The sequence below is a fragment of the Methylocystis rosea genome, assembly GCF_003855495.1.
Classification (GTDB): domain Bacteria; phylum Pseudomonadota; class Alphaproteobacteria; order Rhizobiales; family Beijerinckiaceae; genus Methylocystis; species Methylocystis rosea_A.
In genome coordinates, this window is the sequence record NZ_CP034087.1 from 173,014 (window position 1) to 288,356 (window position 115,343).

Below are 115,343 nucleotides of genomic sequence, written 5' to 3' on the forward strand. Positions count from 1 at the left end.
CCCACAAGCTTGTGGATTTCAGGCGCCGCCGCGTGAATCGGACGGCGCTCTATGTCGGCAGGAAGCGCCGGCCCTCGGTCTGCGGGGTCGCCGATCGAATTGAGCAGCCGCCCCAATACGGCCTCTCCCACGGGCACGCTGATCGCGACCCCCATGGCGCGCGCGGGGACGCCGCGGTTCAGGCCGGCCGTGTTCGAGAGCGCAACGGCGCGCACTGTATGGGCGTCGAGATGTTTCTGCACCTCGGCGATAATTGGGTCTCCACGATCCCATTCGATCGCCACGGCTTCGTTGATCGCCGGCAAGGCGCCGGACGCGAACCGCACGTCGATCACCGAGCCGTGAACAGCTGTGACCCGTCCGAGAAGAGCTCCGCGCCTGTCCTCTTGTTCCACGATCATCACCGCCGCCGAAGCGCTCGATTGGCCGATCGCCTGAGCTGGTACAGAATGCTTTTATAAATGATTCGGTTCAAGCGATTGACTGAGACAGTCGAAGGAAGCAGTTCTTGACAAGGGGTCAAGCAGGGCTTTGGCGGGCAAATTGCAACCTCGAGCGAGGGGGCCCTCAGTTGATTGTCGAAATCGTAACGCAAGCGGACAGCCGGTTGTGGCCGCAGCGATCAGTTTGATGAATTGTATTTGCGGCCGACTGCGCCGTCGTGACGCTGCGATCGGCGCCGGGCAAGCGTCAGAGGAGTGCGTGGCTTCGGGATCCTGTGGATGAAATTGTATCGCGCGACCTGATAGCTTGGATCGAAGCCGTAGAAGTTGAGCCGCATGCGAGCAAGCTCTTCAGCGCGATAGGCCGCGAGCGGCTTTCCGCTTCTTCGGCTTCGCACCGCCGGCGCTTGTCGGCAAACCGCGCGTCGAATCCCTTATCCCTCGAGAGCGCGTGGGCGAGCGACGCGATCGCGGCCGGATCCGCGCGCGCCGAAGACGGCAGGATGCGAGCGATCAGCCGAGTCGGCGGGCGTCCACGACGCGCAGCGGCAGTCGCGCCTGCGTGATCCGGCGCGCGTTCCCTCTCCACTCTCGACTCTCGAATGAACTCAAATAAGTTGCGTGAATCTTGCGCTCTAGCCGTTCAGGAAATTCAGGCCCGCAGCTTCGCCGAGCGCGAAGCCATCGCAGCGTAGCGCGCCTACACTGAGACCATGCGCTCGCCGAACGATGCCGGGAAGGCGAATATCGCCGCCGAAAACGAGCGCGAGAGAGACCGCGGCCGAAGGATAACGGCCAATGACGTCGCGCGCGCGAGGGCGGGCCGGTGCCTATGACCGGGCGGCGATCATGCGCGATGCGCACAGACAACGCTAAAAGGTCGGGGCCCCCAGCCCCACACCGCCCTCGCCCTGTTCGCCAACATAGCCATAATAGGCTGGCGGGCGGCCATAGGCTGCGGCGCCCATGGTCCCGCCATAACCGCCATAGGCGTACGTCGCCGGCCGCGCGCAACCGTATCGCGCCCATCCGCGATGCCTATGCCAGTCCTTGGGCCAGCCGGAATGCCAGCCGTAGTTCCGGGCGCCCCGGTAATGTGCGTCCGCCATGCTAGGGAGACCGACCCCCGCGCAAGTCGCGATCGCGGTCGCCAGGGCCAGACTTTTGATGCGGTTCGAGGACATATGCTCTTCCTGCCAAACGAAATCCCTTCGCTCCGGGATCACCACCGCGGCGTTGAGCTCGCACCGAGATTGCGGGGTAAATTGGATTGAACGGCGCTTTGTCAAGCGCGGCAGCAGGAGGTCTTGAGCCCCGCGTGCGCCTGCGGCGGGCGGACTAGCTTCTAGGTGCGCAGAAGAGACCGTCGGGCTCAACACCGGGGCCATGGGCACTAAACTTGTGGCGCAAGATTGCTGCTGGTCGATCAGGTCGGTAAGGCGATGTAGCTCAGCCCATGAGAGTTGTTGCTTAAAGCGTCTGCGTCCACGAGACCGCGAGGAGGTCTGTGGCATCCTCGTCGCCGACCGAGAGGGCGACCGCACACACACCGAGGTCCAGGCTTGGCTCAAGGATCTCGGGCGGGAGCTTGATCACGAGGTTTGGGTAGCCGTCAACGATCGCGGCCCACAACGGAGGACAGCTGGGCGCGGAATGCTTGGACTCGCTTCCTGTTTCAATAGAAAACGCCCCGAGCGGGGACTCGATCCGTCTCATTGACATCCAGTGGATCGATAGGGACCGCACTCGCGTGATGGCGGCGTTCGAAGTAGGGCATATAACGTCAATCTACTCCGGCATCGTCTGCATGCTCGATCTTGCTTTGAGCAGCGATCTGCATGCGGCAGACGGGCTCTTTCTCGTTGCGCCCGATGCGCGTGAAGGAGAGGTTCGTGCGCAGCTCCGGCGGCCTGCGTCAGTCGCGTCGCCGATTTGCAGGTGCGCTACTTACCATATGACGATCCTGGAAAAGCACCGCGACGCTATCGCTCGCTTCGGAACGGGAATTAAGGGCATCCAGGCCATTTCACGCGTACTGTCACACTAAAGGTTAAGGGTTCGGTTACGCTCGCGTCTCGACCGTGGGGCAGACCCTCGAAGCGTAGCTCGAACAGCTGAGGACCGCCGGCTTCGCGATAATCCATCGGGAAGGTTCGGGCGCGAAGGCGGACTGCAAGGATTTTGGGGAGGCTTCTCAAGTTCCGTGCTTCCGGCGACGCTATGCGGTAACCAGGATCGAGTGCCTCGCCGGCCGACTTTCGAGTCGTTCGCGATCGTCAAACGCATCGTGGGCGTGGGCGGACAGTTTCGGAGCTTTGCCGAACCATGGCCGGACACCTCCATAAGCACGGACGGCTGATGATCGGCGTGATAGACGGCCTGGCCGATGTGGGCGCCTGACTTGATCCGCACATGCACCAGCGAAGGGCGGGCGTGGGCAAGGGAGCGCGGCCAGCACGTGGGCGAGACCGGCGAAGATGACCCTCGCGCAGAAACAGGAGGCCGGCCGACGGCGAGCAGACGGGGAATCCGAGCGCCGACGCCATCTACAAGGCCGCCGCGAATGGCTGGGGCCATGCGGTGGCGAACAAGCGCAACACCGGCCTGACCGAGTTCGTGCGCCGCGAGGCCTTCGAGTCGACCGAAGCCGAAGTGCTCAGCCGGCCCGACCCCGCAGCAGTCAGGCTTCTCGGCCGGCTCGCTTTCGAGAAGGATTATCTGGGAAAGGGGACGCCGCATCCCAGCGCACCCGATGAAACGCGAGAACAGAGAACAATTTGTCCGATTCTGGGCTCTCTCACGAACTCACGCACCTTATTCGCCAGAGGGCAAGGTCGCGTCGGAGACGAAGGTCATTGGGTGCACTGATGATCGCCACGTATTCGGAAGCTCATCGACGACTGAATCACCTTCTTGGATTCTTCTTCGTTAGCTGCGCGGTAGAGATTCTCGTTGGCGTCATCCATCGCAATTGGTGGCTTGCAGCTGTTTGGTTGGTGGCGGGATCCATAGGCGGTGGTAATTAGAGTCGCGGTGAGCCAGAGCGCCGTCACTCCCAGCACCCCCGAAAACAATGAATTTGCCAATGAGCTTGCCGACCAGCGTGCGTTCACCGGCAAATTTCTGAAGTTCACCAGTCTACTCGCGGCGACTGTGCTGGCAGCTGGGTTCGCACTTGGGAATCCGTGGTGGGGCAACCTGCTCGCCGCCGTTCTTACATGGTTCGCAAGCATGTTCGGTATAGCGCTGCTATGCGCCCCTCGAAAAAATGGAGAGAGGGACGTAGTCGAATAGCAATCTTTGCAGCTGACCGAAAATATTGATTGATTTCAGTCAGTTGTTATTCCTTTGCATTTACGAGATTTGAGGGGATCACGATGGCCTGGACAAAAATCACCGGCGGAAAGATCAGCGTGACGGACTGCGTTACACAAGTCCCCAGTGAGTCAGGAATCATAGTCTTTGATGTAAGAGTCTTCTCTGATTGGGGTCGTCAGAGTCAAGCTGCTCCTGTTCTTACATCCGCGATCGGTGGCTTTTCGTTCCCGTAGGTTACTCGCTTCTCTTCGCGGTCGGCGCGAAGGCCGCCGCATGATGGGGTCAGAAGAGCAAAACGTCTCAATCTGTTTCACGACCTTGCCGGCTTACGCCGGCAGGCTCAGGACTCTAAACGAGATCGCTTTGCCCATCGTCCCCACGGGAAGGACGCCTTCCGCTCGCGCGGATTCGAATTCCAGCTGGTTCACTCTCTCTTTTATGCGGTTGCGGCGATCATCCTTGAGGCGCCAGCGGCAGAGGCCTTTTCACACCCGAACCGGAACTCAGCGCCGTCGATCCACATCCGATGGAGGATGGTCGCAAGCTTGCGGGCGACCGCGACCCGGGCTCTCGCCATGCCGCGACGCTTGGCGACCGCCATGCCCCAGGCGCGCAAGCTCGACCATTTCTTGCTGCTTACCAGAAGCGAATGCGCCGCCTCATAAAGAGCCGTGCGCGCCAGTTCGTCGCCGCATCGGCTGACACGCCCTTGGACGTCAGTTTCGCCAGATTGATAGCGTCGCGGAGTTAGCCCTAGGTGAGCGCCGACATCCCGGGATTTTCCGAACCGTTCCGGCTGATCGATCGTCGCTCGGAAAGCCAGAGCCGTCAGGGGACCAACGCCCGGAGCGCTCATCAAGCGCCGGCAGATGGGCTCATCCCGCACGACGTCGAGAATCAGTTTGGTCAGTCTCGCGAACTCGCGCAGCATCACGCCGAGAATTTCGAGCAGAGGGTCGATCATGCGCGCCAGAGCATCATCGCCCCCGATCAGCTCTCGGGCGCGGACGATAAAGTCCTTTCGCGCCGGCGTTCCAAGTTTGAGGCCGGTTTCGCGCAAGATCGCCCGAACCACGTTCTCAATCGACCGCATCTCGTTGAGAACAGTTCGGCGCGCGATCAGCAGCGAACACCAGGAACGACATGTCGATGTCTTTACGTGTACCGCACGGAACCATCCGGTCCGCATGATTTGCGCGATAGCGCGCGCATCGTTGCGGTCGGTCTTGTTCGGCATGGCGCCCATGGCCGCCTTAGCTCGTCGCGACTCGATGCAGATCGCTGGCCACTCGGCGGCTTTCAACTCGCCATGCAGCCACGCCGTCAATGAACAAGCCTCCAACCTAAACGCTCAAGCGGCAGGCCGAGGGTCGAGAAAAGAGCGTCGAGCGCTTCCGGTTCGCTGGCGGCGCGCGCCTCCTTGAGGATTTGTCCAGTCTCGTCGACCACGCAAATCGCCGTCTCTTCCAATGACACGTCCAGTCCGGCAAAATACTTCATGGCTGCCCCTTCCTGATGCTCGTGGCGATTCGACACCGACCACGTTCTCACATCTCGATAGGAGCAGCCGCCTTCAACATCCCTCGGCCGAGACCCCAATCACCCCATCTGACTGACTCGAAATGATCCTGTTTGCTGTCAAGTCCTTGCGATGCGTCGCGTGAGAGTGCGGACATGTGCGACGAGGACCCATGCGACCGCGCTGGCGATTGTGGCCTCGAAGTCCTTGGCGAGGCGGCGGCAGCGACCGAGCCAAGCGAAAGTCCTTTCGACGAACCGCTGTACATTGTTGCCAAGCGGGTCGGGTTTTGGCGGGTGCGGTTGGCCTGACCGGCGCATTTGGCGGTGGTACTCGGAATATGATCTCGATTCCATCGTTGCCCACTTCAATGCGCTTGACGAGGGCGCGGATAATGTCGCGCTGCCCGGCACGGTCGAGCTTGTCGAGCCCGTCAGACACCTTCGCGGCAAAGTCCTCCAAGCGACTGATGACGAGGCAGAGATCTCGCTCACTCTCCGCGGCTCGGACAGCCGCTTCATGGCGCTCCTCGAGCTGCGACAAGCGCTGCTTCATACCCGTAATCCTTGGCTCAAATTCGCATTTGTCGACAAACCCCTCGGCGTAGCTGTCGATCAGGCGGTTTATGCCGCGCCGCAAGGCAGTCATCGCGCCGACGATCGCGGTCACCAGCGCCGCCTCCGCCCCGCGCCATATCCATACGCTCGAACCGCCGATCTCAAGTTCGATAATCGGCGGCCGAACAGAGGCCGCTTGGGCGTCGGCCGGCTCGGCAGGCGTTGCTTTCACAGCTGTCGCTTCAACAACCGCAGGAACAAATGCTGAGGGGGCTTCGGCGTCAACAGCCTTCAAACTTTCCCGCGCCGCGCGCCGCCACGTGAACAATTGCTGTGGCGTCAAACCATGTCGGCGAGCAACTTGGCAGGCGTGGACGCCTTCCTCATAACTCTCCGCAACGATCGACGCCTTTTCTTCCGCCGTCCACGTGCGGCGGCGACCGGCCCCAGTAAAAATCTCGACACGTCGTGGCGGAGCCGCCTCAATCTCCGACACGTGCTTATGCTCTAAAATCGACATGTGTCGGAGCTCCTCAACGCTCCGAATATCGCCCCGTCCCTAGCCCCAGAAAAGGTGCGGTCAAAACAGCGCTTACACAACGTCCGCCCCAGCGGCAAGCGCGCATGCCGCTTCAATCCCGCGCCCATCTTCGCCGTCGATGCTGACGCCCCAAGGAAGGCGATATCGTTGTATGGGAGGGTGGCCGTCAAACCTTCAAGGATCGTTACACAATCATCTGGGCGGCCAGCCCCTGATCAGGGACCGAGCATACGGCGCGGGTTGGAGAGCAGCGTGATCGCGCGTCGCGCCGCGTTCAACGCCAGCTCCTCTTGCGCTTGCGCTGAATATTCGGAAGGAGCGACGCCATTAGGCGCGCCGCTTCTGCCGTCTTCGGACAGCCTCGTCGCGACCCATTTTCGCGGACATTATTCTATTTGAATAATGAATGCGTTACGCGCCTTTGTAAATTTCCACCAGCGTATCCAACAACTTCAGCGCTTCCTCGCGGGGTCGCTGAAAGCAGTTGCGGCCAATGATCGAGCCGTTGCCGCCACCCGCGTAAATCGCGTGGGCATCGTCGTACACGCTGTCCTCGCCCTTGGCGGCGCCGCCCGAAAACACGACGATGCGCTTGGAGTTGAAGCAACATTGCATGACATGCGCCACGCGCTCCGGCAGGGTGGCAATAGGGATCCTCTTTTCCTGATACACTTTCTTCGCATCGTTGTTTTCAAGATGCGACGTGGGCAGCTTGACCTTGATGATATTGGCGCCGAGCGAGGCCGCCATATGCGCGGCATAGGCGACGATATCGATGGCGGTTTCGCCGTCTTTGCTGATATCGCCGCCACGCGGGTAAGACCACAGAACGACCGCCAGCCCCTTGGCTTTGGCTTCCATCGATAGCTCGCGGAATTCTTCATATTGGTCATACATCGCGTCGGAACCCGGATAAATCGTAAAGCCAACTCCAGCGCAGCCGAGGCGAAGGGCGTCGGCGATGCTCGCCGTAATCGCTTGATCGGCATTTCCCTTCTGGCGCGACAGACTGTTGGCGCTGTTGAGCTTGAGGATCGTTGGAATGGCGCCCGCAAAGGTATCGGCGCCTGCGGCCAAAGACCCCAATGGCGCGGCGTACGCGTTCAGCCCGGCATCAATCGCCAGCTGGTAGTGATAATGCGGATCATAGGCCGCTGGGTTGACGGCGAAGCTGCGCGCCGGCCCATGCTCAACCCCTTGATCGACTGGCAAAATGACCATGCGGCCCGTGCCGCCCAGTTTGCCCGCCATCAGCATGCGGGCAAGGTTGGCCTTGGCGCCGGGGGTCTCGCCTTCGTACCAGTCGAGGATTTCGCGAACGCGCAGGGTGAGATTCATGGGAGATGGGTCCGTGTGACGCTGAAATGCCTTCAGCAGAATACGAGCCGATACTGCATTCCATTGGCCAGGGCGTCGGTTACTTTCAATTCGACACGACGTGGGCCATGTGGAATGAGGGTCGCGATCTTCATTCGTAAGTTAGCAGTTTGAACTGCGTCCGCGCCAAAAATTTCCCCAAGATCGCTGTCATTTGTCCGCTGCAGCTTGCTGTAGGATGTAACCACGTGGCCGCCCGTTCTAAAGGGGAGTCGCGCCCAGCATAGGCGAGGGTTCCACCTTCAGACAAACGGTGGCGGTAGCGTTTCGCTCAACATTGGCAAGCGCTTTTTATGAACGTCGTCGTCGGCAACTCGATAGTGTGCCAGGATAAGGGCGTAATGATCAAAGGCGGAAGGCGGCTACGCCGAAACCGCGCACGGACATGATTAAGGCGACGGTGGGCAACGTGGCAAAAGGCGCCGAGCGCGAGCTTGCGAAAGGAGTTGTGGCGAGCCTGCAAACTGCATTCGGTGACGTCGCCGGCGCGGGCAAGCATGACGTTGCGCTACCTCAAGGGGTCAAGCTCTTAGAGCGAATTCGTTTAACCCGGCTCGTATCAAGTGTCGGCGAAGAAAATTTTTGCGTTCTTGTGGCGTGAACTCTTGGAACACGGCGCCGATCCTGTCCCAGAGACCATCGAGGTTCGCTTGGCGGCATTGCGCAGCAGCGCTTTCAGCTCGGAGAAAGGCGTTTTTGATCGGTTGGAAGTCGGGGCTATGGGGAGGCTGATAAAGCAGCGTCGCTCCCGTCGGTTCGTAACCGCTGCTGTCAGCTTGCAATTGCGTTCAAATTGGTTTGAGGGCGGGTGAGATCTGCGTCGCAAGAATCCGACGCCCGCCAAGCATGGCGGGCGTCTTTAATGCGAACAGCCTGGGCGTCACTGGCAAACCCAAACCCAGTGGCCTTGATCCCAAACCCAACAAACACTGCCGAAGGGCATGCCTCCACCGTAGCCATAGTAGCCGCTCCAATCCCTGTGCTGATAGCGGTAGTGCCCTCCGTAGTCTGGCAAATACCGACCGTGGTGAAATGTGCCGGCTTGCGCCAATGACGCCCACAACATTGCGGCTGCTAGAACTGCGCCAGAAGTTAGCATTTTGCGCATAGGGTCCTCCCTATTCTTCTGATGGAGAACTATGACGCTTGGGGTCGAACACAAGGGCGCAGACCCCATCAATCAAGATTTTGTATCAAGCGCTCGGTCCGAAGCTTCTAATGCCATTGAAGCTATTGCATCGTTCAACAACAACTATGCGGTGCGCCCCCTTCAGTTCTTCAGGTCTCCATGTGGGCCGAACGAGCTATCGGCACAAATTAACAGAGGGGCTCTCATCATCCCGAGGATTGGCGTTTCAAAGATTGCTCTGTCAGCCTTGGCTGTGATTACGACGCCGACTTGCGGCCAGGATTCGCGGAATGAAAGCAGGAACCTCGGCCATGTACTGTCGGTATGCCGCGCCGAATTCGGCGAGCGCCTCGTTTTCCTCCGCTCGGGCGAGGCGCACGTACATGACGACGAGGACCGGAAACATCGCCAGCGTCAGCAATGTCGGCCATTGCAAGAGGAAGCCGAGCATGACGAGTATGAAACCGACGTATTGGGGATGACGCACATACGCGTACACTCCAGTGGTTGCGAGTTCGTGTCGGCGCTGCGCCTCATAGAGAACGCTCCAGCCCGCTGAAATCAAAACAAAGCCGCCACCGATGAGCGCTATGCTCGCCACGTGGAATGGGCCCCAATGCGGATTGGCTTTCCAGCCGAATATCATCTCAAGCAGATGTCCGGCATCATGCGTGAACCAGTTCACGTCAGGCCAACGGCTTTGCAGCCAGCCAGATAGCACATAGATTGTGAGCGGAAAGCCGTACATTTCAGCGAACAACGCTACGAGAAACGCGCTGAAGGCGCCAAAGGAACGCCAGTCGCGTTTCGTCTGCGGTTTGAAGAAGGTAAAGGCGAAAAAGATGAAGATCGCCGAATTGAGAATGACGAGCGACCACAGGCCATAAGCGGGAGCATCATCGTGCATAGGAATCATCCCAGATCATCGTGATTGTCAGCGCCGGCGTGGGGAGTCGGACTTCTCATCGGGGAGTCGTTGCTGGCGCTCTCCTGCGATCCATGCCGCCCATGGCCTCCGTGCATGAAAATGTGCATGAGGGGGCAGGCTAGGAGTAGCAAGTAAGGAAGCGCTCCGAAGAGATGAGCGGTGTGTTCCGTCACGAGATAGAACCCCGCGATCGCCAGGAACCCGATCAGAACCATGTTCCCTCGCGATGCGAAGTGACCGCGCTTCGGACTGTCAGAACTGCCTTTTTGCATATCGTGTGCGTGTTGCATCACTCGCTCCTTCGACATTGCGCCGGCCGACAGACGTTCTATTCGACGACCAGCCTGCCGCGGAACATGCCCATGGGGCATGCGAAATTGAATTCGCCAGACTCCCTCGGCAGGAACTCGACTGCGACGGTTTCGCCGGTGGGCAGTTCGGCGCTCTTTTGAAAGTCGGCGAAAATCACCTTGTCGGAGCACGACGCCGTCTCTTCGCGGCGGAAGTTGAGCCGCACCGGCTTGCCCCGCCGCACGATGATGGTGTCAGGCGTGTAACCGCCTTTCACCAGGATCATCGCTTCCTGATAGCCGCCGCTGGTTTCGGCCGCGCGCACGCCTTCCGTACGCTTGAGCCAGAAGAACCAGACGATGAAGGCGATCAGAGTGGACCCGCCGAACGCCACGATCAGGCGATCCGAGGACGTGTACGTCGCCGCGACAGGGGCCCGTGGGCCCGCCGCGGCTGGAGGCGTTGCGCGCTCGGCGATCGCGCTGTTTATCTCGTCAAGCGCTTCTTTCGCCGAAGCGAGCCGGGGATCGAGTTTCAACGCGGCTTCGAGATCCTGTTTGGCGTGCTCGAGATCTTCCTTACCCAGATAGGCCTTGCCTCGGGAGACGAAGGCGTCCGCCAATTGGGGATCGAGAGCGATCGCCTTGTTGTAGTCCGCGATGGCGGGGTCGAAGTCGTTTTTCGCTCGATAGGCCTCGCCCCGGCCAAGGAAAGCGGCGGGGTTCGGTCGCTCCGCGATGGACGCGTCGTAATCGGCGATCGCCTTGTCGAAATCGCCCTTCGCTTTGAAGATGGATGCGCGTTCTGCAAGCGCGGACGCCGCCTTGGGATAGAGTTTCAGCGCCTTGTCCAAATCGGCGAGGGCGCGATCAAGATCGCCCTTCGCTCGATAGGCGCCGCCACGATTAAAATAGGCCGTAAATTGATCACGCCTGCTCTGCCGTTTTAGACGGTCGATGACCTCCGTGCAGCCCGCGATCCGAGCGTCCGGTTCGGCGCTTCGACACCGCCCCCAGCGATCGCTCTGCGCCGACGCCGTCGCGGCGAGCAAAACCAAACAGAACCCGGCGAGCGCAAGGCGGAGCGGCCATGAGATCATGACGCGGTCCTCCTCGGCTGAAAGAAGCGCAGGCGATTGGCGTTACTGACAACCGTGACGGAACTGAAGGCCATCGCCGCCGAGGCGATAAGCGGCGACAGCAGGATGCCTAGGGCCGGATAAAGCGCGCCCATCGCCACAGGTATGCCGAGAATGTTGTAACCGAAGGCGCCGACCAAGTTTTGGCGCACGTTACGCATGGTGGCGCGGCTGATCTCGATCGCCGTGACAACGCCCTGTAAGCTGCCCCTGATGAGCGTCACGTCGCTTGCCTCGATCGCGACATCCGTGCCCGTGCCGATGGCGAAGCCGACATCGGCTTGCGCAAGCGCCGGCGCGTCGTTGACGCCGTCGCCCACCATGCCGACGGTCTTTCCTTCAAGCTGGAGTTTTTGAACCTCATGCGCCTTGGCGTCGGGCAGCACCTCCGCGAGCACGCGGTTGACGCCTACTTGGCTTGCAATCGCTTTAGCGGTGCGCTCGTTGTCGCCCGTCAGCATGACCACTTCGAGCCCCAAGCGAAGGAGGGCTTCGATCGCCGCTTTCGAATCGGACTTCACTGTGTCGGCGACGGCGACGAGACCGAGGCACTGCCCGTCGGCCGCCACATACATTGGTGTCTTCCCTTCATTGGCGAGACGCTCCCAGACGGTCGCGAGAGCGTCGATCGGTACGCCACGATCACCCATCAGCTTTGTGTTGCCGAGGAGGACTTGACGGCCATCGACCTCGCCGCTCACGCCATGACCCGGTATCGCAACGAATCCCCTCGCTTCAACGGGCGGAAGGCCGCGCGCCTCCGCACCCTTAACGATGGCTTCGCCAAGCGGGTGCTCGGAGCCGCGTTCGAGAGCCGCCGCGAGCCGCAGCACAGTCTCTTCGCGTTGACCGTCGACGGGAACCACGTCCGTCAACGAAGGCTCGCCGCGCGTGATCGTTCCGGTCTTATCGAGAATGATCACCTGGAGTTTCTCCGAGCTTTGAAGCGCATCGCCGGAGCGAATGAGGATCCCGTTCTCGGCGCCCTTGCCGATTCCTACCGTTAACGAAGTCGGCGTCGCGAGCCCCAGCGCACAAGGGCAAGCGATGATCAGTGTCGTGACCAGAACGATGGTCGCGTAGATGACGCGCGGCTCTGGGCCGAAGACATACCAGATCATGAAGGAGAGAACGCTCAAGATCATCACGGTCGGAACGAAAAAGCCGGATACGGCGTCGACGACGCGCTGGATTGGCGCCTTCGAGCCTTGAGCGTCCTTGACCATCCGGATGATGTTAGCGAGTGCTGTGTCCTTGCCGACCTTTGTCGCGCGGAACTTAAAACTGCCCGTCTTGTTGAGCGTGCCGCCAATTGCCTCGTCGCCGACATGTTTCTCGACAGGAATCGACTCCCCGGTGATCATCGATTCATCGACGGCGCTGGACCCTTCGGTCACCTCGCCGTCCACAGGGATCTTGTCGCCTGGACGGATCACGACTGTTTCGCCGGCGACGACCTCTTCTACGGCCAAGTCGATTTCCTTGCCGTCACGCAGCACTCGGGCGGTCTTGGCTTGTAGCCCGATGAGCTTTTTGATCGCTTCCGAGGTGCGGCCCTTGGCCTTTAGCTCTAAGGCGAGTCCTAGCGTAACGAGGGCGATCACCACGTCGGTCACGTCCCAGAAAACTTCGGCGAGCGCCATACTCGGGAAGAGATCGGGAAAGGCGACTGCGATAACCGAATAAAGAAAAGCCGCCGAAACGCCAATCGAGATCAAGGTGTGCATATTGGCGGCGCGGTGCTTCAACGCGTCCCACATGCCGACAAAGAATTGCGAGCCCGACCAGACGAGCACGGGAACCGATGCCACGCCAAGCAGCGCCCAGACGATACGCCGAGTGTCGCTGCCCGCCGGCATCCACTCACGCAAACCTGGAATCAGATCGGGATAGCTCAGCGCCATAACCGGCGCCGATACGATCGCCGCGAACCAGAACTTGTGCATGAGCGTGACATATTCCTGTTCACGCGCGATTTGTTCTGGATCGGCTCCCGTTTCAACGGCGGCCTTTATGTCCTGGGACCGTTGCTCGGCGACCCTGTGGCCGGAAGCTTCGATCGCCGCACGGATTGCGTTGAAATCGGTCTTTTGCGGGTCATATTCGATATCGACGGCGCTTGCGCCGAGATTGGCCGCAGCAGCGATGACGCCCGGCGTCCCCTTCAGGGCGGACTCGACGCGGGTCACGCAGGAGGCGCAATGCATTTGTGCTACAAAAACGCGAATTTTCGCGGCGCCCGGCACGTAGCCGGCGCCGCGGATGGCCCTTGCGAGATCGGCGATATTTACGCGATTCGCGTCATAGTCGATCGCCGCGATCTTGCTCGCGAGGTTCACTCGCGCCGATACGACTCCCTTTATTTCCTTGAGCGCCTTTTCGATCGCGGGAGGGCAGTGGGCGCAGGTCATGCCGCCCACAGTCAATTCTATGTGCTCACGTCGAGCAGCCGTGGACAATGCGCCAGTTGTCGGTAGCGTGGTGTCGATCATGGCCAACCCCGTCGTCTATATCCCCGGGTGTCTTCCTCTTGCGCTCGCGCAGTCCTCATGGATAGTGCGCGAACACCTCAGTCGAACCGTCGCGTTTCAGGAGCAGCACGTTGTAAGATTCGGCCGCACCATGCTCCATGCCTGGCGAACCCGTAGGCATTCCAGGAACGCTCAGCCCGATCGCGTCGGGCCGCTCCGCCAGCAGCCGCTTTATTTCGCTCGCCGGCACGTGACCCTCGATCGTGTAGCCTTCCACAATGGCGGTGTGGCAAGAGGCGAGTTCGGGCGTTATGCCGTGCTCCTTCTTGATCTTGGAGACATCCCTCGTATCGATCATCGTGACCTTCATGCCCGCATCTTCGAGACGCTTCGCCCATAGGTGACAACATCCACAGGATGGCGAGCGCCATGCGGTGATGTCTTGGGCAAGGGCCGCAAGCGGCGCAATAAGGCCAAGGGCGAAGACGATGGCCAAACTTGTTTTCGATTTTGACATGTCGGTCTCCCGGAAGGAGGACAAGCAGGCCGCGTGGACCTGCGCTCGTCGGTTCACTGGAACAGATATTTGATGAGCGCTATTATCGCGAGAATGAGAGCTATCAGGATCAAAATCCAGAAGAGTCCCATGCTCGACATGCCCCAACCGCTCATCATCCCGTCCGATTCCATCATGGGTAATTTTCCGTTTTGCAATCTTCCGCTCACTCCACGCGGCGAATTTCGTCGATGACATAGAGGCCTTTTGCATCGCGGCTCAGGGTGAACGTCACTTTAGCTCCCGGCGCCAAGCCCGTGAGGTCGATGCCGGGCGCGATGCCGAAAGCCATCGTCATGCCGGGCCAATTCAACGCGGCGATCGGCCCGTGCGTGATCAGGAGCTTGCGCTCGGTTGCATTGACGCCCTTGATGACGCCGTCGCCAGACGCCTTGTCTGCGGCTTGGGCGACGACGAGCCGTTGCGCGGATTCGACCGCGCCGACTTTTGTCGCGCAGAGCGTGGGGGCGATCGCCGAAGCAGCGAGAACCGCAACGAGTTTGACCCGGTGATGAGGAAGGTTCTGCATTATTTCTCTCCTTGGTGAACATCATTCCGCGCTTTGAAACGCGGATCGAATGGCCAGCGTCTTCGACAACCATGCTGTTTCATCGTCGCGCGGCGGGCCAAAGGGCTTGATCAGCATATAGATCGAAGGATGACGACAAGCGTCAGAACCGTCGAACGCGCCATCCCGCCAATCATCGAAACGGCGATACGCTGCATGATTTCTGATCCGGCGCCTGCGCCCCAGACGATCGGCGCGAGCCCCGCCATGCTGACGCCGACCGTTTCGGCGCATATATAACGGCGCTCTGAGACCTTTCATGGCGCAGGGCCGCTTTCCTATAAGAAACGGCCCCAGAAAAAGCCCCGGTCGGGCCGTTCCTATATAGCTGAAAGGGATTACGATATGGGCGGCTTCATGTTGAACATGCATTCAATCACGAGGCCTCCCCCGTCAGCGGCAGACCCACACCCATTGTCCCTGATGGAGATGCCAGCACACATTATGCCTGTGTTGACCCGGGGTGCTCCAATCGCGATGCCCGTGGCGGCTATGCCCGCCGGGGACCATTCCGTGAATCTGCGGATCTTGCCCCTGCATCTCTTGGGCCATTGCGGGGACGGATAGGGCCAGCATCGTCGCTAAGGCAATAGAGAGTTTAAGCATTGGTCTTTCCTCCTGTGAAGATTGTTGTGCATTGTTCTATGGAGCTGCGTGAATAGTTCCGTCCAACTCCTGTTTGACCTCGCCTTTTTCAGACAAGCCAAACCCCTTGATCAGCGCATAGATCGCCGGAATGACAACGAGCGTCAGAGCCGTCGAAGACACCATCCCGCCAATCATCGGAACGGCGATGCGCTGCATAACTTCTGATCCTGCGCCCGTGCTCCAGAGGATCGGCACGAGCCCGGCCATGATCGCGACGACCGTCATCATCTTCGGCCGCACGCGTTCGACCGCGCCGAGCATAATCGCTTCTCGTAAATCGGCGCGAGTGAAGCTTTTCCCTTTGGCTGCGCGTTTGACCGCGACCTCGCGCATCGCCGCATCGAGATAGATCAGCATCACGACGCCGGTCTCGGCGGCGACGCCAGCAAGCGCGATGAAGCCGACCGCCACTGCGACGGACATGTTGAAGTTCAGGAACCACATCAGCCACACGCCGCCGACCAACGCGAAGGGCAGCGACAGCATGACAATCAAAGTTTCGGTCAAACGGCGGAAATTCAGGTAGAGCAACAGGAAGATGATGAGTAGCGTCAGGGGCACGACCAGCCGCATGCGCGCCTGTGCACGCTCCAGATATTCGAATTGGCCGCTCCAAACGACATAAGCGCCTGGCGGGAACTCAATCGTGTCGACGACCGCCTGGCGCGCTTCTTCGACAAAGCCGCCGAGATCGCGGTCCCGAATATCGACGAAGATGTAGACCGCGAGCTGGCCATTCTCGGTGCGAATCGAGGTCGGGCCACGAACGAGTTCGACCCTCGCTACCTCGCCGAGCGGAACCGTCCCGCCGCCGGGTAAGGGAATCAGCACTTCGCTGGCGATCGCTCTCGGATTGGAGCGGAAGTCGCGCGGATAGCGGATGTTGACGCCGTAGCGTTCGCGTCCTTCAACCGTTGTTGTGACGGTCTCGCCGCCGAGCGCCGTGGCGATTGTCGCTTGCAGGTCGCCGATCATGAGGCCGTAACGCGCGAGCGCAGCGCGATCCGGCGCGATGTCGAGGTAGTAGCCGCCCATGACGCGTTCGGCGTAGGCGGAAGAAGCGCCAGGAACGTGTTTCACCACAGTTTCAACCTGCCGCGCCAAGTTCTCGATTTGCGCAAGATCGCGGCCGAAAATCTTGACGCCGATTGGCGTCCTGATTCCGGTCGCCAGCATGTCAATTCTGTTTCGGATCGGCATGGTCCAGGCGTTCGATACGCCGGGAAATTGCAACGCCGCATCCAATTCCGCAGTGAGCTTGTCGATCGTCATTCCAGGACGCCATTGATCCTTTGGCTTCAACTGGATGACGGTCTCGAACATTTCGAGCGGCGCCGGGTCGGTCGCGGTGGAAGCGCGCCCAGCCTTGCCATAGGCGGACTGAACCTCGGGGAAGGATTTGATGATGCGGTCTTGCGTTTGCAGGAGTTCGGCGGCCTTGGTGACCGAGAGCCCCGGCAGAGTCGTCGGCATGTAAAGGAGCGCGCCCTCATTGAGAGCGGGCATGAATTCGCTACCAAGCTGGCGCGCCGGAATGATGGTCAGCGCGAGCGCTCCCAACGCCAGCAGAATAGTGGCGACCTTCGCTTTGAGCACCAGACGTATGATCGGTCGATAGAGCCAGATGAGGGCGCGATTGATCGGGTTTCTGGCCTCGGGAACGATTTTTCCGCGCACGAAGACGACCATCAGCGCCGGCACGAGCGTCACGGAAAGAAGCGCCGCCGCCGCCATAGCGAAAGTCTTGGTGAAGGCAAGCGGGCTGAACAGGCGCCCCTCTTGCGCTTCGAGCGTGAAGATCGGCAAGAAAGAAACCGTAATAATCAACAGACTAAAGAACAGGGCGGGGCCGACTTCTGTTGCAGCGTCGATCAGTATCTCGATGCGCCGCTTATCCGGATGTGCGCGCTCCAGACGCTTGTGTGCGTTCTCGATCATGACGATGGCGGCGTCGACCATTGCGCCGATCGCGATGGCGATGCCGCCCAAACTCATGATGTTCGAGCCGAGTCCCAGCGCCTTCATCGCGGCGAAGGCCATCAAAATGCCGACCGGCAACATGATGATCGCGACGAGCGCGCTACGCACATGCAAGAGGAACGCAACACAGACGAGCGCGACAATGATGCTTTCCTCGATGAGCGTACTCTTTAGTGTTTCGATGGCAGCATGAATAAGCTGTGAGCGATCGTAAACCGAGACGATCTCGACGCCTTTCGGTAGGCCTGTCGCCATCTGCGCGAGGGTGGACTTGACATTGTCGATCACTGTGAGCGCATTGGCGCCATAACGTTGCAGTGCGATGCCACTCGCGACCTCGCCCTCGCCATTGAGTTCCGTGATGCCACGTCGTTCGTCGGGACCGAGTTCGATGCGTGCGACGTCCTTTAGGAGAAGCGGCGTGCCGCTTTCAACGCGCAGAACAATGCTTTCCAGGTCGCTCACGCCGCGTAGATAGCCGCGTCCGCGCACGATAAATTCGAACTCGGACAATTCAACCGTGCGGCCGCCAACATCGGCGTTGCTCGCTCGAATGACGTCGCGCACTTTCGACAGCGGAATGCCGAGCGCGCGCAGTCGGTTAGGATCGACAACGACATTATACTGCTTGACGAAGCCGCCGACGCTCGCGATCTCGGCGACGCCTTCGGCCTTGGCGAGGCCGTAGCGGATCGTCCAATCCTGGATCGAGCGCAATTCGGCGAGCGTCATATCCTTGGCGATGAGCGCATATTGATAGACCCAGCCAACGCCCGTCGCATCGGGACCAAGAACAGGCGTCACGCCCGCCGGCAATCTCTTACTCGCCGCGCTCAAATATTCGAGGACGCGGGAGCGCGCCCAGTAAATATCGACGCCATCGTCGAAGATGACGTAGACGAAGGATACGCCAAAAAACGAAAATCCGCGCACGACTTTGGAACGCGGAACGGTCAGCATCGAACTGGTGAGCGGATAAGTGACTTGGTCCTCGACGACTTGCGGCGCTTGGCCCGGATATTCCGTATAGACGATCGCTTGCACATCGGAGAGATCGGGAATGGCGTCGAGTGGCAGCGTGCGCAAGGCATAGACGCCCCCTGCGACCGCGAAGGCTGTGCCGACGAAAATGAGCACAAGGTTGCGCGCCGACCATGCGATGAGGCGGGCGATCACTTGCCAGCCTCCCCTTGATCGAGAGCTCGCAACGCCGCCTTCAAATTGCTTTCGGCGTCGATAAGGAAGTTCGCGGCCGTGACGACGCGTTCGTTTTCATTTACGCCGCTCTTGATTTCGACGAAGCCTTCGCCGCGTCGGCCGATTTTGACTTCGCGCGGCTCGAAACGCCCTTCGCCCTTGTCGACAATCGCCACTTGCCGCTTGCCCGTGTCGATGACCGCGCTTTCGGGGACAGTAAGCGCCTTCTCGTTGCCGCCGGCGGCGATGTCGACGTCGGCATACATATCTCCCCGCAGCAGTCCGTCGGGGTTTGGCAGTTCGATCCTGACACGCGCCGTGCGCGTCTCCATATTGAGATGGGGATAAATCAGCGCGACCTGCCCCTTGAAGGTTCGATCTGGGTAGGCCCTTGGTCGGACGTCGACCTTTTGTCCGGGGGCAACCAAAGCGATGTCGCGCTCGGCGATGTCAGCCAACACCCAGACCACCGAATGGTCGACGATGCGAAATAGCGCGTCGCCGGGCGCGGCGCGCATGCCGTTGAGCGCGGTCCGCTCGAAGATGTGTCCGTCCTGCGGCGCCCGCCATAGAATATGATGCGGGACGCCACGCGCGCGCGCTATCGCTGCAATAGCATCGTCATCAAGACCGAGGTTGCGGAGTCGGAGCCTCGCAGCCTCAATGCCCGCCGCCTCGATTGCTTCGCCCCGTCGCGTCTTCAGGACGGCGACATATTCGGCCGCCGCGCTTGAAACATTGGGGCCATAGATGCGCATGAGCGGCTGGCCCTTGCGGACGTAATCGCCTTCCACGAACTTCTCGACCGATTCGATGAAGCCCTCGAAGCGCAGGGAGACGATCGAGATACGGCGCGGGTCGAACTCGATCCTGCCCGTCGCGCGAACAGGGACGCTCAGCGTCCGACGTTCGACCGGTTCGGAACGAACCCCTGTCTTTTGCAACTTGCCGGGGCTGATTGTGATGGTCGAACTATCTTCGGATTCGTCCTCATAGACGGGAATGTAATCCATTCCCATCGAATCCTTCTTTGGAACGGGCGAGGTGTCGGGCAGGCCCATCGGATTGCGATAGAAGCGCACGCGCCGCTCTCCGCTCGCGGCAGATGCGACTGGCGGCTTGTCTTCGAAGCTCACATCTTCGCTCGCGCGCACTGGCAGGTAATCCTTGCCAGCCGATGTCTTTTTGGGCGTGAGCGAATAAGCCCGGCGACTGTCGGGATCGCGGTAGTAAATGATCGGGCCTGCCGTTGCAGGCGCCTTGTCCGAGACGTTAGGCCTCGCATCGTCCCGGGTTCCTGAGGGCGTGACCCATTTGAAACGTCCTTCGACCAACCAAGCGACGGCGGCCGCGACGACCGCAAAGCCGAACAGAAGAATGACGTAACGCCGCGTCATAGAGAGCCTCCAGCCAAACGTTCAAGCTCGGCGTATCGGGCTTGCTCTTCGACTTTGAGCTTGAGGATTTCGACTTCGATCGCGCGCAGTCGCCGCTCGGCTTCCAGAGACGTCGCCAAATCGGCGGTTCCAGCCGCAAAAACACTTCGCGCCATTTCTACCGACGGGCGCGCCGGATTGAGCTGGCGTTGTTCGACGATGCGGATCGCCTTGCGTGCCGCCTCCAGCGCGAACCACGTTTCGGCGGCATCGCCATCAACGCGGATTCGAATGGCGTCGTACCGCATCTGCCCGGCGCCGAGTCGCGAACTGGCAGCGCGCTGTTCGGCAGCCTTCGCCTCATATTGCAGCGAGACTTTAAAGCCAAGCATGAATTGCCCGGCGTTGTCGCCGGTGGGACGCTGCACAAAGGTCGCGCCAACGGTGACGTTTGGGTAGCAGGTTAGGTCCGTAAGCTCCTTTCGTTCCGGTGGTCGCGCGGCAGTCTTGACGCGGGAGATTAAGTCTGTGTCGACGACGCGACTCTGATGCCTCGCGGCCTCGGCGTCGGCCTCGGCGACGCCGCGCTCCAGATCGCGCTCGCCCCAGAACTTAAATTCCTTTTCGACGCCGATCCAAGGTTGGCCGACGCCGCGTCCATTCACGTCCCATGCTTGCAGCGTTACCGTCGGATCGGCCAGCACGCCAACTGCGCCCACTTTTTGCGCGGCCGCGTTGGCAGCCAGCGCAGACCCCGCCAATTCGCTGCTAAGCTGTCGCGCCAACGCGCCAACGCTGTCGACGTTCACGCCGGGAACTTCGCACTCCTTCGCCGCGATCGGAACTGTCCACGGCAAGTCCATGACCGGTCCAATCGCGGCGAGGCGGCCAAGGCGTCGAACTACTCTCATGGCGCCGCCTTTAAGACGAGCCGATTTTCGAGCGTACCGGTCTCGCCCTGGACTTTCGCCGCCAGCGAAACTCTCCACTTCCCCTCCATCGACAGATCGAGCTTGAAGCGATAGACGCCAAGTTCCGCGCTCGGCAGAGGCTCGATGCTGGCCGTCATCATCTCCATGCCGTCGGGCGCCATGTCGAGCCGCGTCGCGAAAATCACCGCGCCAGGAACAAGCTTGCCGTCTGGCTTGTGAATAAGGCGCACCGAGACGATTGCGTCACCCTTCTTGATGCCCTTTTCGATAAGCGTGAATTCGTAATCCTTGATGTCGGCTTGCGCCATTGGGACGCCGCCAAGCATTAAGGCGAGAGCAGTCAGGGCGACGACAGGGACGTGAGGCGAGTTCACAAACGGCATGAGGTCAACACAAGCCTTTCCTTGGCTCTTGGTCTCTCCGAACGCGCAAGCGCGCCAATAATGATGGGGGAACGCGAGTAAAACGCTGTTGGGCGCGCCAGGGCCAGCGATGATCACCGACCGTGATCCGGAGCACGACAAGCGTCGGAAGCGTCGCTCAAACGCTTTTTTCGCTGGTAAGCTGCCTGTAATCGACCACAATCACGACCGCCTCAGCACGCCGAAACTCACCATTTCATGCGGAAGTTGACGACTCTCACTACGCCGCGGCGATGCTCGCACTGGATATCGAGTTCATCGCCCTCGTGGAGCGACGCGAGAGAGGCAGCATCTGCTACAGGGATGTTTTGTATCGTCATCGCCGGCATCCGGATCTGCGGAATGGCCCCATGTGAAACCGTGATGCGACTCGCGGGAAGATCGACTTTCCGGACAACGACGCGTACCCACGGCGCTCCCTCGGAGTTCGCTTGGGTTGGCTGCTGGTTGGCGATACGTTTGTACCAATCGACGCATGAAGACGGCGGTCGCCAATGGCGAATGCCGCGCGTAGCCTCCGTCGGGCTCAGCGTCACAAAGCATCCACCATGATTTGACCCTTGTTCCTGTGCGAGGCCGGTTAGTGTCGTCGCCGCCAGGGCGGCGCCCGCGAGCGCCAAAGGTTTCAGGACCTTCATCATCGGTTTCACTCCTCTTAAACTCGGCTTTTCAGGCGACGTCGCTCGCCTGAGCCCTAAAGGCAGAGCGTGCGTGGGCGGAACGCGTGGACCAATAGTGCGCGCTGATAATTGGCAACGCCACTAATAATAGAGACGTAAGTTCGAGTATGGAACGAGTCAATGGCGTCAAACAAAAATAATTACATAGTATTATGTAAAGTACATCGCGCGCAGATACTCATTCTCCTGACGCGTATTATTGCGCAGACAGCATGAATTAGACGGCTTGTGATCTTTGGGTCGGGGCTGTCCACAACGCGTCCCAGCTCGCGCGCCGCTTGGCGGGACGCGCCAACGGGTGGCGTCCGACGTCCGGGCGTCGCGCTACTGCGGCCGACTATTGCGGCGTTAGGCGATTGGAGGCCGAAGGTCCGGCGGGCCGGAAAGGCCGCAGCGCTCATGGTCGTCACGCGGCGTCAATGGCGATGCACACGTCGCAATTATCGAAGTAATAACGGTTTCGTGCGGCGGCAGGATGGTTTGCGTCAGCCCGCACGTCAGCGTCGCGCAGCCGAGAGCGCCAGCGTCGTCACCATTCATGCTTTCGAGGCAATCATCCATATTCATCATGCCAACCATGCCATCACACTGGTGGGTGGCTTTGGACGCCCAAGCGCCGCTCATGCCGCTAGTCAATACGGCCAGCAAGGCGAGGAGGATGATAAATGATTGCGCCCGATGAGACATGTTCGCCAACTCTTAGAGAGTGAGAGGATATAATCCGAGCCGCGTCCCGATTCAACCCGAGCCCATCGTTCTTGCCGCGTCGCGCATTTTCGACTCGAATTTGGCGGGCCGGTGAAATTTAAGGGCGATCGCCTAAATTTTAGGCGACGTCCTGTTGCGGCTCCTCGTTTGGCTCGGCCAAAGGGACAATTCGCATGACTGAGAATAATACTTCGGGAAACGACGCATACCGAAAGGCGTTGCACAAGGCGCAGGTGGAGCTCGTCAAATTCCACAAGCACGTCATCGAAAACGATCGCAAGATACTGGTCATTTTGGAAGGCCGGGACGCGGCCGGCAAAGACGGGACGGCCAAGCGCATCACCGAGCATCTCAGTCCGCGCGAATCGCGAATCGTCGCGCTCGGCAAGCCCTCAGACCAAGATCGAAAATCCTGGTATTTTCAACGCTATGTGCCACATTTGCCGAGTAGCGGCGAGATCGTGATCTTCAACCGCAGCTGGTACAATCGTGCTGGCGTCGAACGTGTCATGGGCTTCTGCACGAATGAAGAATATGAGCAGTTCGTGCACACAGTGCCGATATATGAGCAATTGCTCGTCCATTGCGGCGTCACGATCATCAAATATTATCTCGACATCAGCCGTGACGAACAGGAAAGGCGGCTCAAGCGCCGACGAGAAGACCCGTTGCGCCAGTGGAAAATTAGTCCCGTCGATGAAAAGGCGCTAAGCCACTGGAAGGATTATTCGCAAGCGCGCAACGAGATGCTCCTGAGAACGCACAGCGTGTTCGCCCCTTGGACGCTTGTGAAAGCCGACGACAAAAAATCCGCGCGTCTTAATATCATTCGCGATCTCTTATCGCGCTGTGAATACGCCGGCAAAGGCGGCCATGGCGAATTTCCTGATCCCAATCAAGTCTTTCTCTTCGATGAGCTTCTCCTGACAAAAGGCGTGATTACATCCTGAGATAACTCCGGCCGCCTGGCTGTCGTCGCGCATCTCGCGCGACATGGCGATTTTGGCGCGCTGAGTTCATTCGGCCAGAGGGCTGACATGGGCTTCTGTCTTCGCGCAACCATCAAACGATGGCGCTATCGTTCGCGTCGCCAATGACGAGGCCCTTTGCGCCTGCCAACATTTGTGCGCCTTCTGACCAACCATCCGCTGCTGCGGAAGTCTTGTTGCTATTGCAAACGGCGTTTCAAAAATGGCGGCGAAGCTCATTTCTTCCATTTGATCACGCCAGACGCGCGCAGTTTCGAATATTTGCGAGACCTGCGCGATAGCCGCCCGTTCTCGAACTATGAAGTCGCTGTTATCGGCCACGGGATGGCGATGATCTCGGATCGCCTCAGCCAGCAGTTCGATTCCGCGCATCATCGGGCAGAACCGCTCCGACAGCAGATACCGACTTGTGCGCATAGGATGGATCCAGTGTAGAATGTTTGCAGTCCAAGGATTTGAAAGCGCCTGCACCCACGGGCTAATGACGGCGGCATAGATCGAATCGGCGATCTCCGAGACGGCGCGAACGTGTTCGAAGGCCTTTACCGGATGGGCGAATTTCAAGGCGGAGACCTCGCGTGGTTCGAACCGGACCGAATAGTTCGGCTTATGGCAATCCCGCTGGCCCGTTGGATTGTCGATTTTCATTTCATAGAGCCCCGGCGCCAGCGCTTCGATGTCTGCGAGGCTTTCCAGGATCGCGCGATGCTCGAACCGCGCGACTGACGCCGAGACGAAAATGCCGAGATGTCCAACGTGCGGATTGATGAGATAGACGATCCGCTGCCCAGCGCGTTTAAGATCGTCCGTGTCCTCATATACAGCGGGGATCCAGCCGAGCGCCTGATGCGGCGGCGTGATATTATCGCCATAGGAGGCGAAGATCACCAAGGGGTTCCGGATCTTACGTAGATCGGCGAAGCAGCCTTCGCAGATCCGAAACAAGCCCTGTTCGAGTTGATTGCCGATGAACAAGTTCTCGACGATGGCAAGAATCTCCTCGCGACTCAAGCTATGAAAGCCGCTCCACCAGCGTTCGAAATCAAGAAAGCGCTCGCGCTCGGTGTCAATGTGGGTGAAGAGCCGCGCGTATTTGTCCCAGAGCGCGTTTCCGGGATTCAACGTCTCGAAGTTCTGTGCGAGCCAGGCGCCATCGAAGCGCCCGTTGCCCAGATCGGCAAATAGATGCGCGAGCCATGCGCCGCCAAGTAGGCCACCAGCGAGTCGCGCCGGGTTGACGCCCGATTCCCCTGACCAATAGGACAGCGGCGATCCATTAAGAACAGCGGGTCCAACGAGGCCCTGGCAGTCGGCCGCAAGCAAGGCGATCGCCCAGCCGGCCTGGCAATTGCCGTAGAGCACCGGTCGTTTGCCGGGATGGCGCCTCGCGACCTGTTCGACGAAGCGCCGCAGCGCGTGCAGCACGTCGGCGAGGGTCTGGCCGTCGCAAGGCTCGGGAAAGAAGATCACGAAATAAACCGGATGCCCTTCGAGCAGCGCCATTCCCACTTCGGACTCGCGCTTGAATCCGCCGATGCCTGGCCCGTGGCCAGCGCGTGGGTCGACAATTATGACGGGAGCCTTTTCCTCATTGACGCAGTCGCTTGCGCGACAACCCTGTGCCTCGGTGATGCGCAGCAGCGCGTAATTGGCCGGTTTCTCGAAAGCGCGCGCGTCGAGGAGCAGCTCCCATTTGAAGTCGAGGAGGGCCGGCAGGCCAAGCCGTTCGTGTTCGAGCAGATTGTCTGCGCGCTGGCGCAACGTGTCCCAAAAGAGAATACCCCGTTCGATAACATCACACTGGTAGGCAAGGAAACTGGCGAACGAATCGCTTTTCGCTTCAGCCGAGGCCGCCGAAATGACGCTCACGCCGCCGCCCGCTTGCGCGAGGGAAGAGAGCGAGCTCTCACCTGGGCTCTCGTCGCCGACCTTGTTGGTGGAAGCCATTGCCGTGATCCTTTAAGAACCGCGTCCGCCAAGGCGGAACAGCTCAAAGCTGATTTTCAAGGTTGGCGGAATCCGTTTTCGGACAGTTTGCCAACAAAAGCCTGCATGTTGCCCATGCGGACCCCGTAGGGGGATCTCCGAACCGTTCGAGTGAGTCCTGTTCGTTGCGCGCCAGACGCGCGCAACTTTAAATCATCACGGGCGACATAACGAGTCGGGATCAAGCGGTATTCGCGAAACTGCCCGATCTCAGGATCGAGACGACCGAGCAGGTTGCCCATCTGCCTAGTGTACCAGATCGCCCTATCGCTCGTTGCGAGAGAAACGTACGGGAGCGAGCCGGAGGTTGGCACGCGCGCCATTCCTTGAAGGCGACATGAATGTCGTGAACAACGACGCCTGCGATCGAAGCGTCGCTTTGGAAGCTGTTTCCAGTCGGCGAAACAACGCTCATTGCGACCGCGAGGGTCACCAATAACTCGTTTCTTGCGGAACATCGGCATTTTTTCTTCTCGAGGCCTGTCCGCGCATGCTCTTCCCCGTTTGCCGCAGGCGTGGCCGGAGGTGCAGCAAGGGTTAAGGCGGCCATGGCGGAAGCCGCGGCATAGCGCATGCCGTGGAGCCGTGCGCCTAATGTACTTTCCGGACGATCATGAAAGGATCGGTGTCGGGCGATTTGACGCGCCATTGGTAACCGGCGAATAGACCATCAGCCGACAGTTTGCTTTGCGCATTATGCTTAAGAAGCTCGACGCCTCTCTGCAGAGCCACGATGAGCGCGCCGTCGATTTGCGCGTCCGTCCCAGAGAGTTGACACGGGGCAGTTGCGTCCGGACGGGAACCTCCAATTGCGATGGCGCCGTCGGACTGCGACCTGATGCTGAACACCTTCATTTCGCGAGACGGGAAGAACGACGATTCCCCCTGGCGCGAGAGCGCTCCAAGATAACCGCATAGCGCCCCCGGCCCACATAGTCAGCTTTTCGAAAACCCTTATGACGCAACTGAACGGCGGCGTCATTGAGTTGCGCTTCCATGTGCGCGTCCGGGCACCCCCGTTCTGCCTGTATCAGCGCAGGCACGAATATTAGGACGCCATCGTAAGAATAGGTGTAACTTCCATCGGCGTGAATTTCGACCCGCATCGAATTGCTCCGGGGCGAGCGTTCGAAAGAAGTTGCGCCTTTCAACCCCCGTACTCGTTTAACCCTATTTAGGGCCATATCCACTGGGGAGACGGTCGAACGTGCCCGAACTGTTCTGAGCTTGAGCTACAGGTCGGCCAGAGCGCACCTCATGGGGAAGCGAGATAACAATCCTCGTTTTGTCCGTCGCGCCGTGATCCACACATTGCCGAGCCGTGTGTTTCAGAGTGGATAGAAATATAGAGACGGGCAGGGGATTCGCTGCGCATCTAGGGGGCCGCCTTCGAACTCAAGGCCGACAGGCCGGTTCCACCGACCAGAACAATGTTGCGTTATTGGCGATGAAGGAGCCGCCAGCCAGATCGCGCACCAGTCCCAAGTCGATCGGCGTGTCCTCGAATGCAAAGTCGTCGACATCCTAGCCAAAGGGCATCTTGGCGACAGTCATATCGGATTGAGCGCGCCTGCTTCACCGATATCTCCGCCTTGAGGTGATCGCCGACGAGGCGTTGCGGCTCATGTTTTCATATGAGCGCCGTAACGAGCGTCTCGGCGCCCCCCGCCGCTGACGATGACGCGGCGCGCGAGGCTTGGCTTGGCGAGTTGTCAAAGGTCTGCGAGACCGCAAGGAGGTCTGCAGCATCCATCGCCGCCGACCGAGAGAGCGACCGCACGCACACCGAGGTCCAGGCTTGGCTCAGGCGCTTGGTTAGCCGCCAACGATCGCGGCCGTATCCATAACGGAGGACAAACGGGCGCGCCGAATGCTTAGAGTGGCTTCCTGTTTCAATAAAAAACGCCCCCAGCGCGGACTCGATCCGTCTCATTGCCATCTTGTGGATCGATAGGGACCGCACCCGCGTGGTGGCGGCGTTCGAGGTAGAGCGGCCGGCTGCGCGATCATCCATCGGGAGAAAGTTTCGGGGCAAAAGCGGATTGCAAGGATTTGGGGAGGCTTCTCAAGTTCCGTGCTTCCGGCGACGCTGCAGTGGTGACCAGGATCGAACGCCCGCTCGACTTTTCGAGTCGTTCGCGATCGTCAAACGCATCGTGAGAGTGGGGACAGTCCTGGAGCTTTGCCGAACCATGGACGGACACCTCCATAAGCGCGGACCGCGGATGATCGGCGTGCTAGGCGGCCTGGCCGGGGTGGAGCCTGACTTGATCCGGAATTTCCCGGCCCAGCCGGTCCGACCTCGGGGCATGTTCAGACCCGTGCATGCGCTAGCGAAGGGCGGGCGTGGGCAAGGGGCGCGGCCAGCGCGTGGGGTGACCGGCGAAGATGACCCTCGCGCAGAGACAGGTGTGAGTGCCGGACGCGAGCAGAGGAGGGATCCACGGCCGATCCTGACCGCTTCTGGGGGCAGTGCCGACGCATCTACAGGGCCGCCGCCAATGGTCGAGGCTGTGCGGCAGCCGAACAAGCGCACACCGGCCTGGCCGAGTTCGTGCGCCGCAAGGCCTTCGAGTCGACCGCAGCCGCAGTTCCCAGTCGGCCCGACCCACTTAGCAGTCAGGCTTCTCGGCCGGCTCGCTCTCAAGAAGGAATTTCAGGGAAAGAGGACGCTACATCCCCCCGCGCCCGATGAAACGCAATAACAGGGAACAATATATCCGATTCCGGGAAGCCTCTCTCACGAACTCACACATCATTTTTGCCAGAGGGCGAGGTCGCGTCGGAGACGGAGGTCCTTGGGTGCACCGATGATCGCCACGTATTTGGAAGCTCATCGACGATTGAATCACCTTCTTGGATTCTTCTTCGTTAGCTGCGCTGTAGGGATTCTCCTTGGCATCATCCATCGCAATTGGTGGTTTGCTGCTGCTTGGTTGGTGGCGGGGTCCATAGGCGGTGTGATTAGAGTCTCGGTGAGCCAGAGCGCGGTCACTCCCAGCACCCCCCAAAACCACGAGTTTGCCAATGAGCTTGCCGACCAACGTGCATTCACCGGCAAATTTCTGAAGTTCACCAGCCTACTCGCGGCGACTGTACTGGCAGCTGGATTCGCACTTGGCAATCCGTGGTGGGGCAACCTGCTCGCCGCCGTTATTACATGGTTCGCAAGCATGTTCGGCATACCGCTGCTATGCGCCCCTCGAAAAAATGGAGAGAGGGACATAGTCGAATAGCAATCTTTGCAGCTGACCGAAAATATTGATGCAAGCTTCTGAAGGCCCGCAAACGTCTCCCGACCCCCCGGAGGTTCAAGGGGCCCCCGACGCGCCCCGCGCGAATGTCTTGGGCCGCGTCGTCGCCGAGGGTGGGCCCGGGAATGGCATGTCCAGTGTCGCCATGTTGAGTTGGCCAATTTTTTCTTCGAGCGTCATAGCTACAAGAAGCGAATCGAATGAGGGTCATCGTGGCGCTCAGAGCGGCGACCCTCGCGGCGGAAGCGTGGAAGGACCCGTCTTGATGACTAAAATCCGCAGTATATTTCACGGGAGCATAGCCGATTTTCACGATGAGGTGGTCGCGATGCGATTCCGCGTGATCCGAAACGACTCCGCTAGATCGCGTCCAGCCAAGCTTGAGATTCCGAACGCCGCCGAAGACGCTAAACGCCAGATTCCCTGACGCCCCGGTTCATCCGGTTAGGAGATGCCTTCCCGCGATCGATCTTGCCGATCAAGGACGTAAGTGATGCTATAATTCAGCTTAGCAAAAAGGGCGAGATTCGATGGTGGAGCAGGCCGACACGACGTGTCAAACCGTCGCCGAACGGCGAACGGGAGGCGACGAATTCGCGCCGCAACTGAAAATGCTTTTGGAGGCGTTCTACGTTTCGCGCGACCGCGCCATGCTGCTTTGGCTCGGCGTGGGTCTTGTCGCCGTGGTCGCTGCGACCGCTTATGGACAGATCATGCTCAACGCCTGGAACCAACCGTTTTACGATGCTCTCTCCCGCAAAGATCTTCCGGCCTTCGGCTTCCAACTTATCGTTTTCGCCTATATCGCAGGCGCTCTGTTGATCCTGAACGTGGCCCAGACGTGGCTCAACCAGATGACGAAGATGAAATTGCGGGAAGCGCTGACACGGGACCTTTTCGCGCAATGGCTCGCGCCCAAACGCGCTTTTCTCCTCGCCGGCGCTAAGGAAGTCGGAGAGAATCCGGACCAGCGCATCCATGCGGACGCCCAGCATCTGGCCGAACTTTCCACTGATCTGGGCGTTGGGCTCGTCCAAGCGACGCTACTCTTAGCGAGCTTCATCGGCGTTCTGTGGATTCTGTCGGCGGGCGTGGTGTTCGAGTTCCAGGGAAAAAGCTTCGCTATTCCCGGTTATATGGTCTGGTGCGCGCTTCTCTATGCGGGCGCGGGATCATGGGCGAGTTGGCGCGTAGGCCGACCGCTGATCGCCCTTAACGGCGAACGTTATGCCCGCGAGTCCGATCTGCGCTTCGGCCTTGTTCACGTCAATGAGCATAGCGACGCGATCGCCGTCTACCGCGGCGAGGCAGAAGCGAGCGATCGGCTGCATCGAGAGCTTGATCGCCTTCTCCTCATTTTGCGTCGGCTCGTCGGCGCAACGACGGGCCTGACTTGGATCACGGCCGGCTATGGATGGTTCACGATCGTCGCGCCGATCGTCGTGGCGGCGCCCGCTTACTTCGCGGGGGATCTTTCTTTTGGCGGGTTGCTCATGGCCGTTGGCGCGTTCAATCAAGTACAGCAGTCGCTACGGTGGTTCGTCGATAATTTCGGCGTGATTGCGGATTGGCGCGCGACGCTCTTTCGTGTCGGCGGCTTTCGCCAGGCATTGATCGAAATGGACAAGCTCGGTGACGAGGCGAGCCGTATCGAACTCGTTACGACATCGGATGACAAGCTCCGCCTGGATGACTTTGGCGTCATTTCTCCCTCGGGGTGTACCATGTTGAATGAACCGCATGTCGAGATCCCGCCGGGAGATCGTGTCTTGATCGTCGGCGAGCCCGGTTCAGGAAAAACGACTCTTTTCTGCGCGATGGCGGGCTTATGGCCATGGGGAAGCGGCAGGATCTGCCTGCCGCCGGCGCAGAGCGTCATGTTCATGCCCAAGCGCCCTTATATACCTGATGGCGCCCTGCGCAGCGCACTCGCTTATCCGAATCCGCCACGCAGCTTCTCGGATCAGGAGTTCATCGCAGCTTTAACGAAAATGGGCCTGTCACATCTATCGCGCTGGCTCGATCGTGTCGCGCGATGGGACAGGGAACTGAGCGAGCCGGAACAACAAAGTCTCGCTTTCGCGCGCGTTTTGCTTCACAAGCCGCGTTGGGTCTTTGTCGACGAGGCGATCGAGTCTCTTGCTCCGCAGGCGCGCAAAACGCTTTTCAACATCTTCGAGCAGGAATGGGCGGCAACAACCCTCGTTCACATCAGCGGACCGCAGGCTAAGGACGAGTTCTATACGCGTGTTCTTTATTTGACCATGAATCCTCAAGGTCAGCGACTAAGGGCTCCCTGCGTGCCGTGTGATCCAGAAGCCCGAAGGCGAAGAGCCGTCCTTGCAGATAAACAATAAGTAAACCCGCATGGCGCCCATGCCCCCTAGGATCGTTCGCCGATGACAATCGCTCAAAACGACCGGATCATCTCCCAACAAAGGCCGGTCCTATCGGATGCGGCGCTGCTTGATCTCGTGCAGCGGCAAACGTTCCTCTATTTTTGGGAGGGCGCGCATCCCGCGAGCGGCCTTGCGCGCGATCACATCAGCCTCCTTGAAGAGCCACAGGATGATTGCGTCGCGATCGGAGGTTCCGGCTTTGGCGTCATGGCCATCATCGCCGCGACGGAAAGGGGATGGCTCACTCGGGATGAAGCTCTGACGCGTCTTGCGCTCATGCTCAATCTCCTGGAACGCGCGCCCTGCTATCACGGTCATTTTCCGCACTTCATGAATGACCGAACCGGCGCCTGTTGCGCGCCCAGAGCCGGAGTGTCGTGCTACAGCTGCGGCGGCGCCGGCGGCGCGACCATACCCTTCAGTCGGAAGGACGACGGCGGCGATATCGTCGAGACCGCGCTTTTGTTTCAGGGCTTGTTGTGCGCGCGACAATATTTCGATCGCGATACGTCCGCCGAGAAAAGCCTGCGCGACCGCATCACCTGCCTGTGGCTCGATGTGGAATGGAACTGGCACGTCCGCGAAGGACATAGCGTGCTGACTTGGCATTGGAGCCCCAACAACGGCTTCAGCCTTGCTCATGAAATCCGCGGCTGGAACGAATGCCTATTGACTTATGTCCTTGCCGCCGCCTCGCCGCGCTCTCCAATGGACTCGTCAGTCTATCACGACGGCTGGGCGCAGAGCCGGAGCTTTTTGAACGGCCATTTTTATTACGACATCGAATTGCCGCTCGGCCCTCCTTATGGCGGGCCCTTGTTCTTTTGCCATTATTCCTTCTGCGGCCTCGATCCGCGTGGGCTCGAGGATGTCTACGCCAACTACTGGCGACAGAATACGCATCATGTGCGAATCAATATTGAACATTGCATCCGCAATCCCGGGAATCACAAGGGATATGGACCATCCTGCTGGGGCCTCACGGCGAGCGACGATCCGGGGGGTTACTACGTTCACGCGCCGGGAGACGATAAATGCGCTCGTGCGTGCGCGAGCGGGCACGTTAGTGTGCAATGTTGCAAGCGGCATGCGCCGGATGAGGACAATGGCGTGATTGCGCCGACCGCGGCATTGTCGAGCTTCCCATATGCGCCGGAAGCGGCGCTTCGCGCCATGCGGCATTTTTACGATAAGCTCGGCGACAGGCTTTGGGGTCGTTTTGGTTTTACCGATGCGTTCAGCGAGGACGCCGATTGGTTCTCCCATACCTATCTTGCAATCGACCAGGGACCTATTGTCGCGATGATCGAAAACCACCGCACGGGTCTGTTGTGGAATCTTTTCATGAAGGATCCCGATGTGCAGGTTGGATTGCGTCGGCTCGGATTTCAAAGCCCGCATCTCAAATAGGACCCCCGCAGGGAGCTGTAAAAGCCAGCGGTCAAAGAAAATGCGATGAGCGGCAATGCGGGCACACTTTTGGAATGGATGGAGCGGCAATATCTGCTCTCCGCCGCCGCCATGCTCAGGGCGGTTTCAGCAACCGAACTCGTCAAAGTTCGCCGTCATTTTGGGCAGACCATTCGGCCAGCGCCTGGATCCGTCCTGGCCTCTCCCGAGCTCGCTTCTTACGATCCAAATCCGGACTATTTTTTCCATTGGGTGTGCGATTCAGCGATCGTCATTGACGCTTTACGCGTATTGCTCGCGGAGCAGACGCTGGGGTCAGATGCAACTCGTTATCTCGTCGATTTTGTCAATTTTAGCCTTGGCCTTTGCCAGCTCGATGGCCGCGCTTTTTTGCGTCGTGGGGATTATCGCCGAGCGATTGATCCCGCTTTCCTCCCTCACGCGCGCAGCGACCGTGATCTTAGTCAAGTCTATGGGGACCGCGTCCTTGGCGAAGCGCGTTACAATCCGGACGGGACGCTCGACATTCTCAATTGGGCTCGTCCGCAAAATGATGGGCAAGCGTTGCGCGCACTCGCCGTCTTGCGCTTTTACCAGTTCGACGCGTTTCGTGAGCGTGCGGACGAAATGTTGGTCAAGGCGCTGCTCCGATGCGACCTCGACTATACGAGAGCCCTGTTTCGATCTTTGGGAAGAAGTTTCTAGTCATCATTATCACACGCGCCTCGTGCAATATGCAGCGCTTGCCGATGGGGTCGGCATGGATGGAGGCGGCTGGCGACGTGACGCGTGCGCAAGCCTATCGCGCGGCTGCGCAAGAAATCCGTCAGCGTCTCGACGCCCATTTCGATCCTGATGAAGGCGTTTATGTCTGCCGCTTCGCCAACGCGGCGGATAGGCCGAGCGCCGCGCCTGCGAGGCGACTCGACATGGCTGTGCCTCTTGGCGTGATTCATGCGGCGCGGGCGGAGGGGCCTCACAGCGTCCTCGATCCGAAGGCGCTTGCCACGCTGGCGCGGCTCGAGGAGTTTTTTGAGAAAAAGTATCCCATCAACCAGGAGCGTGCGTCAGATTGCGCTCCTGCTATGGGACGCTATGCCCATGATTCATATTGCAGCGGCGGAGCCTATTATTTTTCGACGTTCGGAGCGGCACAGTTTTACTTTCGCTTCGCGGAGGCAATCGGCAGAGGGGCAATGATTCCGGTTTCGGCAGGAAACCGGACCTTGTTGGCGGATATGCTCGGCGAGCCTCGCGCGGCGCTCGCGGCTGCGTCGGTCGAACCACCGTTCAGAGAAAGGCTCTTCAAAGCGTTTCTCGCTCGCGGCGATATGTTCATGGCCATGGTGCGGGCGCATACGCCGGCCTCGGGAGAATTGTCCGAGCAATTCGATCAGACGACTGGCGCGCAAACGTCCGCGAAGAACTTAGCCTGGAGCTATGCTGCTTTTGTCGCTGCGTTTGCGAGCAGGAGAGCGGCCCGTCGTCTGATGGCGTGCTGATGTCGCGCAAGCTCGGCGAGGGGTGTCAAGACACCCGAATAGGCGCCGCGCGCCGTGGAGCGTCAGCGGTCTTGCCGCAGCGGCCAGCGCCCGACCGCCAAGGCGCCCCTGGTGAGCTCCTCGGCGACGGACTCGAGATGGCAAAGCTCATCCGCAACAATCGCCGTGATCTCGTTCCCCAACTCGCTCGCCCGACCGGAACCGCGCACGGATACCTCGATCGCCTGAGGCTGATCCACAGGACTGCCTATTTGGCTAACGATCAGGCATTGCGCTTCGGCAATGTCCGCCACGTCCTCTATCAGACGCTGCGCAATCAGACCGGCGGCGATGTTATATAGCTTGCCGACATGCGTCAGGGGATTCTTCCCGGCCACGGACTCCATGGTCATCGGCCTGAATGGAGTAATGAGTCCGTTGATGCGGTTGCCGCGGCCGGCTTCCCCATCATCGCCTGCCTCGGCCGAGGTTCCTGTGACGGTCAGATAAATGCTGCAGGCGGTTGGGTTGTCGGCCGCGTTTACCTCAAGACTGATGTTCTCGACTCCATGCTCCTTTGCGATCTGACGCGCAACGGCGGCAATCATTCTTTTGATGTCCAAGTAGTCCGCAAGGCTATGCACGAAGTGATCGATGATCGCACAGGCGATCGTAAGATGGATATGCTCACCCTGCCGAATGCCCATTACCTTGATGTCTCTCCCAATCTCCTGATGGCGACCCTGTGCCATAGCGCCGAGATGCGCCTCGACGGCGTAGACTATTGTCTCGAGACGGCTCAGCGGCGCATAACCCACACCACAGGAGGTATCGTTGGCTAGACGCGCCCGTCCGGATCGCCGCGCGAAGAGGTCGGTCAAGTCGGCTGACCCAGGCCGTACCAAATTACGCACTTTGATGTCCCGCCCCGTATCAATGGTGGGGAGATGTTTGGCGAACCATTCGGCGGCAACTTGATGCGCCAGATCTTCGATAGGCAGATCCTTTCCTTGGAAAGACCCCGTCGCCCTTCCAGCGACGAAGAGCTCGATAGGGCGCGAGATCTCACCGCCGCCAAACCGTGGCGAAGACGCGCCACCGGCGAGCAACGCTTTGTCGACATTGTGGTGAAGCACCTTGCCGCATTCCAAGAGATAGAGGCGCGATAGCGCTAAACTCATCTGTTCGGCAATTTCATCGCAGATTGTATCCGGATGACCCAGGCCCTTTCGCTCGACGATCTCAAAGTCAAGTAAGTCCCCGCTCGGGTGATCGAGGTCGCGAATGAAGAGGCGCTCAGGCGTCACGAGGTCGGTTTCCTCTTCCCTATCGCTGAGGCATGAAAGCCCGCGAAAGGTTCGTAGCCGCCATTAGCGCTGCAGGCTTGGAACGCACGGTGGCGCACTCGATTTCACATCATGCCCATCGGTAGGTCCATGGGACCGAAGACAATGCTAACCGCGATCCTCTTTTCATCTATATTGAGCACATTGTCACATTATATAGCTTGTTGAGCTAAGCAAGCGTCTGCCGCGCCACTCTGCGCTGAAGAAGCGCCAATCGAGCACATCCCACCGCATGGGGTGTAGACACCACACTTATCATGACGGCGATTCTCGGCGGCACGAGGTTATGCTGCCGAATAAGCGTCGACCGTCGAGATCATAGCGGTGCAGTCCAGTTACAAGGGCCACTTTTTCTACTTCCGCTCGCCGGATCGGGTGAAGTTTGACTGATCGCCAGCGCCCCGTGTGGACCGGATGGCCGGTTCGACACAAGCTAGAGAGCACAGTCATGAAAGCCATCGATAAGCCAGGCTGCCGTGAGTGGGCGCGTAGCCCTCGATTGTCCAGGAACCCGATCGTCGCTGCCGGCATTCATTAAGCCCCTTTTGTATGATAGCGAGATTGGGCCGCTGAAACTGGAGCAGGTTTTCAAAACGGGATGGGGCGAACGACATGCGGAGAACATCGATACGCGATCACGCCTGGCTCTACCCGATACTATCCTTGGTGCTCGCCGTCGGCATTCTGCTCGCTTTCGGACTCACCTGGTGGCATGCATTGGCCGTTACGGCGCTGCTTGGATGTCCGCTCGTCGTGTTGTGGGGCCTGATTTTCAGTTGGTCCCAACCCGAGCCCGGAAGTGAGCTAGCGCCGGAGACCGATGGCGTGACCATCGAGTGGATTGCGCCCTTTTACGACCGTTTGTGCACGTTGCTCGGGTTGGGCCGCGCCTTCCGGAGGCAAATTCTCGAGGTGGCTGCCCTAAAGGCGGGCGAGCGCGTCCTCGATGCCGGTTGCGGAACCGGCGTATGGACCCGTCTTGCCGCCGAGGCGGTCGGCTCTTCGGGTCAAGTCATCGGCTTCGACCCTGGTCCGACGATGATCGCGATCGCTCGCCGTAATGCCGCCCGGGAGGGAAGCCGGGCGACCTTCGAGTTGGCCGCTGTCGAGGAGCTTCCTTTCGAGGACGCCAGCTTCGACGCGGCGCTATTGAGCTTAGTCCTCCATCACCTGCCGGCCGAAGTGAAGCGAAGCGGTCTCAAGGAAATCGGCCGTGTCCTTCGGCCGGGCGGGCGGTTGATCGTGGTTGACTTAGACCAATCTAACAGCGTGCTGTCGCGGATCGTTTTGTGGCCGCTGTCGCATATAGGGAGCTCGGCTGACACCTTCGATGGAAAGATACCGATCTATCTGCGCGAGGCTGGGTTAAAACCCGTCACCGTCGAGGGGCAGTGGCGAAAGTCGTTGACCTTTTGGCGGGCAATGAAGCCTCTGTCGTCCATCGCCTCCGTGGAAACGCCTTTCAAGTGAACTGACCGAGATCGACTCGTCGAAGACACCGCTTGCACGAAGGGAGTGAATGGCAAGCGCCGCCTGATCTGAAAATGCATTTTTCGCGGACGACTAGCGAGTTTTAGCCGAAGCTCCTCCGGCAAGGCCGCAGCTAGGTGCTCCAGCGCGCCGATGACGACGTCAAGGTCCGGCGTGCCCAAATTGACGCCCACCCTCGCGCAAATTCGCGTTCTTGCCTCGGCGTCGACGAGCGCCGGTAAGAAAAAATCGGAAATTTGGGGAAATTAGTGACCGCTCTTTTTTTGCGGCCAAACGGCCCGTGATGTCGGCATTGAAGTCAGACGCGAATCGGGAGCGAATTTCAACGTGGGCGGTCTACGTCGTAACATCGAAGGAGTTCCGGCATGGCAGAGAACTACGCCCAAGAGGGCGATGCCATCATCGTCCCGTCTCCCGCTGGCGGTGTCAAACGCGGCGAGTTCGTTCTTGTGGGCAAGCTCGGGGGCGTCGCGGTGCACGCGGCTGACGAGGGCGAGGAAGTCGAAATCGCGCTCGAAGGTTGCTTCGATTTCCCAAAGACGAGCGACGCTCTCTCACTTGGCGCTCCCGCTTATTGGGACGCGGGCGCGAAGAAAATCACTGCGACAGCGCAAGGCAACACCCGGATCGGCGTAGCGATTGGTGCCGCTTCGAGCGAATCAGAGGAAGTGCGCGTCCGTCTCGACGGTCATATCTCGTAAATCACAGTATGCCTTGCGGTAGCTCCCGGCGCGATCCGCGCCTCGAACACTCGAAGCGACGCGGGGCGCAAAGGGAACTGAGCATTCCGGCGCGCCGAAGGTGTAAACTCGTGCACTACCAATTCAGATTTAACCGAAAAGCGCCGCTACCGGCGACGGCTTCCGCAGTCGATCAGACAATTCGGCGACCATTCTGTCGAACGTCTCAATCAGATTGTCGCTGGACGAGCTTTCTCGATCGAAGCTTGACCTCGACCAAAAACGACGAACGGCCGCCGCGACATCTTTATGCAGTACGAGCTTGTTTTTGTCACAACGGAAATGGGTTCGACAAATGCGCCAAAGGACAACAGCAGGAAGCAAAGATGCAAGCGCAATTCATTGTTTCTTTTGCTGCGCGCTCCACGGCCTCGAAATTTATGCGACTGGTGCATAACGTTTATGAGGTGGATGCCGCGGCGCAATAGTCGGTCACGGAGCGGCGGCGTAAAACCTGGCCACTTTTGAGCTTCCCGCTTTCGCCATGACATTGGCCCGGCGGATCTCGATGATCAGACCCTGACGCTTAGTTCATGCGCGATGGCGATCTGCTAACGATGTTCTGCGGATGGCCCTCGAGGAAGGCGCGGATATTTGCGACCGTGGTCTCGACTATTCGGCCTACGGCTTCCCTTGTATTGAAAGCGCTATGCGGAGTGACGATTACATTTGGCATCCGAAGCAGTACATGATCCGCCACGAGATCGCGCAGGTCGTGCTGATTGCAGAAGATCGAACAGATAAGTTCGGCCTCCTCGCGGATCAAAGGCTCGTCGGGCAAGACGTCGAGTCCGGCGCCAGCCACCTTGCCCGAGCGGAGCGCTTGGATCAGCGCAAGAGAATCGATCAGGCTTCCGCGCGCCGTGTTGACGATGATGACGCCGTTCTTCATCCGCGCGAACGTTTGGGCCGAGAGCAGATGATAAGTCGCGGGTGTCGCCGGAGCGTGGAACGTGATCACGTCCGAGTGCGTGAGCAGCTCATCAAAGGTCGCGTAGCGGAATCCGAGATGTTCGGCGAGCTGCGAATCGGTCGTCACGTCGTAAGCGAGCACGTTCATTCCGAATCCTTTGGCGATGCGGATCACGTGGCGGCCAATGCTTCCTGCGCCAACGATGCCGATCGTCTTGCTCGCGAGATCGAAGCCTTGCAGGCCTTCAGGCGAGAATCGGCCGGAACGCGCGCGTTCCACGGCCTCTAAGAGGCGATGGCTGAGAGCAAGCAGCAGCGCGAAAACGTGCTCGGCAACCGTGTTTTCGCCGTAACTTGGGACGTTGCAGACCGTGATTCCACGCTCCGCGCAATAGGCCATGTCAATGTGATCGTATCCGGTCGATCGAGTCGAGATCAGCTTCAGGGATGGGAGCTGTTCGAGGATCCCGCGGCTGAGCTCCGAATAGATGAATGTTGAAATCAATTCTGCATCCAAGAAGCCATGCACATTGGCGGCGCCGAGCGGCTCCGCGACGAGCCGCAGTTCAGCGGCGGAGGCCAAGCTACTGAATGCTGCTCGTTCGCGCGATTCGGCTTCGAAGATCACGATTTTCATGTTCCGCCCCCTTTATCGTGACAGCTGAGAGACGCGGCGATTGAGATCGTCTCGCGAACCGCGAAAAACCCCGGCTTCACTTTCGTCGCCTTGTCGACATTCGCGCGTCAACGCTCCGTCAGTTCATTGACAGGGCCAATAGGATTCAGCCTTCGGTCCATAACGCCTAACTGATCTTCATCTCTAACTCTGCGTCCTCCGCCGCCGCCACGTGGCGCTTCACCGCAATAAAACTGTCCGGCGTGACCGACATGGAGTCGATTCCACATGCGACGAGAAACTCGGCGAACTCGGGATGGTCGCTGGGCGCTTGTCCGCATAGCCCGACCTTTGCGCCGGCCTTGCGGGCTTCGACAATGACCGTTTGAATCATCCATTTCACCGCCTCATCCTGCTCGTCGAAGAGATTTGCCAAATCTGTCGAATCGCGGTCGACGCCGAGCGTGAGTTGGGTCAGGTCGTTGCTGCCGATCGAGAAGCCGTCAAAACGCTCGGCGAAGGCTTTCGCCAAGATCACGTTGGAAGGGATTTCGCACATCACATAGACCTGAAGGCCGTCGTCGCCACGCTTCAAACCATTGGCCGCCATGACCTCGAGGACGCGGTCGGCTTCCTTCGTTGAACGGCAGAAGGGAATCATCACGACGACATTCTTGAATCCCATCTGCTCCCGCACGCGGCGGATGGCGCGGCATTCGAGCGCGAACCCCTCACGGTAGCGCGGAGAATAATAGCGGGAGGCGCCGCGAAAGCCGAGCATCGGATTTTCTTCCTTAGGCTCGAACTCGCCGCCGCCGATCAGATTGGCGTATTCGTTGGTTTTGAGGTCGCTCATCCGCACAATCACGGGAGCCGGATGGCGCGAGGCTGCGATGCGCGCGAGCGCCTGGGCGAGCCGATCCACAAAATATTCGGTCTTATCGTCATATCCGGCGGTCAATTGCGCGATGCTTCTTTTGGCGTCTTCGTTCTTCAGCGTGTCGAAATGGACAAGGGCCATCGGATGAATCTTGATGTGGTTGTTGATGACGAACTCCATGCGCGCCAGCCCGACGCCATCGGCAGGTATGCGCCACCAGCGAAACGCCGCCGCTGGATCGGCAAGATTGAGCATGATCTTCGTGTGCGTCGTTGGTATAGCGGCGAGGTCGAGACCTTCGGTTTCATAATCGGCCACGCCTTCATAGACGAATCCCTGATCGCCCTCTGCGCAGGACACGGTTACGACCTGTTCATCATGCAGGACATGGGTCGCGTCGCCGGCCCCGACAATCGCCGGCAGACCAAGCTCGCGACTGACGATGGCCGCATGCGACGTCCGACCGCCGTGATCGGTAATGATGGCTGCGGCCCGTTTCATGATCGGCACCCAATCCGGATCGGTCGTTTGCGTGACCAGAATGGCGCCGTCTACGAAGCGCGCGATGTCGCGAGCGCTTTCGATCACGCAAACCTTGCCCGCCACCACGGCGTCGCCGATGGCGAGTCCTGAAACGATCTTTCGGCCTTTGTTCTTGATCCGATAGGTCATCAGGGCGCTCGCTTCGCGTCGCGACTGCACCGTTTCAGGGCGCGCCTGCACGATGAAAAGTTCGCCGGTCTCGCCGTCCTTGGCCCATTCCATGTCCATGGGTTGGCCGTAATGGTTCTCGATGACGCAGGCCCAGCGCGACAAGGTCAGGATATCCTGGTCGCTGAGGACAAAGGCGGCGCGTTCGGCCTTGGAGGTCGGAACGTTGCGCGTCGGAAGGTCGCCGTCGCTGGCGTAGATCATCTTGACGGCCTTGTCGCCGCGCTTTTTCTCGACGATCGGCGACAGCGCGGAGTCGGAGAGGAACGGCTTGAACGTCAGATATTCGTCGGGGTCGACGGCGCCCTGAACGACATTCTCGCCAAGACCCCAGGCCGCATTGATCAAAACCACCTGGTCGAAGCCGGTTTCAGTGTCGATCGAAAACATCACGCCCGCGCCGCCCATGTCGGAACGCGCCATGCTCTGAACCCCGACCGAAAGCGCGACCTTCATATGGTCAAACCCTTTCGCTTTGCGGTAGCTGATCGCGCGGTCGGTGAAGAGCGAGGCGTAACAGCGCCGGCAGGCGTCGAGCATGGCCTGTTCTCCCCGAATGTTGAGATAGGTCTCTTGTTGCCCCGCGAAACTGGCGTCGGGAAGATCCTCCGCCGTCGCGCTCGAGCGGACGGCGACGTCGGCTTCCGCCTTGCCCATGCGTCGGCAGAGGTCGCGGTAGGCGCTCGTGATCGCAACAGCCATTTCGGGCGACCAACTGCCGCGCAAGACGGCGCGGCGGATGGTTTGGCCTGCTTCGGCAAGAGATAGGCGGCCCGCTTCGAGTTCGGCGAGCGTCTCGGCTATGACAGCCCTCAATCCGTTGCTGTCGATGAAGCGCCAATAGGCGTCAGCCGTCGTCGCAAACCCGGGCGGGACCTTGACGCCCTTTGCGGCGAGATTGGCGACCATTTCGCCAAGCGAGGCGTTCTTGCCGCCAACGCGCGCAACGTCGTGACGCGTAATCTCTTCGAACCATACGACGTGTTGGGCGTCAGCAGCCATTGGGTCCTCCCGCTCGAAGGTTGTGCGCTCTCTGACTTCGTCAGGGCCTATTCGATATCAGAGCATATTGGCCGCAGATCATCACCTCTGCGCAAATCAAAACGTTGCGTGGGCGCTTTGCCGATAGACTCATCGCCGGACGCGGCCGTCGCCCGAAGTATTACTCCCAGCGGCCGGCGCGGCCGGGGAGTTCCTCCATATCGAGCTGTCATCTGCTCATTTCGGGCGCTCTTCCGACGAAATTTCCGGTTCAGACAGAGATCATGCGGTTTCGGATATATGTTTCCTCATATTGGAAAACGATTTGGGGATTTACCAGAAGCGCCGCCGCATCCTTATCGCAGTAATGCAATAGCGACAGCAGATCCTTGATTAGGTTCAAACGCGCCAACCGCTTTACGTCGGCCCCTACAACAGTCCAAGGCGTGACTGGATTGTGCGTACGCGCGAACATCTCATTTCGCGCGACGCTGTAGCCGTCCCAGTGCTTGATGGCTTATGCGTCGATCGGACTCACTTTCCATTGCTTGAGCGGATCTTCGCGGCGGTCTTTCAGTCGTTTCTTTTGTTGATCGCGACTGATATCAAGATAGTATTTGAGAAGCTTTTAACGACCCCCGCGACCCGCGCCGACGAAGCTTGAAATGCCCGAATACGCCTTCCTTGGCGATGCCAGAATCAAGGTCGGTTTAAAAAGGGCCGAATAAAAAAAGGTGCCGCATTTGCCGACAGAGAGCTTGAGAACCCCGCGTCAAGACGATCTCGGTCTCTTGCGAATTGCAAACGAGCTTGGGTTCTCGATCAGCGTCCTGCCCAACAGCGCGATCTTCGCTATGCGGCATGGGCGGAACATGATCAACCGGTCGCTCGCCTCGCCCATCGCCGGCGGAATGACGCGTCTTTATCTGCGCCTCGGCGGCCTCGAACCGATGCTTTTGCCCGTCATCGGCCCCGACGCTCGATGCCGCATCGGCATGGCGTCCGATCGTTTTGCTTGGGAGGGCAAGACGTCCGCCATACGCCACCGGGTCACACTTTGGTTGCATCCCAGCGTGAACTTATGGCTCTGGCGGGTCGAACTCATCAACGGGCGCCGCCGCGGGACGCTGCCTTGCGATGTCGTGTTCATTCAGGATCTCGGTCTTGGCGAAGAGAGCTTCTTAATGAGTAACGAAGCCTACGCATGCCAATATCTCGATCACTATGTCGCTCGGCACCCGCGTATGCATCATATCCTGATGAGTCGGCAAAACCTATCGCAAAATGGCATGCATCCTTGGGTCGCGCATGGCTGTGTTGAAGGCGCCACCGGCTTCGCAACCGATTATCGGCAGCTTATGGGCCCCGCTTACCGCGATGCCTATCGACTCGACTATCCTTTTGGGACGAGCCTGCCGTCGTATCGACTACAGCATGAGACAGCGTGCGCGGCTTTGCAGTCTCAAGCAATAACGCTGCAGCCGGATACGACCGGGGCTTGGACGTTTTTCGGTCTTTACACATCCGATCATCCGGCAGCGTCGACAGATGCCGACCTTGCGCTGATAGACGAAGTCGAGCGCGCCAGCAAAGAATGGGCGCCGTGTACGATTCCCCTGTCTACCCCGGAACGGAGCCTTCTTCAGGAAGCGCCCTCGGTCGTCGCCGATTCCTTGGACGAGACGACGATAGAGGCGCGCTATCCGCGGCGCACGCACATCGAGCGGGCGGGTGGTCAGATTCTGTCTTTTTTCACGCCAGGAGAAATCTACAGCCGTCATATTGTTTTGCGCGACAAAGAACGCCTTATTTTGCGCCGGCACGGAGCATTGTTGCGCAGCGGAAAAGAGATGTTGCCCAACGAGGCTACGTTGTGCGTGACCTGCTGGATGCATGGCGTGTTCGGCGCGCAGCTCACTGTCGGCAATACGTCCTTTCACCAGCTCTTTTCTGTCTCTCGCGACCCTTACAATATCACTCGTGGCAGCGGGCTGCGCATGCTCATGGACACAGGCGATGGATGGCGGTTGCTGACGGTTCCGTCGGTGTTCGAGATAGGCCTCAACGACTGCCGCTGGGTCTATAAGGTTGGCGACAGAACCATTATAATCTCAGCGATTGTTTCTGGAGACGAACCCGTCGTGCAGTGGCGCGTCACCGTTGAAGGCGAACGATGCCGCTTCCTCGTTTTTGGCCATCTCACCCTCGGTGAGAACGAATTCGCCCATGCCGGCTGGGTAGAGATCGATGCTCCACAAAAGCGATTGACCTATCGGCCGGATCTCGATGGTCAGTGGGGCCAACGTTATCCGCAGGCCGTCTATCACCTAGTGACAAGCACGCCTGAGAGCGTCGAGATCGTGGGCGCCGATGAGCTGCTTTATGCTGACGGCAAGCGCCGCGCTGGTGGTTTCGCCTCACTCCGGACATGCCTGACGAACGAATTCGTCTTCGCTGTGGTCGGTTCAATGAGCGATGCGAAGCGAGCGGAGGTGCTGGCGGCCAAATACACTCACGGCGTCGACGATGCGGCGATGCTAGCACATTCGGTTCGCTATTGGCGCAATGTCACCCGCGGCATACGCATCAAGAGCTCGAGCGCCGACGCTGATGCCGAGGCTATCGACACGATGTTCCCGTGGCTGGCGCACAATGCGATTGTGCATCTCACGGTTCCACACGGCCTTGAACAATATATGGGCGCCGCTTGGGGAACCCGCGACGTGTGCCAAGGCCCCATGGAATTGCTTCTGTCGCTGGAGCACGACGAGGCAGCCAAGGCCATTCTTCGTATCATTTTTGCCCAGCAGTACGAGAAACGAGGCGACTGGCCCCAATGGTTCATGCTGGAGCCTTACTCCGCCGTGCAGGACAGGCAGGCGCATGGCGACGTCATCATCTGGCCGCTGAAGGCCTTGTGCGACTACTTGGAAGCGACCGGCGATTTCGGTTTCCTCGACGAACCCGTCGCCTGGCGGCGCGAGGATAACCTGGAGAAGACAGCCCATGCCAATCTGATCGCGACCCACGTCGACACGCTGATCGCGACCGTGCGCCAGCGTTTCATCGCCGGCACATGTCTAATCCGCTATGGCAGCGGGGACTGGAACGATTCTCTTCAGCCGGTCAACCCGTCAGCCCGTGACTGGATGGTGAGCAGCTGGACCGTGGCGCTTCTGTATCAGCAACTTCGTCGGTACTCCGAAATTCTGCGTCGTTCTGGGCGTTTCGACAAGGCTAAAGAGCAGGACTCCCTTGCCTCCGCGATGCGCGAGGACTTCAATCATTTTCTCATTCGTGATGGCGCAGTGGCCGGCTACGGCGTGTTCAGGCCCGAGGGCGGCTTGCCCGAACTGCTGCTTCACCCAAGCGACAACCAGACTGGCGTTTCCTATTCCCTGCTTCCCATGACGCAGGCCATCGTCGGGGGTCTTTTCACGCCGGAACAGGCGGGCCACCACCTCGGCCTCATCCAAAAGCATCTTGCGTTTTCCGACGGCGTGCGCCTGATGGACAAGCCAATCGCTTATCATGGCGGGCCGGAAAGGATTTTCCAACGAGCCGAATCGGCCGCGTTCTTTGGCCGCGAAATCGGGCTCATGTACGTGCACTCGCATCTGCGCCATGCAGAAGCCATGGCCGCGCTCGGCGAATCCCAAGCGCTTTGGGACGCCCTTATCGTCGTCAATCCCATTGCCGTCACGGATCGGCTCGCCCATGCATCGTTGCGGCAGCGCAACGCCTACTTCAGCAGCAGCGATGCCGCATTCCGGGATCGGTATCAGTCCAGCGCAGAATGGGAACGGGTCAAAACCGGCGCCATCGCGGTCGATGGTGGTTGGCGTATTTATTCAAGCGGACCTGGTCTCTACATAAGTATGCTCATCCGACATGTATTCGGTGTCCACCGGCAGTTCGGCAAGCGGATCGTCGAGCCGTGCTTGCTGGTATCGCAGAAGGGCTTGAGGGCGAACTGGCCTTCAACAATTTCTCTGGATCACCCGCCGACAGTTCTGCCTCGCTGAGTGAGGCTAGGTTCTCGTGCATGCCGTGCATGAGGTCGCCGCTCTCACCGCTAGCGAGCGGGAGGGGTGCGACAAGTAAGGCGTCCAGCCGCTTGAGGACGTTGAACAGACGCTCTGCCAAGCGCAGGCCAAGATTACACAGCTGGCAATGCCGCCTGCGGCGCGCCTCTCTCCGCCAAGAGGGGCCGTACATCAAAAAGAGCATTCTCATCATTCTTGTATTTGCTGTATATTGCAGCAATCATAAGAGGCCACCACCAATGCCCCAATTTTCAACAAGCGACCTGTCGCTAAATCCGGCGACCTCCTCGCCGAGGCATTGCGCCAACCGGTGACGATCACCCAGCGGAACAAGCGTCGCCTCGTGCTCTTGAGCATCGAAGATTACCAGCGCCTCAAAAGGGGCGCTGATCCACGCCAGGCTCACACACTCGACACCATGCCTGACGACCTTTTCGAAGGCGCGAAAGCGGCTCTTGACCCTTACGAGCAACAAACAGAAACGCCATAAGCTACGACGACCTCATGACTGGCACCGTCATTCGGTACCCGTGTCGGCGCGCGAGGCTGACGTAAGCGAGACCGAAGGCCGCAAGGCGCGCCCCCCGCTGTTGGCTTTCGCATCCCGCGACCCGACACCGACGATATTCTGATATTGCTCCCGATCACCACCAAGGAGCCAGTGCGGTCGCGGTTTTTCGCGGAAATACCGCGCTCTGACCAAGCCGTTTGACCAATCAAAGAAGGGAACATCAAGGCGTTGAACACCTGCGCGCGGCGCTCATTGCGCCGTCAGGCGAAATCGCGCATCCAACCATCGCCAAGGGCTGCAGCTGATCTTCACCCAGCGGCCGAGCAGAAGACTGGGCGCCGTCCCCAGTTCTGGGCAGCCCGGATAGGCCATCGCCGCCGCGAGGACATGGGTCGCGCCGAGCCAACCTGCGACGATAGCCAGCGCGATCCAGGCTGACGACGGTAACGCCAATGCCAGCGAGAGTAGCGCGACTCCAACGATCAATCGCGCCCAGCGCTGCGCGGCGTTCAGCGGACGCCAGTCGGCAGAGCTGTCGACGCAACAGGGCGCCATGCGTTCTTTCATCGCTTACCCCGCGCAGCAGGACAGTTGCTTCACGTCCTTGTTGAAGGTCTGCGCCGCGAGCTTCAGCCCCTCGACCATCGTCAGGTATGGAAACAACTGGTCGGCCAGTTCCTGCGCAGTCATTCGCGCCCGGATGGCGAGCGCCGCGGTTTGAATGAGTTCGCCGGCTTCGGGCGCGACCGCTTGCGCGCCAATGAGGCGGCCCGAGCCGGCCTCCGTGACAAGCTTGATGAAGCCGCGCGTGTCGAAATTCACTAAGGCGCGCGGCACATTGTCGAGCGTCAGTGTGCGGCTGTCGGTCTCGATGCCCTCATGGTGCGCTTCCGCCTCGCTGTAGCCTACGGTGGCGACTTGTGGATCCGTAAACACCACCGCCGGCATGGCGGCCAGATCGAGGGCGGCGTCGCCGCCGCTCATATTAATGGCCGCGCGGGTGCCGGCCGCCGCCGCCACATAGACGAATTGTGGCTGATTGGTGCAGTCGCCGGCGGCGAAAATATGGGGCGCGCTGGTGCGCATGCGCGTGTCGACGATGATTGCGCCCTGTGGGTTGACGGCGACGCGGGCGGCTTCCAGCGCCAGGCCGCATGTGTTCGGCGCGCGGCCTGTGGCGATCAGCAGCTTGTCGGCGCGCAATTCGCCGTTACCGGTCGTGAGCACGAATTCACCGTCCGCGAACGCCACGTTGCTCGCTTGCGTGTGCTCCAGCACTTCGACGCCCTCCGCCCGGAAAGCGGCCGTGACCGCCTCGCCGATCGCTGGGTCTTCGCGGAAGAACAGCGTGCTGCGCGCGAGGATCGTCACCTTGCTCCCAAGCCTCGCAAAGGCTTGCGCCAGTTCGACGGCCACCACCGACGAGCCGATCACCGCTAGGCGCGCAGGGATTGTGTCGCTCGCCAGCGCCTCGGTCGAGGTCCAGTAGGGCGTCTCTTTCAGTCCGGGAATGGGCGGGACGGCCGGGCTCGCGCCCGTGGCGATGAGGCAGCGGTCGAAACTGATTTCGCTTTCGCCGCCTTCGTTCAGCCGGGCGATCAGGCTGCGACCGTCTTGGAACTTGGCTTCGCCACGCAGCACGGCGATGGCGGTATTGCCTTCAAGAATGCCCTCGTATTTAGCGTGCCGCAGCTCATCGACGAGCGCCTGTTGTTGGGCGAGCAGTTTTCCGCGGTCAATTGTTGGCTCGCTTGCCCCAAGGCCCTCGTCGAAGGGGCTCTGCCGGCGCAGATGCGCGATATGAGCGGCGCGGATCATGATCTTGGAGGGCACGCAGCCGACATTGACGCATGTCCCCCCGATCGTCCCACGCTCAATGAGCGTGACCCGCGCGCCGTCTTCCGCGGCGCGCAGCGCCGCCGCCATCGCTGCTCCGCCGCTGCCGATGATCGCCACACGCAACGGCGCGCCCCCGCGCTCTTGCTTGGCTTCGCGATCGAGTATTTTACCGGGCCCACTCTCTGGAGGGCTGGCGGCGCGGGCGCGCTTTGCGACCACTGCTTGATAGCCTGCGGCCTGCACAGCGGCGGAAAGCGCCGCGGGGTCGAGCGCCCCGTCGCCGCTGACTCGCGCCGTCCCTTCGGCGTAGGACACCTTCGCCTCATGCACGCCGGGGGCTTTGAGCAAGACCTTTTCGATATGACTCGCGCAGCTGCCGCAGGTCATGCCGGTGATCTGCAAGACCACACTATTCCCTTCGCGCCTTCGATCGGATGAGGCGGGGGATTCCTCAGAACCGATTCGTTGCCCGAGGACATGGCGCAGGTGCGCGAGAAGCGGCATGGCGTAGCCCATCGCGGCGCCAAACGAATGTGCGAGCGCTGTCTTGATCGAAGGTGTTTCGTCCATGGCTCACTTCTTCAGTTCGGAAGGATAACCGGCCCCTTCGGTCGCCTTAGTGAGCGCTTCGACGTTTGTTTTCGCGTCGTCGTAGGTCACCACCGCTTCCTTCTTCTCGTAGCTCACTTCGGCTGATTGCACGCCCTCGACCTTGCTCAACGCCTTCTTGACCGTGATCGGGCAGGCGGCGCAGGTCATGTTAGCCACTGACAAAGTGACCGTCTTCGTTGCGGCAAAGGCCGACATGCTGAAAACGGCGGCCATAGCGATGACTGCGGCGAGCTTTTTCATGTTCGGGGTCCTCTTTCAGTAGAACAGCGGAAGCGCATAGGGGAAGACGGTCGACGCCCCGATCAGCGCCGCGATGCCCCAGAAGATCATTTTGTAGGCCGACCTCACCCGCGGCGCGGCGCAGGCCTCTCCTGGTTTGCAGGCTGCGGCGGGGCGATAGATTCGACGCCAGGCGAAGAACAGCGCGACGAACGCCGCGCTAAGGAACAGCGGCCGAAATGGCTCGAACACTTTAAAATTGCCGAGCCAGGCGCCGCTGAATCCGAGGCTCACCAGCACCAGCGGCCCAAGGCAGCAGGCCGACGCCAGGATGGCGGCGACGCCGCCGGCGGCCAGCGCCTTGCGGCCGGACGCTCGATCTGCCGCCCGTTGGCCGGATGCTGATCGGTCGGATGCTGTCTCGGACATGATCTGTTCGGACATGGAGGTTTTCCTCGTTTCGTTCCGGAAGCCCCTTCGGGTTTGGCCCGCGCCAACCTCAGGCGCGAACCCAACGTATGAAAAGGAAAAACAGGGCGGCAATGCCTGCCGTCGCCGCGAGCCCCATCGGCGTCATCGCCATCTGGATGAGACCAAGACCTTCGCCGTCACACATTGCCGCTACCCCCATCGTGTTGCTTGCCAGCGCCGTTCGGCCGGAGTAATCAGACCCTAGGGCCTGTAGCCGCTACAGGGTCAAGAGGATTTTTAGCGAGCGCGAGGAGGCCCGACATGAAGCAAAAGGATGGGCTCTCGATTGGCGAATTGTCGAAGCAAAGCGGCGTCAACATCGAGACGATCCGCTACTACGAGAAGATCGGGGTCATGCCGGTAACCGGCCGCAGCGCCGGCGGCTATCGCATCTACGGCGCGGATCACCTCAAACGGCTGAGCTTCGTGCGACGCAGTCGGCAACTCGGATTCAGTCTCGACGAAATCCGCGGCCTGCTCCGCCTTGTCGACGGGCACGCTTACACATGCGCGGAAGTTCGCGCACTGACGTTGAGCCACGTTGCGGAGATTCGGCGGAAGATTAAGGATTTGAGACGACTCGAACGGGTGATGGCGGAGATGGCGGCGCAATGCAGCGGAGAACGCGTGCCTGAATGCCCTGTCGTCGATGCTCTCTTCGATGCGTCGTACGCATTTGGTTGATCAACGGCCTGAATCTGCCTCTTGGGCCGCCACGCAAGGTGGCGCCGGACATTTTGTTAGACGCGGCGGCGCAGCGCTTCGGGCTCGCCAAATGTCTGCTAGGTGTAGTTGAGCCATTTCTCTCCTTCGGCCTATCGACCGCTAGGCGTTTGCGCGCCGCCCCACAAATCCTTCACTTGTTCGAAATGGAGAGAAGGATCGTAATTCGTCGCATTGAGGTTCAAATTGCGAGTCGACAGGCGTCCGATCGCCGCGAGCACGGCGTAAGAGGCGATGACGCGGTCGCGTTGCGCGAGGATGAGGCCGATGCGCGCATTGAGCAGCTCCTGCTGCGCGTTAAGAATGTCGAGCGTCGTCCGTTGGCCCGCCTTCGCTTCCTCGCGCACGCCATAGAGCGCGCGCTCGGCCGCGGCGATCTGCGTTTGCGCCGACGCGATCTGAGTCTTCGCCGCTTGCAGAGCGCCCCAGTTGGCGCGCACCAGCGCCAGAACCTCGGCGCGCGCCACATCGGCGTCGAGCCGGCGTTGTCCGGCGGTTTCCTTGGCCTGCCGCACGCGCGAGGAAGTGACGCCGCCTTCGTAAAGGGGCACATTCAAACGACCGCCGACCCTCGCGCCGATGTTGCGGTTGCCGATTCCAGTGAAATCCGTCTGCGTGAAAATATCGCCGACGATGGACAATCTCGGCAAGAATTCGGCCTCCAGCGCCTTGATGTCGAGATCGGCGGCGTCGGCGTCATGCAGCGCGGCGAGGATGAAGGGATGTTCGCCGAGTGCGATGCGCTCCGCCTCTTCGCGCGTTTTCGGCAAACGCCTGTCGATGGGCGCGCCGGGCGCGAGCTTCGTCGGCCCGACGCCGATTGTCCGGCGATAGACGCCGATGCTCGCGTCGAGCGTCGCGCGCGCGGCGCTCGCGAGCGATTTGCCGCCGGCGAGCCGCGCTTCGGCCTGGGATATGTCGGTGAGCGTGATCTGTCCGGCGAGATAGCGTTCGTGCGTCTGGCGCAATTGTTCGGCTAGAACGGCGACATTGTTTTCCTGCAATTTCAGCACGGCCGTGTCGCGCAACACATTCATATAGGCGGAAACGGCGTCGAAGAGCACGCGCTGCTCGGTAAGGCGCAGCCGCTCACGGCCGGCGAAGACGCCTGACTCCGCCGCGCGCGTCTGGTTTTGCGTCCTGAAGCCGTCGAAGATCGGCTGCTCAACCGAAAGAATCGCGCTGCGCGGTGCGCTGGCGCCCGATTGAATGCTCTTCGAATGGTCTGTCTTGGTGGGATCGTCTAAATAGACGTCGCGTTGCTGCGTAATGAGGCGATTTCTCTGCGCGCCGATATAGGCGTCGGCCGAAACGCGCGGCCGCAGGCCGGCTTGCGCCTGCGGCACGGTTTCGTCGATCGCCCGCAGCTGCGCCCGGCTGGCGTTGAGGACCGGACTAGCCCCGTAAGCGCGGCGCATCGCGCCCGTCAGCGTTTCGGCGCAGGACGCAGAGTTCGCAAGGATGCAGATGAAAACTAAGGTGCTGCCGCGCGCGCTCACGTCCTAGCCCCCGCCTTGTTCCGCCGTTGGCGAAGGGGAACCGCCGAACAGCGTGTAAAGCGCCGGCAGCACCATTAGCGTGAGTAGCGTGGCGCTGATGAGGCCGCCGATGACCACTGTCGCGATCGGCCTTTGCACTTCCGCGCCGGTGCTGGTCGCGAGCGCCATCGGAACGAAGCCGAGCGAGGCGACAAGCGCGGTCATCGCCACGGGACGCAGCCGTGTCATGGCGCCTTGAAAGATCGCCTGACGCTCGGGAATGCCACTCATGATGAGCTGCTGAATGTAAGTGCGCATGACGAGGCCGTTGAGCACCGCGACGCCGGAGAGGGCGATGAACCCGACGGCGGCCGATACCGACATCGGCATGCCGCGCAGCCACAGCGCGGCGACGCCGCCCGAGAGTCCCAGCGGCACGGCGGAAAACACCAGCAGCGCGTCGCGCGCGCTGCCGAGCGCCGAATAGAGCAGCAAGAAGATCATGAAGAAACACACCGGCACGACGAGCATCAGACGCGCGCGCGCGGCCATCAGATTTTCGAACTGCCCGCCCCAGGTGATCCAATAGCCCGGCGGAATCGCAACCTTCGCCTCGACCTTCGCCTGCGCCTCGGCGACGACCGAGGCGATGTCGCGCCCGCGCACATTGGCGCTCACCACGACCCGGCGCTTGCCATTCTCGCGCGAAATCTGGTTCTGCCCCTCGACGATCGAAAATCTCGCGACCTGCTTGAGTTGAATCACGGGACCGGGCGTGGCGCTGCTCGAGGGCAGCGACACCGGAAGGGTCTCGAGCGCTCCCGTATCTTCGCGCAAATTATCGCCCAGTCGCACGAAAATCGGAAATCGGCGGTCACCCTCGAATATGACGCCCGCCCGCTGGCCGCCGATCGCCGCGCCGATCACATCCTGCACTGAGGCGAGGGAGAGGCCCAGCCGCGCGATGGCGCCCTTGTCGATCTTGATATCGAGCAGCGGCAGGCCTTCGACCTGCTCCACCTTCACGTCCTCTGCGCCGGGCACGCCCCGCAGGATGGCGGCGATGTGATTGGCGGCCTTGAGCATCTTGTCGAAGTCTTCGCCGAACACTTTGACGGCGACGTCGCCGCGCACGCCGGCGAGCAACTCATTGAACCGAACCTGAATCGGTTGACTGAAATCATAAACATTGCCGGCAAGCCGATCGACCTGCCGCTGAATGGCGCTAATAAAGGCCGGCTTCGGCAAATATGGATCGGACCATTCGCTCCGAGGTTTGAGCATAATGAAAGTGTCGGCCAAATTGGGCGGCATCGGATCGGTCGCCACGTCGGAGGTTCCGGTCTTGGAAAAGACATAAGCGACTTCGGGGACCGCGCGAACGACGTTCTCCACCTGGGACTGCATGGCCTGGGACTGGGTCAGGGACGCACTCGGAATGCGATTGGCTTGCATGAGAATGTTCTGCTCGTCGAGCGTCGGAATGAACTCCTCGCCCAAACTCATGAACAGCAGGATTGCGAGCGCGAACACGCCGGCTCCGATCGCGATCGTCTTCGCCGGAGCGTCCATCGCCCACATGAGCAAAGGCCGATAGATGCGCTTCATCGCTGCGATGATCGCGTTCTCCTTTTCCTGCACGGGGCTCGAAATAAAAATCGCGACCATCGCCGGAAAGAAAGTGAGCGAAAGAACGAACTCCGACGCCAGGGCGATGATGACCGTCATCGCCATGGGGTGGAACATTTTGCCCTCGACTCCCGTGAAGGTGAGCACCGGGACATAGACCAGGATGATGATCGCCTGGCCGTAGACCGTGGGCTTTCGCATCTCGACGGCGGATTCGACAATCGTGCTCAGCCGCTCCTCTTGCGACAAATCGCGGCCGAGGAAATGCCGGCGCTCGGCGAGATGGCGCAGGCAGTTCTCGACGACGATGATCGCGCCGTCGGCGATGAGACCGAAGTCGAGGGCGCCGAGACTCATCAGATTGGCGCTGATCTTGCCGTAGAGCATGCCGATCGCCAGCAGCAGCATGGTGACGGGAATGACCAGCGCCGTGATGAACGCCGCGCGGAAATTGCCGAGCAGCAGGAAAAGCACGAGAATGACCAAAGCCGCGCCTTCGGAAAGATTCTTGGCGACGGTCCTGATCGTCGCGTCGACCAAGACCGTGCGGTTGAGCACGGTGCGCGCTTCGACCCCCGACGGCAATGATTTGGAGATCTCCTTCATCTTCTGGTCGACTGCGGCCGACACTGTGCGGCTGTTGGCGCCGATCAGCATGAACGCGGTGCCGGTGACGACTTCTTCGCCGTTCATGCTGGCGCTGCCCATGCGCAATTCGCGGCCGACGCCGACCGTGGCGATCTCGCCGATCTTCACCGGCACGCCGCTGCGCGTCGTCGCCACCACATTGCGGATGTCGTCGATCGTCTCCAGCCGCCCGCCGCTTCTGACGACGAGCCCATCGCCATTGCGTTCAACATAGCCGGCGCCGCGGCTGACATTGTTGCTCTCGATGACGGCGGCAAGGTTGCCGAAGGAGAGGCCGAGCGCCATGAGCTTCGCGGGGTCGGGCTGCACATGATATTGCTTGACATAGCCGCCGAGCGAGTCGACGCCGGCGACGCCCGGGACAGTGCGCAGTTGCGGCCTGATGATCCAGTCCTGCACCGTGCGCAGATAGGCGGTTTTTTCCAGGTCGGTGCGCAGCAACGCGCCCTCGGGCGTCAGATAGCTTCCGTCCTGCTGCCAGCCCGGCTCGCCGTCCAGCGGCGCAACGCCGCCGCTGTTTTCCTTATAGCGAACGATCCACATATAGATTTCGGAGAGGCCAGTGGCGATCGGCCCCATGCGGACCTCGACCCGCGGCGGAAAATCCTCCTTCACCTGCGTCAGCCGCTCATTGATCTGCTGCCGCGCGAAATAAATGTCGATCCCGTCGCTGAACACCGCCGTCACCTGTGCAAAGCCGTTGCGCGACAGGGAGCGGGTATATTCGAGCCCGGGAATGCCGGCGAGCGCGTTCTCGATCGGATAGGCGACCTGTTTCTCCATCTCAATGGGGGAAAGCGCCGGCGCCAGCGCGTTGACCTGTACCTGAACGTTGGTGATGTCGGGGACGGCGTCGATCGGTAGACGCGTCATGGACCATGCGCCGAACGCGCCGGCCAAGGCCACGAGCAGCACGATCAGCCAGCGCTGATGGACCGAAAAGGCGATGATCCGCTTCATCATGGGCCGGCGCCTTCATTCCTCGGGAATATTGCTCTTAGCTGCCTCGGCCTTGAGCACGAATGTGTTGGACACGGCGATTGCCTCGCCCGGCGATAATCCCGCCGTCACCTCGGCCGACACGTCGTCGGTCGCACCAATGACGATCTTCCGTTTCACAAAGCCGTTTGGCGCGCGCACGAAGACGGTCGGCTCATTGTCAATCATCTGCATCGCCGCGCGCGGAATTCTGACCTTCACTGGCGTGCGCGCCAGCGCGATCTCGGCGTTGAGCAGAACGCCCGGATGCAGGGCGAAATCGGGATTGCCGAAACTGGCGATCACATGACCTGAGCGCGTCTCTTGCGTGATTATGGCGTTGACGACGACGACCTTCCCCTCGAAGACGCGCTCGTCCGGCGTTTTCACCAGGACGAGCTGCCCTTCGCGTATGGCGGCGAGATCACTGATCGGAACGGAAATATCCGCCTGCACGACCGAGAGATCTGAGAGCACATAGAGCTCCTTCGCCTGCCCCTCGCCGCCCACCGGCTGACCCAGGCTGACGAGTCGCTCGATGACGCGGCCGGCGATCGGCGCGCGGATTTCTTTGCGCCGCAGGCTGGAGATCGGCTGTGAGGGAAGATCGGTGATTTCCGATTCGGAAAGATCGAGCGCGGCGAGCTTTTGCCGTGCGAGATCGAGGCGCAGCTTCGCCTCGGCGAAGCTCGTCTTCGCCTTCAGAAACAGTTGTTCGGCGGTGATCTTCTTTTCGAACAGGCCTTTCTCGCGCAGGAAGAGCTGGTTCTGCAAATCATATTGCACGGCGGCGGCGAGATAGCCGCTTTTGGCGTCGGCCACCTCGCGGCTGTCGACAACGGCGATCACCTCGTTCAACGCGACATTGTCGCCGAGCCTCTTGCGCAATTCGGCGATTGTGCCCGCCACCTTCGCGGCGACGCGGCCGATTCGGTCGGGATCCGGCGTCATGGAAGCGGGAGCCACAAGGCGTTTCGTGAGCGTTCCAGGACCGGCCGGCGCCGTTTCGATCTTGGCCGCTTCGATCTGCTCAAGTGTAAGCTTGACGAGGCCCTCAGCGCTCTGTTGCTCCGCCGGTTGCACGACTTCTGTCTTGGACGAGAACAAGAATCGCAGTGGCGCCGATATTTGCGGGAACCATGAACCGATCACCGCGCTTGCAACGATGATAATAACGAGCAGGAAACTGCGAGACGACAGTTTCGCAGTGCTTTTCCGCAGACGCGTGGCGAAGGCGTCGGACTGGGGCCCCGTAGCCCCATCGCTGTTTGGTTTTGTCATGTGCATGTCCCCAACCTGCGTTGATGAGAAAGCAAAGGGGGTTGAGTAATTTGAGAGAGCGTCGGCGTCAGCCGGAAAATGCCGATGCGCCGAAGCCCGAACAATCCTCATGCGATATGCAAGTCTTGCGCGGGTCATATCCTAAGTCGTCCATTCTGGCCTTGATCGCGGCCTCAGGTAGTCATTTGTGCGCGCCGCATCACCGCAAGGACCATTTTACTGGGGACGATTTTCACCGACGAGTGCACACTAGTCAGCGCCGAACGTCGCGATAAAGCCCAATATTTTCAGGGTGTGGAGCATTGTTGTAATCTTCCGTTGATCGGGCAGCCCAAAATATCCAGGGCGACGGGGCGACCGTAACAACCCGCGCCTGTCGATTTGCTATCCGAGCTTGTTAGCGATTTGACAGCAACAGTCGCGGATATGTCGCCCATGCGTAAAATATTTCGAGGAACGTCTGTCGGCGTGGTCTTCGCGCTTTCCGCGAGCCTTGCCGCGAGCGTCACGTTCGGCAATGAGGTCGGCGAGCGCCGCGATGACCACGACATCGCGCTCGGGGCGCTCGAGCGTGGCGAAATTTTGCCGCTGGAAACCGTGCTGTCCGAGGTGCGCAAGACAATTCATGGCGAAATCGTCGGTATTGAACTGGAGCGAGAGCGCGAAACTTGGCTATACCAAATCAAGATCATTGCGCCTGGAAATTCCATGATCGAGGTACATGTCGACGCACGAACAGCCAAGGTTCTCGAAACCAGAGGCAAATAATGCGTATTCTGCTGGTGGAAGATGACGATAGGATCGCCCGCAACGTTGAGGAGGCGCTCACCGATGCAGGCTATTTGGTCGACCGCGAATGCGATGGAGAAGAAGCTTGGTTCAAAGGCGACACCGAGGATTACGCGGCGGTCATTCTCGATCTCGGCCTACCCCGCATAGATGGCCTCACGATATTGAAGAGATGGCGCGCCAACGGCCGCGCCATGCCCATCCTCATCCTCACCTCGCGAGACACCTGGATGGAAAGGGTGGAAGGCATCAATTGCGGCGCCGACGATTATTTGCCCAAACCTTTCAAAATGGAGGAAGTGCTGGCGCGTCTTCGCGCCATTGTGCGTCGATCGGCCGGACTTTCCGTGCCGATCATTACGATTGGCGCTTTGAGCCTCGACACCCGGCAAATGCGAGTGACGCGCGACGGCGCACATCTCAATCTCACTCCGCAAGAATATCGGCTGCTTAGTTATTTGATGCACCATTCCGGCCGAGTCGTGCCGCATTCCGAGCTCCTAGAACAACTCTTTTCTCATGATTTTGACAAGGACAGCAACGCAATCGAAGTTCTTATTGGGCGCGTACGCAAGAAAATTGGCCTCGACTGTATCGAGACACGCCGCGGCTTCGGCTACTTCATTGGCAGGGACGAATGAGGGCCAAGTCCTTACGTTTGCGCCTGTTTGTTGCGGCGGCCATATCGCTGATCATCGCTCTTTTTGTTGCCGGGACGGGGCTGGTTAGCGTCTTTGAGCGTTACGTGGTCCGTCGCGTCGGGATCGAACTCGATACTTATATTCGACAGCTTGCCGCAAACGTTTCTGTAAATCCCGACGGATCGCTTCAGCTCAATCGACCGTTGGCCGATCCGCGCTTTGATCAGCCGTTGAGCGGCCTCTATTGGCAAATCGTTGACGACGCCAGCGGCGTCAAGCTGCGGTCGCGCTCGCTGTGGGATCACGTCATCGACCTCCCCCAGGATGTCTTGGAGCCTGGGATCGTACACCATCACGATTTGCCCGGACCGAGCGGGGAAACGCTGTTTGTCAGCGAGCGCCGGGTGATTTACACGGTTGCCGGCGTAACGCGGCGGCTACGGATGACGGCGGCGCTTGATCGCAAAGAAATCATCGCAGCCCGAAGCGAGTTCGCCGGCGACGTCGGCCTATCTCTCGCAATCCTGGCCGTGGTTCTGTTGCTTGCAGCGTGGGGACAGATTGCTATTGGGCTTAGACCGCTGGAAGCTCTCCGTCGAAGCGTAAACGCCGTTCGTGCGGGGGAGCAGAAGGCTATCGCAGTCGATGAGCCGGAAGAAATCATGCCTCTCGTCGCCGAAGTCAATTCTCTTCTCGATGCCAAAGCCAAGGCCATCGAAACCGCAAAAGCCCGCGCCGCCGATTTGGCGCATGGCCTCAAGACGCCGCTGACAGTCTTAGCGACAGACGCGGAAAGGTTGCGGCGAAAAGGCGAAACAGAGATCGCCGACGAACTGCAAGACCTCGCATTCGGCATGCGTCGCCTCATCAACCATGAGCTTTCCAGGGCGCGCTTGCAATCTGCCCCCGGGATGGCAAAGGAAGGGATTGCAATCCGCAACGTAATCGAAAGCATAATCAGGACGCTCTCGCGCAGCCCGAAGGGATCGAGGATCTCTTGGCGCGTCGAGGTCTCGACGGAAGCAGTTGCCTACATTTCCCCAGAGGACGCGACCGAGCTGCTTGGCGTTCTCCTGGACAATGCCGTCAAATGGTCGAACATGGAAGTTCGCATCGCCGCGCAAGGCGAGAACGGCTTGCGCATCGTCATCGAAGACGACGGTCCTGGGGTTTCTCCAGATCAGATCGAGAAACTCGGGCAGCGTGGCGTCAGGCTCGATGAAGCCACCGAAGGTTGGGGGCTCGGCCTCTCCATCGCCGCCGATATCGTCGAAGCCTACGGAGGTCAGATGGATTTTGGAGTTCGCGCGCCACACGGGTTTCAAGTGACGGTCCTTTTGCCAGGGCTCGCAAAAAAAATTTCAAAAATGTCTCGAGGCAGTGAGCGCGACTGAATCGGGGGGTATGAAACACGTATTACGTATTAGCCGAACGCGCGATATTGGAGCCTACCTCGGGTTTGACCGAGAAAACCGATCGGCCGACACCGATATCGGCATGGGCACCAAGGCAGAAGCGCGTCAAAAGGCACAAGAATCGAGAGCGCCGTTTTACTTCGGAGCGCGTCGAGAAGCGCGTTTAGGACGACGACGGCCAGCTTACGCGATGAGGCCAAGCAAAGGCAACGGGTCGAGCATACGTCTTCAATTGAGCAGGATAGGCTAGTGGATAACCGCTGCGGCTCCCGAAATTTTTTCTCATTTTCGACGAAGTCTGTGATGTTTCCGCCAACTTCATTGGTCTTGGCCGTATTCTTCTGGGCTTCGCTCGGCGGGCCTACTTTTGCAGGAAGCGATCTCTCGGCGGCGTGCCGCGCCGCCGAGATCGAGACGCGGATTGCCAAGTGCACCGAAATTATTGCGCATGGAAAGCGGGAGACAAAGCGAAATCAGCTCTTCGCCTATATCAGTCGGGCGGCCGCTTATCGAGCTAAAGGCGATTTCGACCGTGCCCTCGCCGATCTCGACAAGGCGCTGCGGCTCAGCCCGAAATCGGCTCCCGCCCTTTTGGAACGTGGATCGATTTATCATGATCGAGGCGATTTTGATCGCGCCATCGCCGATTACAGCGCGGCGATCTCAGCGCAGCCCAAATCCGCAACGGCCTTCTTTGGCCGGGCCGAATCTTACCGTGCGAAGAACAACCTTGACAGCGCCATTGCCGATTACGACGTCGTGCTGCAGCTCGATAAAAACCTGGCGATGGCTCACAGCGGCCGCGCGAACGCCTATCGATACAAGGGTGACCTAGACAGGGCGCTAGCCGACTTTGACGCAGCGCTGACGCTCGATCCAAAATCCGCCCCCACGCACGTCTTGCGCGGCGCCATCTATCATTCCAAGGGCAATCTCGACCGAGCTATTGCGGACTTCGACAAAGCCATTGAGCTCGACCCGCGCTATACGAGCGCCTTCGTAGAGCGGGCAAACGCCTTTCGGGGCAAGCACGAGCTCGAGCGCGCGAAACAAGACCTCGAAGCCGCGTTAAAACTCAACCCTCGACTCGGCCCAGCAAAAGTCGCGCTCGACGAGCTGAATAGACTTCTAGCCGCAGGCGGCGCCCATCCAGGCGATGCAACTCCCCCGGCTCCCGCTCCCGCAGCGCCTCCAATCGCAAGACGTCTGATCCTGGTTGCCGCAGGCCTCGCTCTGATGGCCTTCGTCGTCGGGGGCTTTTGGTTTAAAGGCGCGAGGGGCAACCGTGTAGAGTCAGCGAGCAAGGAACCCTCTCACGCCGGGCGGCGCACTTTCAAGGTCACAGCTTTGGATTGCGCCGAGGAGGTGGCGGTTCTGCGCCGGGAGGTAGGTCCGGTGGTCGGGGGAGAGGAACATCTCGCGTTCGATGTGTTGAACGGCCGCATGATTGTGCTGGACACCGCCCTGCCAATCTCGCCCGACACGATCATCAACGCCGTTCGCCGCACAGGCATGACCGCCGACGAGTGGCGTCTCGAAGGCCGGGAGCCCTCCGACGCCAGCGACCGGCGCCGCCGTCAGCAAGTCTGGTTCACGAGCCTCAGTGGATTGTTCGTAGCAGCCGGATTCGTCATTCACATATGGCTCGCCGGCGGTTTTGGCGAAGCGCTGAGGCTTCTGGGGGGCCATGACGGAAAGTCCATGCCATTGCCAGAAGCGGCTGCCTACGCGCTGGCGGTCATCTTCGGCGTGCGGTTCGTTATTGTCAAAGCGTGGTATGCGGCGCTTGGCTTGCGACCTGATATGAACCTCTTGATGGTGATCGCCGTGGCCGGCGCTGTCGCCATCGGCGAATGGTTTGAAGCGGCGACCGTGGCGTTCTTGTTCGCACTCTCGCTGACATTGGAAAGCTGGAGCGTCGCGCGGGCGCGCCACGCCATTTCCGCCCTTCTCGATCTTGCGCCGCCCACGGTCCGGCTCTTGCGTTCAGATGGATCGGAAGCGGACGCGCCAGCGGCGGAAATTCGGCCGGGCGAACGCTTCGTCGTTCGTGCCGGCGAACGTATTGCGCTCGACGGCCGTGTAGTGATGGGCGTCAGCGCCGTAAATCAGGCGCCGATCACTGGTGAAAGCGTGCCTGTGGAGAAGGAACCGGGCGCCGAAGTCTTTGCCGGCACGATAAATGGTGACGGCGCGCTAACGGTGGAAGCGACACGCACGGCCGAGGACACCATGCTCGCCCGCATTATCCGCATGGTGGAAGAGGCGCATGCTCGGCGCGCTCCCTCGGAGCAATGGGTGGAACAATTTGCCCGCGTTTACACGCCGTCGGTCATGGCGTTCGCGCTCGTCGTTTTTCTCGGGCCGCCGCTGGCGTTCGGGGGAGCATGGGATGATTGGTTCTATCGCGCGCTTGTCCTGCTGGTGATCGCCTGTCCCTGCGCCTTAGTGATCTCCACGCCCGTGTCCATTGTCGCGGCGCTCGCTTCGTCGGCTCGTGCCGGCGTGCTGGTCAAGGGCGGGGCCTATCTCGAGCTCCCCGCCCGGCTGAAAGCGATAGCCATGGACAAGACAGGAACGATCACGCGCGGCGAGCCGGAGGTCGTCCGTGTGGTGCCGTTCGGAACGCATACGGACGCTGAATTGTTGGCGCGTGCGGCGGCGCTCGAGGCCCGTTCCACGCACCCGCTGGCGCGCGCCATTTTGCACAAGGCGCAAGAGCGGATGGACGTCATCGCGCCAGCGACGGAAGTCCAGGCGCTCAAAGGAAAGGGCCTGACAGGTATGTTTGACGGCGAGCCGTTCTGGCTCGGCTCCCATCGTTATGTCGTCGAGCGCGGCCAGGATACGCCCCAGTCTGCAGAACTGGCGGAAGCATTGGAGGGGGATGGCAACACCGTGATCGTTGTCGGCAATGCGAGGCATGTCTGCGGACTCATCGCCGTGGCCGACACAATTCGGCCCGAGGCGGGCGAAATGGTCCGGCAGCTGCATGCCGCCGGCATCTTGCATATCGTCATGCTAACGGGAGACAACCGGGTCACCGCCGAAGCTATTGCGCGTGAAGTTGGCGTCGACGAGGTATATGCGGAATTGTTGCCAGAGGACAAAGTTAAGAAGATTGACGAACTGGTAGGACGTTATGGCGTCGTCGCAATGGTTGGCGATGGCGTAAATGATGCGCCGGCGCTAGCACGCGCCAGTCTCGGCATCGCCATGGGCGCGATTGGCTCCGACGCCGCGATCGAAACAGCCGACGTCGCGCTGATGACTGACGACATCTCGAAGTTGCCCTGGCTGGTTCGTCACGCGAAGCGGACACTTGCTATTATCCGGCAGAACATTGCCTTCTCGCTCGGCGTCAAGGCGCTCTTCATGGCGCTCACTTTCGCCGGCTTGGCCACCCTTTGGGGCGCCATCGCCGCCGACGTCGGCGCGTCGCTAGTGGTCATCGCCAACGCGCTGCGGCTCTTGCGGCCGGCTCGTGTCCGTGACGCAGGCTCACGTCCGTGAGGTTTGCAGCTTGCCACATGCAGCGTCATGGCGCCGCCCCGAAGCCCTCTTATCGAACTCGAAAAGGATAGTCATGGAGGCGGGACATACGCACAGAGCGGCAATGCCATCGGGAAGCGCCGCGGGGCGGCATAAACGAGCGCTCGTCAGCGCTCTCGCTCTCGCCGTGCCGTTCATGGCGGTCGAGGTGATTGGCAGTTTGTGGACCGGCAGCCTCGCGCTGCTCGCGGATGCGGCGCATATGCTGACCGATGCTGGCGGCTTGGCTCTTGCGCTATTCGCCATTCGCTTTGCCGAACGTCCGGCGACGCCTCAGAACACTTATGGCTACGTCCGGATGGAGGTTTTATCAGCCCTTACAAACGCCGTGGTCCTCTTGCTGCTGACCACCTACATTTTATACGAAGCTTATCAGCGTTTCCTGAACCCCCCTGAAATTCTAGGCGCCCCAATGCTAGGAGTGGCCGTTGTCGGCCTTGCGGTCAATTTAATTAGCATGAAGCTCCTTTCCGCCGGCTCGTCGGAAAGCCTCAACGTAAAAGGGGCATATTTTGAAGTCCTGAGCGACATGCTTGGTTCGCTCGGAGTCATTATCGCCGCGGTGATTGTCATGTTTACGGGCTGGCCTCTAGCCGATCCAATCATCGGAGCGGGCATTGGGCTCTTCATCATTCCCCGCACCTGGATCTTGTTGAAACAGGCGGTCCATATTTTGATGGAGGGCACGCCGCCTAATGTCGACATTGCGCTGCTTGAGCGAAAGCTCGTGGAAATTGCAGGCGTCACCGCCGTCCACGATCTGCATGTCTGGACGATCACCTCCGGCATAGACGCGATGAGCTGTCATCTCGTAGTGACTGACATGGCGCAGGCAAGAGCGGTGCTTCTCGCGGCCAGCAGCGCGATGAAGAACGAATTTCGCATAACGCACGCGACGATCCAAATCGAGGATCAGCCTCTGCAAGAGGCCGAAGGCGAATTGAAGCTGTAGAAGAAACGACATTTCGCCGGCAATGGTCGGGCAAGCTTCGCGCGCGCTTATGGGCAGCTTGTGTTGGCGCCGCCGACCCCAAGACTGCGGAATAGGCGCATCTACATCATCAAGAATCAAGAGGTGCGGCGCTCGACGACCTGTTGTAAAACAGTCACCACCTTAACAATTCATTACCGGCGATGGCTTTCCGCTCGCAATACGGCTCTTGTCAGCATTGCTGGAATTGTGCAACTCGCTCTGACGCTTTTTCGGGCCCCCTGGGCAAATGTTGCTGTCAACCTATTCGATGTATTTCTGGCTTTTTCGGCAGCCTTCATCGTCATCAAGGACGCGAGGGATTGAGTTCGCTTGGGAAAAGCCATCGGGAGCTAGCTTCGCCGATATCCGAGGGAGCGTCGGCTTAATAGTAAGATTGGGATGTCTACTGCGCGGACGGAATGCAATGAGCCATCTTGACCAGAAAGCGTATCCGCACCCGGCGGTCAAAGAGATCCGCGGGCGCTGCTTGTCATCAAGATTGTTGCGGCGAGCGGTTGAACCAAGCGCCGCGCTTAACGCACAAGAGACCGATGCGCATTTTAGGAACACTGAAATGCTGCGGCTCTCAACCTCTCTTTCGTTCGCTATGCGTACGTCATTCGCCATCCTGGTTTATCTATTGGTTTCCGCGATCAGCGTCGGCTTCTTTAGCGAAACAGCTTTTGCCAGAGCCGACGACTGGACAGAGTGTTTCGGCGTCAATCTTGACGCGCGGATCATCGGCTGCACGCGAATCATCGCTCGCGCGAGCAGGGAAAGCAAACGGCATAAGGTTGAGGCATACATCAATCGCGGCGCAGCCTATCGCGCTAAGGGCAACTTTGATCGCGCCCTCGCTGATCTCGACCGCGCCCTGCAACTCGATCCAAAGGCGGTGGCTACGCTGACGGAGCGTGCGTCCATTTATCACGCGACAGGCGACTTAAAGCGGTCTATTTCGGAATACGACAAAGCGCTATCGATCGACAAAAATTTGGCGATCGCCTTTCTCGGTCGCGCCGAGGTATATCGTGAGAAGGGCGATCTGCAAAAGGCGCGCCTCGATTTCGACGAAGCTGTTCGACTCGATCCAAACTCGGCCTTAGCACGCCTTGAACGGGGCGATCTTTATCGGGCGCAGGGGGATTTCGATCCGGCGATCGCCGACTACAACGAGGCCATAAAGATTGACCCACGCTCAGCAAGCGCTCTCCTGGGTCGGGGGAAGACCTATCGTGGCAAGGATGATCTTGATCACGCCCGGCAGGATTTCGATTCCGCGCTGAAGGTCGACCCAAACCTTACCGACGCGAAAGATGCGCTCGACGAAATAAGCCAACTCATCGCAAAACGAATTGCGCCCCCCGTCGCCGCGCCCATTTCGACCGCTCCTCCGCCGGTCGCTCGACGGCTTGGGCCAAGTCCGTCGTTGCTCGCGTTTCTGGCAGCGACGACGTTGATTGGATTGATTGCGATCGCGATTATGCACTTCCGGCAGGTCAGAAAGGCTCGTCGTTTCACGGCTGCTCAGCCCACCAGCGCACGCGACGAATATCTTGCGACAATCAGTCGGCTCCAACCTGAGGAAGTCTACGCAAAGACGGAATCCCATCTTGAAGGCCTATCCCAGGCGGCGGCCGACGAGCGCCTACAGAAATTTGGTCCCAATCTCGTCGCTCGCGAAGCCAAACCAACTGTCGTCCAAGAATTGTGGAACCGCGCTAAGAATCCGCTCAACGCGTTGCTGCTGACGCTGGCGACCGTTTCCTATTTTTTGGGGGACATTCGCGCCGCCATCGTCATCGCCTCGATGGTGGTGCTTGCGATCGCGACCGCCTTTATCCAGGAACACAGATCGAATGAAGCGGCGGCGCAGCTGCGGGCGATGGTTCATACCACCGCGAGCGTTAGACGAGCTCCGGGCGAAAGGGACAACCCCTTCTCGGAAATCCCGATCGAGAAACTCGTGCCCGGCGATATTGTGCGGTTGTCCGCTGGCGACATCATTCCCGGCGATCTGCGTCTCCTCGAATCCAAGGATCTTTTCGTCAACCAGGCGGCGCTTACCGGCGAGGCAATGCCGGCCGAAAAGCATGCGCAAGCGAGCAAGGAGGATCACGACGATCCGTTCGATTTGTTGAACCTGTGCTTTATGGGCGCCAATGTCGTATCGGGTTTTGCGGTAGGCGTAATTCTTCGAACAGGTCCAAGAACGTTTTTTGGCCAGCTCGCTCATCAGATCGCTGGGCAACGCGTTCCGACCGCATTCGATCAAGGCGTCAACAGATTCACCTGGTTGATGATTTGCTTTATTCTGGTGATGGTTCCAACCGTCTTTCTCATAAATGGCCTGACAAAACACGATTGGCTGGAAGCGCTTCTCTTCGCGGTGGCGGTCGCCGTCGGCCTTACGCCGGAGATGCTGCCCATGATCGTGACGGTGAATCTCGCCAAAGGCGCTATCGCCATGTCGCACAAAAAGGTGATCGTGAAGCGCCTCAACGCCATCCAGAATTTCGGCGCTATGGATGTTCTATGCACCGACAAAACCGGGACGTTGACCCAGGACCGCATTATATTGAAGCGTCATCTTGATATTTACGGGAATGACTCCGACCGCGTTCTGGAATTCGCTTATCTCAACAGCCATTTCCAATCCGGGCTGAAAAACCTTCTCGACATTGCCGTGCTTGAGCATGCGGAAATTGAGGAACGTCTGCGTCCCCAACATAGTTTTACGAAGATCGATGAGATCCCATTCGATTTTGAGCGCCGTCGGCTTTCGGTCGTCGTGCAGCGTGACGATGGTCAGCACCTCTTGATCTGCAAGGGCGCAGTCGAGGAAATTTTCGCCGCCGCAACGCGCTTTGAGACCGCCAACGCCTGCGGCGCGCTCGACCCATCGCATCTCGAGGCCGCAAAACGCGAAACAGCCGAACTCAACGCCGACGGATTCCGCGTCGTCGCCGTCGCCTACAAGGAGATGCCGCCAACGCAAATTGTCTACACAGTCGCCGACGAGAATGATCTGACGCTACTCGGCTATATTGCCTTTCTCGACCCGCCGAAGGAGAGCGCGGCGGAAGCGATCGCGGATCTCGCCAGGGCGGGCGTTTCCGTCAAGATTCTCACCGGTGACAATGAGATTATCACCCGCAAGATATGCAAGGACGTCGGCCTCAAAGTCGATCGCATCGTGCTCGGGTCGGAGGTCGAACTCATGAGCGACGAAGCGTTATCGAAGGTCGCCAAAACGACGATCGTCTTCGCGAAAATGTCGCCGCCGCAGAAAGCCAAAGTGATCGAAGCCCTGCACCGCGGCGGACATGTCGTCGGCTATCTTGGCGACGGCATCAACGACGGGCCAGCGTTGAAAACCGCCGATGTCGGCATTTCCGTTGATACTGCCGTCGACATCGCCAAGGAATCGGCGGACATCATCCTGCTCGAAAAAAATCTCCTTGTCCTTGACGAAGGAGTCATGGAGGGCCGCCGAACCTTTGCGAATATCACGAAATACATCAAGATGGGCGCGAGCTCCAATTTCGGAAACATGTTTAGCGTGCTTGGAGCGAGCATATTCCTGCCGTTTCTTCCGATGGCGCCTATCCAGGTTCTGACCAACAATCTGCTCTATGACTTTTCGCAAACGACAATACCGACCGACAACGTCGACGAGGAATATCTGGCGTCGCCGCGAAAATGGGACATCAGCAACATTTTCAAATTCATGCTGTTTATCGGCCCGATCAGCTCCATATTCGACTATGTCACCTACGGAGTAATGATTTTTGTTTTCAATGCCTGGAATAATCCGCCACTGTTCCAAACCGGATGGTTTGTCGAGTCCCTTCTGACGCAAACGCTGATCATCCACATCATCAGGACCGCACGAATCCCATTCGTGCAGAGCCGCGCGAGCGCGGCGCTCATCACGACGACTATCGTCATCTGTGCTGTCGGGATTCTCCTGCCTTTTACCTGGGTAGGATCGGTGCTCGGCTTCACGCCGCTGCCCGCGCTCTACTGGCCGCTGGTCGCAGCCACGCTGCTGACATACGCGGTGCTCACCCATCTTGTGAAAGTTTGGTTCATAGGCAGATGGGGGATTTGAGCCTTTTGGAGGAGCAAATGCGTGCGGGCGATGATCATTCCACCGCCACGCTGGTTCGCTTGGCCTTTCGCTTCGCGATCGTACTTCTTTTCGCGATCGCTTGGCGCGGGGAGTCGCCAGCGCGGGCCGCAGGAGCCCTCTGTTTTGTCCTGGCGGTTGGATGTGTGGGAATGGCTCTCGTATCAGGAGAGAAACCTAAGGGCCATGGTCTCAACCGCTGGCATGAGGGAATGTTCTTGACCAGCCTCGGATTGGCGCTGATTTTTGCATTCGGCTCCCGCACTGCGTCATGAAGCGCGCGGTTCAATTTACTATGTCTGTGGCGCTGTTGTCCGACGGCCATCCAAACCGGCGCAGCGCGCCCGAAAATCCGGACATATGCGGAAAGCGAGAGGGCGTTCGAACTCGCCTATCTGAATAGCTACTTCGAAACCGGCTTCACGCGATCTAAGACCGAGTCTTGGAGTGCGTGACTCGCGCGGCGCTCGAAAGATGGCCCACGAGCGCGCCGGCTTATATACGGCTTGAACGTCGCCGCTTCCACTGCACCAATAGTTTTGTTCTGTTGAACGTTCCGCAACATAGCTCCAATCTCTCCAGCCCGGCGATGGTGATTAGCCACAGCAGCGGCAGGTTTCCGGCGCAACAATTGGTGAATCCTCAAATTATGAGTTTCATGGACGCTAATGGCCTTACCTCGCAGGATGCGGAACGACTTCTGTCGCAATTTGGCAGAAATGAAGTCGTCGAGCGCGAGAAGCCCTTCCCGCTCAAGATCGCCGCCGAGCTATGGCAGCCCGTTCCATGGATGCTTGAAGCCGCGATCATTTTGCAGATCGCCATTGGCGAGCGGCTGGAGGCCGCAGTCATCGCGGCGCTTCTGCTCTTTAACGTCGCGCTGAGCTATTTTCAGCAAGACAAAGCGCAGGCCGCGCTCTCCATTTTGAAGTCAAGGCTTTCCGTCCGGGCGACGGTGAAGCGCGACGGCGTCTGGAAGGAAATTCCCGCGCCGGAGCTTGTGCCGGGAGACATTGTGAAACTCGAGCTCGGGTCCCTCGTTCCTGCTGACGCGCGCATTATTGAAGGATCGGTCCTCCTCGATCAATCCATGCTAACTGGCGAGTCGGCGCCCGTAGAAGTCGGCGCCGGCGCGGTGGCCTACTCTGGCGCCATTGGGCGGCGAGGAGAAGCAGTCGCCGAGGTCGTCGCCACCGGCGCCCGGTCCTACTATGGCAAGACTGCGGAGCTCGTGAGAGTCGCTGGCGCGAAAAGCGCGCAACAGGAGGCCGTTCTCGGCGTCGTGCGCAATCTCGCGGTGTTCAACGGCGCCGTTACGGTGTTCCTGATCGCTTACGGACATAGTCTTTCGATGTCCCCGGGGCGTCTCGTCGCCCTGGCGCTGACGGCGGTGCTCGCGTCCATTCCCGTAGCCCTTCCCGCGACCTTCACACTCGCAGCCGCGCTTGGCGCGCAGGCGCTCGCCCGGAAAGGCGTGCTGCTCACAAGGCTCGACGCAGTGCATGAGGCGGCGATGGTCGACGTGGTCTGCGCGGACAAGACCGGCACGCTGACGTCCAACCAGCTCGGCGTCGCGGCAGTGAAATCGCTGTCGGAGGCGTTCGAGGAAGCGGACGTTCTTCGCCTCGCGGCGCTCGCAAGTTCCGCCGCCGGTTTCGATCCCGTAGACGCAGCCATCCGCATCGCGGCCCCACAAAATGGCGTAAACAGCTTGCCGCCGCTGCAGGTCCGCAGCTTTACGCCATTCGATCCGGCGACGAAGCTCGCCGAGGCCATCGTCGCGGATGAAGCAGGCAGGGAAAGCCGCATCGTTAAAGGGGCGCCCATTGCGGTCGGCCGACTGTCGCCTTTCGACTCCCGGGCCGAACAGGACATCGACGTCCTGAGTCGTTCCGCCGGCCGCGTCATCGCCGTGGCCCTCGGTCCGCGTGGGGCTGAGAAGCTCGTGGGGCTGATTGCTCTGAGCGACCCGCCGCGGCCGGAATCGAAACCACTCATCGCCGCATTGCGGGCGGAGGGCGTAAAGACCGTCATGGTGACGGGCGACGCGGCGGCGACGGCTTCGTCGGTTGGCCACGCCGTCGGTCTCACGGGCCCCGTATGTCCTGCGGCGAAAATTTCCGAGAATGCGAATCCCGAGGATTACGCCATTTACGCAAGCGTGTTTCCAGAAGACAAATTCAAGTTGGTGCAAGCGTTCCAGCACCGGGGGCACATTGTCGGCATGTGCGGGGACGGCGCCAATGACGCACCAGCTCTGCGCCAAGCGCAGATGGGCGTCGCCGTCTCCACGGCGACGGACGTCGCGAAATCCGCCGCCAGCATTGTCCTCACCGAGCCCGGTCTCAAGGGAATCGTCGCGGCGATCGAGGAGGGGCGCGCCGCCTTTCAACGCATTCTGACCTATACATTGAATGCGCTCGTCAAGAAATTCCTGCTCGTCCCCTTTCTTGGCATCGGCCTGCTGGCGACGGGCCACGCGATTGTGACGCCGATGCAAATGGCGCTGCTGCTCATCACCGGCGACTTTCTGACCATGGCCATCGCCACGGACCGGGCGACGCCTTCCTCGCAACCCGACGCCTGGCGGCTCGGCCCGATCACCGGCGCGGCAGGATCGTTTGCCTTTGCGGGGCTGCTGTTTCTTTCGGCGATCATGCTCGTCGGCGAGCGGGTGCTCGGCTTGAGCATCGACGAACTGCGCACCGTCGCCTTTCTTTCCCTCGTTTTTTTCGGTCAGGCGACCGTTTACATTCTGCGTGAGCGCCAGCGTCTTTGGAGCTCGGCCCCCTCCGGATGGCTGTTAGCCTCTTCGTCGTTCAATATCGCAATCGCCATTGTGCTGGCGCTCGCTGGATGGCTGATGGCGCCGCTGCCCGCCTGGATCGTCGGAGAATTGTTTCTCGCGACGCTCCTTTTCGCTTTCTTTCTCGATCTGCTGAAATCATTCGTTTTTGCAAGCGTCGGCTTCTTAGCCGGCGCCGAAGCCGAGGCGAAGCGCAAGCTTGCTCCCTGGATACTTCCCTCCGGCGCCACCGTCCTGATCGTGCTCGTCGCTGCAGCGGCGGGGCTCTGGCCTTTGCCATTTGGACCGCCGCAACACGTCGCGGAAAGCACGCGGCCTGCTCGCGCTGCGCAATTCGCGACCCTCCAAGGCAAAGTCGAGGCGGCGCGCGAGCGATTCGTCGTCGCGCAAAGCGAGGGAACGATCGGCGCGCTGAGGTGCCACGCGGGCGAAAGAGTTGAGGAAGGACAACTCTGCGCCATGATCGTTAGTGATCCCTATTGGCGCGCGTTTAAAAGGCTCGAAACTGCGGAGCGCAATCGCAACAATGAGGAACGGCTACTGACTTCACTGGGTTCTGGACGCGGCGGACGTTATGCGCGCTCAACTGCGCTGCGGCGCAGGCTGCTGCTGGCCCGGGCGCACGAGCGGCAGGACGAAATTGAAAGGCTGCACGCAGCCTTGCGGGAAGAGGAGAAACGCGCGAAGCCGATCGAAATCCGCGCGCCGTTCGACGTAATCGTTATTGCAAGCTATGCATCGACCGGAAAAAGGATTGCGCCATTCGCGCCGCTGTTTCTCTTCACTCGGGAATCACCCGACGTCGCGGTTCAACTTGAAGCGCCGCAAGACGAGCTGAAGCGTTTCCGCGTGGGGGATGCGGCGAAAATCGTCTCCGAAGCCGCTCCCGGCCGCGTTTTGAACGGCAAGATCGCGGAAATTATTGGCCGCGAAGCAGCCGGAGACGGCGCCTCGCTCTCGGGGCGAGTGATCGTCGAAGCGCCAAAGAGCGACGGTAGCTTCAGCGTCGGCTCGACCGTTACGGCGAAGATCGAGATCGTGCGCGAAGACGCGCCCGCCGACGCCGCGACGCCCCTTTTGCCGCGCTCAGGATCTAGAGGCCCGCAGTGAAGAGCGAAAACGCTCACGCCAACAGCGATCGCCCAGCAAACGCTCTCGGCTGCCGTCTGCGCGACATGACCGCAGGTTGTACGGCCGGAACTGGAAATGGCGTTGGCGCGCAGCGATCGAATGGAAGCGGAACTGGTGGACGGCGCGAGCCGGCCTCTTCCAGCTTTCGGACGTACCCAACAGCGAGAAAATCGAATCCGTGTTGCTGCGCGAGTTTATGGGCGTCGCCGAATTCGAGGCGCGCTACGATCTCTTCGGGCGTCGTCAAATTTCTCGCCTTTGGCGACAATGGCTATCTCAATAAGGTCGACAATGTCGTCAATTTCGCTTTTCTGACGGGGAGTTTTCCGCCTGACATCACGAACAACGCGCGGCGCAAGAGGGCCGTGAAGGTCGGCGGCGGCATCAATGTTCAACAGCAGCTCATGCCGAGTCTGGGCTTTTTCCTGCGCGCCAGCATGTGCGACGGGCGTTACGAGACGGTCGATTACACCGAATTCGACCGCCGGCCGAGGCCCAAGGCCGCTACTACGCGCAAATCGGGGAGCCCGCCTTAACGGCGTGATATGACTCACATAAAGCAAAGCGACCTCCCGCAAACGCGGGATACCTCAGCTTTCAGCCGCACGGCGAGAAAGAGCCTTATCGACCAGCGACGCCACGAAGTGTTGGATGAGGTTGTAAAAGATAATCGGCAGCATGACGCCGGGGTGATCGGATAGCGTCATAGACGCGAGCACGAGGCCCGCCCCATTGTTGTTCATGCCAAGGCCGAACATCAGCGACGCCGTGCCGGCGCGATCGGCCCCGAAGGCGCGCGACACCAGATAGCCGGCCCCGAACATCACGAAACACAACAGAATCACGACGATCAGCATAATCACGACGAAATCGGGATCGGTCTGAGACACAACGCCCGGCAGGCTGATCGAGGCGTTGGAATAATTGAGCAGCGCCAGAACGCCAAAATTGCACAGTTTCAGATAAGGCGAAATCAGCGCCGCGCGTTTTTCTCCCAAAATCCAACGCGTCAGCATGCCGAACAAGGAGGGCGAGATGACCCATGCCGCCAGGAAGCCTCCAGCGCCGTTCGCCGCGAGTTCATGTAAATCTTCGGAATAGTCGCCCGTCGTTACAAAGCCGACAGAGTGAAGCACGATCGGCGTGAGAACCGGGCTGCAGAGCGTGGTGAGCAGGATCAGACCCAGGCTCACTGCAAGATTGCCGTTGGCGTTTTGCGCCCAGGCGGTCGACGCTCCAGCGATCGGCATTGCCGCAACCAAGGCCAGTCCGGTAAGGATTTGCTGAGTCTCGTCCGAATTGTGCCAAAGCTTCATCGTGATGCTAACGCCGATGACGAAGGCGAGGGGCACGAAGAGATTTCCTAGCGCTCCGCCCAGAAGAAGGGACGGATTGCGCAGCAGACTGGCCAGTTCCCTTGTCCTCACACCCAAGCCCGCGTTAAACAACAAAAACGCAAGCATCGCGGGTGGCAACGAGAAGGTGATCTTTGTTCGCCATATATCAATGCTTCCTACCTCTATGCTACGTACGTGAACTCCTAGACTTGGGTAAATCGCAGCTATAATGTATGATGTAATAATTACCCATATAAAATATTTATGAATTACATGTTGAGCCGTTGAAATTATGTGAGTTGAGCGGAATTGCTGTTTGTACACGAGAGCCGACCCCGGTTGTCTCAACAAGTTTCTCACGAAAAACAGGCGGCCTTGCGGCGGGCTTGTTTGCCTGTGAGATTGTCAGTTTATGAAGGCCGCCCGCCTCCGTGCGCTTCGATGCAAAACCGAGGCGCACAGGCATTGAAAGTCGTCGTCGGGAGAATCTTGATGATCCGGAAGCCCGGCGCGACGTCCAGACCTTCGCTCAACGCGATCGTTTGAACGTCATTCATGCGGCGACCCTTTTGGAGTTGCGAACCCGATTCGAGTCAAAACTCGATCCGAGTCCGCATTTCGCTGCTTCGACGACGGCTCAGTCCGGGTTCTTGCCTTCTCGGGCATTTTCCAAAACGCGCCCGGTGTTGGCGTCGACGCCGACCTCCTGCGTAACATGGCCGTTCCGGATATCGAATGAATAGCGAAGGCCGCTGCCGCCGGCCTCGCGTTCCAGTTCTTCATCCGTAATCTTGCCCGGGTGCGCTCTCAGAGCGATCGCGCGAGCCTGGTCGATGCTTACTTTTGCGTCCTTGGCCAGTTTTTCGCCGGTGTAAGCCATTGCCGGCCAAGCGCATAAGAGAGCCAGGCTCACCACTCCGCAGCGGACGCCGTAGTGACCGAGATTCTTCATAACCATTGAGTTTCTCCAATTGCCCCCCGCGCCTCGGAACCGCGATGTGGGACGACCGCATCGCGGTTTCGAGGGGGACATTGGACGGTCAGACTTAGGAGCGAATTAGCAACAAACGGCCGAGCGGTTCGGATCGACGCGCAACGTCCTGGACTTCAGAGGCTCATGTTTCATGTCGCCCGGCGGCCTGGGACAGCGCCACCCGCGCCCGCACGCCCCGTTGGCCATCGGTCCGGTTGCCGACATCCACGGAAATTTCATTGCGTTCCGCGATCCGCCGCGCGATGGCCAAGCCGAGGCCCGTCCCTTCCGCGTCGGCGGGCGCGGCGCGAAAGAAGCGATCGAAAATGCGCTCCTCGGCGCCTTGCGGAATCCCAGGGCCGGAGTCGACGATTTCGATAACGGCCTGTTCTCCGATGCGCCGCACGGAGACGTCCACCTTTCCCCCCGATGGCGTGTAACGCACCGCATTGTCGATCAGGTTCTCCAGGAGGACACGTAATTCCTCGGTTGGTCCAAGAAACAATGCCGGCTGCTGTTCGATTACGCCGAGGTCTACGCCTTTGCGCTCGGCGATTTCGACATGGTCGGCCACGCAGGCCAGCAGCAGCGGCGCAACCTCGACGGGTTCGTTAAGCCGAGGAGGCGGGGGCTCGTCGAGGCGCGCCAAACGCAGCAGCTGCTTCACAAGTCCGCTCGCCCTCTGGACGCCTTGCGCAATCGCCGCCTTGCGTTCCTCAAGCGCATCTGGCGACCCGGAGGCGAGCCCGTCGGCTTGTATCTGAATCGCCGCGAGCGGCGTGCGCAATTCATGCGCGGCGTCGGACAGAAATTGCTTTTGTTGCTCGAAGGCGGCGCGAAGGCGCGCGATGAGGCTGTTCATCCCCTCGACCAGAGGGACGACCTCCACGGGGATGCCGCGCAGCGAAATCGGCTCGGCCGCGCGGGCGCTGCGCTCGGCGAGTTCCTGCGCAAGGGCGTTCAGTCGTCCCAGAAGCCGGTTCATGGCCCAGCCGACGACGATCCATGAGAGTGGAATGACGATCAGGATCGGCGCAGCGGCCCCAATGGCGGCGCTGCGCGCGATCTCTTCGCGCACCGAATTGCGCTGCGCGACCTGCACGGTTCTCGCGCCGTCGCTCGTCATGTAGACGCGCCAATGGTCGCCAGCGGCTGAAAGGTCCGTCAAACCTGGCTGAGACTGGCGGGGAATCTCGACGTTTGGCGGCGACGCATGGATTTTGCGGCCGACCGCGTCCCAAATGGTCACTGAGAACTCGTCTTCGGGATCTTGGTCGATAGGCGCCGCCGCGCTGCTCGAGATGCCTTCGCCGGCATTGAGCGCGATTTGGCGTAACTGACCGTCCAGGAATTCCGAAGCCTCGTCGTAGGCAAAACGATAGGCGATCAGCACGGCCGCCGTCCCTATCAGAGCCAAAAGAAGCGTCATCCAGACGAGGGCGGCGCGGCGCAGCGAATTCATGGCCGCGCCTTGGGCGACATCCAGCCGGCGCCGCGCACATTGAAGATCACGTCCTTTCCGAACTTGTGGCGGATCGAGTGGATCAGCACGGCGACGGCATTGCTTTCGACTTCTTCCCCCCAGCCATAAATGCGTTCCTCGATCTGCGCCCGCGACAAAATGCGCCCCGGGCGCTCCATCAGGGCGTGCATTAATGCGTATTCGCGGGCTGGCAGCACCTGGACCACGTCGCGATATGACAACTCGTGCGTCTCGGCGTCGAGTTCAGTCTCGCCTGAGATCATACGGGATATTGCCCGGCCCTGATGCCGCCGCAGGACCGCGCGCATCCGTGCGAGCAGTTCACGAAGTTCGAAGGGCTTGGCGAGGTAATCATCCGCCCCGAGGTCGAGGCCGGACACCCGGTCGTCCACACTGTCGCGGGCTGTGATGACCAGAACGGGCGCATTCAGTCCGTTCCGCCGCGCGGATTTCAGAAGGTCGAGGCCCTCGGCGCCAGGCAAGCCAAGGTCGAGGAGCACGATGGAGTGCGCGCCGTCAGCTAAAGCGGCCGATGCGTCGGCGCCGTCGCGCACCCAGTCGACAGACATGCCTTCCGCGCCGAGGGCCTGCGACACCCCGCGTCCAATCATCGGGTCGTCTTCAACGAGTAGGACGCGCATTCGAATGGGTCTCCCTGCCGGGCAGTTTCGTCGGGGAATGGGGCGAAGCGGAGATGTATCGGAGTGGAGTCTCACCGTTGATTAGCGCGGTAAGTTTCTGCCCCGACGTATTCGGGAGGGGTCACTACGTCGTGCCGATTTCACACCAATGGCTGCTAGCCCTTGTAAGCCACGAGGATCGCTCCGAACCCGATCAATGCGACCCCGAGCCAATTGGGGAGCGACAGTCGTTCGCCCAAAAACGCGACGCCAAATAACGCGACTAGAACAACGCTCAACTTGTCGATTGGCGCGACCCGCGCGGCGTCGCCGATCTTGAGCGCACGGAAGTAGCAAATCCACGAACCGCCAGTAGCGAGCCCGGAAAGCACGAGAAAAGCATAGCTCCGGCTGGAAACCGAGCCCAATGACTGCCATTGGCCCGTGGCGATCAAGATTGTCCCAAGCGCGCACAGAATGACGATTGTGCGGACAAATGTAGCGAAGTCAGAATTGACGTTCTCGATGCCGATCTTCGCGAAGATCGCGGTTAGCGCAGCGAAAGTGGCCGATAGAATCGCCCATACCTGCCAAGACTGGAAAGGGTTCATAGAGGCTTCTTACTACAACAGCGGCACGGAAAGCAGAGCATCAATCCAGACAACGGCTGATGAGCGCGTAAAAAATCACGAAATTCGCACCGCGATTTTGCAGCCAAAATCGGGAAAAGTTTTGAGAAGCCGCCAGTGGTAACGCCAACACGCTGCATTGCTGGGGTAAGCAAATTCGTTGCAGTTGTTGAACGTAAATGTTACTTTGCGGATCATGGCAAGCGCTCCGACGCCTTTCCGCACCCTTTGGTGGCGCTCCTTCTAGGAGCGGCACGGAACGTTTGTTCAAAGACGAGCCAAGCCGCCGGTCGAGGGCGGGTTCGTTCGTCACCAAACTCCCACTTCGCACTGGCGGCTCTAATGAGACGAGACCGCTGTGCCTCATTACAAAAACATTGCCCCAATCATCTTGACCGGCGATCGCCCGACCGGGCCTCTGCATTTAGGTCACTATGTCGGCACTCTCAAAAACCGCGTTGTGATGCAGAGAAGCCATCGGCAGTTTGTGCTGATCGCTGACGCGCAAGGTCTCACAGACAATGCCGACAATCCAGACCGCGTTCGGCGTAACGTTGTCGAGGTTTGTCTCGACTATCTCGCCGTCGGCATTGATCCTGCCCACACGACCATCTGCCTGCAATCGTCGCTCCCCGCGTTGAGCGAGCTGACGCTGCTTTACCTGAATTACGTCACCGTTGCCCGTTTGGAACGGAACCCCACAATCAAGGATGAAATTCGAGCGCGTGGTTTCGGCCGCGACATCCCGGCCGGATTCTTGTGTTATCCCGTCGCGCAAGCTGCCGACATTACGGCCTTTAAGGCGGCTGTTGTGCCGGTGGGCGACGACCAAGTCCCGATTATCGAACAAACCAATGAAATCGTCCGGCGCATCAACAGGCAGGCCGATCGCGGGGTCTTGCCGGAAGCACAGGCGGTGGTACCCAAGATTGGCCGCCTGCCGAGTATCGATGGGGAGGGAAAGATGAGTAAGTCGCAAGACAACGCCATCTACCTTTCGGCCTCCCGCGACGAGATCGGCACGGCGGTGCGCCGAATGAATACTGACCCCGGCCATCTGCGCGTATCTGACCCCGGCCAAGTCGAGGGCAACGTCGTTTTCACCTATCTCGACGCTTTCGACCCCGACGTAGACGCGGTGGCCGATTTGAAGGCGAGGTACCGACGAGGTGGCTTGGGCGATACCGCAATCAAGCATAGGTTGGAGCGAGTGCTTGAGACTTTGATCGCGCCTATCCGCGAGCGGCGATCTGAACTGGCCCGGCGCCCGGACGATGCGATTGACGTTCTCCGGCAAGGGACAAAAAGACGTCACGAATCGTGACCCAGCAAACCCTCGATGAGGTACGGGAAGCGCTGAGGCTGTTTATCTTGGCCTGAGAGCCGGAACGAAAACTAAGTTGAGTGGTTTCAGTTGGTTGTGATTCTCTGTTGGTTGCGAATCGACGGAGAATCGGATGGCCTGGACCGAAACCACTCGCGCACAATATGTCCGTGGCGGGATGCGGTATGCAAGTGATTGCACCGATGCGGAGTGGGCGATCGTCGAGCCGTTCATGCCGCCGCCCTCGCGCGTCGGGCGTCCGCGCACAACCTTGCTGCGCGATGTCTGGAACGCCATCCAATACATCGCCGCGACCGGCTGCCAATGGGCGATGTTGCCGAAGGATTTTCCGCCCTTCACCACCGTCCAGCACTACTTCTATCAGCTCCGCGACAGCGGCGCGCTCGATCTCCTCAACGAAGCGCTAGTTGACGCTGCGCGCGCACTCGGCGGTCGCGCGAAGGAGCCCACGGCTGCCATCATCGATAGCCAAAGCGTCAAGACCCGGAGGCCGGCGCCCCGCGCGGCTTCGACGCCGGCAAGAAGATCAAGGGCCGCAAGCGCCACATCGTGACGGACACGCAAGGCCATATGCTCACCGGGATCGTACATGAAGCGAGCATTCAGGACAGGGACGGCGCGCCGCGCGTCATCGGCTTCGCCTGCGAAAGTTTCCCGACCGTCACGCATGTCTTCGCCGACAGCGGCTACGCCGGCGAGAAACTCGAAGCCGCTCTGGCGAGATTGAACGGCCCCGTCATCGAAATCGTCAAACGCCCGGACGGCGCAAAGGGCTTCGTCCTCGTCGCACGGCGTTGGGTCGTCGAACGAACACTCGCCTGGCTCAATCGCTGCAGAAGGCTCGCGAAGGATTGGGAAGCCTCCATCGCCTCATCCGAAGCATGGTTGCTCATCGCCTCCATCAGGCAGCTCTCCCGACGCATCGCTAGAACACCACAATCAAGATGTTAATTTTGAGTCCGACTCTGAGGGGCGGAAGGGCGTGATTGTGCAGAAGTCAATACTTTCGAGAAGTTTTCTTGATCGTTGTCGTTCAAGCGGTTGCGCGTGTCGAAAGATATGTCCGATATTCTACGCCCAGAATGCCCTTATTATGCTGCCCTCTCAATCGGCGGCGTTGCAAATCAGTTTTCTTTCTCGGCATCCCGGCCGGTCCGCGCCGGAGCCGCGATCAAGGATCGTTCCTGCGAGCGCGGCATGCGGTCCGCGCGCTCATTTGGATCGCGACCGATCCTGTCGGCAAGATCGGCAAGATCGATGACCTCATCTGCCTGACGTCTCAGCTCGTCGGCGACGATTGACGGCCGCGTCGTGTTGGTAGAAACCACCGAGACCCGCACACCTTTGCGCTGGACCGCCGCGACGAGCGAGCAAAAATCGCCGTCTCCAGAGAACAGCCACATGTGATCAATGTGGTCCGCCATCCCCATGGCGTCGATCGCGAGTTCGACGTCCATGTTGCCCTTGATCTTGCGGTGGCCCATGGCGTCCACAAATGCCTTGGCAGGTTTAGTGACGACCGCATAACCGTTGTAGTCGAGCCAATCGATCAGCGGCCGGATCGACGAGAACTCCTCATCTTCGATCACCGCCGTGTAATAAAGTGCGCGGACAAGGCGACCTCGCTGCTCGAATTCGCACAGCAGCTTCCTGTAGTCGATATCGAAACCCAGCGCCTTGGTGGCCTGATAGAGATTGGCTCCGTCGATAAACAACGCAATGCGTTCTTGCCCGGACATTTTTCACAATCCTTTTGTTGATATCAAATGCTCAATCAGGTTGAGGATATAGGCTCAAATCACCACCCGTTCCACCTCGTCGTGGCTCATTTCGTCGCGCCGCCGATCGTAGAGCTGCGTCGTGCGCGTCGAGGCATGGTTCGCCATGGCGGCGGCTTTTTCCAACGTGCCGCCGTTCTTCAAATAGGCGGTGATGCCCGTGGCGCGGAAGTTGTGATCGCCAATCTTCATGGCGATGCCGGCCGCCAAGGCGCGTCGGCGGACCATTGCGTAAGCGTTGGCCTGGGGCAGGGGGGTCGCGGTCAGCGCGCTGGCGCCGCGTCCGATCGTCCGAAAGAGAGGCGCCTTCGGATCGCCCGCGAGCCCGCAGCCATCGATATAGGCGTGCAGATAGGCCTCCAAGTCGTGATGGCAGGGCATCTCTTCTCATGCAAGCGCGCCCAAAGGCGGCGGTTCTGCACATAAACGTCTTCGACCTTCATGGCGAGCGCCGCGCCGACGCGCGCGAAGGAATAGACCATCAGCGCGATCAAGGCGCGGTCGCGCAAGCCGACCGGCGTCGATATGTCGATACTGTCGAGCAACGTCCGCGCCTCCTGGGGGTCGAGGACGGGCGTCTTGCCAATTTTGACGACGTGCTTCGGCCCGCGCACGCTCGCGGCCGGATTGGTCTGGACAATCTGGCCAGTCACAAGCCAATCGAACAGCATGCGGATCGCCGCCAACCGCTGCTTGGCGGTCGGCGCGCTGTGGCTGCGGGTGAGCAATTCGACATAGGCGCCGACATGCAGCTGCTGCACCTCAACGATCGACGCGACACCCTGCCGCTCGCACCAGGCGAGGAACTCCCCGATCGCGCGGCCATAGGCGCGGCGCGTGTGCGCGTTGCGAATGTTAGAACCGAAGCACTCCCAAAAGCGCGTCTGCGCACGTTCGCCGCTGGAACGCACCAAGGCGGGAATGTGCGCGCCGATGGAAACAAGGTTGTTCATGCTTTCGACTTCTTCTCCAGCGCCTTTTCGAGTTTCGCCAGATCCTGCTCCAGCTTCTCGATGAGAAGCGGCGTCGAAGCCGCGACCAGCTCGAGCCCTTTTGTCGTCGGTTTCTCGGCGACCGTCTTTAAGAGGTCATGGCCGCGTTGGATGGCTTCCTTGGTCTGGTCGATCGCCGTTTTCAGTCCATTTTCGCTCAGCTTGCCATAGGCCATAAGGCTCTCCTCAGAATATTAAGATAAAGGACATTATTATACATAAGCCGAAGCTGTAAGGGCCACGGTCGAGCCAGACGGGTTTTTCCTTGCTCTGTACGGATTGAATCCGTATGCTGAGCCAAGAGGTGAACCATGCCCCGCGAACATGTCGAAAGCGGCCGGGTCGAGCTGCGGCTCAAACCCGAGGACAAGGCCGTGCTGGCGCGCGCCGCCGCGCTCGAACGTCTCGACCTCACCAGCTTCATCCTGCGCGCCGCCCTGCCGCGCGCCAAGGCCGTCATCACGGAAGCCGAAAAGCTGCGGCTATCGGAACGCGATTCTTTGCGCGTGCTCGATCTCTTGGAAAATCCGCCGGAGCCGCCGGCGCGCCTCGTCCGCGCCGCCAAGGCGGGCTTCGTGCTCGAATGACCGCCCTCCTTTGGGAGGAAGCGCCGCTCGGCAAGAACCACGACCGTAACGCTTTCGATTGCGGCGAGGACGACCTCAACGTCTATCTGAAACGCTACGCGCGCCAGAATCACGAGAGCGGCGGCGCGAAATGCTTCGTCGCCACGCCGCGCGACGCGCCCGCGCGCATCCTCGGCTTCTACACGCTCAGCCCCGCCTCGATCGAATTCAGCCGCGCGCCCGCCATCGTAACGCACGGCCTCGGCCGCTATGAAATTCCGGTTTATCGCGTCGGCCGTCTCGCCGTTGATCGCAGCGTGCAAGGACTCGGCCTCGGCGGACGGCTCTTGCTGCGCGCCGCCGAACGTTGCGTGACGGTCGCGCAAGAAGTAGGCGGCGTGGCGCTGTTGATCGACGCGAAGAGCGACGGTGCGGCCAAATGGTACGAGAGCTATGGCGCGCTGCGTCTCCTCGATGCGCCGCTCTCCCTCGTGCTGCCTTTCTCGGTCGTCCTCGAGGCTCTGAAACAGAGGAATTGAAGCGCGTTTCGCGCGCGACTTTCGCAACGAAAAATCGCTTAAGATTCAGCGGGCCGCGCCCGACGCGAAAGTCTTGCAGACCGTGTGAAAACAGCGGCGGATTGAAGATCGGCAGTGACGTGGTGGTGGGGATGAGCGGCGTTCGCCATTTCCCGCCAGGATCGGTTTCTGATCTCGCTTGAGCTTCCTGGAACGCCCTGAAGCAGCCCTTGCCGCCCGGTCCGGCGTGATTTGAGGCGTTTTCACGCCGCCACCGCCGCCATCAGCCCTTCCATGCCGAGAATGTTGAGCGCCCGACGCAGATTGTAGGCGAGCGCCGTCAGGCTGAACTCGGCGCGCACCTTTTCGAGGCCGCGCATGAGGAAGGCCCCCTGGTTCATCCATTGCTTGATCGCGCCGAAGGGATGCTCGACGGTCTCGCGCCGCCGGTCGAGAACCTCCGGCCTCGCCTTCAGTCGAGCCGCCATGCGATCGAGCGCGTCCTCGTTTTCGAGGCGCGAGACGGAACGAACGTCCTTCGTGCAGCGTGGACGCAGCGCGCAGGCGCGACAGGCTTGCGCATTGCCATAATCGACTTTCTTCAAGTCGCGCAGCTTGCCTTCGCGGATCGGCGTCAGTTCCTGCCCGGCGGGACAAACATAAGCGTTGCGCGCCGCGTCGTAACGAAACTCGTCCTTGCGAAAGAAGCCGTTGTTCACCGCCGGCCCGCGTTGCGGGCGCGGCACATAGGGCGTCAGGCCGGCTTCTTCGCAAGAAGCGATGTCTTCGGTTCTGAAGTAACCCTTGTCGGCGACCACGTCGATTTTTTCGACGTCGAGAATCTCTCGCGCCGGCTCCGCCGTTCGTTGCAAAAGGCCCATGTCCAGAACGTCGTTCGACACCGCCTGTTCGACGATCATCTTGTGCTTGGCGTCGACGGCGATCTGAATGTTGTAGCCGACGCCAACCTTCGTATAGGCCGCCATGGCGCGGCTGTCGGGATCGGTGAGCGACACTTGGCTTTCGCCGCTCTTTTCCAGCGCGGCAAGATGCGCCGCATATTCGCCGCGCTTCTTGTTCAGCGCCTCGATCTTCTCCGCCAGATTCTTGACCCGCGAACCTGTCGTCGCGCGGTCCTCGGCGTCGCCCGCATCGAGCCGTTTCAGATAATCTTCCAGCTTCTTGTCGGCGGCCGCGATGAATTTTTGCAGCGATCCCGTGGTGAAGTTCCGATCCTTGTTGTTGACCGCCTTGATGCGCGTGCCGTCCACCGCCAGCAGTTCGCGCCCGAACAAATCGAGCCGCCGGCACAAGATCACGAACTCTCGGAAGACCTTCTTGAACGCGGCGCGATTGGCGCTCCTGAAATCGGCGATGGTCTTGAAATCCGGTTTTAGGCTGCGCAACAGCCAGATGACTTCGATGTTGCGGTGGCATTCCGCCTCGAGACGCCGGCTCGACCGCACCCGGTTGAGATAGCCGTAGATGTAGAGCTTCAAGAGATCGGCCGGCGCGTAACCCGGACGACCCGTCGCCTTCGCCTCGACCCGCTCGAAACCAACGGCCTTCAAATCGAGCCCGTCGACGAAGGCGTCGATGAACCGCACGGGGTTGCAGCCACCGACATAATCGTCAATCGCCTCCGGCAAAAGCAGGAGTTGCGAGCGTTCGAAGCCGGATATGTGCGTCATGCCCGATTCTAACCGGGCGCAGCCCCCAACGGAATCCCGTCATTCGGACTTTCCACACGGTCTGCTTGACTTATGCACATCAGAGCGGGTCGGAGAGCCGACTCGCTCAAAATACCTTAAATGCCGCTCTGGGGCGGAGCCGCACTTGAGTTGGGTATCCACGGATAAAGGCGCGGGATCACGACCGTAAGGAACGTTGCAACAAGCAACGCGGCGGCTACGCCGACAATGAACTGCGTCCAAGTATCTGGGCGTATGGCTCCAAGTGAGACAATGACCATCAGAAGCGGGATGTCGAGAAAGTGCGTGAATGTTGGGACCATCTCCGCCTTCCGCGCCCGCGCCAGATCCAGCGTCACGCAGCCGCGTTCCAAGGCGTCCCTGCTGAGTCGTCGCAGCCGCATAAAGTAGAGGCGGGTGATGGTGTTGCCCTCGATGAATTCAAGCGCAAAGAGCACGACCATCCCCGCCAGCCACGGCGTTTCGAGAAAGCCCCAGCCGCCATAGAATGAAACAATGAGCCATGTGCCGGATGCGAGCAGCAACAGTGCTCCCGGCACGACGACGCCATCGTAGAAAACGGCGATGTTGCGCACCGCTTCCGAAAAAATGCGCCAAGTCGGTCAATTGGCGCGACCGCAAATCGAATATCCATACGCCAATTAATCCGCCAGAAATCAGCGTCAAACCGACGAGATGCGCAAACTTTAGAAGCTCATATGTCATCGCTCGTCTCCTGCCATTTGGCCGGACAACCGGCAGTAAAAATGCAGAGCGTTAAGCGTGGCGACGCAGCCGCAAGCCGTCGCGCACGTTCAGGCCAAGCAGCGTGATGTTCGTCACACCGGCGAGGAGTTCGAGCGCCTGCACCGCGTAAAAGGCCTTGTCGAATTCGCCCGCTCGCGCCTTTGAGGCGAGAAAAAGCGCAGCGGGAATGAGCACAAGGAGGCCGTTAGCGGCAATGAACGCCATGCGCTTGAGCTTCCCGCCGATCACACCGGCGCGGCCTCCTTTCGACAGCACGAAGCCCGTGCCGCCCACCGTCATCAGCGCCGGAACGAGCACGAAAAATCCCCACGGGATTGAAGTCTTCACGCTGACAACGAACGCCTCTGAGCCAAAGAGTTCGGCGAAAAGCGTCGATAGCCAAAAGGTCGAAATCGTCAGTAATGCGATAGCGCCTGCGACGGGATGAATCATCTTGAGCATAGCTCCCTCCCTTTGAAGCGCGACCGTTAGGCGACGCAGATGTCAGGCACCGCAACTTTCTGAAAAAGATGCGGGGATGCGATGGCGGAGGAGGGATAGGCGGCGAGCTTGACTTGGAAGTCCGGGTTCGAGAATGCAGCGCGGAATGCAGCGTTCGATTCCCAAACGGCATAGTTCAAATAGGTAGGGTTCTCGCCAAGAGCACGATGCAACTGGGTCGAGATGAAGCCCGGCTGGCGTTTCATGAACGCCGCATCGTCCTGCCAGGTTTTGAGGAAGCCCGGCTCGTCCGCCTTATCGAGGGTGAAGATGTTTACAAGAACGACCGGGCTGGCGTCGATTCCGAGCTGACGCTCAATCGGGAAGCTCGGGTCGAGGGGGCGCAACAGCGACATGACGGCTCCATTCAGTTTGAATAGTCAGCGCCGATATAGCACTATGATGTCATATCGTTATTGACACTATGATGTCAATATCAAACTATGGTGTGAAATGCCCCAACCGAAACGAACGCCCGGCGGTGATGCTGTGACCGACCTCGTGCTCGACCTGTTCAGGCTGAACAATCAGCTTTTGTCCGCAGGAGATAGGCTGATCGCGCCACTCGGATTGACGAGCGCACGCTGGCAAATCCTCGGTGCGATTGTCGCCGCCGATTACCCGCAACCGGTCGCGTGGCTGGCACGAAACCTCGGCGCGCATCGCCAGAACGTGCAGCGCATCATCAACGACCTCGCCAAAGAGGGGTTAGTCGGCTTTGAAACCAACCCGCATCACCGAAGGGCGCAGCTTGTTGTCCTCACAAAAAAGGGAAAGCAGATTTTCAACGCGGCGATGCGCTTGCAGGCTCCTTGGAGCGACAGTCTTGCAGATGGCCTGACGGCCAAAGACATCGAAACCGCCCACCGGGTGATGTTAGCGCTGCGCCAGAATTTGAATGCAAAGGATGATGCCGACGATGGGGACCGAAATCCCGCTGTCTCCAGTATTTTTGGCGCATAGCACACGGTGCAAAAATCTTAAATTCCGGTGAAAAAGTCGGCGTGCGGCGCGCGTTGGAATGACGCGCAGAGCCGGTGATTTCTGCATTAATGTCGTTGTAATTACTAGATTTTCGTTATTCCATGGACGTGCTCATTCGATGGAGAGCGCGACATGATGGGGCGGCTCGAAGCTCGGCAATCGTCGCTGTTTTATGATTTCTGCCTCGACGATTACGTCCGCCCAGATCATCTGCTGCGCCAGGTCGACGCCGTGCTGGATTTGAGCGGCGTCCGGCGCGAACTCGCGCCTTTCTACAGCGGCATTGGCCGTCCCTCGCTCGATCCCGATCTTGCGACGCTGCTGCGTTCGCCGGTCCTTCAAGCGGAGGCGCTGTCATGAAGATGCTGAACTATGACGAGATCAATCGCATGGTTGAAGAAATGGAAAAATTCCCGTTCCCACAGCGCGACCAACTTGAGCAAATTGCGGTGAAACTTCGATACCTCGGCGCCACGACGCCCGAGGATGCACTCGGCGAAGAGGCGCAGAACGGCCTCGGCTACTTGTTGAGCGACATCGCCCGCGAGGTTGACGCCATCGTGTATGATTTACGCCAAGATGGCCAAGCGCGGCTCGACGCAATCAAAAGGGAGGCGCTGGCATGAGCAAGAAGAAAAGGAAATTGAAGCTCGTCGAGCCCGTGCAAGATCGCCTCATGAGAACACCCATTGCGACCAATTGTCGGACATGAAAAGCCGAATCTATGCAAAAGCCGAATCTGTGCGCTGCATCTCGCCATCTGCGGCGTTCGAGACGAAATCAGCGACTGCTCTGCCGACGCGCTTACTCAACTCTCTCTTGATCTACATGACCAGATGGAAGCCGTTCATGCGGCGTTCGGTGCGGAGTTTGAACTGCGCCGCGCGGAGAAGCAGTCATGACCGCACCCGTCTCAGCGCTCTTCGTCCGCATCTGGCGCATCCGGCTCGCGCGTTGGGCTATGCGCGGCTCGCGGGCCTTCGACGATCTCGCCGAGCGGCTCCTGCCCGAGGATTTGCGGCATAGGCTCTGACCCTTACATCGCGCCAAGCGCTAGAATTCCTCCCCACTGCAAAGAAAACGCTCCGATCGTGGATGTAACGTCGGGGCATTTTCGTTTGTGGCGGTCGAATGGACTGCGTGAGCCCATCGCACCTTTCGAAGGTCTGATCTTCGATGGCCGCCCGTTAGCAGACCCAATGCCACTGGCCATACCACCAGCGCCAGCAGCCGCCACGATGACCGCCATATCCGCCGCCCCAGCCCCCCCCATGATGGCCGCCCCAGCCCCCATGATGGCCGCCCCAGCCCCCATGATGGCCGCCCCAGCCGCCGTGATGGCCGCCCCAGCCGCCGTGATGGCCGCCCCAGCCGCCGTAATGGCCGCCACCATGTCCATCCCACGCCATAGCGGCAGTCGGAAGAGCCAAAGCGGCAGCCAAAGCCGTTACGAGAGACAATTTGCGCAGCATGCTAATCTCCTTCTTCCCCGTGCAATTCAATCCCATCAATCCACTGAATGGCCGCTGAACGAGACTCCTCATTGGGTAGTGTCTCAGTTTGAAATTTGAGGCCCTTGACGCGGCTTCGCGCCATTGCCAGTTCCCATGTTATGCTTCGCAAAAGCACTGGAGCGATAATGTGGCAGAGGAACCGCGCGGCGTTTATCGGACGGAAGGCGTAAGGGGAAAGCCAAATACTGCTTTGATCGAATCCGGGACGTTGGGGTTTGAAATCTCTGAGCAGGAATATCGTGACAAAGGATACAAGCCGGATTTTGATGATCTCCCGTGTGGAGACCTTTCCTGCGCCACTGAGAAAAAAGACGAAGATGCCAACAGGACCTAAAGGCGAGAAGCGTCCCGCCGACGACATAGCCCGTGCCGTCAAAGTCATGCGCATCGCCGCGGGCGAAGAGCCGGAGGACTACGGCAACGCGCCGCTTCGGCCGCCTTGAGCATGTCTGCGCCCATTCGCGCTGCTGCGGCTAAGCCTTACCTAACCGGCGCTTAGAGCGTTTGGCCGTCGCGGGGGATCGTCCTGCGGCGGCTTTTTCGTTTTTGATCGCTCTATACTTTCCTCCACTTCTTTTGGCTTGACCGCGACAAAACGAGTCATGGCCTCTCCAAAGCTCACGTCGAGCGTGAGCGGCGGTTCTTGCTTCCGCCCCTTCTCTGTCATGCGATCAACTCGCGGTAGCGCAGCCGCCCCTCGACGCAGGCGAAAATGTCATTCATGCGTGGCGACGGTTTCATGTCGCGGCGGTTATAACGCCATGTCATCTCGTCCACATAGCGCTGAAGATGCTTCGGCGATACCCAATGATGAATGCCGACGATCTGGCGCTTAAGGAGCGCCCAGACGCCTTCGATGTTGTTCGTATGAACGAAGCCGCCGAGGCGCACATATTCGCCAGCCGAGTGATTGACGGCGAGGTGGGTGAAATCCTTGTCGAGTCCGACAAAAGCCATGTCTTCGTCAGTCAGAACCGCCGAGCATTTGGCGACATTCTGGCGGACCTTCCCCTGAAGCGTCTTCGCCTTGTGATCGGCGACGTGCTCGGCGCGTAGCTCGCCGTCGCACTCGACAATGCCGAGCACAACCGCCTTGCCGGCGCCGCCCTGTTTGCCGCCCTTGCGGTCCTTGGCGTGCTTGTTCTTTTCCTTGCCGCCGACAAACGTAGTGTCGGCTTCAACATCGCCCTTAAGTGGCGCATTGAACGAAGGCGTGCGGGCTGCATGGCGGAGGCGATGCAGCATAAACCACGCCGACTTTTGCGTGATTTTCAGATCCTTGGCGAGCGTGACAGATGCAATGCCTTTCGGATGATTGGTGATCATCCAAATAGCCGCAAACCACTTGCGTAGCGGCAGTTTAGTGTTTTCGAAGATCGTGCCGACTTTGATCGAAAAGCGCTCTCTGCACTCTCCGCACTTATGCGTTTTGCGGTCGCTGAAATGATAGATTTTCGTGTCGCCGCAGTAGGGGCAAAACTCGCCGTCGCGCCAGCGGATCGCCTGCAGATGGTCGATGCAGGACTGCTCGTCCGGGAAGGCTTCAAAGAGGCTGTAGAGGCTATCGAAATTCGTAAGCACGGCTCATCTCCGTCGATGTGGAGATACTAGCCTACTTTTTTGGTTAGGTCAAACTAGTATATATGTCCCCTAATTTTTTTTCGGGCTTGGACCGATTGGCGTCGATATCGAAACTATCATCGACGCCCTCGCGCGAACTCTAAAGGAAGTGGATTACGATAGCGAGATCGTACATCTGACCAAGCACATGAGCATCCAAAATTAACGTTCAGTATTGATGATACATCATATTATAAGAAATACATGTCACTAATAAAATATGCTAACGAGTTCTGACAAATTTCGGGATCACCGGGCGGGTCTTGCTGTATTAAAGGTTAGACAAACACGCTCAAATTATCCCGGGGACGAGGCCGCTGCCCAGTTTCGGTAGGGCCTACGTCGTGCGGCAATTTAAGCGGCCGGAAGAAATCGCTGCGATGCGCCGAATTTACGGGCGGAAGTTCGTTCAGGTATCGGTCATGTATAACGCCGGTGCGCGGCCTATACCTTGCCTTTAAGGATCCACAAGAGCGGCGAGTCCTTTGTCGTCGAAGATGCGGTCGGCGTCGCGCTCGCCTATGTCTATTTCGAAGACGATCCGACCCGGCGCGAACTCCGACATTCTCTCGCCCGAAGTCTTTGACGAGATGGCCCGGCGCGCGCCGCGCCTCGAGCGGGCCTGGGTCGAAGGCCAGGGCCATGCGCCGCTGCTGCTCGATCAGCCGACGATTTCGCGCATCGCGGACTTCGTGCGCCAATGTCCATAAAGCGCGCACAGCCGATCGCTAGGGAGCGTAGCCTTGCGCTTGATTGAGCCGTGAGATCGCGACGCCGACATTGATCTCGGCGTTCGCCTCCATGCGCTGCGCCTCGAGTTGAATCTGGCGCACGCGATAAAGATCGAAGGCGCTGATCTCGCCGAGCTTGAAGGCCTTGCGCGACAGTTCGAACTGATCATTGGCGACGGTGAGACGGCTGTTGGCCAGTTTCGCGGCGCGCTGCGCCGCCGCCAGCGCTTCGCGCGCCGCCCTTATTTCCGCCGTGATGATTCGCTTGGCGCGCTCATATTCGGCCGTGGCGCGATCCATCTCGGCGAGCGCCTCGGCGCGTCTCGGCTCATTTCGTCCGGCCGTCGGCAGCGGAATGCGTATGCGGACGCCCAGGGTGGTCGCATCCGTGCGTTGGTTGGTGACACGCTCAGAAGGATCGAGCGAACGGTCGGTCGAATATTGATCATTATGTTCCTGCCGAGCGAAAATACCGATATCGGGGCTGTCGATCGGCGTCGCATCGACAAGTTCCACCTGGGCGCGAGCGCGCGCAAACGCCGCGAGGGGCGTGCGCAACGCTGGGTGATCCTCAATGTCGATGGGCGGCCGCACCGACTCCAGCGCGCCATCAGGCGGCGCGCCGCCGGTCAAGGCCGCGTAGGTGATCCGCGCGACTTTTACCGCGCCCTCGGACTGCGCCAGCTCCGTTTCGGCGGCAAGCGTTTCGTTCTTCGCAAGCAGCGCATCAGTCTGGGCGGCGTCGCCAAGCTCCACGCGGCGAGTCATATCGGCACCGATGTCGCGCGCGGTGGCGACGCGATTGCGCGCGACGGAAACTTCCCGCGCCGCACGCTGCGCGTTCCACCATGCGTCGCGCAGGACCCCGGCGACTTCCAGTCGACGCAGCGCCAGCCGCTCTTCAACCTCGAAGAGACCGGTGGTCACCGTGCCCGCGAAGGCGTCCCGCTGTCCGGGCAACCACAACGGCATGCCGGCCTCAATTTCGGTTTCATTGTAGTTGCGTAAATTGCCGGCGGCCGCGTTACGCTGATAGCCCGCGAAATAAGGCGAACCGGGGGTGATCGAATTGGCCGTCGCGTAGCGCGCCGATATGGCGCGAAACTGCGCCTCGAGCGAACGGCTCTGCGCATCAACCAAGACGGCCATCTCAAGATGTTTCGCCAACACGCCGCCGCTTCGCCTGGTCGGCGCCCGAACACGGGCTTTCTTGGGCGATGTCCCAGGCGGTTTCTTGGGTGCAGCTTTGACAGACGCTTTGATCTGCATCTCCGCCGGTTCGCCCTGCTCCTGTGCAAAGACTCCCGTCTCGAAAGGCAAAGCGAACGCAAACAACAAAAATGCCGTGTAGACCGCGCCCATCCTCATGCGCGAGCGTCCTCGCGCGCATGCATTGGCGCGGGTTGCCGCATCGCTCGTGCGCGGAACTTCTGACGAATGGCCAAGCCGAGATTGGCGGTGCGATCGTAAAGAATCGGCAGCAGGATCAAGGTCAGCACCGTGGCCGAGATCAACCCTCCGATGACGACGATGGCGAGCGGGCGCTGGATCTCGGCGCCGGGCCCATGCGCGAACAGGAACGGGATCAAGCCGAAGGCCGCGATGGTGGCGGTGAGCATAACGGGCCGCATGCGCCGACGCGCGCCCTCTAACACCGCTTCGCGCGTGCTGCGCGTGCCTTCAGCCACAAGCTTGTTGATGTAGGAGATGAGCACGACGCCATTGAGAACCGCGATTCCGATAAGCGCAATAAAGCCGACCGACGAGGGCACGGACATGAATTCTCCCGAAAACCACAGGCCCAAAATGCCGCCGATCGCCGCGAAAGGCACATTGCAGAACACCAGCGTCGCCTGTAGCACCGAGTTGAAGGTTAGATAAAGCAACAGAAAAATCAGCGCCAGCGCGATCGGCACGACGATCGCGAGTCGGGCCGAAGCGCGTTGCTGGTTTTCGAACTGGCCGCCCCATTGATAGCGATATCCCGGCGGCGTCTTTACGTTTTTGGCGACGGCTTTCTTGGCGTCGTCGACGAATCCGACAAGATCGCGTCCCGTCACATTGGCGAGGACGGTGGCGAAGCGACGGCCTTCCTCGCGAATGATCTGGATCGGCCCGTTCTCCACGCGCACGTCGGCGAGTTGCGACAGTTCGACGACCTTGCCTTCGGACGACACCATCGGCAGCCGCGCGAAGTCGACGGACGAGCGGCGCGAGATTTCCGAGCCGCGAATGACAAGCGGCGTGCGGATCGGCCCTTCCAGCACGATGCCGACCGGCTGACCGTCGACCCAGACGCGCAGCGCGTCCTGAATATCGCCGGCGTTAAGGCCGAAGCGGCCGGCCGCGAGTCGGTCGACGCGCGCCGTCAGATAGCGCATGCCGTCATTCTGCAGGCCGAACACGTCGCGCGCACCCCTGATCTTGCGCAAGGTCGCGGTAACCTCGCGGGTGAGGCGGTTGAGCTCGTCGATGTCGTCGCCGAAAATCTTGACGACGACGTCGCCGCGCGCGCCGATAATCATTTCCTGAACGCGCATGTCGATCGGCTGCGAAAAAGCGTAGGAAATGCCGGGCATGCTATCGAGCACGGCGCGAATCTCGCCCATCAGCCAATCTATATCCTTGCCGCGCCATTCACTCTGAGGCGCAAGCTTCAGAAAATTATCAGTGTCGTTGAGGCCGACGGGATCGATTCCGAGCTCGTCAGCGCCGGCCCGGGCCATCATTCCCTTGACCTCCGGCACGCGCTCCATGATTGCGCGCTGAATGCGCATGTCGGTCTCCGCGGCCATATTGACGCTGATCGTCGGATGTTTGCGGATGGTGATGACGGGCGTGCCCTCGTTCATCACCGGCATAAAGGTCTGGCCGATCCCCGCATAGGCGGTGAAGGCGACGACGAGGCCGATGACGGCGGCGGCGCCGACAATTAAGGGCTTGTCGAGCGAGCGCTTGAGCAAGGGCTCGTAGACCGCGGCGACCTTGCGCACCAGCCAGGGCTCGTCGGCATGGCCCGGCTTCAGCAACGTCGCGCTAAGCGCCGGCACGACGGTGAGGGACAGCACGAGCGCCGATCCGAGCGCAAAGGCGATCGTCAGCGCCACCGGCGCGAACAGACGACCTTCGAGCCCTTCGAGAGACAGCAGCGGCAGGAACACCGTGACGATGATGATGACGCCGGACGTGAGCGGGACGGCGACCTCGCGAGTCGCTTCGAGCGTCATGAAAATGCGGTCGGAGAGACTGACGTCATGCGCATGCGCCATGCGATGTTCGACGTTCTCGACGACGACGACCGCGCAGTCGACCAAAAGTCCGATCGCGATCGCCAGACCGCCGAGCGACATGATATTCGCCGAGAGGCCCCACCAGCGCATGATGCCAAATGTCGAGAGCGCGGCGAGCGGCAAAATGACCGACACGACGACCGCGGCGCGAAGATCGCCAAGAAACAAGACGAGCAGGATGACGACGAGGACGATCGCCTCGATCAGCACCTTCTGCACGGTCCAGACCGCTTTGCCGATCAATTCGCTGCGATCGTAGAAGATTTCGATTTTCGCCCCGTTCGGCAGCGTCGGCTCGATTTCGGCCAGGCGCTCCTTCACGCCATTGACCACCATGCGCGCGTCCGCGCCGCGCAGCCCGAGAACAAGTCCCCACACCGCCTCGCCTTCGCCGTTGCGCACGACGACGCCGTTACGCGGCAACGCGCCGTTGCGCACTTCGGCGACGTCGCCGACGCGCACGATGCCGGTGTCCCGCGCGGCGATGACGACGGATCGGATCTCATCGAGAGATCGCAGGCGGCCTTCGGCGCGCACGAGCAGCGCTTCCTCGCCATCGCGCACGCGCCCCGCGCCGTCATTCTTATTGTTGTTGGAGAGCGCCGACTGGAGCATCTCCACACCGTCAAATTGCTGATCGTCGATGAGCTGGGCTACGTGCCGTTCACGGCGGTTGGTTCTGAACTGCTCTTCGAGGTCTTCAGCCAGCGCTATGAACGTGGCGCCACGCTGGTGACCAGCAATCTGCCATTCGATGAATGGACGTCGGTGTTCGGGTCGGAACGGCTCACCGGCGCGCTGCTCGATCGGCTCACCCATCATGTCCACATTCTGGAGATGAACGGCGACAGCTATCGTCTCGCGACAGCCAGGAAGGCGCAACGGCGCAATGCCGACGAGCCCAGCGTAAACCCAAGAACCAAGGGAGAAGCCGACGCAGACATTTAACCGCCGCCGCGCGCATTGAAGCGCGCTTCGCTACGCTCCGCGCGCCTCAATGCGCGCGACAACCCAACTCACAAGGGCTTCACGGCCCTCTTCTCTCAACCAGACCGGTACACTTTTACGCCGCCATCTGGCACAAATTGTCGCCGCCGTTGACAATTGGGCGGTCGATTATGACGAGCCTGCCTTCAAGGAAAGGCTCGCTCGTTATCGACGCAATCTGCGTAGCGTTCGCTGGAATGTCTGGCATTATGGCAAATCGCGCCATGCGCGATGGATCATAGCACTGTCTCGATTGGGCGCGCAGCTGCTTTCTCATCGCAATGAAATTGACGCGGCTGGCGGTGATCTTTCGAAAATTGAAGCCGCTTGCAAGCGCTTCAACGAACTTGAAGGCTATCTCTATTCGAACATCCGCTCGCTGACGGACTACGGAAGAGCTTGGCGTCAAGGCGAACGGATCGCAACCGCCAACATCGAGTCTACGGTGAACCAATTGGTCAATCAACGCATGTGCAAGAAGCGCCAGATGCGATGGTCACGGCTAGGCGCTCAGCTAATGCTTCACGTCCGGACTGCTCATCTCAATGGAATCCTCGAACGCCACTGCGGTTTGCCACAACCGGTTGAATGCACATGGCCCAATGACAACGCGTTTCGACAAGCTGCCTGACCCCCTGCTTTTTGCCGGTCTCTTTTCGACGTGAGAGAATTCTGGCGGTCCTGCGACCGGTCAAACCGCATCGACTTCACGTCCTTGATGCCACGCGGACGCGTCGTAAACGACGCAAAGACAGTAGACTAAGCATCGCCCGCATTTAATTGGCTGAGCGCGTCCCGTAGATAGGCGGTGGCTCCGCCCAAGGTGAAAAGCTTGTTGTAGTCAACCTCCGGAATAGCGATTTTTGTGCGGTCGTGGATCGCCACAATGAGATTGGCAAAATCCATTGAATCGAGGTCGAACACTTCACGTAAATCGTCTTGATCGCGAGCCGACGCGAGATCGGCCTCGGGCGCGATTTCGCCAATCAGCTCCAGGATGAGCGCTTTGATTTCGGCGTCCGTCATAGTTTTTCCGGCTCCTGTAAGAGACGCGCGACCGCGGCGAGATACAAGCCGCCGACATGGCCGTCGGTGACCCTATGGTCCGCCGCGAGGCTGACGGTGACGAGCGGACAACTCTCGATGCGCCCATCGACGACCCAGGGGCGCGCGACCGCACGGCCAAATCCGACGATCGCGACTTGCGGAGGATAGATAATGCCGGTCACCGACTCCGCGCCGCGATCACCGACGCTCGTGACGGTAATGGTGGGAGAAGTGAGTTCGGAGCTGCGCAAATTCCCGCGTCGCGCGCGCTCCACCAGGTCCCGCATGGCCGCCATCAGTTCGGCCAGCGATTTTCTGTCGGTGTCGCGTATCGCCGGCGCGATCAGCCCGCCGCCGCGCAAGGCGATCGCCCAACCCACGTGAACGTCAGACGCAGGAGTAAAGGCGCCGTTTTCATAAGCGCCGTTAAGCTGCGGTTGTTCGCGCAGGGCCAAGGCCGCAGCCTTGAGAAAGAGTACGGCCGGCAGAATGCGTTCGACTGGGGATTTCTCGGCGTTGTATTGCTCGATCCAGGTCGAAGCGGCGTGAAGGTCAACCATTTCGGTGAGGTAGTAGTGCGGGATTTCTCGCTTCGAGTGACTCATAGCGGCGGCGATCGCCTGGCGCATCTGAGAAAGATCGAGGCCTTTTTTCGCTGGGCGCTGCGCGAGCTTTGCTCCGCTCGCGTAGGTTTCGACATCGGCGAGCCGGATCGATCCCTCGACACCGGTTCCTTTCACGATCATAGTGGGGTCGAGGCTCAACGCCGTAGCTCGGCGCCGCGCCGCGGGCGTAATCTTTAGTCGCGAGCTCGGCGCCGCGACGATCGGCCTTAGCGGCGCCGGCTTCAGCGCAGCGATGGCGGGTTCAATGGAGGGCGGCGGGGCGGCGCCCCGCGCGCCGTCGATCTGCGCAAGAACCGTCCCGACTGGAACGCGCTCGCCGACTGGAACGAGGATGTTCGAGACGACGCCCTGTTGGAAGATTTCGACTTCTATCGCGCCCTTTTGCGTCTCGACCACCGCGACGACGTCGCCGGATTTGACGCGATCGCCGGGCCTCACAAGCCACTCGACGAGCGTGCCGGCCTCCATGTCGGCGCCAAGCGCGGGCATTTTGAAATCGCTCATGACGGGCGGACAAGTTCACGCGCCACGATGACGATCGTAGCCGCCTGTGGCAGGCATGCGTCCTCGAGATGCGCCGCATAAGGTATCGGCGCCTCGCGCGAACAGACGCGCCGCAATGGCGCGTCGAGTTCAAAGAAAGCTTCCTCGGCGAGGCGCATGCCCACTTCAGCGGAAATCGAACCGCTGCGCCAGCCTTCGTCAATGATGACGCAGCGCCTCGTCCTTGCGACAGAGTTGAGTATCGTTTTCGTGTCGAGTGGCCTAAGCACGCGCAAATCGACGACTTCCGCGTCGATTCCCTCGGCCGCAAGGGCGTCGGCCGCCTGCAACGCCTTGAACAGACTGCCGCCATAGGTAATGAGGCTGACGTCTCGTCCGGCGCGACGCACTTTCGCGCGCGCGATATCGACCTCCTTCATGTCCGATGGAAAATCGCCCTCCATATTGTAGAGCATGACATGCTCGAAAATGATCACGGGATTGGGGTCGGCGAGCGCACCCTTCAACATGAAGCGCGCGTCCTCGACTGTGGCGGGGGTCAGGACGCGCAGTCCAGGGATATGCGCATACCAGCCTTCAAGGCTGCGCGAATGCTGCGCGGCGACGCGTCGCCCGCCGCCGGTGGCCATGCGAATGACGAGGGGGATCGCGAACTGGCCGCCCGACATATGCGGAATGGTGACGGCGTTGTTGAGAATCTGATCCAGCGCCAACAAGCTGAAGTTCACCGTCATAATCTCGACGATCGGCCGCATCCCCGCCATGGCGGCGCCGACGCCCGCGCCGACGAAAGCGCTCTCGGAGAGCGGCGTGTCGCGAATGCGTTCTTCGCCAAACTCCTCTAAAAGCCCCTTCGTCACGGCATAGCAGCCGCCGTAGCGGCCGATGTCCTCCCCCATCAAAAAGACGCGCGGATCGGAGAGCAGCGCCTCACGAAGCGCTTGCTTGCAGGCCTCACGATAAGTCAGCCGCGTGGAAGCGGCAGTCGCTTGCGGCGCGTTCACGATGGAACCTCCTCCATCGTGACGAAACGTTCGAGTTCTGAAACTGGCTCAAGGGGGCCAGCCTCGGCGAAAGCAACCGCCGCCGCGATTTCCTTGTCGACATCCTGTTCGATCGTCGCAAGCTCTTCTGGCTTGATCAAGCGATTGGCTTCCAGCCAGGTCTGGAAGCGGACGATCGGCCCTTTCTTACGCCATGCTTCTACCTCGTCCTTCGAGCGGTAGAGTTGCGCGTCAAACATGGAATGCGCCCGAAGCCGATAGGTTCGGCACTCGAGAAAATAGGGGTCGCTTTCGCTGCGAATTCTGTCGACGGCGTTTCTCGCCGCGCTTTCGACGGCGACCACGTCCATGCCGTCCACCTTCTCGCCGGCGACTCTGTAGCCTGATGCTTTGTGCACGAAGTCAATATCTGCCTCCGCGCGCTCGACCGCCATGCCCATGGAGTAAAGATTATTCTCGCAGACGAACAGGATCGGAAGCCGCCAGAGCTTGGCCAGGTTGAGCGTCTCGTGGAACTCGCCCTCGTCCACCGCTCCTTCACCAAAGAAGCAGGCCGTCACGGCGGATCGTCGCTGCATCTTGTCGGCGAGCGCAACACCGAGCGCCAGCGGCAGGCCTCCACCGACGATGGCGTTGCCGCCATAGAAACGGCGCGCGCGATCGAAAAAATGCATGGAGCCGCCGCGTCCACGGCAGCATCCGTTGAGTTTGCCCATCATTTCGGCCATCAGGCACTTCGGATCGACGCCGCGAGAGAGCGCCTGGCCATGTTCGCGATAGGTCGCGATAACGGCGTCATCTTGCGTCAGTGCCTCCATCACGCCGACCGAGACCGCCTCCTCGCCGTCATAGAGGTGAAGAAAGCCGAGAATCTTTTGCGCCTGATAGAGCTCGACGCATTTGGCCTCGAAATGCCGGATGCGGATCATCGCCTTCAAGAGATGAAGCAGATGAGCGTGATCGAGATGCACCTTCTTGGTCATCGCTCATCACTCTCCAGCGTCGATAGATCGCCTTCCGGCAGGCCGAGCTCGCGCGCCTTGAGTAAGCGCCGCATGATCTTGCCGCTGCGGGTTTTCGGCAGATTGGCGCGAAACTCGATTTCCTTGGGCGCCACGGCGGCGCCGAGCCTTTTGCGGGCGTTTCCGAGCAGCTCCTTACGCATGGCTTCGTCCGCCGCGAAGCCGAGCTTCAGGGCGACGAAAGCCTTGACGATCTCGCCGGCGACTGGATCCGGCTTGCCGATGACCGCCGCCTCGGCGACGGCCGGATGCTCCATCAGCGCGCTTTCGACTTCAAAGGGGCCGATGAGATGGCCCGACGACTTGATCACGTCGTCGGCGCGTCCAACGAACCAGAAATAGCCGTCACCGTCGCAACGCGCGAGATCGCCAGTTAGATACCATTCGCCAGCGAAGCATTTACGATAGCGCGCTTCCTCGTGAAGGTAGCCCCGCATCATCGATGGCCAGCCGCTTTTGAGCGCGAGCTCGCCTTCTTGGCCAACGTCGGCCGTTTCAACTCCGCCGTCGGGCTTCCGCCTGACGATTGCCGCTTCGATGCCCGGCAAGGGCCGGCCCATCGAGCCGGGCTTGATGTCCATCGACGCGAAATTAGCGATCATGATGCCGCCCGTTTCGGTCTGCCACCAATTATCATGGAACGGCAGGCCAAAGGCCTCTGCGCCCCACACCACCGCCTCGGCGTTCAGCGGCTCTCCAACGCTGGCGGCGAAACGCAAGGCGGAAAGATCGTAATCCTTCAAGGCGTCCGCGCCGAGCTTCATCATCATGCGGATGGCGGTGGGAGCGGTGTACCATACGGTGACCCGTTCCTGCGCGAGCACGCCGTACCATGTGGGCGCATCGAATTCCGCCTCGACGACAATATTGGTCACGCCATGCGTGAGCGGCGCGATGACCCCATAGCTCGTTCCAGTCACCCAGCCCGGGTCCGCTGTGCACCAGAAGCGATCGTCGTCATGAAGATCGAGCGCATAGAGTCCTGTCGCGAAATGCGTTACTACGGCCTCGTGCACATGTATGACGCCCTTGGGGCGGCCGGTCGTGCCGCTGGTGAAATGCAGCAGCGCCGTCTCCTGCGCATCTGTGGGCGCGATCTCAAAGGCGTCTGAGGCTGTTTGCGTGAGCTTGCGCCAGGAATGGACGCCTTCGCCGGGCTCCTCGGCGTCGACGAGAATGACATGCTCAAGCCTGGGCAATCGCCCTCGCAGCGCTTCGACCTTGCGCCGATAAAGCGTTTCGGTCGTAACCAAGACGCGCGCGTCGCCGATTTCCATGCGGGTCGCGATCGGCTCTGGCCCGAAGGCGGAGAAGAGCGGCGTGACGACGCATTTCATCTTCAACGCGCCCAGCATGGCGACGTAAAGCTCCGGAACGCGGCCGAGCAGAACGAAAACGCCGTCTCCCGCGTCCATGCCGAGCGATCGCAAGCCGTTGGCGAAACGATTGGTAGACGCGGCCAACTCGCCATACGTATAATCGCGGCGCTCTCCTGCCTTGCTGATGCAGCGTAGCGCCACACGGCTTGCGCGGGGTCCGCACGCATGCCGATCCACCGCTTCATAAGCGATGTTGAGGCCCTCGCCATTCGGCAGGCCGCTCAAGGCTCTGTGCGCCACCTTCCAACTGAACCCGGCGCAGGCAGCGTCGTAGTCGGCGAGATTGGGCGGAACCGCGAGGGAAGAGGGATCCTTGTGGATCGTCGCATAGCGGGCAGCGTTATCGGACAGCGGCGCCTCCGTTTCCGAACGAGGCCCGCAGGCGCCACCATGCGAACAGCGGCATGCGCCGTTGTTGAACATTTTTGGCGATCTGCGACCGCCACTCAGACTATTTGGCCGCGATCGCGAAGACAACAACGGTAGGAAGCGCGTATTGCCGCACGCGGCGGCGGATCACGCCTTTTCCGCCCTGATCACATCCTCGACGGTGCGCAGGCCGGGCTCCGGCGACATGACCAGAACCGCCATATTGCCCGGCGCATGTTCGTTCTTCCACATTTTGGTGTGGGCGAGCGGAATCTTCTCCCAAGGGAAGACTTCCGACATGCAGGGATCGACGCGGCGGTCGAGCACGAAGCGGTTGGCGGCCGAGGCCTGTTTCAGATGCGCGAAATGCGAGCCCTGGATCCGCTTCTGGCGCATCCACACATAGCGCGCGTCAAAGGTGAGATTGAAGCCCGTCGTGCCGGCGCAGAACACCACCATGCCGCCGCGCTTCACGACGAGGCAGGAGACGGGGAAGGTCGATTCGCCGGGATGTTCAAAGACGATGTCCACGTCCTTCTTGCCGGTGATGTCCCAGATCGCCTTGCCGAAGGCGCGGGCGGTCTTGGTCCATTCGTTGAATTCGGGCGTGTTGACCTTGGGCAACTGCCCCCAGCATTTGAAGTCCTTGCGATTGATGACGCCCTTGGCGCCGAGCGAGAGCACATAATCGCGCTTGCTCTCATCCGAGATGACGCCGATGGCGTTGGCGCCCGCGGCGGCGCAGAGCTGCACGCCGAAGACGCCGAGCCCGCCCGAGGCCCCCCAGACGAGCACATTGTCGCCGGGCTTAAGCTGATGCGGCGCATGACCGAACAGCATGCGATAGGCGGTGGCGAGAGTGAGCGTGTAGCAGGCCGCTTCCTCCCAGGTGAGGTGCTTGGGCCGCTCCATCAGCTGGCGGTCCTGCACGCGGCAGAATTGGGCGAAGGAGCCGTCCGGCGTCTCATAACCCCAGATGCGCTGCGAGGCGGAGAACATCGGGTCGCCGAGCAACTGCCCGCGGATGAGGAAGGCGCGCTCGTCAACATCATCGACCAGCGCGTCTGGTGCCTGACGGCGCGCTATTTCAGCTATACGCTCGCCAAATCCGCGCTCTGGACCGCGACGCGCACCATGGCTCAGGCTTACGCGCCAAATATTTGCGTCAATGCCGAGGGGCCGTGCCCCGTGTTTCTCAACGAGGAACTGGGCGCCCGCGCGTTCGAAATCGCAGCGCGCGCCGCTGGGCCAAGCCGCTGACGTTCCGCGCGCGGCGAGCGGCTCTTGGCACGTAGGCAACGCAGTTCAAGTTGAGGCGGCGATCATCGGCGCGCGATGATGGACTCGATGTAAAAAAATCGCCGCTACGCGTGACCGCGCCATTTGCGCCGCTAGAAAGATTCTCGTGACATGACAGCCGCGCGCCATTGTTCGTAGTGGAAAAGCGGCTGGTCATGTGGAAAATTGAAGCACAGGAAAGCTGGAGCGCAGTCGATGACGAGCCTCAAGACAGTTTTGGCGGCGACCGATCTCTCCTCCAACTCGGCCGCCGCCCTCGATCGCGGCGCTCTGATCGCAAAGGCGGCCGGAGCGCGCTACGACGTGGTGCATGCGACTGGCCGGGGACTGACGGAGGCGTTACGAGAGTTTCTTGGCGAGAATGTCGAGGCGATCTCGGGGAGACTTGTCGAAAAGGCTCGAGAACAGCTGATCAAAGCAGCGTCGGAGGCTTGTGGCGCCAGTGAGATCGGCGTCAGCGCGCATGTCAAAACCGGATCCGCTGCGGAGGCGATTCCCGCCTGCGCCGAGTCCCTTTGCTCGGACCTGATCGTGCTCGGCGCGCACGGCCGCGGCTTTCTGTCTAGACTCTCACTGGGCTCTACCGCTTCGCGAGTTATCAGCAACAGTGGCGGACGCCCAGTTCTTATCGTGAAGGAGCGGCCCCGCCACGCCTACGAGCGCGTGCTCGTGGCGGTAGATTTTTCACCCACTTCGGAGACGGCGATCGGGCTTGCCCGCCTAGCCGCTCCGGGAGCCCATATCGTCTTGCTGCATGTCTTCGACGACCCCTTGTTCGAAGAGACTATGGAGCATTTCACAGACAGCGATTTCATTGCTTCGAAATATAAGGAACGCGCAACCGCGGAACTGCATGAAATAGCCAAGTCGGCCGGCCTGCCGCCATCGGAATACACGGCGCTTGTCGTGCGCGGTGAAGCAAAGCGGGAAATTGTCGCCGAGGAAGAGAAGCTCGAGTGCGATCTTGTCATCTTGGGCAAGCACGGATCCCACGTCACAGAGGAGCTTCTGCTCGGCAGCGTTGCGAACGGCGTATTGGCCGAGTCGCAACGCGACGTGCTCATTGTCGTCGATGAACGCATGCCGCCCATATGGAGCTATCCCAACAAACGCGGAGCGACGACAAGGCTGCTCCGGCCGGATCAGTTCGACGTGAGCAACTGGAGCGCTGGCGCAGCTGATCCGCTCGCATCGATCGTCGCTGGCGCGACAGGCGAGGCGATTGCCAATGCCCTGCGCGACGCATTCACGAGAGACAACGCCTGTCTGTTCGAGTTCGGTGCGACGATTCTCGATCCAGACATTGAAGCGCGGCCGACGGACCTCGTCATGACGCTTCCCTTTGAAAAGACCGGCGAAGCCTGGCAGGGTCCGTTGCTAGTAGTCTCGCTCGAGAACATCGTGCAAGGGCACATCGACGCGCTCGATGTTGGCGACGGCGGCTTTCCGGATCCGGAAGGCATGGCTAAGCTTCGCGACGGTCTTCACATGCTCGCCAACAGAATCAAGGTGGCGTTGGTCCGCAACGCCCGCAAGATCGACAAGCGTGAGGAGCACAAGGCGCCGCTGTGGTGACAAGCCCACCCCGGGACGCTGATTCACGAGGGAGATGGACGGGCCACACGCGATCCAATCCGCCAGCATCCAGCTGCCGGGACCGGTCAGTTTCGGCGCCGCCGATGGAAGCGGCAGACGGCCGCGTAGCGCGCTCTACGCCTTTCTGACCGCGAAGGGGCCTGACCAAATGTGGTCGAGCGCCGCGGGCGGCCGATAGCGATCAATCCGCGCGCCCCTCCGCCGTGTGCGTGCGGCTTCGCTGCACAACTGCCGCTCGGCTTCACCGCCGGCGTCACGGGCGCGGTGGACGCGGGGGCTGAGCAACGGGACGTCGTTCGCCATCAACGGCGGCCAATATACCGCGCGGTGGAGCAGCCCGCTATTCGGCGGCTGGCGGTAGCCTCAGAGTAAGACCGTATGTCCACTACCGTTGTCAATCAGCATTGAACCGGGACCCTGGATCGGCGTCCAAAATTATCTCTTCTCTATTCGGCCGGCAGAGGTCAGCGCGTTCAGGCGAAAAACTCCATTTTGTTCGCTCGCGGGCGATGCGGCCGGTTCTGCAGCCCGACAATCCGGTGTGGGCCGACTGGCGCGCGCGGCTCGAAGACCATCTTGGTGCCTATGCGATCGAGCCGCTCGCGCTTTGCGCCGCGCGCTTTTTCGATCGCGGCGGGGCGTGGAACGGCGTCGGCCTTAATCTTCGCGCCTGTGCGCTCACTGGCGCGCGAGGATTTGGCTTATACCAAAGGCTACAATGTTGACCGATATGGGCCCAGTCTCGCATTCCGATTGAGGTGATTGTTTTGGGTTCGGCGATGAGCTTTCGCCATGTGTCACAAGCGGCGTCGATGATGGCGTCGTAGGTTTCAAACACGCGGTTTGAGTTATGGTGATTGATTGAGCGCCCGGTAGCGCCGTCATGCTTGCCGATCAGGCTGTTGAGCTTGCCGAGCAGGCGCTCGACCACGCCGCCCTGATCAACATGGCCTCCGTTGTCGCGCTGGATCGCGATGTACGTTCTGCCCAGCCTCGCTGGAAGGCCTTGACGATTGGCTTGGCATGCGCGGCGCCCCGCAACTCGAGCCAAGCCTCCTTCGAGCAGTTGGCGAGGCCAAGGGCGACGGCAAGCGTACTCGGGCCTTGAGCCCTTGGAAGATAAGCCACCTAAGCCGACAGCGACTTCCGGATGGCAATTAGCGCAAGACGGTTTCGCTATTTTTGAACGGTGTATTCGATAAATAGAAATTTAGCTAACGTACGCGCGCAGTTAAACATAGGAGAGAAAGCGCTGTGGAAGCGGCATCGAGCGGTCGGGCAACCGTTGTCCCGCGCGACACAGTCGCCCCGCGAGACGGGCGACGGCGCGCCGAGGTCGTCGAAGCCATTAGGGCGAAAGTTTCGGAGGACGCATGGCGCTGACAGTTTTACGCGGCGGCCATGTCGTCGATCCCGCGACAGGGCAGGACGCGATCGGCGACATATGGTTCGAGGACGGCCGCATCGTCGCGTCTCCAGACGGCCGTAAGCCGGACCGGGAAATCGACGTTTCCGGCCATATCGTGATGGCCGGCGCCATCGACATTCATTCGCATATCGCCGGCGGCAATGTGAATACGGCGCGGCTGCTGCTCCCCGAGTTGCATCGCGCCATTCGCGCCCGGCTCGCCGGCACGCCGCTCTCCACCGCCAAATGGTCGACCTTCGAGACCGGACGCCTTTATGCGCAGATGGGCTTCACCACCGTCGTCGAGCCGGCGATGGCGCCGCATCACGCATTGCAGACCCATCTCGAACTCAATGACGTGCCCATCATCGATAGGGGCGCGCTCACCGTTCTCGGCAATGACGACTTCCTGCTCGGCATGTTGCGCGACGGCGAAAAAGACGGCGCGATCAACGACTATGTCGCTCAGACCGTCGAGAACACCCGTTCGCTCGGATTGAAATGCATCAATCCGGGCGGCGTCGAAGCCTTCAAGGAAAATATGCGCGCCTTCGGTCTCGACGACGTGGTGCCTTTTTACGGCCTGACCTCGCGTCAGATTTTCCAGACGCTTCAGAAGGCGACGCAGGCGGTGGGCATTGCGCATCCGCTGCATCTGCACATGAATAATCTGGGGCTCGCCGGCAATATCGAGACGGCGCTCGCGACGATCGACGCGGCGCAGGGCCTGCCTCTCCATCTCGCGCATGTGCAGTTCTACGCCTATGGCACCGAGGGCAAGAACGGCTTCTCCTCCGCCGGCGCGCGCTTCGCCGAGAAGATCAACGCCAATAAGAATGTGAGCGTCGATGTCGGCCAGGTCATGTTCTCGCAAACGGTGACCATCTCCTCCGACGTCTTAAAGCAATTCAACAGCCTGCCGGGCGCCAGTCCCAAGAAGGGCGCGATTTTCGACGGCGACGCCAATGGCGGCGGCATCGTGCCTTACGCCTATAAGGTCTCGAACTATTACAACGCCGTCCAATGGGCGGCGGGGCTGGAGCTGTTCCTGCTTATCGACAATCCCGAGCAGGTGTATTTCACCACCGATCACCCCAATGGCGGGCCGTTCACGACCTATCCCGAACTCTTCGCGCTGCTGATGAGCGCCGACCTGCGCGCGCAACATATTTCGCGCCTGCCGGCGGAAGCATTGGAGCATACGACGCTGCCGTCGATCACGCGGGAATACACCTTCTATGAAATTGCTCAGATGAGCCGCTCCGGCGCGGCGAAGCTTTTCGGTTTCACGGACCGGGGCCAGCTCGGGCCGGGCGCAATCGCTGACATCGCGGTCTATAAGCCGAGCCGCGACATCGCCGGCATGTTCCGCCGCGCGGCCTATGTTTTCAAGGACGGCGAGCTTGTCGTGCGCGACGGGGAGGTCTCCCGCTATACGCGCGGCAAGACGCTGCATATCCGGCCGCGTTACGATCAAAAGATCGTCAAGCGCCTCGATTCCTATTACGACGAGCTTTACGGCTTGCCGCGCACGATTTTCGACCTGCCAGACGCCGCGCTGCCGAATACGGACGCCTTTGCGGAGGTCGCATGTCGAATCTAGTTCGCAACGGCGTACGCATGCTGTTCTTCGGCTCTTCGACGAAGGGTGCGGAGAAGGCGCTCATCAATCGCGTCGGCCAGAGCATTCTCACTTGTCCAGGCGCTGCGCTCTATTCGGTTTTCGACGGCGATCTCAAGATCAAGGTCGACCACTCGATGCGCCAGCCCGATGATTGGAAGTAGATGTGACGCACGACATAATGGAGATCATCGCCCATCGATTCCGATGGATGGGAGAAATGCGTCTTTGGCCTGCTCTTCAAGATTACGGGTACGCTCGTTAAAAAATATAAGAAGAGCCGCTTTGGATTTGTGAGGTGACCATGTGGTCTGAACTGCGCGGACTGAAAGACGAGATCGATTTTGGCACCCCGCCACGAGATGGATCGCCCGTAACGCTTGATATCGACGACGTGACCGTCACGGTCCCAGCGGGCAGTTCGGTGATGTTCGCGGCCGCTGCGGCCGGGCGGGCCATCCCGAAGCTTTGCGCGACAGATATGCTGGAGGCCTTCGGCAGCTGCCGCGTCTGCCTCGTCGAGATCGAGGACCGCAACGGCTATCCAGCGAGCTGCACGACGCCCGTCGCGGAAGGAATGAAAGTCAGTACGCAAACGCCGGCGCTGCGAAGACTGCGTCACGGCGTCTTGGAGCTTTACCTTTCGGACTTTCCCCCGAGCGAAATTCCTGATGGCTGGAGCGAATTCCACGAGACGCTCAAGGCGGAAGGCGTCACCGAAAGCCGCTATGGCAATGGCCGCAATCACTTCGACGCCACGATCGATCAATCCAATCCCTATTTCCTCTTCGACCCCGCCAAGTGCATCGTCTGCAGCCGCTGCGTGCGCGCCTGCGCAGAAGTGCAAGGAACCTTCGCGCTGACCATCACTGGAAGGAGTTTCGAATCAAAGGTCGCAGCGAGCCAGGACCAGCCGTTCTTCGAATCGGAATGCGTCAGTTGTGGCGCGTGCGTACAGGCTTGTCCCAGCCATGCGCTGGTCGAGAAGAGCCTGTTCGAAGGAGAATATCGTCATGCCGAACCCGCTAAAGCCTGACAGGTCCGTCATCACGACCTGCGCCTATTGTGGCGTCGGCTGCGGCTTCAAGGCCGAGACGCGTGGCGGCAAGATCGTGCGCATGATGCCTTGGAAGGAGGGAAAGGCGAACCACGGCCACAGCTGCATCAAAGGCCGCTTCGCCTACGACTATTACAATGCGCCTGACCGTGTGCGCACGCCGCTGATCCGCGCCTCGATCGACGATCCGTGGACGCCGGTCTCGTGGGACGAGGCATTCGCCTACGCCGCGAAGGAGTTCAAGCGCATCCAGGCCAAATACGGCGTTAAGTCGGTCGGCGCCGTCTCCAGCTCGCGCTGCACGAATGAGGAAATCTTCCTCACGCAGAAATTCGCGCGCGCGGTGCTCGGCAACAACAATATCGACAACTGCGCCCGCATCTGCCACTCGCCAACGCAGTTCGGCCTGACGAACACCATCGGCGCGGGCGCGGCGAGCCAGCACTTCGATTCTATCCTTCAGGCCGACGTCATCATGGTCGTCGGCGCCAATCCGACGGAAGGCCATCCGGTCTTCGGCTCGCTGATGAAGCGCCGCATCCGCCAGGGCGCGAAGCTGATTGTCATCGATCCGCGCAAGACCGAGACGGTGGAATCGGCCCATTGCAAGGCCGACGTGCATCTCGCCATACGCCCCGGCACCAATGTCGCGATCCTCGACAGCATCGCGCATGTCGTCGTGCGCGAGAAGCTCTACAATGAAGAATTCGTGCGCGCCCGCTGCGAGGTGAAGGAGTTCGAAAACTGGAAGGCGCTTGTCGGCTCCGACAAATATGCGCCGGAAGTCATCGGGCCGCTCGCCGGCGTCGATCCGGCGGCCATCCGCAAGGCGGCGCAGATGTATGCCGGCGGTCCCAACAGCGCCATCTATTACGGCCTCGGCGTCACCGAACATTCGCAGGGCTCGACCGGCGTGATGTGCCTTGGCAATCTGGGTCTCTCCTGCGGCATGCTCGGACGCGAGGGCGTCGGCGTGAACCCGCTGCGCGGCCAGGGCAATGTGCAAGGCGGAAGCTGCCTCGGCAGCTGGCCGCATGTGTTCAGCGGCTATCGTTTCGTCACAGACGACGCCACCCGCCATAGTTTCGAGGCCGAATGGGGCGTGACGCTGGACGCGGAGCCGGGCCTGCGCCTGCCCAACATGCTCGACTCGGCGGTCGCGGGAGCCTTCAAGGGCATGTATGTTATGGGCGAGGATCCGGTGCAGAGTGATCCCAACCAGCATCACGTCATCGCCGCGATGAAGAACATGGAGTGCGTCGTGCTCCATGATCTCTTCCTCAACGAGACGTCGAAATACGCGCACGTCTTCTTCCCAGGCTCGTCTTCACTGGAGAAGGACGGCACCTTCACCAACGCGGAGCGACGCGTGTCGCGCGTGCGCAAGGTTGTGGAGCCGCTTGCCGGCTATCAGGACTGGGAGATCACCGTAAGGGTCATGAACGCCATGGGCTACAAGGTCTCGTACGATAATCCCGGCCAGGTGCTGGATGAGATCGCGCGGCTCTCGCCCGCCTATCGCGGCATGAGCTTCGCGCTGATCGACCGCGTCGGCTCGGCGCAATGGCCCTGCGACGAAAACGCGCCGGAAGGCACGGAGGTGCTGCATCGCGTGAAGTTCCCCCGCGCCAACGGGCTCGGCGCCTTCATGCTGACCGAATATGTTCCGACCGCCGAACGCACCTCGGACCAATATCCGCTGCTGCTGACCACGGGCCGTATCCTGACCCAATACAATGTCGGCACGCAGACGCGCCGCACAGCGAACTCCATGTGGCATCCTGAGGATGTCCTCGAGATCAACGCGGATGACGCGGCGCCGCGCGGGGTGAATGATGGCGACTGGGTGAAGGTCACGAGCCGCTTCGGTCAGATCGAACTGCGCGCCAAGATTTCCGAGCGCGTCAATCCCGGCGTCGCTTATACGACGTTCCACCACGCGAAGTCGAAAGCGAACGCCGTCACCTCGGACCTCTCCGATTGGGCGACGAACTGCCCGGAATATAAGGTCACCGCGGTCGACGTGGTGCGCTTTTCGGCGCCAAGTTCGTCTGGCGCCGACGCGCAGGAAAGGCCGGACGTCGCTTCAACGCCGCGCGAATTGGAGCCGGCTGAATGACAAGCGGCGCGCAAAATGGCGAGGTGATGGCGCTGGAGCGCATCGTTGTCATGGCGAATCAAATCGGCGATTTTTTCGCGCCCTATCCTTTGGAGCGGCGCGCCGAGGGGATTCGCAACCATCTGCGGACCTATTGGGATCCGCGGATGCGCGACGAATTGCTGGAGCATATCGCCTCAGGCGGCGCTGGCCTCGCGCCGCATGTCATCGCGGGCGCTAAGCTTTTGCGTGACGACTCGCATGCGAAACCGGGCTATTACGGCCCGCCCAAAGCGTGATCTGTCCGCGGAGTCGGTCGGTGGGCGAACGGCCGGAATCAGGCAGGCCCTCTCTCGATAAAGTGAAAGTTGAAGGCCTGGTGGCGCGATCAACTGAGAGGCGTTTAATGGAGGATCACGATCAATCGGCGGGCCCGGGGGCGTTCCTTGCACAGGCCGCTGAAGAAAAGACGGGTCTCCCCAGCCGGCACACAACTGTTGGTCCGGCGCGCGCGCCACATCGTTCGTTTCTTTACGCCATGGGCCTGTCCGCACGGGAGATCGCCAATCCTTTTGTCGGCGTTGTCACGACTTGGAATGAAGCGGCTCCGTGCAATATCTCGCTGTCTCGCCAAGCGCAGGCAGTGAAGAAGGGCGTCGCTGCAGCCGGTGGCACGCCGCGCGAGTTCACGACGATCGCCGTGACCGACGGCATCGCCATGGGCCATGCCGGCATGAAGGCGTCACTTGTTAGCCGGGAGGTTATCGCGGACTCGGTTGAACTATCGGTCCGAGGTCATTGCTACGATGCGCTCGTTGGACTCGCTGGATGCGACAAGACCCTGCCTGGACTGATGATGGCCATGTTGCGGCTCAACGTCCCATCAGTGTTTCTCTATGGGGGGTCGATCCTTCCGGGGCGGTTTCGAGGGAGAGACGTCACGGTCCTTGATGTGTTTGAGGCCGTCGGCGCGCATGCGGCTGGCGCAATAACCGATGCGGATCTCGCCGAGCTCGAAATGGTCGCCTGTCCATCTGCAGGCTCCTGTGGCGGTCAGTACACCGCCAACAGCATGGCCTATGTATCGGAAGCAATAGGCCTCGCGCTGCCCGGGTCCGCCAGCACGCCGGCCCCGTACGATTCCCGCGACCGCTTCGCGGACGCCGCCGGTCGCGCAGTAATGGCGCTCCTCGAGAAAAGCTTACGGCCTCGAGACATTGTTACGCGCAAGGCCCTCGAGAATGCGGCGGCGGTTGTCGCGGCGACCGGCGGGTCGACCAACGCCGCGCTGCATCTGCCGGCGATAGCAAATGAAGCCGGTATCCCTTTTGATATCTTCGATGTTGCGGCGGTGTTCCGGCGGACGCCGCTCATCGCCGACCTCAAGCCAGGCGGTCGCTATCTCGCAAAGGACGTGCACGACGTCGGCGGCGTGCCGGTGGTGCTAAAATCCCTTCTGGACGGCGGCTTTCTGCATGGCGAGTGTTTGACCGTGAGCGGACGAACTTTGGCCGACAACCTCGCGGAAATCGAAGTTCCTGAGAACCAGGACGTGGTTGTGCCTACAGAAAGGGCGATCTCACAAACCGGAGGACTCGTCGTGCTTGAGGGCAATCTCGCCCCGGAAGGCGCGATCGTAAAAGTGGCGGGACTGCGAACTTTAGTTTTCTCCGGGCCTGCGCGCGTCTTCGACACGGAGGAGGAAGCGTTTGAGGCCGTAATGCAAAAGCGCTACCGGTCGGGCGAAGTGCTCGTCATACGCTACGAGGGTCCGCGCGGCGGCCCTGGCATGCGCGAAATGCTCTCCACGACGTCGGCGATTTACGGTCAAGGATTGGGAGAGAAGGTCGCGTTGATTACAGACGGCCGCTTTTCGGGAGCTACCCGCGGCCTTTGCGTCGGCCATGTCGGACCGGAAGCCGCCGTCGGCGGACCTATCGCGCTCATAGAGGACGGCGATGTGATCGAAATCGACGCAAGGCGCGGCGCATTGTCAGTGAGGGTCGACGCCGAAACGATGGGGGCGCGCCGTGACCGCTGGCGGCCGCGCGAAAACGCGTTCCAGTCCGGGGCGCTGTGGCGGTACGCGCGGACGGTTGGGCCGGCCGGGAAGGGCGCTGTTACACACCCGGGAGCGGGAGCAGAAAGCCACGTCTATGCCGATATTTGAGAATCGGTCCAGCCTGAGCCCGGGCGATGATGGTCGCCATGTTCATCACGTCCACCGGCACAGGGATCGGAAAGACGTATCAGACCGCATTTTCGACCAGATATTTCCGGGCCAAGGACGAGACGTCGAGGCCTACAAGCCGGTCATTGGCGATTTCGATTCTGCTTTTCCCGAAGAAAGTGACACAGGAATTTTGCTTTCCACGATGGGTCGTCCTGTGCGTGGCGGCTATCAGGCAGTTTGTGCGAAGAGCCGAGGTCATTGCCTTGCCTTATCAGGAGAACCTAACCGCGACACTCCCCGCCGTTCGGGACGTGGCGAAACTACTATGATCGATCGGACTCGCAGGGAGGATCGCGGCAGTGACTCCAATGCTAATGGGCCGGCAAGTACATGATCGGGCCATCCAGATACGAATTGCTTGGGGCTACTCAAGTGACCGCGATGGCGGGTGGCCTTCGGTCGTTAAACATGGTCAACTGTCATGTCTGGTTTTAGCGACCCGGTGACGATTAATACCCCCACGCCTGGCGCGGCGACCGGATTGGTCATCCGGCAGCCGGACGATTGGCACGTACACCTGCGTGACGGCGCCATGCTGGGGACGGTGGTCAACGAAACAGCCCGGCAGTTTGCGAGGGCTATCGTTATGCCAAACCTCATTCCGCCGGTCACGACGGTTGCCAGAGCAGTGGCGTACCGTTCGCGCATTCGGGCGGCGCTCGCGCCGGGCTTCGCGTTCACCCCGCTCATGACCGTGTACCTCACGGACACTATTGATCCAGGCGAAATTGAGCAGGGCTTCAAATCGGGCGTCTTCACGGCGGCCAAGCTGTATCCGGCGCACGCGACCACCAATGCCGCGCAAGGCGTGGCCGATATCGAGCGCATCTATCCTGTCCTCGAGTTGATGCAGCGACTTGGGATGCCGTTGCTGCTGCACGGCGAGGTCGCCGACCACCGCGTCGACGTCTTCGATCGTGAGGCTGTATTCATCGAGCGCGTTCTCGCGAAACTTCTCGCGGCGTTCCCGGCGCTCAGAGTTGTGTTGGAGCACATAACGACCGAGGAGGCGGTAGCGTTCGTCGAGACCGCCGGACCGAACCTCGGCGCGACGATCACGCCGCATCACCTGGTCATCAATCGAAACGCGATGTTCGAAGGCGGTATCCGCCCGCACCTGTATTGTCTTCCCGTCGCCAAGCGGGAACGGCATCGACTGGCGTTGCGCCGCGCGGCGACCTCGGGTAATCCTAAGTTCTTTCTGGGGACAGACTCAGCGCCGCACGCGGTCGGCGAGAAGGAATCCGACTGCGGATGCGCTGGCATTTTCAACGCTCCCGTGGCGCTGGAAACTTACGCGGCGGTTTTCGACGAGGAAGGCGCGCTGGAGAAACTGGAAGCCTTCGCCGCCGAACATGGCCCCCGCTTCTACGGTCTTTCTCTCAATACGGGCTCCATCGTCCTCGAACGGACACCGCGAAGAGTGTCTTCAACCATGGTTGTCGCCAACACTCGCATCATACCGTTTCAGGCGAACGCTACCCTCGCCTGGACGTTTCGCGGACGATCGAGCGGCGCTTACTAGCATGGCCCAAGCGCGCCATCCTTACGCCGGTCGAACGGCCGTTTTCGCCACCATGCACCGCAAGGAAGAGGTCGTAGCGCCCGCGTTGATGTCGACGCCCGGCTTAATCGTCACTTCAACGCCTGGACTCGATACCGATCAACTTGGCACGTTCTCTGGAGAGATTCCGCGCGATGGAACGATGCTCGACGTAGCCATGCGCAAAGCGCGTCTGGGCATGAGCGCCGCAGGTGTGCCGCTTGGGCTTGCGAGTGAAGGCTCATTTGGTCCGCATCCCGTCATTCCGTATATTCCTGCGGGCATGGAGCTCCTGGTCTTTGTAGATGACGAGAGGGGAATTGTTGTCACCGAAAGCTTAATCGCGGAGAAGACGAATTATGATCATCTGGTCATTTTGCCCGGCGAAGCATCCGACGAGTTTCTGCAAAGGATCGGTTTTCCAACCCATGGGTTGATCGTCCGGCCGAACGAAGGTGAGGTGGCGTCTGCTCTCGCCAAGGGCATTGTCGACCCCGACAGCTTAAGGCGCGCCATTGAAGCGGCCGCTGCTGTATCGTCGGATGGCCGGGCGCGCATGGAGACAGACATGCGCGCCCACTTCAACCCGACGCGGATGAGGAGTCTTGCCATATTGGCCGAACGCCTCGCGCAGCGCTTGGCGCGGCAATGCCCGGCCTGCGGCGCGCCGGGTTTTGGTCGGACCGGATCTCTCACCGGCTTGCTCTGCGAAGCCTGCGGCACGCCCACTGAGTTGGTCGTTGCCGAGATATTAGGGTGTCCCGCATGCGATTATACGGAAGAGCGCCTTCGAGGAGATGGATTGCAGCGCGCGCCGGCTCAGCACTGCCCTTTGTGCAACCCATGATGCATTGTGAGGATACCCAGCTCCCGGACCTTCTGTTGACACTGACCCAGTGTCACTTTCCTCGCAGGAGTCTCCGTGACGCGGAGAGCAAGCTTCGCCAGTGACGCGGTCACGCGCACCGTTTCAGCACGAGGATCTGTGGTCTTGCGGGATCGACTCTCTTGACGGACCATCTTCGACCTCATGGCGTCGCACTGAAGCGTCTGCGCGCGCTGCATCCGCAGTAGATCGATCTTTCGCTTCACCGAATGGAGCATCTTCGCGAGATTGGGGCCGGTTACGACCCTATGCGAGTTTTTTTGAAACAAATTCTTAGACATTTTGAATTTTTGCAACGCTGGAAATCCGCCTAGATTGGCAAGGCCATGAAATCCTTTACGCACTCGGACGCCAAAGTAATGGCTGGAATGAATCGCGTAAAGTTGAGGAGCGGACATCGCGACGAGGGATGGAGGCCAAATGAAGAGCATTTGCGATGGATTTGCGCAACATATGCTGAATCTCAGGAGATTTCGGCGGTCGTAATCTTGTCGGTGCGGTCTTCGCTAGGAATTGCATGAGGACAATGGCTGGTGAAACATATTCTCGACGGGCTCGAACAGCGGCGCGCGTCCGCACGGCTGGGCGGCGGACATAAGCGCATCGAAGCGCAGCATGCTCGCGGCAAGCTCACCGCGCGAGAGAGAATCGAACTTCTGCTCGATCACGACTCGTTCGAAGAGTTCGACATGTTCGTCGCTCATCGCTGCACCGATTTCGGGATGGATCAGGGCGAGAAAATCTCGGGCGACGGCGTCGTCACCGGCTGGGGGACCGTCAACGGCCGCGCCGTCTTCGTTTTCGCCAAGGACTTTACCGTCTTCGGCGGCTCTCTTTCGGAGACTCACGCGCAAAAGATCACCAAGCTGCAGGACATGGCGCTCAAAAATCGCGCCCCGATCATCGGCCTCTTCGACGCCGGCGGCGCGCGCATTCAGGAAGGCGTCGCGGCGCTCGGCGGCTATGGCGAAGTGTTCCAGCGAAATGTGCTTGCTTCCGGCGTCATTCCGCAAATCTCGGTGATCATGGGCCCCTGCGCCGGCGGCGACGTCTATTCGCCGGCGATGACGGACTTCATCTTCATGGTGCGCGACACGAGCTACATGTTCGTGACCGGACCGGACGTCGTGAAGACTGTGACGAACGAGACGGTGACGGCGGAAGAACTCGGCGGCGCTTCGGTGCATACCACCAAGAGTTCGATCGCCGATCGCGCTTACGACAACGACGTCGAAGCGCTGCTGCAGATGCGGCGGCTGATCGATTTTCTCCCCTCATCGAATCAGGAGGAGCCGCCGGAGTGGACGGCGTTCGACGAGGTCGACCGCGTCGATGCTTCGCTCGATACGATTATCCCGGATAATCCAAACAAGCCGTATGACATCAAGGAACTCATCCATAAGGTCGTCGACGAGGCCGACTTCTTCGAGATCCAAGAAGCGCACGCCCGCAATATCGTGATCGGCTTTGGCCGAATCGAAGGGCGCACGGTCGGC

The 115,343-nt window shown here is 60.3% G+C and carries 88 protein-coding genes and 16 pseudogenes (2 of these 104 only partly in view); 46 read left to right on the forward strand and 58 right to left on the reverse strand.

Annotation, left to right across the window (positions count from 1 at the left end):
* Window positions 1-401 carry the start of a F0F1 ATP synthase subunit beta gene (gene atpD / locus EHO51_RS18625; protein WP_124740358.1) on the reverse strand. 1,036 nt of this gene lie to the left of the window's left edge, so 401 of the gene's 1,437 nt are visible here — the first part of the coding sequence; the start codon lies at window positions 399-401; the stop codon falls past the left edge of the window.
* 914 nt (window positions 402-1,315) lie between these two features.
* Window positions 1,316-1,627, reverse strand: coding sequence for a hypothetical protein (locus EHO51_RS18635; RefSeq protein ID WP_124740359.1), 312 nt, complete (start codon window positions 1,625-1,627; stop codon window positions 1,316-1,318).
* Window positions 1,628-1,964: 337 nt separating this feature from the next.
* Here EHO51_RS18635 and EHO51_RS21010 point away from each other — a divergent pair.
* Window positions 1,965-2,490 (forward strand): annotated as a pseudogene (locus EHO51_RS21010) (type II restriction endonuclease); the annotation flags it as partial.
* 533 nt (window positions 2,491-3,023) lie between these two features.
* Complete coding sequence (locus tag EHO51_RS18645) at window positions 3,024-3,311, forward strand: hypothetical protein (protein WP_124740360.1); 288 nt, start codon at window positions 3,024-3,026, stop codon at window positions 3,309-3,311.
* Here EHO51_RS18645 and EHO51_RS18650 read toward each other — a convergent pair.
* The 5 genes and pseudogenes from EHO51_RS18650 to EHO51_RS18675 all read right to left on the reverse strand — a co-directional run bounded on the left by EHO51_RS18650 (window position 3,296) and on the right by EHO51_RS18675 (window position 7,716).
* The gene (locus tag EHO51_RS18650) at window positions 3,296-3,577 is read right to left on the reverse strand and encodes a hypothetical protein (protein WP_124740361.1); all 282 of its coding nucleotides are present in this window, start codon (window positions 3,575-3,577) and stop codon (window positions 3,296-3,298) included. The genes EHO51_RS18645 and EHO51_RS18650 overlap by 16 nt on opposite strands.
* A gap of 620 nt (window positions 3,578-4,197) precedes the next feature.
* Window positions 4,198-5,261 (reverse strand): annotated as a pseudogene (locus EHO51_RS18655) (IS110 family transposase).
* Between the two features lie 138 nt (window positions 5,262-5,399).
* Window positions 5,400-5,534: pseudogene (locus tag EHO51_RS18660) on the reverse strand (IS5/IS1182 family transposase); the annotation flags it as partial.
* A 454-nt stretch (window positions 5,535-5,988) separates the two neighbouring features.
* Window positions 5,989-6,357 (reverse strand): annotated as a pseudogene (gene tnpA, locus EHO51_RS21470) (IS66-like element accessory protein TnpA); the annotation flags it as partial.
* 432 nt (window positions 6,358-6,789) lie between these two features.
* Window positions 6,790-7,716 (reverse strand): class I fructose-bisphosphate aldolase, encoded by a 927-nt coding sequence (locus tag EHO51_RS18675; RefSeq protein ID WP_124740362.1) that lies wholly within the window; start codon window positions 7,714-7,716, stop codon window positions 6,790-6,792.
* Between the two features lie 424 nt (window positions 7,717-8,140).
* On the opposite strand from EHO51_RS18675, the gene EHO51_RS18680 reads away from it, so the two are divergent.
* The gene (locus EHO51_RS18680) at window positions 8,141-8,356 is read left to right on the forward strand and encodes a hypothetical protein (RefSeq protein ID WP_124740363.1); all 216 of its coding nucleotides are present in this window, start codon (window positions 8,141-8,143) and stop codon (window positions 8,354-8,356) included.
* Between the two features lie 769 nt (window positions 8,357-9,125).
* On the opposite strand, the gene EHO51_RS18685 is transcribed toward EHO51_RS18680, so the two are convergent.
* The 14 genes and pseudogenes from EHO51_RS18685 to EHO51_RS18745 all read right to left on the reverse strand — a co-directional run bounded on the left by EHO51_RS18685 (window position 9,126) and on the right by EHO51_RS18745 (window position 22,758).
* The gene (locus EHO51_RS18685) at window positions 9,126-9,791 is read right to left on the reverse strand and encodes a methyltransferase family protein (protein ID WP_124740364.1); all 666 of its coding nucleotides are present in this window, start codon (window positions 9,789-9,791) and stop codon (window positions 9,126-9,128) included.
* Window positions 9,792-9,796: 5 nt separating this feature from the next.
* Entirely contained in the window at window positions 9,797-10,084 is a 288-nt protein-coding gene (locus tag EHO51_RS18690) for a DUF2933 domain-containing protein (RefSeq protein WP_124740476.1), read from the reverse strand.
* Window positions 10,085-10,140: 56 nt separating this feature from the next.
* Window positions 10,141-11,202, reverse strand: coding sequence for a tetratricopeptide repeat protein (locus tag EHO51_RS21020; protein ID WP_245434965.1), 1,062 nt, complete (start codon window positions 11,200-11,202; stop codon window positions 10,141-10,143).
* Window positions 11,199-13,733, reverse strand: coding sequence for a heavy metal translocating P-type ATPase (locus EHO51_RS18705; RefSeq protein ID WP_124740365.1), 2,535 nt, complete (start codon window positions 13,731-13,733; stop codon window positions 11,199-11,201). Before EHO51_RS18705 ends, EHO51_RS21020 begins: the two co-directional genes overlap by 4 nt.
* Window positions 13,734-13,788: 55 nt before the next feature.
* Window positions 13,789-14,229, reverse strand: a complete 441-nt coding sequence (locus EHO51_RS18710; RefSeq protein WP_109026263.1) for a DUF411 domain-containing protein — start codon at window positions 14,227-14,229, stop codon at window positions 13,789-13,791.
* Between the two features lie 53 nt (window positions 14,230-14,282).
* Window positions 14,283-14,405 (reverse strand): hypothetical protein, encoded by a 123-nt coding sequence (locus tag EHO51_RS21280; RefSeq protein ID WP_281024522.1) that lies wholly within the window; start codon window positions 14,403-14,405, stop codon window positions 14,283-14,285.
* Between the two features lie 29 nt (window positions 14,406-14,434).
* Window positions 14,435-14,797 (reverse strand): copper-binding protein, encoded by a 363-nt coding sequence (locus EHO51_RS18715; RefSeq protein ID WP_124740366.1) that lies wholly within the window; start codon window positions 14,795-14,797, stop codon window positions 14,435-14,437.
* 21 nt (window positions 14,798-14,818) lie between these two features.
* Window positions 14,819-15,060, reverse strand: a pseudogene (locus tag EHO51_RS21475) (efflux RND transporter permease subunit); the annotation flags it as partial.
* Between the two features lie 418 nt (window positions 15,061-15,478).
* Window positions 15,479-18,640 (reverse strand): efflux RND transporter permease subunit, encoded by a 3,162-nt coding sequence (locus EHO51_RS18720; RefSeq protein WP_124740367.1) that lies wholly within the window; start codon window positions 18,638-18,640, stop codon window positions 15,479-15,481.
* A complete protein-coding gene (locus EHO51_RS18725) occupies window positions 18,637-20,058 on the reverse strand; it encodes an efflux RND transporter periplasmic adaptor subunit (protein WP_124740368.1) in 1,422 nt (473 codons plus the stop codon). Before EHO51_RS18725 ends, EHO51_RS18720 begins: the two co-directional genes overlap by 4 nt.
* Window positions 20,055-20,948 carry a TolC family protein gene (locus tag EHO51_RS18730; protein WP_124740369.1) on the reverse strand — a complete coding sequence of 298 codons (894 nt, stop codon included), beginning with the start codon at window positions 20,946-20,948 and terminating at the stop codon, window positions 20,055-20,057. The genes EHO51_RS18725 and EHO51_RS18730 overlap by 4 nt, the downstream gene beginning before the upstream one ends.
* Complete coding sequence (locus tag EHO51_RS18735; RefSeq protein WP_348629950.1) at window positions 20,945-21,277, reverse strand: FixH family protein; 333 nt, start codon at window positions 21,275-21,277, stop codon at window positions 20,945-20,947. Before EHO51_RS18735 ends, EHO51_RS18730 begins: the two co-directional genes overlap by 4 nt.
* A 302-nt stretch (window positions 21,278-21,579) precedes the next feature.
* Window positions 21,580-22,032 (reverse strand): copper-binding protein, encoded by a 453-nt coding sequence (locus EHO51_RS18740; protein ID WP_124740370.1) that lies wholly within the window; start codon window positions 22,030-22,032, stop codon window positions 21,580-21,582.
* Window positions 22,033-22,419: 387 nt separating this feature from the next.
* The gene (locus EHO51_RS18745; protein ID WP_124740371.1) at window positions 22,420-22,758 is read right to left on the reverse strand and encodes a hypothetical protein; all 339 of its coding nucleotides are present in this window, start codon (window positions 22,756-22,758) and stop codon (window positions 22,420-22,422) included.
* A gap of 194 nt (window positions 22,759-22,952) precedes the next feature.
* Here EHO51_RS18745 and ppk2 point away from each other — a divergent pair, with 194 nt between their 5' ends.
* On the forward strand, window positions 22,953-23,729 hold the full coding sequence (gene ppk2 / locus EHO51_RS18750) for a polyphosphate kinase 2 (RefSeq protein WP_124740372.1): 777 nt from the start codon (window positions 22,953-22,955) through the stop codon (window positions 23,727-23,729).
* Between the two features lie 66 nt (window positions 23,730-23,795).
* On the opposite strand, the gene EHO51_RS18755 is transcribed toward ppk2, so the two are convergent.
* Both EHO51_RS18755 and EHO51_RS21025 read right to left on the reverse strand, forming a co-directional pair.
* On the reverse strand, window positions 23,796-25,715 hold the full coding sequence (locus tag EHO51_RS18755; protein WP_124740373.1) for a DUF3141 domain-containing protein: 1,920 nt from the start codon (window positions 25,713-25,715) through the stop codon (window positions 23,796-23,798).
* Window positions 25,716-27,162: 1,447 nt separating this feature from the next.
* Window positions 27,163-27,381, reverse strand: a pseudogene (locus EHO51_RS21025) (ATP-binding protein); the annotation flags it as partial.
* 1,183 nt (window positions 27,382-28,564) lie between these two features.
* On the opposite strand from EHO51_RS21025, the gene EHO51_RS18760 reads away from it, so the two are divergent.
* The 5 genes from EHO51_RS18760 (at window position 28,565) to EHO51_RS18780 (ending at window position 34,319) form a co-directional block, all read left to right on the forward strand.
* Complete coding sequence (locus EHO51_RS18760; RefSeq protein ID WP_124740374.1) at window positions 28,565-28,990, forward strand: hypothetical protein; 426 nt, start codon at window positions 28,565-28,567, stop codon at window positions 28,988-28,990.
* Between the two features lie 548 nt (window positions 28,991-29,538).
* Complete coding sequence (locus EHO51_RS18765) at window positions 29,539-31,365, forward strand: ABC transporter ATP-binding protein/permease (RefSeq protein WP_124740375.1); 1,827 nt, start codon at window positions 29,539-29,541, stop codon at window positions 31,363-31,365.
* A 42-nt stretch (window positions 31,366-31,407) separates the two neighbouring features.
* A complete protein-coding gene (locus tag EHO51_RS18770) occupies window positions 31,408-32,817 on the forward strand; it encodes a glucoamylase family protein (RefSeq protein WP_124740376.1) in 1,410 nt (469 codons plus the stop codon).
* A 45-nt stretch (window positions 32,818-32,862) separates the two neighbouring features.
* Window positions 32,863-33,522, forward strand: coding sequence for a hypothetical protein (locus EHO51_RS18775; RefSeq protein WP_124740377.1), 660 nt, complete (start codon window positions 32,863-32,865; stop codon window positions 33,520-33,522).
* A 29-nt stretch (window positions 33,523-33,551) separates the two neighbouring features.
* A complete protein-coding gene (locus EHO51_RS18780) occupies window positions 33,552-34,319 on the forward strand; it encodes a glycoside hydrolase family 15 protein (RefSeq protein WP_164479479.1) in 768 nt (255 codons plus the stop codon).
* A 62-nt stretch (window positions 34,320-34,381) separates the two neighbouring features.
* Here EHO51_RS18780 and EHO51_RS18785 read toward each other — a convergent pair whose 3' ends face one another.
* A complete protein-coding gene (locus EHO51_RS18785) occupies window positions 34,382-35,605 on the reverse strand; it encodes a methionine adenosyltransferase (RefSeq protein ID WP_245434968.1) in 1,224 nt (407 codons plus the stop codon).
* Window positions 35,606-36,256: 651 nt separating this feature from the next.
* On the opposite strand from EHO51_RS18785, the gene EHO51_RS18790 reads away from it, so the two are divergent.
* The 3 genes from EHO51_RS18790 (at window position 36,257) to EHO51_RS18800 (ending at window position 38,303) form a co-directional block, all read left to right on the forward strand.
* Window positions 36,257-37,114 (forward strand): class I SAM-dependent methyltransferase, encoded by an 858-nt coding sequence (locus tag EHO51_RS18790; protein WP_124740379.1) that lies wholly within the window; start codon window positions 36,257-36,259, stop codon window positions 37,112-37,114.
* Between the two features lie 386 nt (window positions 37,115-37,500).
* Window positions 37,501-37,836, forward strand: a complete 336-nt coding sequence (locus EHO51_RS18795) for a DUF2190 family protein (RefSeq protein WP_124740380.1) — start codon at window positions 37,501-37,503, stop codon at window positions 37,834-37,836.
* A 245-nt stretch (window positions 37,837-38,081) separates the two neighbouring features.
* Window positions 38,082-38,303 (forward strand): hypothetical protein, encoded by a 222-nt coding sequence (locus tag EHO51_RS18800; RefSeq protein ID WP_124740381.1) that lies wholly within the window; start codon window positions 38,082-38,084, stop codon window positions 38,301-38,303.
* A 98-nt stretch (window positions 38,304-38,401) separates the two neighbouring features.
* Here EHO51_RS18800 and EHO51_RS18805 read toward each other — a convergent pair whose 3' ends face one another.
* The 3 genes and pseudogenes from EHO51_RS18805 to EHO51_RS18815 form a co-directional block, all read right to left on the reverse strand.
* A complete protein-coding gene (locus tag EHO51_RS18805; RefSeq protein WP_124740382.1) occupies window positions 38,402-39,424 on the reverse strand; it encodes a hydroxyacid dehydrogenase in 1,023 nt (340 codons plus the stop codon).
* Between the two features lie 166 nt (window positions 39,425-39,590).
* Window positions 39,591-41,996 carry a phosphoenolpyruvate synthase gene (ppsA, locus tag EHO51_RS18810; RefSeq protein WP_124740383.1) on the reverse strand — a complete coding sequence of 802 codons (2,406 nt, stop codon included), beginning with the start codon at window positions 41,994-41,996 and terminating at the stop codon, window positions 39,591-39,593.
* 250 nt (window positions 41,997-42,246) lie between these two features.
* Window positions 42,247-42,603, reverse strand: a pseudogene (locus tag EHO51_RS18815) (polyphosphate kinase 2); the annotation flags it as partial.
* A gap of 163 nt (window positions 42,604-42,766) precedes the next feature.
* Between EHO51_RS18815 and EHO51_RS18820 the strand changes: the two are divergent.
* Together EHO51_RS18820 and EHO51_RS18825 are read left to right on the forward strand one after the other, a co-directional pair.
* Window positions 42,767-46,000, forward strand: coding sequence for a GH36-type glycosyl hydrolase domain-containing protein (locus tag EHO51_RS18820; protein WP_245434971.1), 3,234 nt, complete (start codon window positions 42,767-42,769; stop codon window positions 45,998-46,000).
* Window positions 46,001-46,260: 260 nt separating this feature from the next.
* A pseudogene (locus EHO51_RS18825) lies at window positions 46,261-46,511 on the forward strand (type II toxin-antitoxin system prevent-host-death family antitoxin).
* 270 nt (window positions 46,512-46,781) lie between these two features.
* On the opposite strand, the gene EHO51_RS18830 reads toward EHO51_RS18825, so the two are convergent.
* From EHO51_RS18830 to merT, 4 genes are read right to left on the reverse strand one after another with little or no spacing between them, the layout of a single operon-like run.
* Complete coding sequence (locus EHO51_RS18830) at window positions 46,782-47,099, reverse strand: hypothetical protein (RefSeq protein WP_124740385.1); 318 nt, start codon at window positions 47,097-47,099, stop codon at window positions 46,782-46,784.
* A 3-nt stretch (window positions 47,100-47,102) separates the two neighbouring features.
* Entirely contained in the window at window positions 47,103-48,941 is a 1,839-nt protein-coding gene (merA, locus tag EHO51_RS18835; protein ID WP_432431933.1) for a mercury(II) reductase, read from the reverse strand.
* Window positions 48,942-48,944: 3 nt separating this feature from the next.
* Window positions 48,945-49,223 carry a mercury resistance system periplasmic binding protein MerP gene (gene merP, locus EHO51_RS18840; RefSeq protein ID WP_124740386.1) on the reverse strand — a complete coding sequence of 93 codons (279 nt, stop codon included), beginning with the start codon at window positions 49,221-49,223 and terminating at the stop codon, window positions 48,945-48,947.
* 15 nt (window positions 49,224-49,238) lie between these two features.
* Complete coding sequence (merT, locus tag EHO51_RS18845; protein WP_245435058.1) at window positions 49,239-49,631, reverse strand: mercuric ion transporter MerT; 393 nt, start codon at window positions 49,629-49,631, stop codon at window positions 49,239-49,241.
* Between the two features lie 303 nt (window positions 49,632-49,934).
* Here merT and EHO51_RS18850 point away from each other — a divergent pair, with 303 nt between their 5' ends.
* Entirely contained in the window at window positions 49,935-50,357 is a 423-nt protein-coding gene (locus EHO51_RS18850) for a MerR family transcriptional regulator (RefSeq protein ID WP_124740388.1), read from the forward strand.
* 131 nt (window positions 50,358-50,488) lie between these two features.
* On the opposite strand, the gene EHO51_RS18855 is transcribed toward EHO51_RS18850, so the two are convergent.
* The 3 genes from EHO51_RS18855 to EHO51_RS18865 are packed head-to-tail and all read right to left on the reverse strand — an operon-like array spanning window position 50,489 to window position 56,410.
* Complete coding sequence (locus EHO51_RS18855; RefSeq protein WP_124740389.1) at window positions 50,489-51,895, reverse strand: TolC family outer membrane protein; 1,407 nt, start codon at window positions 51,893-51,895, stop codon at window positions 50,489-50,491.
* Window positions 51,896-51,898: 3 nt separating this feature from the next.
* Entirely contained in the window at window positions 51,899-55,114 is a 3,216-nt protein-coding gene (locus EHO51_RS18860) for an efflux RND transporter permease subunit (RefSeq protein ID WP_124740390.1), read from the reverse strand.
* 12 nt (window positions 55,115-55,126) lie between these two features.
* The gene (locus EHO51_RS18865; protein WP_124740391.1) at window positions 55,127-56,410 is read right to left on the reverse strand and encodes an efflux RND transporter periplasmic adaptor subunit; all 1,284 of its coding nucleotides are present in this window, start codon (window positions 56,408-56,410) and stop codon (window positions 55,127-55,129) included.
* Between the two features lie 435 nt (window positions 56,411-56,845).
* Here EHO51_RS18865 and EHO51_RS18870 point away from each other — a divergent pair, with 435 nt between their 5' ends.
* The 10 genes and pseudogenes from EHO51_RS18870 to EHO51_RS18905 all read left to right on the forward strand — a co-directional run bounded on the left by EHO51_RS18870 (window position 56,846) and on the right by EHO51_RS18905 (window position 72,385).
* Window positions 56,846-57,178: a PepSY domain-containing protein gene (locus tag EHO51_RS18870; RefSeq protein ID WP_164479480.1), complete on the forward strand. Its 333-nt coding sequence runs from the start codon at window positions 56,846-56,848 to the stop codon at window positions 57,176-57,178.
* The gene (locus EHO51_RS18875) at window positions 57,178-57,840 is read left to right on the forward strand and encodes a response regulator transcription factor (RefSeq protein WP_124740393.1); all 663 of its coding nucleotides are present in this window, start codon (window positions 57,178-57,180) and stop codon (window positions 57,838-57,840) included. The genes EHO51_RS18870 and EHO51_RS18875 overlap by 1 nt, the downstream gene beginning before the upstream one ends.
* Window positions 57,837-59,234 (forward strand): sensor histidine kinase, encoded by a 1,398-nt coding sequence (locus EHO51_RS18880; protein ID WP_124740394.1) that lies wholly within the window; start codon window positions 57,837-57,839, stop codon window positions 59,232-59,234. The genes EHO51_RS18875 and EHO51_RS18880 overlap by 4 nt, the downstream gene beginning before the upstream one ends.
* 324 nt (window positions 59,235-59,558) lie before the next feature.
* Window positions 59,559-60,221: pseudogene (locus tag EHO51_RS21480) on the forward strand (tetratricopeptide repeat protein); the annotation flags it as partial.
* A 270-nt stretch (window positions 60,222-60,491) separates the two neighbouring features.
* Complete coding sequence (locus tag EHO51_RS18885; protein WP_432431938.1) at window positions 60,492-62,768, forward strand: heavy metal translocating P-type ATPase; 2,277 nt, start codon at window positions 60,492-60,494, stop codon at window positions 62,766-62,768.
* A gap of 73 nt (window positions 62,769-62,841) precedes the next feature.
* On the forward strand, window positions 62,842-63,759 hold the full coding sequence (locus EHO51_RS18890) for a cation diffusion facilitator family transporter (RefSeq protein WP_124740396.1): 918 nt from the start codon (window positions 62,842-62,844) through the stop codon (window positions 63,757-63,759).
* Between the two features lie 628 nt (window positions 63,760-64,387).
* Window positions 64,388-65,017 (forward strand): annotated as a pseudogene (locus tag EHO51_RS21035) (tetratricopeptide repeat protein); the annotation flags it as partial.
* A gap of 246 nt (window positions 65,018-65,263) precedes the next feature.
* On the forward strand, window positions 65,264-67,894 hold the full coding sequence (gene mgtA / locus EHO51_RS18895) for a magnesium-translocating P-type ATPase (RefSeq protein WP_245435067.1): 2,631 nt from the start codon (window positions 65,264-65,266) through the stop codon (window positions 67,892-67,894).
* Between the two features lie 652 nt (window positions 67,895-68,546).
* Window positions 68,547-71,828, forward strand: coding sequence for an HAD-IC family P-type ATPase (locus EHO51_RS18900; RefSeq protein ID WP_164479481.1), 3,282 nt, complete (start codon window positions 68,547-68,549; stop codon window positions 71,826-71,828).
* Window positions 71,825-72,385: a hypothetical protein gene (locus EHO51_RS18905; protein WP_124740398.1), complete on the forward strand. Its 561-nt coding sequence runs from the start codon at window positions 71,825-71,827 to the stop codon at window positions 72,383-72,385. The genes EHO51_RS18900 and EHO51_RS18905 overlap by 4 nt, the downstream gene beginning before the upstream one ends.
* A gap of 54 nt (window positions 72,386-72,439) precedes the next feature.
* On the opposite strand, the gene EHO51_RS18910 is transcribed toward EHO51_RS18905, so the two are convergent.
* From EHO51_RS18910 to EHO51_RS18930, 5 genes are all read right to left on the reverse strand, one after another.
* Window positions 72,440-73,510 carry a bile acid:sodium symporter family protein gene (locus tag EHO51_RS18910; RefSeq protein WP_124740399.1) on the reverse strand — a complete coding sequence of 357 codons (1,071 nt, stop codon included), beginning with the start codon at window positions 73,508-73,510 and terminating at the stop codon, window positions 72,440-72,442.
* 313 nt (window positions 73,511-73,823) lie between these two features.
* Complete coding sequence (locus tag EHO51_RS18915) at window positions 73,824-74,138, reverse strand: PepSY domain-containing protein (RefSeq protein ID WP_124740481.1); 315 nt, start codon at window positions 74,136-74,138, stop codon at window positions 73,824-73,826.
* Window positions 74,139-74,301: 163 nt separating this feature from the next.
* Window positions 74,302-75,621, reverse strand: a complete 1,320-nt coding sequence (locus EHO51_RS18920) for an ATP-binding protein (protein WP_124740400.1) — start codon at window positions 75,619-75,621, stop codon at window positions 74,302-74,304.
* Window positions 75,618-76,283 (reverse strand): response regulator, encoded by a 666-nt coding sequence (locus EHO51_RS18925; RefSeq protein ID WP_124740401.1) that lies wholly within the window; start codon window positions 76,281-76,283, stop codon window positions 75,618-75,620. The genes EHO51_RS18920 and EHO51_RS18925 overlap by 4 nt, the downstream gene beginning before the upstream one ends.
* 155 nt (window positions 76,284-76,438) lie before the next feature.
* Window positions 76,439-76,873 (reverse strand): EamA family transporter, encoded by a 435-nt coding sequence (locus EHO51_RS18930; RefSeq protein ID WP_124740402.1) that lies wholly within the window; start codon window positions 76,871-76,873, stop codon window positions 76,439-76,441.
* Window positions 76,874-77,249: 376 nt separating this feature from the next.
* Here EHO51_RS18930 and trpS point away from each other — a divergent pair.
* Together trpS and EHO51_RS18940 are read left to right on the forward strand one after the other, a co-directional pair.
* Window positions 77,250-78,271 (forward strand): annotated as a pseudogene (trpS, locus tag EHO51_RS18935) (tryptophan--tRNA ligase).
* A 77-nt stretch (window positions 78,272-78,348) separates the two neighbouring features.
* Window positions 78,349-79,187 (forward strand): IS5 family transposase gene (locus EHO51_RS18940; RefSeq protein ID WP_124740403.1). Its coding sequence is split into 2 segments (ribosomal slippage): window positions 78,349-78,721 and window positions 78,721-79,187, totalling 840 coding nucleotides; the frame shifts between segments, so codons are not numbered across the junction.
* Between the two features lie 173 nt (window positions 79,188-79,360).
* Here the strand turns inward: EHO51_RS18940 and EHO51_RS18945 are convergent.
* The 3 genes and pseudogenes from EHO51_RS18945 to EHO51_RS18955 all read right to left on the reverse strand — a co-directional run bounded on the left by EHO51_RS18945 (window position 79,361) and on the right by EHO51_RS18955 (window position 81,182).
* Complete coding sequence (locus EHO51_RS18945) at window positions 79,361-79,975, reverse strand: NYN domain-containing protein (protein WP_124740404.1); 615 nt, start codon at window positions 79,973-79,975, stop codon at window positions 79,361-79,363.
* Window positions 79,976-80,029: 54 nt separating this feature from the next.
* Window positions 80,030-80,967, reverse strand: a pseudogene (locus EHO51_RS18950) (tyrosine-type recombinase/integrase).
* Window positions 80,964-81,182, reverse strand: a complete 219-nt coding sequence (locus tag EHO51_RS18955) for a hypothetical protein (RefSeq protein WP_124740405.1) — start codon at window positions 81,180-81,182, stop codon at window positions 80,964-80,966. Before EHO51_RS18955 ends, EHO51_RS18950 begins: the two are co-directional and overlap by 4 nt.
* Before the next feature lie 135 nt (window positions 81,183-81,317).
* Here EHO51_RS18955 and EHO51_RS18960 point away from each other — a divergent pair, with 135 nt between their 5' ends.
* Together EHO51_RS18960 and EHO51_RS18965 are read left to right on the forward strand one after the other, a co-directional pair.
* Complete coding sequence (locus tag EHO51_RS18960; protein WP_124740406.1) at window positions 81,318-81,593, forward strand: DUF1778 domain-containing protein; 276 nt, start codon at window positions 81,318-81,320, stop codon at window positions 81,591-81,593.
* The gene (locus EHO51_RS18965; RefSeq protein ID WP_124740407.1) at window positions 81,590-82,111 is read left to right on the forward strand and encodes a GNAT family N-acetyltransferase; all 522 of its coding nucleotides are present in this window, start codon (window positions 81,590-81,592) and stop codon (window positions 82,109-82,111) included. Before EHO51_RS18960 ends, EHO51_RS18965 begins: the two co-directional genes overlap by 4 nt.
* Before the next feature lie 242 nt (window positions 82,112-82,353).
* Here the strand turns inward: EHO51_RS18965 and EHO51_RS18970 are convergent, their stop codons facing one another.
* The 4 genes from EHO51_RS18970 to EHO51_RS18985 form a co-directional block, all read right to left on the reverse strand.
* Complete coding sequence (locus tag EHO51_RS18970) at window positions 82,354-83,781, reverse strand: IS1182 family transposase (RefSeq protein WP_124740408.1); 1,428 nt, start codon at window positions 83,779-83,781, stop codon at window positions 82,354-82,356.
* Between the two features lie 116 nt (window positions 83,782-83,897).
* Window positions 83,898-84,377, reverse strand: a complete 480-nt coding sequence (locus EHO51_RS18975; protein ID WP_245434974.1) for a DUF2269 family protein — start codon at window positions 84,375-84,377, stop codon at window positions 83,898-83,900.
* Between the two features lie 181 nt (window positions 84,378-84,558).
* Entirely contained in the window at window positions 84,559-84,990 is a 432-nt protein-coding gene (locus tag EHO51_RS18980) for a hypothetical protein (protein ID WP_124740409.1), read from the reverse strand.
* Between the two features lie 26 nt (window positions 84,991-85,016).
* Window positions 85,017-85,385: an antibiotic biosynthesis monooxygenase family protein gene (locus EHO51_RS18985; protein WP_124740410.1), complete on the reverse strand. Its 369-nt coding sequence runs from the start codon at window positions 85,383-85,385 to the stop codon at window positions 85,017-85,019.
* Between the two features lie 97 nt (window positions 85,386-85,482).
* On the opposite strand from EHO51_RS18985, the gene EHO51_RS18990 reads away from it, so the two are divergent.
* The 4 genes from EHO51_RS18990 (at window position 85,483) to EHO51_RS21285 (ending at window position 87,046) form a co-directional block, all read left to right on the forward strand.
* Entirely contained in the window at window positions 85,483-85,992 is a 510-nt protein-coding gene (locus tag EHO51_RS18990) for a MarR family winged helix-turn-helix transcriptional regulator (protein WP_124740411.1), read from the forward strand.
* Window positions 85,993-86,145: 153 nt separating this feature from the next.
* Complete coding sequence (locus EHO51_RS18995; protein ID WP_124740412.1) at window positions 86,146-86,373, forward strand: hypothetical protein; 228 nt, start codon at window positions 86,146-86,148, stop codon at window positions 86,371-86,373.
* The gene (locus EHO51_RS19000; RefSeq protein WP_124740413.1) at window positions 86,370-86,639 is read left to right on the forward strand and encodes a hypothetical protein; all 270 of its coding nucleotides are present in this window, start codon (window positions 86,370-86,372) and stop codon (window positions 86,637-86,639) included. Before EHO51_RS18995 ends, EHO51_RS19000 begins: the two co-directional genes overlap by 4 nt.
* Window positions 86,640-86,911: 272 nt before the next feature.
* Entirely contained in the window at window positions 86,912-87,046 is a 135-nt protein-coding gene (locus tag EHO51_RS21285) for a hypothetical protein (RefSeq protein WP_281024523.1), read from the forward strand.
* A gap of 154 nt (window positions 87,047-87,200) precedes the next feature.
* Here the strand turns inward: EHO51_RS21285 and EHO51_RS19005 are convergent, their stop codons facing one another.
* The 3 genes from EHO51_RS19005 to EHO51_RS19015 form a co-directional block, all read right to left on the reverse strand.
* On the reverse strand, window positions 87,201-87,485 hold the full coding sequence (locus EHO51_RS19005) for a hypothetical protein (protein ID WP_164479482.1): 285 nt from the start codon (window positions 87,483-87,485) through the stop codon (window positions 87,201-87,203).
* 1 nt (window position 87,486) lies between these two features.
* Entirely contained in the window at window positions 87,487-87,909 is a 423-nt protein-coding gene (locus tag EHO51_RS20635) for a hypothetical protein (RefSeq protein WP_164479483.1), read from the reverse strand.
* A 281-nt stretch (window positions 87,910-88,190) separates the two neighbouring features.
* Complete coding sequence (locus EHO51_RS19015) at window positions 88,191-89,108, reverse strand: IS1595 family transposase (protein ID WP_124740414.1); 918 nt, start codon at window positions 89,106-89,108, stop codon at window positions 88,191-88,193.
* 560 nt (window positions 89,109-89,668) lie between these two features.
* On the opposite strand from EHO51_RS19015, the gene EHO51_RS19020 reads away from it, so the two are divergent.
* Window positions 89,669-89,857, forward strand: a complete 189-nt coding sequence (locus EHO51_RS19020) for an alpha/beta fold hydrolase (protein WP_245434977.1) — start codon at window positions 89,669-89,671, stop codon at window positions 89,855-89,857.
* A gap of 18 nt (window positions 89,858-89,875) precedes the next feature.
* Here EHO51_RS19020 and EHO51_RS19025 read toward each other — a convergent pair whose 3' ends face one another.
* Entirely contained in the window at window positions 89,876-91,027 is a 1,152-nt protein-coding gene (locus EHO51_RS19025; RefSeq protein ID WP_245434978.1) for a TolC family protein, read from the reverse strand.
* Window positions 91,028-91,242: 215 nt separating this feature from the next.
* Window positions 91,243-93,783 carry an efflux RND transporter permease subunit gene (locus EHO51_RS19030; RefSeq protein ID WP_245435068.1) on the reverse strand — a complete coding sequence of 847 codons (2,541 nt, stop codon included), beginning with the start codon at window positions 93,781-93,783 and terminating at the stop codon, window positions 91,243-91,245.
* On the opposite strand from EHO51_RS19030, the pseudogene EHO51_RS19035 reads away from it, so the two are divergent.
* A pseudogene (locus EHO51_RS19035) lies at window positions 93,766-94,116 on the forward strand (ATP-binding protein); the annotation flags it as partial. The gene EHO51_RS19030 and the pseudogene EHO51_RS19035 overlap by 18 nt on opposite strands.
* Window positions 94,117-94,165: 49 nt before the next feature.
* Entirely contained in the window at window positions 94,166-94,786 is a 621-nt protein-coding gene (locus EHO51_RS19040) for a hypothetical protein (protein WP_124740416.1), read from the forward strand.
* A gap of 128 nt (window positions 94,787-94,914) precedes the next feature.
* Here EHO51_RS19040 and EHO51_RS19045 read toward each other — a convergent pair whose 3' ends face one another.
* The 6 genes and pseudogenes from EHO51_RS19045 to ccrA form a co-directional block, all read right to left on the reverse strand.
* Window positions 94,915-95,181, reverse strand: coding sequence for an acyl carrier protein (locus EHO51_RS19045; RefSeq protein ID WP_124740417.1), 267 nt, complete (start codon window positions 95,179-95,181; stop codon window positions 94,915-94,917).
* A complete protein-coding gene (locus EHO51_RS19050; protein WP_124740418.1) occupies window positions 95,178-96,332 on the reverse strand; it encodes a dihydrolipoamide acetyltransferase family protein in 1,155 nt (384 codons plus the stop codon). Before EHO51_RS19050 ends, EHO51_RS19045 begins: the two co-directional genes overlap by 4 nt.
* Window positions 96,329-97,336, reverse strand: coding sequence for an alpha-ketoacid dehydrogenase subunit beta (locus EHO51_RS19055; protein ID WP_205789027.1), 1,008 nt, complete (start codon window positions 97,334-97,336; stop codon window positions 96,329-96,331). The genes EHO51_RS19050 and EHO51_RS19055 overlap by 4 nt, the downstream gene beginning before the upstream one ends.
* Window positions 97,333-98,319 (reverse strand): pyruvate dehydrogenase (acetyl-transferring) E1 component subunit alpha, encoded by a 987-nt coding sequence (gene pdhA / locus EHO51_RS19060; protein WP_124740420.1) that lies wholly within the window; start codon window positions 98,317-98,319, stop codon window positions 97,333-97,335. The genes EHO51_RS19055 and pdhA overlap by 4 nt, the downstream gene beginning before the upstream one ends.
* Window positions 98,316-100,160, reverse strand: a complete 1,845-nt coding sequence (acsA, locus tag EHO51_RS19065; RefSeq protein WP_124740421.1) for an acetate--CoA ligase — start codon at window positions 100,158-100,160, stop codon at window positions 98,316-98,318. Before acsA ends, pdhA begins: the two co-directional genes overlap by 4 nt.
* 93 nt (window positions 100,161-100,253) lie before the next feature.
* A pseudogene (gene ccrA, locus EHO51_RS19070) lies at window positions 100,254-101,114 on the reverse strand (crotonyl-CoA carboxylase/reductase); the annotation flags it as partial.
* Between ccrA and EHO51_RS21040 the strand changes: the two are divergent.
* Both EHO51_RS21040 and EHO51_RS19080 read left to right on the forward strand, forming a co-directional pair.
* Window positions 101,115-101,333 (forward strand): annotated as a pseudogene (locus tag EHO51_RS21040) (short-chain dehydrogenase); the annotation flags it as partial. It lies immediately after the preceding pseudogene.
* A 267-nt stretch (window positions 101,334-101,600) separates the two neighbouring features.
* Complete coding sequence (locus EHO51_RS19080; protein WP_124740422.1) at window positions 101,601-102,980, forward strand: universal stress protein; 1,380 nt, start codon at window positions 101,601-101,603, stop codon at window positions 102,978-102,980.
* 604 nt (window positions 102,981-103,584) lie between these two features.
* On the opposite strand, the gene EHO51_RS21485 is transcribed toward EHO51_RS19080, so the two are convergent.
* Window positions 103,585-104,052 (reverse strand): hypothetical protein, encoded by a 468-nt coding sequence (locus EHO51_RS21485; RefSeq protein ID WP_124740423.1) that lies wholly within the window; start codon window positions 104,050-104,052, stop codon window positions 103,585-103,587.
* 322 nt (window positions 104,053-104,374) lie between these two features.
* Between EHO51_RS21485 and EHO51_RS19090 the strand changes: the two genes are divergently transcribed.
* The 8 genes and pseudogenes from EHO51_RS19090 to EHO51_RS19130 form a co-directional block, all read left to right on the forward strand.
* Window positions 104,375-106,012 (forward strand): formylmethanofuran dehydrogenase subunit A, encoded by a 1,638-nt coding sequence (locus tag EHO51_RS19090; RefSeq protein WP_124740424.1) that lies wholly within the window; start codon window positions 104,375-104,377, stop codon window positions 106,010-106,012.
* A complete protein-coding gene (locus tag EHO51_RS19095) occupies window positions 106,000-106,194 on the forward strand; it encodes a hypothetical protein (protein WP_124740425.1) in 195 nt (64 codons plus the stop codon). The genes EHO51_RS19090 and EHO51_RS19095 overlap by 13 nt, the downstream gene beginning before the upstream one ends.
* A 140-nt stretch (window positions 106,195-106,334) precedes the next feature.
* Window positions 106,335-109,206 (forward strand): annotated as a pseudogene (gene fdhF, locus EHO51_RS19105) (formate dehydrogenase subunit alpha).
* Window positions 109,203-109,484 carry a formate dehydrogenase subunit delta gene (locus EHO51_RS19110; RefSeq protein ID WP_124740426.1) on the forward strand — a complete coding sequence of 94 codons (282 nt, stop codon included), beginning with the start codon at window positions 109,203-109,205 and terminating at the stop codon, window positions 109,482-109,484. Before fdhF ends, EHO51_RS19110 begins: the two are co-directional and overlap by 4 nt.
* Before the next feature lie 107 nt (window positions 109,485-109,591).
* A complete protein-coding gene (gene ilvD, locus EHO51_RS19115; RefSeq protein WP_124740427.1) occupies window positions 109,592-111,355 on the forward strand; it encodes a dihydroxy-acid dehydratase in 1,764 nt (587 codons plus the stop codon).
* Between the two features lie 484 nt (window positions 111,356-111,839).
* Window positions 111,840-112,943 carry a dihydroorotase gene (gene pyrC / locus EHO51_RS19120; protein ID WP_124740428.1) on the forward strand — a complete coding sequence of 368 codons (1,104 nt, stop codon included), beginning with the start codon at window positions 111,840-111,842 and terminating at the stop codon, window positions 112,941-112,943.
* A gap of 1 nt (window position 112,944) precedes the next feature.
* Window positions 112,945-113,808, forward strand: a complete 864-nt coding sequence (locus tag EHO51_RS19125) for a DUF6671 family protein (protein WP_124740429.1) — start codon at window positions 112,945-112,947, stop codon at window positions 113,806-113,808.
* Between the two features lie 572 nt (window positions 113,809-114,380).
* Window positions 114,381-115,343: the 5' portion of an acyl-CoA carboxylase subunit beta gene (locus EHO51_RS19130; RefSeq protein WP_124740430.1), read on the forward strand. The gene runs 573 nt beyond the window's last position; only the first 963 of its 1,536 coding nucleotides appear in the window; the start codon lies at window positions 114,381-114,383; its stop codon lies off the right edge, out of view.

Coding starts and splice junctions, on each gene's coding strand:
- EHO51_RS18635 (WP_124740359.1), bottom strand. CDS start 1,627: ATGTCCTCGAACCGCATCAAAAGTCTGGCCCTGGCGACCGCGATCGCG.
- EHO51_RS18675 (WP_124740362.1), bottom strand. CDS start 7,716: ATGAATCTCACCCTGCGCGTTCGCGAAATCCTCGACTGGTACGAAGGC.
- EHO51_RS18680 (WP_124740363.1), top strand. CDS start 8,141: ATGATTAAGGCGACGGTGGGCAACGTGGCAAAAGGCGCCGAGCGCGAG.
- EHO51_RS18685 (WP_124740364.1), bottom strand. CDS start 9,791: ATGCACGATGATGCTCCCGCTTATGGCCTGTGGTCGCTCGTCATTCTC.
- EHO51_RS18690 (WP_124740476.1), bottom strand. CDS start 10,084: ATGCAAAAAGGCAGTTCTGACAGTCCGAAGCGCGGTCACTTCGCATCG.
- EHO51_RS21020 (WP_245434965.1), bottom strand. CDS start 11,202: ATGATCTCATGGCCGCTCCGCCTTGCGCTCGCCGGGTTCTGTTTGGTT.
- EHO51_RS18705 (WP_124740365.1), bottom strand. CDS start 13,733: ATGATCGACACCACGCTACCGACAACTGGCGCATTGTCCACGGCTGCT.
- EHO51_RS18710 (WP_109026263.1), bottom strand. CDS start 14,229: ATGTCAAAATCGAAAACAAGTTTGGCCATCGTCTTCGCCCTTGGCCTT.
- EHO51_RS21280 (WP_281024522.1), bottom strand. CDS start 14,405: ATGATGGAATCGGACGGGATGATGAGCGGTTGGGGCATGTCGAGCATG.
- EHO51_RS18715 (WP_124740366.1), bottom strand. CDS start 14,797: ATGCAGAACCTTCCTCATCACCGGGTCAAACTCGTTGCGGTTCTCGCT.
- EHO51_RS18725 (WP_124740368.1), bottom strand. CDS start 20,058: ATGACGCGGCGTTACGTCATTCTTCTGTTCGGCTTTGCGGTCGTCGCG.
- EHO51_RS18730 (WP_124740369.1), bottom strand. CDS start 20,948: ATGAGAGTAGTTCGACGCCTTGGCCGCCTCGCCGCGATTGGACCGGTC.
- EHO51_RS18735 (WP_348629950.1), bottom strand. CDS start 21,277: ATGGCGCAAGCCGACATCAAGGATTACGAATTCACGCTTATCGAAAAG.
- EHO51_RS18740 (WP_124740370.1), bottom strand. CDS start 22,032: ATGATGAAGGTCCTGAAACCTTTGGCGCTCGCGGGCGCCGCCCTGGCG.
- EHO51_RS18745 (WP_124740371.1), bottom strand. CDS start 22,758: ATGTCTCATCGGGCGCAATCATTTATCATCCTCCTCGCCTTGCTGGCC.
- ppk2 (WP_124740372.1), top strand. CDS start 22,953: ATGACTGAGAATAATACTTCGGGAAACGACGCATACCGAAAGGCGTTG.
- EHO51_RS18755 (WP_124740373.1), bottom strand. CDS start 25,715: ATGGCTTCCACCAACAAGGTCGGCGACGAGAGCCCAGGTGAGAGCTCG.
- EHO51_RS18760 (WP_124740374.1), top strand. CDS start 28,565: ATGATCGCCACGTATTTGGAAGCTCATCGACGATTGAATCACCTTCTT.
- EHO51_RS18765 (WP_124740375.1), top strand. CDS start 29,539: ATGGTGGAGCAGGCCGACACGACGTGTCAAACCGTCGCCGAACGGCGA.
- EHO51_RS18770 (WP_124740376.1), top strand. CDS start 31,408: ATGACAATCGCTCAAAACGACCGGATCATCTCCCAACAAAGGCCGGTC.
- EHO51_RS18775 (WP_124740377.1), top strand. CDS start 32,863: ATGAGCGGCAATGCGGGCACACTTTTGGAATGGATGGAGCGGCAATAT.
- EHO51_RS18780 (WP_164479479.1), top strand. CDS start 33,552: ATGCAGCGCTTGCCGATGGGGTCGGCATGGATGGAGGCGGCTGGCGAC.
- EHO51_RS18790 (WP_124740379.1), top strand. CDS start 36,257: ATGCGGAGAACATCGATACGCGATCACGCCTGGCTCTACCCGATACTA.
- EHO51_RS18795 (WP_124740380.1), top strand. CDS start 37,501: ATGGCAGAGAACTACGCCCAAGAGGGCGATGCCATCATCGTCCCGTCT.
- EHO51_RS18805 (WP_124740382.1), bottom strand. CDS start 39,424: ATGAAAATCGTGATCTTCGAAGCCGAATCGCGCGAACGAGCAGCATTC.
- ppsA (WP_124740383.1), bottom strand. CDS start 41,996: ATGGCTGCTGACGCCCAACACGTCGTATGGTTCGAAGAGATTACGCGT.
- EHO51_RS18830 (WP_124740385.1), bottom strand. CDS start 47,099: ATGAAAGAACGCATGGCGCCCTGTTGCGTCGACAGCTCTGCCGACTGG.
- merA (WP_432431933.1), bottom strand. CDS start 48,941: ATGGACGAAACACCTTCGATCAAGACAGCGCTCGCACATTCGTTTGGC.
- merP (WP_124740386.1), bottom strand. CDS start 49,223: ATGAAAAAGCTCGCCGCAGTCATCGCTATGGCCGCCGTTTTCAGCATG.
- merT (WP_245435058.1), bottom strand. CDS start 49,631: ATGTCCGAGACAGCATCCGACCGATCAGCATCCGGCCAACGGGCGGCA.
- EHO51_RS18850 (WP_124740388.1), top strand. CDS start 49,935: ATGAAGCAAAAGGATGGGCTCTCGATTGGCGAATTGTCGAAGCAAAGC.
- EHO51_RS18860 (WP_124740390.1), bottom strand. CDS start 55,114: ATGATGAAGCGGATCATCGCCTTTTCGGTCCATCAGCGCTGGCTGATC.
- EHO51_RS18865 (WP_124740391.1), bottom strand. CDS start 56,410: ATGACAAAACCAAACAGCGATGGGGCTACGGGGCCCCAGTCCGACGCC.
- EHO51_RS18870 (WP_164479480.1), top strand. CDS start 56,846: ATGCGTAAAATATTTCGAGGAACGTCTGTCGGCGTGGTCTTCGCGCTT.
- EHO51_RS18875 (WP_124740393.1), top strand. CDS start 57,178: ATGCGTATTCTGCTGGTGGAAGATGACGATAGGATCGCCCGCAACGTT.
- EHO51_RS18880 (WP_124740394.1), top strand. CDS start 57,837: ATGAGGGCCAAGTCCTTACGTTTGCGCCTGTTTGTTGCGGCGGCCATA.
- EHO51_RS18885 (WP_432431938.1), top strand. CDS start 60,492: ATGGCCTTCGTCGTCGGGGGCTTTTGGTTTAAAGGCGCGAGGGGCAAC.
- EHO51_RS18890 (WP_124740396.1), top strand. CDS start 62,842: ATGGAGGCGGGACATACGCACAGAGCGGCAATGCCATCGGGAAGCGCC.
- mgtA (WP_245435067.1), top strand. CDS start 65,264: ATGCACTTCCGGCAGGTCAGAAAGGCTCGTCGTTTCACGGCTGCTCAG.
- EHO51_RS18915 (WP_124740481.1), bottom strand. CDS start 74,138: ATGAAGAATCTCGGTCACTACGGCGTCCGCTGCGGAGTGGTGAGCCTG.
- EHO51_RS18920 (WP_124740400.1), bottom strand. CDS start 75,621: ATGAATTCGCTGCGCCGCGCCGCCCTCGTCTGGATGACGCTTCTTTTG.
- EHO51_RS18925 (WP_124740401.1), bottom strand. CDS start 76,283: ATGCGCGTCCTACTCGTTGAAGACGACCCGATGATTGGACGCGGGGTG.
- EHO51_RS18930 (WP_124740402.1), bottom strand. CDS start 76,873: ATGAACCCTTTCCAGTCTTGGCAGGTATGGGCGATTCTATCGGCCACT.
- EHO51_RS18945 (WP_124740404.1), bottom strand. CDS start 79,975: ATGTCCGGGCAAGAACGCATTGCGTTGTTTATCGACGGAGCCAATCTC.
- EHO51_RS18955 (WP_124740405.1), bottom strand. CDS start 81,182: ATGGCCTATGGCAAGCTGAGCGAAAATGGACTGAAAACGGCGATCGAC.
- EHO51_RS18960 (WP_124740406.1), top strand. CDS start 81,318: ATGCCCCGCGAACATGTCGAAAGCGGCCGGGTCGAGCTGCGGCTCAAA.
- EHO51_RS18965 (WP_124740407.1), top strand. CDS start 81,590: ATGACCGCCCTCCTTTGGGAGGAAGCGCCGCTCGGCAAGAACCACGAC.
- EHO51_RS18970 (WP_124740408.1), bottom strand. CDS start 83,781: ATGACGCACATATCCGGCTTCGAACGCTCGCAACTCCTGCTTTTGCCG.
- EHO51_RS18980 (WP_124740409.1), bottom strand. CDS start 84,990: ATGCTCAAGATGATTCATCCCGTCGCAGGCGCTATCGCATTACTGACG.
- EHO51_RS18985 (WP_124740410.1), bottom strand. CDS start 85,385: ATGTCGCTGTTGCGCCCCCTCGACCCGAGCTTCCCGATTGAGCGTCAG.
- EHO51_RS18990 (WP_124740411.1), top strand. CDS start 85,483: ATGCCCCAACCGAAACGAACGCCCGGCGGTGATGCTGTGACCGACCTC.
- EHO51_RS18995 (WP_124740412.1), top strand. CDS start 86,146: ATGATGGGGCGGCTCGAAGCTCGGCAATCGTCGCTGTTTTATGATTTC.
- EHO51_RS19000 (WP_124740413.1), top strand. CDS start 86,370: ATGAAGATGCTGAACTATGACGAGATCAATCGCATGGTTGAAGAAATG.
- EHO51_RS21285 (WP_281024523.1), top strand. CDS start 86,912: ATGACCGCACCCGTCTCAGCGCTCTTCGTCCGCATCTGGCGCATCCGG.
- EHO51_RS19005 (WP_164479482.1), bottom strand. CDS start 87,485: ATGCTGCGCAAATTGTCTCTCGTAACGGCTTTGGCTGCCGCTTTGGCT.
- EHO51_RS20635 (WP_164479483.1), bottom strand. CDS start 87,909: ATGACTTTGACGGCACGGGCTATGTCGTCGGCGGGACGCTTCTCGCCT.
- EHO51_RS19020 (WP_245434977.1), top strand. CDS start 89,669: ATGTCTATTTCGAAGACGATCCGACCCGGCGCGAACTCCGACATTCTC.
- EHO51_RS19025 (WP_245434978.1), bottom strand. CDS start 91,027: ATGGCCGTCTTGGTTGATGCGCAGAGCCGTTCGCTCGAGGCGCAGTTT.
- EHO51_RS19030 (WP_245435068.1), bottom strand. CDS start 93,783: ATGCTCCAGTCGGCGCTCTCCAACAACAATAAGAATGACGGCGCGGGG.
- EHO51_RS19040 (WP_124740416.1), top strand. CDS start 94,166: ATGCGCGCGACAACCCAACTCACAAGGGCTTCACGGCCCTCTTCTCTC.
- EHO51_RS19045 (WP_124740417.1), bottom strand. CDS start 95,181: ATGACGGACGCCGAAATCAAAGCGCTCATCCTGGAGCTGATTGGCGAA.
- EHO51_RS19050 (WP_124740418.1), bottom strand. CDS start 96,332: ATGAGCGATTTCAAAATGCCCGCGCTTGGCGCCGACATGGAGGCCGGC.
- pdhA (WP_124740420.1), bottom strand. CDS start 98,319: ATGACCAAGAAGGTGCATCTCGATCACGCTCATCTGCTTCATCTCTTG.
- acsA (WP_124740421.1), bottom strand. CDS start 100,160: ATGTTCAACAACGGCGCATGCCGCTGTTCGCATGGTGGCGCCTGCGGG.
- EHO51_RS19080 (WP_124740422.1), top strand. CDS start 101,601: ATGACGAGCCTCAAGACAGTTTTGGCGGCGACCGATCTCTCCTCCAAC.
- EHO51_RS19090 (WP_124740424.1), top strand. CDS start 104,375: ATGGCGCTGACAGTTTTACGCGGCGGCCATGTCGTCGATCCCGCGACA.
- EHO51_RS19095 (WP_124740425.1), top strand. CDS start 106,000: ATGTCGAATCTAGTTCGCAACGGCGTACGCATGCTGTTCTTCGGCTCT.
- EHO51_RS19110 (WP_124740426.1), top strand. CDS start 109,203: ATGACAAGCGGCGCGCAAAATGGCGAGGTGATGGCGCTGGAGCGCATC.
- ilvD (WP_124740427.1), top strand. CDS start 109,592: ATGGAGGATCACGATCAATCGGCGGGCCCGGGGGCGTTCCTTGCACAG.
- pyrC (WP_124740428.1), top strand. CDS start 111,840: ATGTCTGGTTTTAGCGACCCGGTGACGATTAATACCCCCACGCCTGGC.
- EHO51_RS19125 (WP_124740429.1), top strand. CDS start 112,945: ATGGCCCAAGCGCGCCATCCTTACGCCGGTCGAACGGCCGTTTTCGCC.